General features: G+C 42.6%; 77 protein-coding genes. 44 read left to right on the top strand and 33 right to left on the bottom strand.

Going from position 1 to position 95,436, the window contains the following annotated elements; all coding sequences use genetic code 11:
* Nucleotides 1-403: 403 nt before the first annotated feature.
* Both BLS65_RS02900 and BLS65_RS02895 read left to right on the top strand, forming a co-directional pair.
* On the top strand, nucleotides 404-1,033 hold the full coding sequence (locus BLS65_RS02900; protein WP_125869749.1) for a DsbA family protein: 630 nt from the start codon (nucleotides 404-406) through the stop codon (nucleotides 1,031-1,033).
* 1,355 nt (nucleotides 1,034-2,388) lie between these two features.
* Complete coding sequence (locus BLS65_RS02895) at nucleotides 2,389-2,985, top strand: hypothetical protein (protein WP_092435585.1); 597 nt, start codon at nucleotides 2,389-2,391, stop codon at nucleotides 2,983-2,985.
* A gap of 174 nt (nucleotides 2,986-3,159) precedes the next feature.
* Here the strand turns inward: BLS65_RS02895 and ppdK are convergent, their stop codons facing one another.
* On the bottom strand, nucleotides 3,160-5,889 hold the full coding sequence (gene ppdK / locus BLS65_RS02890) for a pyruvate, phosphate dikinase (RefSeq protein WP_092435581.1): 2,730 nt from the start codon (nucleotides 5,887-5,889) through the stop codon (nucleotides 3,160-3,162).
* 248 nt (nucleotides 5,890-6,137) lie between these two features.
* On the bottom strand, nucleotides 6,138-7,334 hold the full coding sequence (locus tag BLS65_RS02885; protein WP_212590494.1) for an MFS transporter: 1,197 nt from the start codon (nucleotides 7,332-7,334) through the stop codon (nucleotides 6,138-6,140).
* 312 nt (nucleotides 7,335-7,646) lie between these two features.
* On the opposite strand from BLS65_RS02885, the gene BLS65_RS02880 reads away from it, so the two are divergent.
* Together BLS65_RS02880 and BLS65_RS18130 are read left to right on the top strand one after the other, a co-directional pair.
* Complete coding sequence (locus tag BLS65_RS02880; protein ID WP_125869748.1) at nucleotides 7,647-8,069, top strand: hypothetical protein; 423 nt, start codon at nucleotides 7,647-7,649, stop codon at nucleotides 8,067-8,069.
* 183 nt (nucleotides 8,070-8,252) lie between these two features.
* Nucleotides 8,253-8,546: a hypothetical protein gene (locus BLS65_RS18130; protein WP_139180943.1), complete on the top strand. Its 294-nt coding sequence runs from the start codon at nucleotides 8,253-8,255 to the stop codon at nucleotides 8,544-8,546.
* A 348-nt stretch (nucleotides 8,547-8,894) separates the two neighbouring features.
* Here BLS65_RS18130 and BLS65_RS02875 read toward each other — a convergent pair whose 3' ends face one another.
* Nucleotides 8,895-11,777 carry a M16 family metallopeptidase gene (locus BLS65_RS02875; RefSeq protein WP_092435576.1) on the bottom strand — a complete coding sequence of 961 codons (2,883 nt, stop codon included), beginning with the start codon at nucleotides 11,775-11,777 and terminating at the stop codon, nucleotides 8,895-8,897.
* A 170-nt stretch (nucleotides 11,778-11,947) separates the two neighbouring features.
* Between BLS65_RS02875 and BLS65_RS02870 the strand changes: the two genes are divergently transcribed.
* Nucleotides 11,948-12,298: a hypothetical protein gene (locus BLS65_RS02870; protein ID WP_092435573.1), complete on the top strand. Its 351-nt coding sequence runs from the start codon at nucleotides 11,948-11,950 to the stop codon at nucleotides 12,296-12,298.
* 134 nt (nucleotides 12,299-12,432) lie between these two features.
* Nucleotides 12,433-12,900: a hypothetical protein gene (locus BLS65_RS02865; protein ID WP_092435571.1), complete on the top strand. Its 468-nt coding sequence runs from the start codon at nucleotides 12,433-12,435 to the stop codon at nucleotides 12,898-12,900.
* A 106-nt stretch (nucleotides 12,901-13,006) separates the two neighbouring features.
* Here BLS65_RS02865 and BLS65_RS02860 read toward each other — a convergent pair whose 3' ends face one another.
* From BLS65_RS02860 to BLS65_RS18165, 3 genes are all read right to left on the bottom strand, one after another.
* The gene (locus BLS65_RS02860; protein ID WP_092435568.1) at nucleotides 13,007-14,242 is read right to left on the bottom strand and encodes a DUF3999 family protein; all 1,236 of its coding nucleotides are present in this window, start codon (nucleotides 14,240-14,242) and stop codon (nucleotides 13,007-13,009) included.
* Nucleotides 14,226-16,559: a DUF2339 domain-containing protein gene (locus tag BLS65_RS02855; RefSeq protein WP_092435565.1), complete on the bottom strand. Its 2,334-nt coding sequence runs from the start codon at nucleotides 16,557-16,559 to the stop codon at nucleotides 14,226-14,228. The genes BLS65_RS02860 and BLS65_RS02855 overlap by 17 nt, the downstream gene beginning before the upstream one ends.
* 168 nt (nucleotides 16,560-16,727) lie before the next feature.
* Nucleotides 16,728-16,874 (bottom strand): hypothetical protein, encoded by a 147-nt coding sequence (locus tag BLS65_RS18165; RefSeq protein ID WP_170829981.1) that lies wholly within the window; start codon nucleotides 16,872-16,874, stop codon nucleotides 16,728-16,730.
* Nucleotides 16,875-16,876: 2 nt separating this feature from the next.
* On the opposite strand from BLS65_RS18165, the gene BLS65_RS02850 reads away from it, so the two are divergent.
* From BLS65_RS02850 to BLS65_RS02840, 3 genes are all read left to right on the top strand, one after another.
* On the top strand, nucleotides 16,877-18,343 hold the full coding sequence (locus tag BLS65_RS02850; RefSeq protein ID WP_092435562.1) for a M28 family peptidase: 1,467 nt from the start codon (nucleotides 16,877-16,879) through the stop codon (nucleotides 18,341-18,343).
* A gap of 109 nt (nucleotides 18,344-18,452) precedes the next feature.
* Complete coding sequence (rarD, locus tag BLS65_RS02845) at nucleotides 18,453-19,367, top strand: EamA family transporter RarD (protein WP_092435560.1); 915 nt, start codon at nucleotides 18,453-18,455, stop codon at nucleotides 19,365-19,367.
* A gap of 217 nt (nucleotides 19,368-19,584) precedes the next feature.
* Entirely contained in the window at nucleotides 19,585-20,562 is a 978-nt protein-coding gene (locus BLS65_RS02840; protein WP_092435557.1) for a cation diffusion facilitator family transporter, read from the top strand.
* Between the two features lie 58 nt (nucleotides 20,563-20,620).
* On the opposite strand, the gene BLS65_RS17910 is transcribed toward BLS65_RS02840, so the two are convergent.
* Nucleotides 20,621-20,875, bottom strand: a complete 255-nt coding sequence (locus tag BLS65_RS17910; RefSeq protein WP_125869746.1) for a hypothetical protein — start codon at nucleotides 20,873-20,875, stop codon at nucleotides 20,621-20,623.
* 533 nt (nucleotides 20,876-21,408) lie between these two features.
* Between BLS65_RS17910 and BLS65_RS02830 the strand changes: the two genes are divergently transcribed.
* The 4 genes from BLS65_RS02830 (at nucleotide 21,409) to BLS65_RS02815 (ending at nucleotide 23,610) form a co-directional block, all read left to right on the top strand.
* Nucleotides 21,409-21,684, top strand: a complete 276-nt coding sequence (locus tag BLS65_RS02830) for a TFIIB-type zinc ribbon-containing protein (RefSeq protein WP_092435552.1) — start codon at nucleotides 21,409-21,411, stop codon at nucleotides 21,682-21,684.
* A 37-nt stretch (nucleotides 21,685-21,721) separates the two neighbouring features.
* The gene (locus tag BLS65_RS02825) at nucleotides 21,722-22,150 is read left to right on the top strand and encodes a DUF2231 domain-containing protein (RefSeq protein ID WP_092435549.1); all 429 of its coding nucleotides are present in this window, start codon (nucleotides 21,722-21,724) and stop codon (nucleotides 22,148-22,150) included.
* Between the two features lie 29 nt (nucleotides 22,151-22,179).
* On the top strand, nucleotides 22,180-22,791 hold the full coding sequence (locus tag BLS65_RS02820; RefSeq protein WP_092435545.1) for a ferritin family protein: 612 nt from the start codon (nucleotides 22,180-22,182) through the stop codon (nucleotides 22,789-22,791).
* A 219-nt stretch (nucleotides 22,792-23,010) separates the two neighbouring features.
* Nucleotides 23,011-23,610: a hypothetical protein gene (locus BLS65_RS02815; RefSeq protein ID WP_212590493.1), complete on the top strand. Its 600-nt coding sequence runs from the start codon at nucleotides 23,011-23,013 to the stop codon at nucleotides 23,608-23,610.
* A 146-nt stretch (nucleotides 23,611-23,756) separates the two neighbouring features.
* Here the strand turns inward: BLS65_RS02815 and BLS65_RS02810 are convergent, their stop codons facing one another.
* Both BLS65_RS02810 and xerD read right to left on the bottom strand, forming a co-directional pair.
* On the bottom strand, nucleotides 23,757-24,392 hold the full coding sequence (locus BLS65_RS02810) for a DEAD/DEAH box helicase (RefSeq protein ID WP_092435539.1): 636 nt from the start codon (nucleotides 24,390-24,392) through the stop codon (nucleotides 23,757-23,759).
* Between the two features lie 196 nt (nucleotides 24,393-24,588).
* Nucleotides 24,589-25,485 (bottom strand): site-specific tyrosine recombinase XerD, encoded by an 897-nt coding sequence (gene xerD / locus BLS65_RS02805; protein ID WP_092435537.1) that lies wholly within the window; start codon nucleotides 25,483-25,485, stop codon nucleotides 24,589-24,591.
* A gap of 138 nt (nucleotides 25,486-25,623) precedes the next feature.
* On the opposite strand from xerD, the gene pyk (BLS65_RS02800) reads away from it, so the two are divergent.
* The 5 genes from pyk (BLS65_RS02800) to BLS65_RS02780 all read left to right on the top strand — a co-directional run bounded on the left by pyk (BLS65_RS02800) (nucleotide 25,624) and on the right by BLS65_RS02780 (nucleotide 33,665).
* The gene (pyk, locus tag BLS65_RS02800; RefSeq protein WP_092435535.1) at nucleotides 25,624-27,051 is read left to right on the top strand and encodes a pyruvate kinase; all 1,428 of its coding nucleotides are present in this window, start codon (nucleotides 25,624-25,626) and stop codon (nucleotides 27,049-27,051) included.
* Between the two features lie 261 nt (nucleotides 27,052-27,312).
* Nucleotides 27,313-27,828, top strand: coding sequence for a DUF6702 family protein (locus BLS65_RS02795; RefSeq protein ID WP_092435533.1), 516 nt, complete (start codon nucleotides 27,313-27,315; stop codon nucleotides 27,826-27,828).
* Nucleotides 27,828-30,431, top strand: coding sequence for a T9SS type B sorting domain-containing protein (locus BLS65_RS02790; RefSeq protein WP_092435530.1), 2,604 nt, complete (start codon nucleotides 27,828-27,830; stop codon nucleotides 30,429-30,431). The genes BLS65_RS02795 and BLS65_RS02790 overlap by 1 nt, the downstream gene beginning before the upstream one ends.
* Before the next feature lie 13 nt (nucleotides 30,432-30,444).
* The gene (locus tag BLS65_RS02785) at nucleotides 30,445-31,653 is read left to right on the top strand and encodes a tetratricopeptide repeat protein (protein WP_170829980.1); all 1,209 of its coding nucleotides are present in this window, start codon (nucleotides 30,445-30,447) and stop codon (nucleotides 31,651-31,653) included.
* Between the two features lie 317 nt (nucleotides 31,654-31,970).
* Entirely contained in the window at nucleotides 31,971-33,665 is a 1,695-nt protein-coding gene (locus BLS65_RS02780) for a carboxylase (protein WP_092435526.1), read from the top strand.
* Between the two features lie 114 nt (nucleotides 33,666-33,779).
* Here the strand turns inward: BLS65_RS02780 and BLS65_RS02775 are convergent, their stop codons facing one another.
* The 5 genes from BLS65_RS02775 to nth all read right to left on the bottom strand — a co-directional run bounded on the left by BLS65_RS02775 (nucleotide 33,780) and on the right by nth (nucleotide 40,453).
* Nucleotides 33,780-34,187, bottom strand: a complete 408-nt coding sequence (locus BLS65_RS02775; RefSeq protein WP_125869744.1) for a YybH family protein — start codon at nucleotides 34,185-34,187, stop codon at nucleotides 33,780-33,782.
* A gap of 3 nt (nucleotides 34,188-34,190) precedes the next feature.
* Nucleotides 34,191-35,558, bottom strand: a complete 1,368-nt coding sequence (locus BLS65_RS02770) for a TlpA family protein disulfide reductase (protein ID WP_092435520.1) — start codon at nucleotides 35,556-35,558, stop codon at nucleotides 34,191-34,193.
* Nucleotides 35,559-35,587: 29 nt separating this feature from the next.
* On the bottom strand, nucleotides 35,588-36,073 hold the full coding sequence (locus BLS65_RS02765) for a hypothetical protein (RefSeq protein ID WP_092435516.1): 486 nt from the start codon (nucleotides 36,071-36,073) through the stop codon (nucleotides 35,588-35,590).
* 61 nt (nucleotides 36,074-36,134) lie between these two features.
* Nucleotides 36,135-39,728, bottom strand: a complete 3,594-nt coding sequence (locus tag BLS65_RS02760) for a PAS domain S-box protein (protein WP_092435512.1) — start codon at nucleotides 39,726-39,728, stop codon at nucleotides 36,135-36,137.
* A 62-nt stretch (nucleotides 39,729-39,790) separates the two neighbouring features.
* Nucleotides 39,791-40,453, bottom strand: coding sequence for an endonuclease III (nth, locus tag BLS65_RS02755; RefSeq protein WP_092435509.1), 663 nt, complete (start codon nucleotides 40,451-40,453; stop codon nucleotides 39,791-39,793).
* Nucleotides 40,454-40,663: 210 nt separating this feature from the next.
* Here nth and BLS65_RS02750 point away from each other — a divergent pair, with 210 nt between their 5' ends.
* A complete protein-coding gene (locus BLS65_RS02750) occupies nucleotides 40,664-42,538 on the top strand; it encodes an ABC-F family ATP-binding cassette domain-containing protein (protein ID WP_092435505.1) in 1,875 nt (624 codons plus the stop codon).
* 4 nt (nucleotides 42,539-42,542) lie between these two features.
* Here BLS65_RS02750 and tilS read toward each other — a convergent pair whose 3' ends face one another.
* The 8 genes from tilS to proS all read right to left on the bottom strand — a co-directional run bounded on the left by tilS (nucleotide 42,543) and on the right by proS (nucleotide 52,666).
* Complete coding sequence (gene tilS / locus BLS65_RS02745; protein ID WP_092435501.1) at nucleotides 42,543-43,868, bottom strand: tRNA lysidine(34) synthetase TilS; 1,326 nt, start codon at nucleotides 43,866-43,868, stop codon at nucleotides 42,543-42,545.
* Nucleotides 43,840-45,180, bottom strand: a complete 1,341-nt coding sequence (locus BLS65_RS02740; RefSeq protein ID WP_092435498.1) for an anthranilate synthase component I family protein — start codon at nucleotides 45,178-45,180, stop codon at nucleotides 43,840-43,842. The genes tilS and BLS65_RS02740 overlap by 29 nt, the downstream gene beginning before the upstream one ends.
* A gap of 75 nt (nucleotides 45,181-45,255) precedes the next feature.
* A complete protein-coding gene (locus tag BLS65_RS02735) occupies nucleotides 45,256-45,888 on the bottom strand; it encodes a peroxiredoxin (protein ID WP_092435496.1) in 633 nt (210 codons plus the stop codon).
* A gap of 74 nt (nucleotides 45,889-45,962) precedes the next feature.
* Nucleotides 45,963-47,897 (bottom strand): BamA/TamA family outer membrane protein, encoded by a 1,935-nt coding sequence (locus BLS65_RS02730; protein WP_092435493.1) that lies wholly within the window; start codon nucleotides 47,895-47,897, stop codon nucleotides 45,963-45,965.
* 50 nt (nucleotides 47,898-47,947) lie between these two features.
* Nucleotides 47,948-48,523, bottom strand: a complete 576-nt coding sequence (locus tag BLS65_RS02725) for a SiaB family protein kinase (protein WP_092435490.1) — start codon at nucleotides 48,521-48,523, stop codon at nucleotides 47,948-47,950.
* 226 nt (nucleotides 48,524-48,749) lie between these two features.
* Nucleotides 48,750-50,372, bottom strand: a complete 1,623-nt coding sequence (locus BLS65_RS02720) for a dipeptidyl-peptidase 3 family protein (protein WP_092435487.1) — start codon at nucleotides 50,370-50,372, stop codon at nucleotides 48,750-48,752.
* Between the two features lie 16 nt (nucleotides 50,373-50,388).
* Complete coding sequence (locus tag BLS65_RS02715) at nucleotides 50,389-51,093, bottom strand: hypothetical protein (protein ID WP_092435484.1); 705 nt, start codon at nucleotides 51,091-51,093, stop codon at nucleotides 50,389-50,391.
* An 88-nt stretch (nucleotides 51,094-51,181) separates the two neighbouring features.
* Nucleotides 51,182-52,666, bottom strand: coding sequence for a proline--tRNA ligase (gene proS / locus BLS65_RS02710; protein WP_092435481.1), 1,485 nt, complete (start codon nucleotides 52,664-52,666; stop codon nucleotides 51,182-51,184).
* A gap of 104 nt (nucleotides 52,667-52,770) precedes the next feature.
* Between proS and BLS65_RS02705 the strand changes: the two genes are divergently transcribed.
* A complete protein-coding gene (locus BLS65_RS02705) occupies nucleotides 52,771-53,949 on the top strand; it encodes a hypothetical protein (protein WP_092435478.1) in 1,179 nt (392 codons plus the stop codon).
* A gap of 28 nt (nucleotides 53,950-53,977) precedes the next feature.
* A complete protein-coding gene (locus tag BLS65_RS02700; protein ID WP_125869743.1) occupies nucleotides 53,978-55,471 on the top strand; it encodes an OmpP1/FadL family transporter in 1,494 nt (497 codons plus the stop codon).
* 35 nt (nucleotides 55,472-55,506) lie between these two features.
* On the opposite strand, the gene BLS65_RS02695 is transcribed toward BLS65_RS02700, so the two are convergent.
* From BLS65_RS02695 to BLS65_RS02660, 8 genes are all read right to left on the bottom strand, one after another.
* A complete protein-coding gene (locus BLS65_RS02695) occupies nucleotides 55,507-56,169 on the bottom strand; it encodes a WbqC family protein (RefSeq protein ID WP_092435472.1) in 663 nt (220 codons plus the stop codon).
* 1 nt (nucleotide 56,170) lies between these two features.
* Complete coding sequence (locus tag BLS65_RS02690; RefSeq protein WP_092435469.1) at nucleotides 56,171-57,385, bottom strand: alkaline phosphatase family protein; 1,215 nt, start codon at nucleotides 57,383-57,385, stop codon at nucleotides 56,171-56,173.
* A gap of 61 nt (nucleotides 57,386-57,446) precedes the next feature.
* Nucleotides 57,447-58,787 carry a deoxyribodipyrimidine photo-lyase gene (locus tag BLS65_RS02685; protein ID WP_092435466.1) on the bottom strand — a complete coding sequence of 447 codons (1,341 nt, stop codon included), beginning with the start codon at nucleotides 58,785-58,787 and terminating at the stop codon, nucleotides 57,447-57,449.
* Nucleotides 58,788-59,046: 259 nt separating this feature from the next.
* On the bottom strand, nucleotides 59,047-60,060 hold the full coding sequence (locus tag BLS65_RS02680; protein WP_092435452.1) for a dihydroorotate dehydrogenase-like protein: 1,014 nt from the start codon (nucleotides 60,058-60,060) through the stop codon (nucleotides 59,047-59,049).
* Nucleotides 60,061-60,128: 68 nt separating this feature from the next.
* Nucleotides 60,129-61,217, bottom strand: coding sequence for a serine hydrolase domain-containing protein (locus tag BLS65_RS02675; protein ID WP_092435449.1), 1,089 nt, complete (start codon nucleotides 61,215-61,217; stop codon nucleotides 60,129-60,131).
* 96 nt (nucleotides 61,218-61,313) lie between these two features.
* Complete coding sequence (locus tag BLS65_RS02670) at nucleotides 61,314-62,492, bottom strand: MalY/PatB family protein (protein WP_092435445.1); 1,179 nt, start codon at nucleotides 62,490-62,492, stop codon at nucleotides 61,314-61,316.
* Nucleotides 62,493-62,528: 36 nt separating this feature from the next.
* Entirely contained in the window at nucleotides 62,529-62,816 is a 288-nt protein-coding gene (locus BLS65_RS02665; protein WP_092435441.1) for a hypothetical protein, read from the bottom strand.
* A 104-nt stretch (nucleotides 62,817-62,920) separates the two neighbouring features.
* The gene (locus BLS65_RS02660; protein ID WP_092435438.1) at nucleotides 62,921-63,316 is read right to left on the bottom strand and encodes a DUF1987 domain-containing protein; all 396 of its coding nucleotides are present in this window, start codon (nucleotides 63,314-63,316) and stop codon (nucleotides 62,921-62,923) included.
* A gap of 398 nt (nucleotides 63,317-63,714) precedes the next feature.
* Here BLS65_RS02660 and BLS65_RS02655 point away from each other — a divergent pair, with 398 nt between their 5' ends.
* Nucleotides 63,715-65,544, top strand: coding sequence for a TrkH family potassium uptake protein (locus BLS65_RS02655; RefSeq protein ID WP_092435434.1), 1,830 nt, complete (start codon nucleotides 63,715-63,717; stop codon nucleotides 65,542-65,544).
* A gap of 2 nt (nucleotides 65,545-65,546) precedes the next feature.
* Entirely contained in the window at nucleotides 65,547-66,233 is a 687-nt protein-coding gene (locus BLS65_RS02650) for a potassium channel family protein (protein WP_092435431.1), read from the top strand.
* Between the two features lie 2 nt (nucleotides 66,234-66,235).
* On the opposite strand, the gene BLS65_RS02645 is transcribed toward BLS65_RS02650, so the two are convergent.
* Nucleotides 66,236-66,604, bottom strand: coding sequence for a DMT family protein (locus BLS65_RS02645; protein ID WP_092435428.1), 369 nt, complete (start codon nucleotides 66,602-66,604; stop codon nucleotides 66,236-66,238).
* Nucleotides 66,605-66,768: 164 nt separating this feature from the next.
* On the opposite strand from BLS65_RS02645, the gene BLS65_RS02640 reads away from it, so the two are divergent.
* The 3 genes from BLS65_RS02640 (at nucleotide 66,769) to BLS65_RS02630 (ending at nucleotide 69,183) form a co-directional block, all read left to right on the top strand.
* The gene (locus BLS65_RS02640; protein ID WP_092435425.1) at nucleotides 66,769-67,143 is read left to right on the top strand and encodes a DoxX protein; all 375 of its coding nucleotides are present in this window, start codon (nucleotides 66,769-66,771) and stop codon (nucleotides 67,141-67,143) included.
* Between the two features lie 157 nt (nucleotides 67,144-67,300).
* Entirely contained in the window at nucleotides 67,301-68,743 is a 1,443-nt protein-coding gene (locus BLS65_RS02635; protein ID WP_092435423.1) for a nucleoside hydrolase, read from the top strand.
* Nucleotides 68,743-69,183 (top strand): NanQ anomerase/TabA/YiaL family protein, encoded by a 441-nt coding sequence (locus BLS65_RS02630; RefSeq protein ID WP_092435419.1) that lies wholly within the window; start codon nucleotides 68,743-68,745, stop codon nucleotides 69,181-69,183. The genes BLS65_RS02635 and BLS65_RS02630 overlap by 1 nt, the downstream gene beginning before the upstream one ends.
* Here the strand turns inward: BLS65_RS02630 and BLS65_RS02625 are convergent.
* A complete protein-coding gene (locus BLS65_RS02625; protein WP_092435416.1) occupies nucleotides 69,175-69,978 on the bottom strand; it encodes a DNA/RNA non-specific endonuclease in 804 nt (267 codons plus the stop codon). The two genes, BLS65_RS02630 and BLS65_RS02625, sit on opposite strands and share 9 nt — an antisense overlap.
* Before the next feature lie 326 nt (nucleotides 69,979-70,304).
* Between BLS65_RS02625 and BLS65_RS02620 the strand changes: the two genes are divergently transcribed.
* The 3 genes from BLS65_RS02620 to BLS65_RS02610 are packed head-to-tail and all read left to right on the top strand — an operon-like array spanning nucleotide 70,305 to nucleotide 74,264.
* On the top strand, nucleotides 70,305-71,015 hold the full coding sequence (locus BLS65_RS02620; protein WP_092435413.1) for a hypothetical protein: 711 nt from the start codon (nucleotides 70,305-70,307) through the stop codon (nucleotides 71,013-71,015).
* 41 nt (nucleotides 71,016-71,056) lie between these two features.
* The gene (locus BLS65_RS02615) at nucleotides 71,057-73,390 is read left to right on the top strand and encodes a TonB-dependent receptor (RefSeq protein ID WP_170829979.1); all 2,334 of its coding nucleotides are present in this window, start codon (nucleotides 71,057-71,059) and stop codon (nucleotides 73,388-73,390) included.
* A gap of 4 nt (nucleotides 73,391-73,394) precedes the next feature.
* Nucleotides 73,395-74,264, top strand: coding sequence for a DUF4249 domain-containing protein (locus tag BLS65_RS02610; protein ID WP_092435408.1), 870 nt, complete (start codon nucleotides 73,395-73,397; stop codon nucleotides 74,262-74,264).
* 85 nt (nucleotides 74,265-74,349) lie between these two features.
* Here the strand turns inward: BLS65_RS02610 and BLS65_RS02605 are convergent, their stop codons facing one another.
* On the bottom strand, nucleotides 74,350-75,054 hold the full coding sequence (locus BLS65_RS02605) for a queuosine precursor transporter (protein ID WP_092435405.1): 705 nt from the start codon (nucleotides 75,052-75,054) through the stop codon (nucleotides 74,350-74,352).
* Nucleotides 75,055-75,163: 109 nt separating this feature from the next.
* Between BLS65_RS02605 and BLS65_RS02600 the strand changes: the two genes are divergently transcribed.
* The 15 genes from BLS65_RS02600 (at nucleotide 75,164) to BLS65_RS02535 (ending at nucleotide 95,271) form a co-directional block, all read left to right on the top strand.
* Nucleotides 75,164-78,253, top strand: a complete 3,090-nt coding sequence (locus BLS65_RS02600) for an ATP-binding cassette domain-containing protein (RefSeq protein WP_092435402.1) — start codon at nucleotides 75,164-75,166, stop codon at nucleotides 78,251-78,253.
* A 184-nt stretch (nucleotides 78,254-78,437) separates the two neighbouring features.
* Entirely contained in the window at nucleotides 78,438-79,010 is a 573-nt protein-coding gene (locus BLS65_RS02595; protein ID WP_092435400.1) for a pentapeptide repeat-containing protein, read from the top strand.
* A 726-nt stretch (nucleotides 79,011-79,736) separates the two neighbouring features.
* Nucleotides 79,737-80,888 carry an amidohydrolase gene (locus BLS65_RS02590; protein WP_092435397.1) on the top strand — a complete coding sequence of 384 codons (1,152 nt, stop codon included), beginning with the start codon at nucleotides 79,737-79,739 and terminating at the stop codon, nucleotides 80,886-80,888.
* Nucleotides 80,885-82,042 carry an alanine racemase gene (gene alr, locus BLS65_RS02585; protein WP_092435394.1) on the top strand — a complete coding sequence of 386 codons (1,158 nt, stop codon included), beginning with the start codon at nucleotides 80,885-80,887 and terminating at the stop codon, nucleotides 82,040-82,042. Before BLS65_RS02590 ends, alr begins: the two co-directional genes overlap by 4 nt.
* A gap of 94 nt (nucleotides 82,043-82,136) precedes the next feature.
* Nucleotides 82,137-83,456 carry an APC family permease gene (locus BLS65_RS02580; protein ID WP_092435391.1) on the top strand — a complete coding sequence of 440 codons (1,320 nt, stop codon included), beginning with the start codon at nucleotides 82,137-82,139 and terminating at the stop codon, nucleotides 83,454-83,456.
* 546 nt (nucleotides 83,457-84,002) lie between these two features.
* Nucleotides 84,003-87,773, top strand: a complete 3,771-nt coding sequence (locus BLS65_RS02575) for a chemotaxis protein CheB (RefSeq protein ID WP_092435388.1) — start codon at nucleotides 84,003-84,005, stop codon at nucleotides 87,771-87,773.
* Between the two features lie 183 nt (nucleotides 87,774-87,956).
* Nucleotides 87,957-88,895 carry a radical SAM protein gene (locus BLS65_RS02570; protein ID WP_092435386.1) on the top strand — a complete coding sequence of 313 codons (939 nt, stop codon included), beginning with the start codon at nucleotides 87,957-87,959 and terminating at the stop codon, nucleotides 88,893-88,895.
* 76 nt (nucleotides 88,896-88,971) lie between these two features.
* A complete protein-coding gene (gpmA, locus tag BLS65_RS02565; RefSeq protein WP_092435383.1) occupies nucleotides 88,972-89,718 on the top strand; it encodes a 2,3-diphosphoglycerate-dependent phosphoglycerate mutase in 747 nt (248 codons plus the stop codon).
* Between the two features lie 159 nt (nucleotides 89,719-89,877).
* Entirely contained in the window at nucleotides 89,878-90,828 is a 951-nt protein-coding gene (locus tag BLS65_RS02560; protein ID WP_092435380.1) for an L-lactate dehydrogenase, read from the top strand.
* 27 nt (nucleotides 90,829-90,855) lie between these two features.
* Nucleotides 90,856-92,283 (top strand): pyruvate kinase, encoded by a 1,428-nt coding sequence (gene pyk / locus BLS65_RS02555; protein ID WP_212590492.1) that lies wholly within the window; start codon nucleotides 90,856-90,858, stop codon nucleotides 92,281-92,283.
* A gap of 25 nt (nucleotides 92,284-92,308) precedes the next feature.
* Nucleotides 92,309-92,461, top strand: a complete 153-nt coding sequence (locus BLS65_RS18595; protein WP_212590491.1) for a hypothetical protein — start codon at nucleotides 92,309-92,311, stop codon at nucleotides 92,459-92,461.
* A gap of 48 nt (nucleotides 92,462-92,509) precedes the next feature.
* Nucleotides 92,510-93,091 carry an HAD-IIB family hydrolase gene (locus BLS65_RS02550; RefSeq protein ID WP_212590490.1) on the top strand — a complete coding sequence of 194 codons (582 nt, stop codon included), beginning with the start codon at nucleotides 92,510-92,512 and terminating at the stop codon, nucleotides 93,089-93,091.
* Nucleotides 93,088-94,197, top strand: coding sequence for a glycoside hydrolase family 130 protein (locus tag BLS65_RS02545; RefSeq protein WP_092435376.1), 1,110 nt, complete (start codon nucleotides 93,088-93,090; stop codon nucleotides 94,195-94,197). The genes BLS65_RS02550 and BLS65_RS02545 overlap by 4 nt, the downstream gene beginning before the upstream one ends.
* 113 nt (nucleotides 94,198-94,310) lie before the next feature.
* Entirely contained in the window at nucleotides 94,311-94,751 is a 441-nt protein-coding gene (locus BLS65_RS02540) for a universal stress protein (RefSeq protein ID WP_092435373.1), read from the top strand.
* A 172-nt stretch (nucleotides 94,752-94,923) separates the two neighbouring features.
* Complete coding sequence (locus BLS65_RS02535) at nucleotides 94,924-95,271, top strand: hypothetical protein (protein WP_092435370.1); 348 nt, start codon at nucleotides 94,924-94,926, stop codon at nucleotides 95,269-95,271.
* The last annotated feature ends 165 nt before the right edge of the window (nucleotides 95,272-95,436 follow it).

Below are 95,436 nucleotides of genomic sequence, written 5' to 3'. Positions count from 1 at the left end.
TGTCGTACATCCATGATATCTATCTTCTTTGCGGCCATATCCCTGATTTAAGTTTCAGCGATAAGATAGAAATCATTCCTTTCAATGGCTCAATGGCGCAATTTGCGTCGAAACGGGTGGCGCAACTTCGACCGAAACAATAGCCTAAATGCACCTAAAAAAGTGGCACAACTTCGACCGAAACGCCTGGCACAACTTGAACCGAAATGGGTGGCACAACTTCGACCGTTTTATCTAGTTTTCACCTAAGTAGGTGAAAATATTTTAATCGGGAAAGCCTTGTGATGATTATTATTACAGGGGTTCCCGATTATTTTATGCTTTTATGTTGCGGATATAAGGTATAATAAAACAATTTAATCTTCTTATGGTTTCTGATATTGTTTACAATAACAACACTGCTATGAGCAAACCAAAAATACTTTACATTTATGACGCCATTTGCGGATGGTGCTTTGGTTTTAGTCCAGTAATGGCCAGATTTTCTGATGAATATGCCAACAAGGTGGATATTGCCGTAGTTAGCGGTGGTCTCAAGTTGGGAGATGGCGTTGGAACCATAAGCGAAATAGCCGCCTTCTTAAAAGATGCTTACCTCGATGTGGAGGCCAAGACAGGAGTTAAGTTTGGCGAAGCGTTTGTGAATGGACCACTTGAGGATGGTAGTATGGTGCTAAACTCTCTTCCGCCAGCCATAGCCTTATCGATTATAAAGGAGCGATACCCCGAAAAGGCGCTAGAGTTTGCTGGCATGCTGCACAAAATGATTTATGTCGATGGTGTTGGGCCTGAGAACTACGCCGCATATGGCCAGTATGCCGCAACCCTAGGTTACGACGAGGCTGAATTTTATGCTAAGATGTTGAATCCAGTCTATTTTGAAATGGCTCAGCGCGATTTTGCCTACGCTAAATCGCTGGGCGTGCGGAGCTATCCCACCCTGTTGATTGAGAAAGGTGGTAAAATGGAAGTGCTTGCAAGTGGTTATATATCATACGAAAGGCTGGCAACTTTAGTGGATAGCAAACTTTAGAAATTAATGGCAATGGATTGCATACGCTTTCCATTGCCAACTCATTTCTATTACGTTCCTTACCACTACAACAATATTAAATATCAATATTGCGCACCTATTGCGCACCAATTCTTTTTCCGCATTTGTTTCTACCAACGTGTGAGGCCTACGGCCTCGTCGAGTTCATGTTGTTAGGTGAAATGGATCGGGTTTTTGTTGTCAATATGGTATGGTGCATTGCGGTTTATCACCACAACCTACCGTTATCTCCCGACGGCTCCGTAGGAGCCAAACGTTGGTTTTAGATTTTCCGTGATCATCTGTCGATTATTTTTCTTCTCATACTGACTTCTCACCGCAACCTACCGTAATACACCGACGGCTCCTTAGGAGCCAAACGTTGGTAGAAACCAAACGTTCCCAACCGTATTTGCGCCCCGTAGGTGGCGCCACTATTAACGTCAACGGCATTGGATATCCAATGTTGCGCACCTACGGCGCGCCAATCGACACGGATTATCTGTTTTCTACCAACGTGTGAGGCCTACGGCCTCTTCCAATTCATGGCGTTATGTGAAAGGGATGGGTATTTTGTTGTCAATACGGTATTTCGCAAGGTATTTTATCGCCGCAACCTACCGTTATCTACCGACGGCTCCTTATGAGCCAAACGTTGGTAGAAACCAAACGTTCCCAACCGTATTTGCGCCCCGTAGGTGGCGCCACTATTAACGTCAACGGCATTGGATATCCAATGTTGCGCACCTACGGCGCGCCAATCGACACGGATTATCTGTTTTCTACCAACGTGTGAGGCCTACGGCCTCTTCCAATTCATGGCGTTATGTGAAAGGGATGGGTATTTTGTTGTCAATACGGTATTTCGCAAGGTATTTTATCGCCGCAACCTACCGTTATCTACCGACGGCTCCGTAGGAGCCAAACGTTGGTAGAAACCAAACGTTCCCAACCGTAATTGCGCCCCGTAGGTGGCGCCACAAATCGGATTTAATTTAGGGTGCAATCAATGTTGCGCACCTACGGCGCGCCATGGTTTGTTTTTTGTGGCGGTGCGGCCACGATATATTGTGGCCCTATCTGGTGCTGCTTGTTTATGTAGGGGTATTGTTTTCTCCGTGCTCTCCGTGTCTCTGTGTATTGTTTGTTTTGAGGCCTATGGCCTCTTCCGATCTATGGAGTTATGTGGGATGGATCGGGTTTTCGTTTTCGACAGGATAGTTTGGTTGGTGGAATATGGATGTAACGTATTGTTCTTTTTCGATGATTTCGTATGCATAAATGGTTAGATTTGTATATGGGTTGTTTCCAGAATACGGTCTGCCACATAAATCACCTTATTTAAAACGAGAATAATGGTTGACGAGAAAAGTAGTGTAGATATTCTTATCGATAACCTTAAAAAGAGAGGTATCGATTGTGAATCAAATAAAACCGATCGAAGATTTGTATTGCCGAGCAGTGAGCAGCTGATGAAAACAAAATCTGTTGTTGCTGCCCTCGACTCCTGCTTCTTTATTGCCCACGATTCCTATGCGGCAAAGGCGCAAACTACTTCCACGTATACCGGATTATATACCGATGTATACGCGTCTGCTGAAGTTGAGTGCGAAATTTATAAGAAGGAGTGGGCCGATATATTCTTTAGAAGTGGAAAACGCAAAACGGGCATAAAATATATTGACAATAACCTTACCATTACCTCTTCGGGATGGACACCTAAAAGTATACTCTCTTTCGATGATGTTACATTGTTTCTTGAATTGAGCAAGCAGATAGCACCACTTAAGTTGGTTATTCAGAAGGACTATCTTCCTGAAATTGGCGAATTGAGTGGCAAAACCGTTGTTGGTATTGAGACTAATTCGTGGCTTTATGAGGGGAAGGATTTGGATCTTCTGCTAGACAAAGGTGTGCAGCTAATTCGTAGCCTAAAGAAATCATTAAAATAGGGTTACTCGCATGGTAAGTATAAACCAAGTGAGTTATTCCGATTAACCACAGTCCATGGATGTAGTGTTGATAAGGCATTGTTTCAGCCTTGAAAACGCATTGAATTTGTGTTCGATCTTAATTTAAAAAGCCGCCCCTTTCGGAGCGGCTTTTGTAATTATAATCCGCAAGAATTACTTCTTTTTGGAGTGTCTGATGGTGGATTGTGCTGCCGATAAACGTGCAATTGGCACGCGGAATGGAGAGCAGCTTACGTAGTTGAGGCCACTGCGGTAGCAGAAGTCAACAGAAGCTGGATCGCCACCTTGCTCACCGCAAATACCAACCTTAAGGTCGGAACGGGTTGCACGGCCACGCTCAACACCAAATTGGATGAGCTGTCCAACGCCATCTTGATCGATGGTTTGGAATGGGTCAGCAGCAAGCAATCTATTGTCGAGGTAGTGGTTCATAAATCCTCCAATGTCGTCACGGCTAAACCCAAAAGTCATCTGAGTAAGGTCGTTGGTTCCAAAGGAGAAGAATTGAGCGGTTTTAGCCATGCGGTCAGCAAGAAGACAAGCGCGTGGGATCTCGATCATGGTTCCGTAGAGGTAGTGAATCTCCTTGATGCCAAACTTAGCGAGAACCTCTGTGTAAACGCGGTCAACGATCTTTTTGGTGAACTCAAGTTCCGAAACATCGCAGGTTACAGGAACCATGATTTCGGGCTTAGGATGGTGACCTTCTTTGAGCAGTTCAGCAGCCGATTCGAAAATAGCGCGAACCTGCATCTCGGAAACCTCAGGATAGGTAACGCCAAGACGAACACCACGGTGTCCCATCATTGGGTTGCTCTCGTGAAGGGCTTCACCACGCTTTGCAATAGCCTCAGCAGAAATACCGAGAGCCTTCGCCAATTCAGCTTGCTTTTCAGCGCTTTGTGGCACAAACTCGTGAAGTGGTGGATCGAGCAAACGGAAGGTTACTGGGCAAGTATCCATGGCAAGCATGGTAGCCTTCATATCCTTCTTTACGAACACCGATAGGTCGTTAAGGGCCGCAACGCGCTCCTCTAGTGTGTTGCTGAGGATCATCTTGCGAAGCAAGAATAGTGCTTGCTCAGAACCTTCACCGTAGAACATGTGCTCGGTACGGAACAGACCAATACCTTCGGCACCAAAGTCGCGAGCGATCTTAGCATCGGCAGGGGTATCGGCGTTGGTGCGAACACCCATCTTGCGGTGCTTGTCAACAATGGTCATGAACGCTTGGAAACGTGGGTTCTCGGTAGCGTCCATAAGTTCAAGCGCTACATTGTAGGCGTGACCCTTAGTTCCGTTAAGTGTGAGAATATCACCTTCCTTTATAACGATGTTGGTTCCGGTTACCTTGGCAATCTTTCCAACAACGTCAACGTGGAGAGCACCTGCACCTACGATACAGCTCTTACCCCATCCACGGGCAACGAGAGCAGCGTGAGAGGTCATACCACCACGAGCGGTAAGAATACCTTGAGCGGCACGCATACCTTCAACGTCTTCAGGGTTGGTTTCTTCGCGAACGAGGATAACCTTTTCGCCCTTACGTTCCCATGCAACTGCATCTTCGGAGGTAAATACCACGCGACCTACAGAAGCACCAGGACCAGCAGGAAGACCCTTAACAATAGGCTCAACCTTAGCTTCGGAAGCTGGGTCAATAATTGGGTGAAGAAGTTCATCAAGTTGTGCTGGGTCAACGCGCATTACTACGGTTTCCTCATTGATGATTCCTTCCTTTAGCATGTCCATTGCCATGTTGAGCGCAGCGGTACCGGTACGCTTTCCTACGCGGCATTGAAGCATGTAAAGCTTGTTATCTTGAATAGTAAACTCGATGTCGAGCATATCCTTGTAGTTCTTCTCCAAGGTGGCACGGATAGCATCCAGCTCCTTGTAGGTAGTAGGAATAGCCTCTTGCATAGAGTGCAAGTGCTTATTTTGCTCGTTTTTGGTGTCGTCGTTGAGTGGATTTGGGGTACGGATACCGGCAACCACGTCTTCGCCCTGTGCGTTTACCAACCACTCCCCGTAGAAAATGTTGTCGCCAGTAGCAGGGTTGCGGGTAAAGGCAACACCGGTAGCAGAGCTATCGCCCATGTTACCAAATACCATCGATTGAACGTTTACGGCAGTACCCCAAGCGTCTGGAATACCTTCGATACGGCGGTAGGAAACTGCCTTCTTGCCATTCCAACTCTTGAATACGGCCATGATTCCACCAATGAGTTGCTCCTTTGCATCATCAGGGAAAGCCTTGCCAAGAACTTCTTGAACCTTCTTCTTGAAGTTTTCCGATAGCTGCTTAAGATCGTCAGCAGTCATGTCGGTATCGGTTTGGTAGCCCTTGCTCTTTTTGAATAAATCGAGCATGTTGTCGAGCTGCTTGCGGATGCCGTCGCCAGGAAGTTCAACGCCTTCAGCTTTCTCCATAACTACGTCGGCGTACATCATAATAAGACGACGGTAGGAATCGTATACAAAGCGAGGGTTGTTGGTCTTTTTCAGAAGGCCTGGAATGGTTTTGGAGGATAGACCGATGTTAAGAACGGTATCCATCATACCTGGCATAGAGCTACGAGCACCAGAGCGGCAGGAGAGGAGCAGTGGGTTTTCGGTATCATCATACTTCATTCCCATGTCGCTTTCTACCTTCTTCATAGCGTCCCATACTTGGGTAAGAAGATCGGCGGGAAGTTTGCAACCGTCAGCGTAGTAGTCGTTGCAGGTTTCGGTGGTAATGGTAAAGCCTGCAGGAACTGGAAGTCCTAATAGGCACATTTCAGCCAAGTTGGCTCCTTTACCGCCAAGCAGATTCTTCATGTCTGCTTTTCCTTCAGCAGTCTTGCCGCCAAAGGAGTAAACGCGTTTTACTTGCGTCATTGTTCTTACTCTTTTTAGTTTGAATTATAGTGATTTATCTCTATTTCTTTCTATTTTGCCACAGCCTACAAAATTACCAAAAAAAAACGAAATACTTTTTTCCGTTTTCCGTTTTTTTCAATTAATTGTGTGATTTTTAATTTGCTCTGCATTTCAATCGATTGCAGGACAAGGTTTCAAAAGCGAAAAAATAACCACGGAAAACGCATAGTCACGGGATAGCAAAACATAGAGGATTTTTCTTCAGCCTAAAGCCTTTTTTTTAGAAGCACAATCATTCCTACGCATACCAATGCCACGCTTCCCGAAAGCATAAATACAGCTGCCGGTGAAACCGTTTCCCATATTACACCTGCAATAATGCTTGCAAAAAGGGTGGCAATGCTCGAGAAGGCGGTGAAGAATCCAATCGCGGTAGCGGAATCCTTTCTGTCGCTGATGTTGGTAATCCATGCCTTCGAAATTCCCTCTGTTGAAGCGGCGTATAGGGCGTAGATGGTGAATATTAACCCAAAGTGAAGTAGGGTGGACGCGGCGGGCATTGCCAGATAGGCTCCGCCAAAGAGGAGCAGGCCAAAGGCGAGTACGCGCTTCATGCCAAGTTTATCGGCAAGCATACCCATGGGCCAGGCAGCCAGTGCATAAATTAGGTTGTAGAAAATGTATATCCCCACCATATAAAGATCGCTTAGTCCTGCCTCCTTAATTTTGAGCAAGAGGAACACATCGCTGCTGTTGAAAAGTGTGAAGAGCAGCAGTATGGGCACAAGAGTTTTGAAACTCTTTGGTGCAACCTTCCAGTAGCTTAAAAACGAGAAGAAGTTGGGTCGCTTTTGTGCTTGCTCCTTTTTTGCCTTTTCGGTGTGCTTCGATTCCTTCACCAGAAATGTAAGGGCTACTGCAATTGCCCCGGGAATAAATGCAATAATAAATAGCATCCGGTAGTTGCCGGGGTAAAGGGCCAGGAATATGAGCGCCATAAAGGGGCCAATGGCGGCACCCAGCGTGTCCATGGCGCGGTGAAACCCAAACACTTTCCCCTTGTTTTCGGGCGACGATTCGTCGCTCAGCAGGGCATCGCGCGAGGCGGTTCGGACTCCTTTCCCCAGCCTATCCATAAACCGTGCACCAAATATCCAGAGTGGAGCAGTAAGGACTGCCATCATAGGCTTAGATATTGCGCTCATGGCGTAACCCCATTTTACAAAGGGAACGCGCTTTCCAATCCTGTCCGAGAGCTGCCCAAAGTAGCCCTTGCTTAGGCCGGCCGTGGCTTCCGCAATTCCTTCGAGTATTCCAATCAGCAACACCGAGAACCCAATCGACTTGAGGTAGATGGGCATGATAGGGTAGAGCATTTCGCTGGCAACATCGGTAAATAGGCTGATGGCCGACACGGCAACAATGGTTCTGGTGAGGTAGCGCATGGGAAAATGTTTTTCCAAAGATAACGAATTTGATAATGTGCTAAATGCAACCACCGAAAAACCCCAGACCACCTATTAACACTGTTAAAAGTGAACAATATGGAATTCACCACACCAATCCGTCACTCCTCCTTTGGAGGAGCCGGAGGAGGTCGGTAGCGTATATACCAATCAGAATAGTTATACAATGCACCCTTTGTGTTCTCTGTGCTGTTTTTTCTCCGTGACCTCTGTGGTTAAGTATTGTAGATTTTTTATTGCAACTGATTTTCACTCCCAAGATTGTTTCTTTTGCACAAAGGAATGCGACAACGATGCCATAGGTTACTTATGCGCCTCCTTGGTGGCAGCCAATTTTTCCGTTACCGGAGCAGGAAAACTCTTGGCGAGAGACTTTCTCTCCTTGGCCCGAAAGAATATTTACATGGCGGGGAACTTTCGTTCCTTGGCCCGAAAGAATATTTACATGGCGGGGAACTTTCGTTGCTTGGCCCGAAAGAATATTTACATGGCGGGGAACTTTCTCCCCTTGGAGAGAAAGAATATTTCCTTGGAGAGAAACTTTCTCCCCTTGGAGAGAATGAATATTTCCTTGGAGAGAAACTTTCTCTCCTTGGAGAGAATGAATATTTCCTTGGAGAGAAACTTTCTCCCCTTGGAGAGAATGAATATTTCCTTGGAGAGAAACTTTCTCTACTTGGAGGGGAAGAAGGATTACATGGAGGGAAATTTCCTCCTCTTGGCTTGGTGTGAAAGGTGAAAGGCTGGCCTCTGCACCTACAAGAGGTGAATGGTAAGTTGCCCAAAACAACCAATGATTATAATATCTATTCTGCACTTAACCGTTCCGCGAAGGCGTCGAACAATGGTTAACCCTACCACAACCATTATACCTTGCAAACAAACCGGTGCCGTAGGCACCAAATTATGGTAGAAATGGAACATTACACAACAACAACACCGCGGCGCGCACCGCATTCGCCAAATGCGCACCACACTATTGCGCCGCCTGGGCATACACCACAACAAGCGCACCCGAATACAATGCGACACACCTACGGCGTGCAAACGATTTACCACCTTTTATACCTACCAACGTTTGCCTCCTACGGTGGCGTTGGTATACAGCGGTTAGCTGCACTAAATTATTTTCAGGCTGCGGAAATAGCATACGCACTCCACTCGCCATCTAGTCACTCCTCCTTTGGAGGAGCCGGAGGAGGTCGGTAGCGTATATACCAATCAGAATAGTTATACAATGCACCCTTTGTGTTCTCTGTGCTATTTTTTCTCCGTGACCTCTGTGGTTAAATATTGTAGATTGGTTAATGCTAATTGTAGCAGCCATCCTTTCACTTTTCACTTTTCACCATTCACATTCACATTCACCATTCACTTTTCATTGTCTCCTAATTTCCTTAAGTCGAAGCATCCTGTCTACTTGTAGCAGCCATCCTTTCACCTTTCACCTTCACCATTCATTTTACATCCCCTACATGATAAGCGCGGCTACAGAATACTCAAACAAAAAAAGACCGAGGTTTGCACCCCGGCCTTTCCATTACTATCTAAGTAAGCTTACTCCCTAATAATTTGGTTCTTCTTAACCTCAACGATTTTGCCAAAGCGTTGCAGCTTCTTCATGTCAATACGCTTGCCGTCGCCGTTAATGGTGATCAGCGATGGCCTACCCTTTACGTTATTAATGTAGAAGTTCTCGATGTCGGAGAACTGAAGGTTCTTGAATACTTCCAGCGAAACCTTACGTGGGTCGTCCGAGTAGCCCTGCTTGCGCCAGTTCTCCACGTTCGTCGATTTATCGCGGAACGATGGATTACCAGTGTTGATGGATTGCACTAGCGATGCCTTAATCTCGGGAAGACGCTCCACGCGGCTCGGCATAGTGTCCAGCAGCGTAAACATCGCGTTCATGGCATCAATCGTTTTGTCCGACTGGGTGGAAACAAATCCGGTTAGGTAGCTCTTTTCTCCCTTGTAAAATGGGTTGCGATAGTTTGCGTAAGCAGTGTATGCCAATGAACGGAATTCCCTGATTTCCTGAAACACCAACGAGCTCATATCACCACCAAAATAGTTGTTGAATGCCGCAGCCATTATGCGCTCCTGGTCATTGTTTACCTTGCCGTCGCGAATAATGTAAACCTTGCTCTGAATAGCCTTCTTATCGTTCAGCAGGAGGATGGTATTCTCGGCATAGGGCTTAAGCACCAACGAAACGGGCGATTCCGATTTAATAGGATTCACCGCAAGGGCGATATTCTTCTTAATGGTCTCTTGGATTTGCTCAAAAGGCACGGTTCCCGAGTAGTGTATCTCGGCTTCGTAGCGTTGCGCAACCTTAAATGCGCTGATAAGCGAGTCGCCAGTCAGTTTTTTAATCTCCTTTAAACTAAGGCGTTTAAGGTAGGAACTGTTATCGCCATACATACCATACTCGCGAAGTGCTTCGGCCAGTGTCGATGGGTCCTTCGACTCCATCTTAAAGTTCATTTTTGCTTCCTCAATAAACTTTTCCATCTGCTTAGGATCGGCCTTAGGCTTAGTAAGCAGCTCGTTTACCAATGCCAGTGTTTGAGGCAGCTTATCATCAAAGCCGTCGATGTCTACCGAAAGGTATCCGTTAGTTGTGCTAAAGCTAACCGATGCACCCAGCTTCTGAAGCTCATTCTTATAGGTCTGAAAATCCTTGGTTTCGGTCCCAATCAAGTCCATATACTGAGCCGCTTGGTTCAATACAGGGTATTTATAGGAACCCACGCCATACTTAAGCGTTAGGTTGAACACCTTATTAATAGGGTTTTCGGTATAGTAGAAATGATTGTTGCTGCTTAAGTCCGCAAGTTGCACATCCTTTCCAAACTCAATAAATCTGGGGGTGGCAATGGTTTCTGGCTTGCTATCGAGCATCTGGGCAAAATCCGATTTTGCTTCCGTATTCTTTGGAACAACTGCGTCGTAGGGAGGCTTAGCCAATTTCTCTTTTTTGGGGAAGCCCATCTTGGAGAATAGCGCAAGGTAGTTATCGCCAAAGTATTTGTTGGCCACGCGCATCACATCCTCCTTGGTTAGCTTGCCAAAGTCTTCATTTTCTTGAAGGTATTCCTCCCAAGTTTTTCCGGTAACAAAGGCATTCACAATGTAGTTTCCACGACTATCAACCTCCTCCAGGCTTTGGTCGAAGTTCTTTACATGATTAGTCTTTGCCGATTCAATCAAGGCCTCATCAAAGTCGCCACTCTTTAGCTTGTTTACCTCAGCCAATACCAATCCTTCGGCTGTTTCGAGCGATTGTCCCACCAACTTTGGAACAATAATGAATTGCTGAATACCCACATCACTAACGGACATGTTTTGGGCCATTGCCATCATCACCTTGTTATCCATGCGCAGCTTATCGAGCAGACCAGTGGAGGCACGGTTGGAGAGCAGGTCGTTGCAGAGCTCCAGAGCAAGCTGATCGGGATTGTTTTGAGAAACGGTTCGAAAGCCTAATAACCCCACCTTAACGGGGGTTTCCTTAACGCTTACCAGCTCACGACCCACAAATGGTGCAATGGCATAGGTAGGCTTTGCAGGAAGCTCACGGTTTGGCCATCCGCTAAATTTCTGCTCAATAAAAGCAAGGGCTTCTTTAGTGTCGAAATCGCCGCTGAGAACAAGCGCCATATTGTTTGCCACGTAGTAGGTTTCGTAAAACTTCCGCATCTTATTTAGCGAAGGGTTCTTCAGGTGCTCAATTTTTCCAAGGATGGTTTGCTCTCCCATTGGATGTCCGGGGAAAGATTTCTGCATCAAGGTTTCCATAAACTTGCCCAGCGGATTATCCATGGACATGTTCTTCTCCTCATAAACCGTTTCTAGCTCCGATTGGAATAGACGGAAAACTGGATTGCGGAAACGCTCGGCGTAGATGTCGAGCCACTTGTCCAGCTGGTTAGCGGGGAAGGAGTTGTGGTAAACCGTCTGCTCAAAGGAGGTGTAGGCGTTTATACCTTTACCGCCAATCTTCTTGAGCAGCTTATCCACCTCGTTCGGAATAGCGTAATCCGAAGCAGCAAGCGATAGCTTGTTAATATGCCGTTGGATCTCATAACGCTTAGCCTCATCGGTTGTAGCACCAAGCTGGTCGTAGCAGCTGCTAATGCTATCGAGATAAACCTTCTCCTTTTCCCAGTTGGTGGTACCAATCTTATCGGTTCCCTTAAACATCATATGCTCAAAGTAGTGCGCAATTCCGGTGGCATCCTTGGGATCGTTAACGCCGCCGGCTTTTACAACCACTGCACCAAATACTTTGGAGCTGGTGTGGTCTTCGTTGAGGAAAACAGTAAGCCCGTTGCTGAGCTTGTGTGTGGTAACTTTAAGCGGGCTTTGGGCCATAGCAGTTTGCTGACCTGCTATTAGAAGCGAAAGCACCATTATTCGAGATAAAAATTTCATGGATTTTGGTTTGTGTTTTAGTATCAACTATAAACAAAAGTAACTTTTAATTAGTATGCAAAGCAACTTATTTGTAACAAATCAATAAGGTTTCTTTCAATCCATTATTGTGGTATTTTAGATAAGGAATTACATAATCTTAGTGCAATTGTTTTCGCTACATTTGCACCATGCCGAACGCTAAAAAAATACTCTCCTACTTACTCATTGCGCTGGTGCTTTCGCTCAGTGTGAAGTTTCAGGGGAATGCTGTGTCGGAGATTCCCACTTCCGATAACGATCGGTCTGCCGCCTTTTTTAGCGTTTACGGTGGCGTAAATTCGCTTTTCATTCAGCCAACCGAAAAGTCAACGAGTGCTCAATTCTCGTCCATTGATCTGCGTGCCAACTTCCTGTTGCGGAGGATAGTGGCACTCCTGCCAACAGTTCCCAACGTAGCTACCGAATCGGTAGCACAAAGCTTATCGTTTCGCGAGTGCCGAGTGGCCTACGTTATCTATCCGTTCCACGATTTCCCGTGAGTGCTACACATTGCGTATTCTTTCTTTCACGCCCAATGCTATTGCATTCCTAAGTCATTAGGAGCATAGCGTTTTCAGGTGTCGGCGCATTACGTGCCTGTGCATTGTTGTTTTACTTACAAAAAATTTAAATCATGGATACTCAAATGATCATTATCGGGTTAATTTTTCTAGCCGTTTTCATTGTTCCTTATTTTCTGATAAAGTTCTTTTCTGCAAAGAAAAAGTTGAAGCTCAACACCACAATTAAATCATTGCTCGCCAACTCGGGCATGAGCGATAGCGAAAGAGTCGAAGTAAAGGATTGGATTATATTTCTTGATAGCCGGCTTTGTAAGCTTGCCGTGGTCGATAAGCGCAATTTGGATGCCAAGGGCGAAGTCATTGACATTGCTCAGCTAAAGAATTGCAATGTTAAAAGCGATGCCGATGGAGGCAGCCTCATCCTTATCGATTTGGTACTGGTATTTAAGGATGCCTCCCTTCCCGATGCGCGCTATACCTTCTATAAGTTTGGTGTCGATCGTCTTTTTGATGCTCGCGATCTCCAGCATCGTGCCGAGAACCTACAACAGTTAGTTCGCACCTGCATCGCTAAGTAGCCAATGCTTCTTATAAACAAAAGGGGCTTCACCATCGTGAAGCCCCTTTTTACTAAGTTCTATTCCGTGCTCTATTGTGAAGGGTAACTATCTCTAAATAGCGCTTTTATTCCTGTTTCATCATTCGTAGGGTAAAGTATCCCATAATAACCACAATTGCACCAATCACCAACCATAGCCACAGCTTATTTTGAAATAGGGGTAAGGTTGTCTCGGTTACTACACCGCGTTCCTCTTCCACTCCAAGTTTGAGGCTCTTCATCTCTGTTGGTATCTTGTCGGTGAATTGCTCAATGTCATAGGTTGGTGTGTTTACGTTCTTATTGCCATAGGCAAGTGTGTAGTCGGCCGTTTGTGTAAAGCGAGCAATTAGCTCATAAACAGTACCGCAAACTTCTACCGAATCAATCGTCAACGGTTGATTGTCGTAGTTATCGATGGTTATTGCGATACGCTTGGCCACGGCATTGTCGCACTCAAAGCTTCGTTTCTCAAGCGAGGTAAGCGTTCCGGAGTAAAGCGTTTCGTAGGAGTAGACGTTACCCATTTCCGTTGTTACACTGTCCGAAATGTAAGCTATCGTTATGGGTCGGTAGTAATCGAACTTCTCCCGAATCCATAGTTTTACGTGTGATATGGGCACAAGGCCAGACAGGTTTACCGAAGCAATGGTCTGTTTCGCTTTTAAATTATTCGTTACGTTTGGCTTAAAGACACCATAACTTTCATAGTTTCCCTTTATAGTCTCAGTGTGCAGTAAGTTTGCCGAAACAAGTTTAGGTCTATCCTTCACCAAAAGTTCCACGCGCAAGTAGCGATATTTGGCATCTGGAAATTCAACTTCTGTAAACTTATACTGAGTATGGGAATTGTTAATTGAAAGGATACGGTAATCCTCGGCAAGGGTATACCAGGTTTGGTTGTCCTGGCTTCCTTGGAGGTTGAGCCGCCAATCGAAGTTTTGCTCCTCAAATACTAACCTGATGGAGTTGATGGCTTCCTTTTTAGGAACCTCAAAGGTAAAAAAGGAGGCCAATTCGGTGTGCGCACGGTTGATGATCTTAAATGGTATCTCCTGCTGCAATGATCGTTCCTGTGCCTGTCGAAGAATGTAAGGTGCTTCAACAGTGTCGTGGTTATTGGAGATTCCAAAGATGCGCAGATCCGAATAATCAGGCGATAACTTCCCAATCAACTCGTTGGGAAGGGTAAGCTTATGCCACGTTTCGGTAATACCGGTAATGGGTCGATGGTAGCGGTAGTTGCTGCTCGTTTGCCCAAAGGCAGTAGTGCAGCAGCATATAGAAAGGAGTATTGCCCAAAGGCTACGGGTTTGTATCATTGTCGTCGAAAATAAAGTGCTTATACTTGTTGTAAAGAAATGAAATCACCAGAAGGAGTATACCCAGCGACACAAACGCAAGGGTCTTCGCAATAGTGTCGAAGTGCGACATGTCGTAAGCGAAGAGCTTTATCAGGGTGATGCCCGCCACTGCAATGGCTAGTATGCGGATATGCTTTCTCTTTTTTGAAATCCCCCAGATGATAAAGAGGAGCGCCATGATGCCCCACATTATGCTTAAAGCCAATCGGTATGGGTTCTCGAAGTAAAAAAGATCCATAAGGTTGATAAGTTCGCTGGAGGCGATCCACCAAATGGATGTGAATAGCACAATGTCGTAAGTCACCCGCAAGGCCTTGTTCTGCAATACCTCTTTGAGAAGTTTGAATATGGAAAAATACAATACCCCCAATAGGGCTAAGGCAATGTAGCGAATACCAACATTGAAACCACCGTGCTTAAAATATAGCCCCAATTCCTTGTGGATATAGCTGTCGCGAAGTTCACTTAATATGTAAAGTCCGTAGAACAGAAACAGAAGCAATGCATAACCAAAGAGAACCAAGCTCACATATCCCAAACTCTTCCGCTTAAACCACCGAATATTTACCAGCGCAAGGATGGAGAAAAACGCAAAGGAATAGATAATCTGCCAGATGGTACGGAAGTAACCCAAATCGTTATTATAATAAGTTTCAGCATAATCGAGTCCTGCCTCCTTTAACTCTATTGCGGAACTCGCATATAGTCTATTCCAGTATTCCGATATTTCTAAACTGAAGATAGAGTAGAGCACAATCAGCATGATGGCAGGAGTCGCAATGGCAATAAATACTGATCCACCCTTCCCATTCGGTTCCTGTGTACCTTGGTAGGTATGATTTATCCGTATAATAAAACCCATGGCAGCAACAAAGAGCATAGCCGTAAGTACATTTATGTTGAATACAGGGGTGTAATCAATTGTGCTCATATACTGCCCATAAGCGCCCTGCCAGTCTTGCAGTATGCTTATGAATGCAAGGATAATGAGCGGATAGGACATCCATTCGTAAGCGGTAACGTTTTTAGTTCGGCCTATCCAAAAGAGCAATGCTGCTTCACCGGCCCAAACCAAGGTAACCCAGCTGCCATTCAGCTGCACGGGAATGGCAATGGTAATAAAGGTTAACACGAGCCCAGCCATGAGGTAAAACATGTTTCTGTCGGCAAGTTTTAAACGATATATTACCGTACAAACACCAAAATGTATAAGCGCATTAATAACCGTAAAGATGCCTAGCAGCTGGCCACCCAACGGATGATCAACCAGAATTCCGTAACCAAATCCGAAGAAAAGAAAAGAGTTTAGGAGAAGTAAGCCTACGTCGGTGATTACGAACTTTTCGAGACGCTTCAGCTTATAGGCCAAGAAGGTGGTGTAAAATATGGCAAAGAAAATGGCTAAAAATGTTAGTGCCAACCCAAAGTGTTGGGCCATATCATATTTTGTAGCAATCCAACTCATGTAAATTAGCCAGGTAATGGCAAACGAGGAGTAGTATAGTGCCTTCCAATACTTACGGAATCCAATTACCAAGATCCCAGCGTTTATTATTGCCATGTAGCTAAACAGAATTGCAACCTTGCCTTCGCCTTTGCTCAGCAGAAATGGCACTGCATAGGCGCCCACCAAACCAATGTGAGCAATAACCTGCATGCTATACTTTAGTGCTGCAAAAACGGTAAAGGTTGTGAGCATTACCATTATTGCAAAAGTTAGTTCCTGTGGTAGAAGATGGTATATCGAGTAGGCGGCAAAGGTGATAAAGTAGAGTATCGCCATGGCCCCGCTAAGAATCACTGCGCTGAAACTTTCGTAGTTCTTTTTGAGCCGAATGGCAACTCCAAGCAACCCTAGCCCCATTAGGTAACCTAGTATAATGCGAGTAAGTGGGCTGATGAGTTGGTGTTCAATGGCATATTTGGCACCAATGGCAACGCCAATCACCAATACGGCAATCCCTATCTTGTTGATGAGGTTTTCACCAATAAACTTCTCAAGGTTAAAGACTTTCTTCGCCTTTGCCGATTCTGTTACCGGAGGAGTAATCGTTCTCGCTACAACAACCTTAGGTGGTTCTGCCGAGATTAATACCTCAGGTGCTTTCGCAACCAACGGTTGTTCTGCTTGTGGTTTAAACGAGGGCTCGGCATACCTAAGCATATCCAACTCCTCTTTTAATGCGTCAATATCTCGTTGAAAAAGCCCTTGCCTTTTCGATAGTTCTTCCAGTTTGGCGGTAAGTTGGTCTATTTTGTTTTCTCTCTCGTTCATAAGCCGGTTGATTGTTTGGGACCCATTGCTTGGGGTAAATGTAGTAAAAAGTGATTAGTGATAAGCACAAATTGTAAGGAGCAACTAAAAGCGTCAGTGTCCTGCATGTATCGTTATCCGTCAAACGCATGAATTTCTCTCCCAGCAACACTTTATTTTATGTGGCGACTAAACGATTTCCAAACAATTCATTCCAACAGTCCATCGATTCAAGTAAATAGCTAACTTTGATTTACGATAGCCAAGATGGAGTCCTATCAGGTATTCTAATCCAAGCAAACGCTTACCAACACCAACTCTCTGTAAATTTTGCATCTATGAGAAAATGTTTTGTAATTCTAGTCGGGCTTTCTCTCTCTCTGGGAAGCATCTCTTCGGCACAAACAGCTGCTTCCAAGGATCTGCTCTCGAACCATGTATATACGCTAGCCGCCGATTCCATGATGGGGCGCGCTATTGGTTCAAAACAGGGCCTTGTTGCGGCGAATTACATCTCTAAGCAGCTCGAACTCGTTGGTGTAAAACCATACCAAGGACGTTTTTCTCACCCATTTTCGTTTAAGCAAGGTCCTGTTCGTGCCTTTGGTAATAATGTTATTGGCATTATCGAGGGCTCCGATCCAAATCTAAAAAACGAATGTATCGTAATCGGTGCGCATTACGATCACATAGGCTACGATCATGTAAATGGTAAAGATATTGTGTATAATGGCGCCGACGATAACGCCTCTGGTGTGGCCACCATCATTGAATTGGGCAGGCTACTTGTGTTGCAAAAAACGATTCTTAAGCGAAGCGTAATCATCATTGGTTTCGACGGGGAGGAGAGCGGTCTCAACGGCTCCACCGCATTGGTCAATGATTCCATAATTCCCATGGGCAAGGTGAAGCTTATGATTGGCGTGGATATGGTGGGGATGCTAAAGGCAAATAAGAGATTAAACCTTAAGGGATCGGCTACTATTGAGAATGGTAATGCTATTTTCGGAGATCTCGCTCGGAAACATGGGATTGAACTTACCGAAATGGGGTTTGCTATCGAAAACAGAACCGATACCTATCCTTTCGGCAAAATAGGAATTCCTGCTATCGCCCCAACCACCGGGACTCTGTCGCCTTACCATCAGCCCGGCGATGATGCCAATCTTCTCGACTACGATGGAATGGCAACCGTTACCGATTTCCTTTTGGAAGCAGTTGTTCAATTCTCTGGACAGGAATCTCTGGTTCCATCTAAAGCCTTTTCTAATGTTGCTAAACACGGATCGACCAAACGATTTACCGCAGGTATTAAAGGGGCAATAGGAAGAAGTAAGCAAGACTATCCCGATGAGTTTTTTCAGGGGCAAGCCCTGTTTGCAGCTCAAGTAGGTGTTTATGCTCGAGTAATGCTGAGCAAAAGGTTATTCCTTCAGCCGGAGGTTCAATACGAGACCATGGGCAGTAAAACGGCAAACGGAAACATGCGTACCCATGCACTCAATACCCCCTGCAATCTTCTCTTCGCTTTGATTAATAACGATATGGTTGACGGTCGAGTGTGTCTTGTTCTGGGTGGGTACCATAGCTACACTTTCGCTGGCAATGTTGGCGGAAAAAGCATCGACTTTGACAACCACATAAACCGCTCCGATTATGGTTTAAGCTATGGCATCTCCCTTGAAGCGATGGGGTATCAATTTGGATGCATTGTTAAGAGGGGTCTGACGGACATACTCAATTCAAACACTCCAGGAAATGTTCGAAACACCGCAGCCTATTTAACCTTTGGTTACCGATTCTAGGGGAATAATAGCAGATGGCATTAATAATTTACTGCGGTGATGCTTGGCAATTAGTGCTTTTACATCGTTTCAAACTCAAAACTACTGACTCCTTGCACTATTCGCTACCATGCTAAAGCACATTTCCTCGTTAACATCGAATAAAGAACATAGTGGTGTGTTTTACGCCATCGCAGCCTACGGTATATGGGGAATATTACCCATTTACTGGAAGTCTATTAAGCAGATTCCTGCTACCGATATTCTTGCACATCGCATCTTTTGGTCCTTTCTTTTTCTCGCTGTCATTATTAGTGGCATGCGAAAGTGGGGCGAGTTCAAACTCGCTTTTAAAAGTCTTCGGAGCTTCCTCGCTGTAGGGCTGGCCTCAATCCTTATAAGCACCAACTGGCTACTCTACATTTGGGCGGTAAACAACAACCATATCGTTGAGGCGAGCCTAGGCTACTTCATTAATCCACTTTTGACAATTTTATTGGGGCGATTGGTCTTTCGGGAACGCTCCGATGTGTGGCAAAATGTGGCCATAGGGCTTACCCTTATTAGCGTTGCCTTTCTAACCTATCAGTATGGAAGGGTTCCATGGATTGCCTTAACCCTAGCTACCTCCTTTGCAATATATGGACTGGTGAAAAAACTCTCCACGTTAACACCGCTCACAGGCCTTGGTGCCGAAACTATGCTGGTTGCTCCCCTTGCCTTAGGTTTTCTGTTAGTTCAGTTCAGTCGTGCCGACAGCGTTTACAGTCCTATCACTTTGACAACGGTGATTCTGATTGTCCTCACCGGAGTGGTTACCTCAGTGCCGTTGCTGCTGTTTGCGCAGAGCGCCAAGCGAGTCCCGCTTTCAACACTTGGGTTTATTCAATACCTATCGCCAAGCCTGAGCCTAATCCTCGGTATTTTTCTCTACCACGAACGGTTCACGCATATCGATATGCTCAGCTTTGGTTGCATTTGGGTGGCCCTTGCCATATATTCACTTTCGCGAAAAGATGTTTTGGGCAGGTTTAGAAGAGGGTAGGAGGTGTTCTTCTTTTTCTGATAGATAGATCAAGTTTCCAGCACGAGTAATCGAATTTATATTTAGTTTTTTTTTCAGTAGTAGCTTGGATGACCATTGAAATGTCATTTACCGCCCATCCAAAAATATCGGTTTCATTATCGGTTTCATTTATCCCTTTTTCTCAAATTTATTGACAACCTTTACACTCTCATCTTCTTGAGTCAATTCATTCCCTATGGCAGAGCCTAATCACCTCAAATTTAAGGTACAGCGCATTATTGCAATTTCTTCTGTATTGCTGCTAATAGGCAAATTAATTGCCTACCAACTCACAAACTCAGTTGGTGTTCTAACCGATGCCCTGGAGAGTATTGTGAATGTTACGGCTGGTTTTATTAGTTTATTTAGCATTTACATTGCACTAAAACCAAAGGATCAAAGCCATCCTTATGGGCATGGAAAGGCCGAGCAACTTTCTGCATCAACCGAAGGGATTTTGATTTTCTTGGCTGGTGTTATGATTATTTTTGAGGCCGTAAAGCGTCTCTTCGTGCCTGCCCAAATTGAGCGCCTCGATATTGGTATCATTATCGTTGCCATTGCCGGATTGATTAATTATGGGCTTGGTTACTACAGCATATTTATTGGAAAGAAGCACAACTCAATGGCGCTTGTTGCCGGGGGGCGACATCTGCATTCGGATACATACTCCTCAATTGGATTGGTCATTGGACTTATTCTTCTTTACGTTACAAGGATTGCTTGGCTCGACAGTGCCATCGCTATTATTTTTGGCCTTATAATTATTTTTACCGGAGTGAAAATCCTGAAGGAGACTGTCGCTAACCTTATGGATGAGGCCGATTTTAAAGAGATCGATAAACTTGCCACCATTCTTTGGGAGCATAAAAATGAAAGCTGGATAGAAGTTCATAACCTAAAGGTTGTGAAATACGGCGATTTGCACCACGTCGATTGTGATATTACTCTTCCTTGGTATTTGAATATTAAGGATGCGCACCAGGAGAGTGATGCCCTCATGAACGTTATCACACAGCATTACAGTTCAAACGTTGATGTCTCGGTCCACACCGATGCTTGCAACGACACGCTATGCCACTGTTGTACTTTATATACCTGCAGCGTTCGGGTGCATCCCTTCGAAAAGGAGATACGCTGGAGCAAGGAGGATATTATTGCTGAAAAGTGGTAATGCCACCTGATACTTTTTTATTCTTACATGCTAAATAAGTCTCGTCAAAACGCTTATGTTACCGTTTTCTAGGCACATTACCATACTTCTGTTCACCGTATCCTTCGCTATTGGGTTGGTGTGTTGGTGCGTTAGTGCTTTTGATAAATCGGTTAACCATAATCTGATTGAAAACACCTGCTGCGACCTTGGTGGTAGTGGCCATCATACCCATGAATCTTCTTTCGAGGATCATGAAGTTACTGCTATAGGAGTAGGTGTGCAGTTTATGCCTACCCTTTCTGTAAGAGTTATTGCCAATTTCTGCTGTCAATTTTCCTCCCGTTACGTTGTCTCCATTTGGCAGCCGCCCAAAATTTCATAGCTACTTCTGATTATTTCGCAGCACCCTCGGTTAAGTCCAAATGGTTGCTATTCTATTCTTGTTTGCTCTGGTGAGAACCTTGGTATCTTGATACGTTTACAACCCTGTAATGCTGCGCTTTTCTAGTTTTAGTATTCTTGAAATTTGTAATTTATGGGTTTTGACGATTTTTTTGACGTTGAGGGTAATCATCATAAGCATGAGCATTACCATCGCAGTTCTAGTTTCCAATCTAACCATGAGCATTCATCATACCAAACAAATAGGGTTAGTCGTATAGCTTTGGCTATTCTAAGGAATCCAACGTACCGTGTTTTTTTGATACTAGGCCTTCTTCTTCTGCTGGCAATAGTAGTTGCACTTGTGGTTGCGCTGTTTCCATATCTCTTGCGTGTACTCGATTTTGTTTCCGAAAAGGGAATAAGTGGAGTAATCGAAACCTTTTGGAAGGGAAATAAATAACCTCTAAATATTGTATTGCTATGAATTGTCCAAAGTGTAATACCTCTCTTATAGTTGCGAATACACAAGGTGTAGAAGTCGATCATTGTCCCAGCTGCCATGGTGTTTGGTTGGATCGCGGTGAGTTAGAAAAAATCATCGACCGTTCAACCGGCTTTTGGCCAAACGAAGAGGATGACCATCGTGACCATGGCTACCGTTCCAATCATGGCAACAACCATCATCGTGAAGGCTTTGGAAATACTGATCATACAAAGCGCCGAAAAAGTTTTTTGTCCGAAATGTTTGATTTCTAGCTGCACTTTCGTAACTTACCCATAAAAATTTACCGCTATGTTCTCACTCAGTCACATTCACCCCATGTTGGTGCACTTCCCAATCGCCTTGGTTGCGTTTGGATTCTTAGCCGATTGCTCCTCGCTCTTCTTTAAGAAAGAGGCTTGTTTGTCCAAGATGGGTTTTTACCTGTTATTGGCAGGAACGGTAACTGCCCTGACAGCCTTGCTTTCGGGATTGTTTTTTACTTCCGAAATGACCGGTTCTGCGGGTGAAGTGATGGAAACGCACGAGTTGTTTGCCTGGCTTACCATTTCGGCCTTAGTGATTACCTCTCTTTTACGCATTTATATGCTCAAGGAAAAGCAGGAGGGAAGCCGATTGAAATGGTTGGCTTTCGGTTTTTATGCGGCTGCAGCAATCTTAGTTAGTATTACCGGTTTTTTTGGGGGGACGCTTGTCTATAACTACATGATGCCCCTTTAATAGTTTGTTAACTTAAATTACTTAAAATTATGAAACGAATTTTTTTGTTTGCTTTCGTAGGCTTAGTTGCCTTAGCTAGCTGTAATCAATCAGCACCTGAAAAAACAATTGCCAATTTAAAGGATGGCATTAAAGGCGAAACAACCGCTAGCGCCAAGTATTCAGCATTTGCCCAAAAGGCTAGGGAAGAGGGCTACGATACCATCGCCAAACTTTTTGATGCCGCTTCCAAGGCCGAAATGATTCACGCGACTAACCACACTAAGGTGCTTACCGATCTTGGCGTTGCTATGGAGGCGTTTAATCCAGAGTTTGAGGTGAAAACCACTGCCGAAAACCTTCAGGCTGCAATAACAGGTGAAACTTACGAGATTGACTCCATGTATCCCCGATTCCTCGACGATGCTAAGGCCGAAAAGGTAGAAAAAGCCACCAAATCGTTTACTTGGGCTATGGATACTGAGAAAAAACATCAGTCATTCTACGCCGCTTCGCTTGAGGCATTAAATGGTGCAGGCGAAAAAACGCTTCCTTTCGAGTATTTTGTTTGTCCTGTATGTGGCAACACCTACGATAAGGCCACGTTAGAACCTAAATGTGGTTTCTGCCAAACAGACCAAGAAAAGTTTATTGCAATATAAATTTTAGTTACACATTAATGTTGCGCGTACTGATTGCATTTTGCATTCTTACGCGCAATTTTTTTCACATACCATGTCCCACATGAATAATTTATTATCTTCGCTTCAGCATTGAGGTAATGTGTTTACCGTTTGTTGCATCTCTGTTTAATACTCATTCTTGCACATATAGTGGATATGGATCAACGATACTCCGTCGAAGGCAAAACAAACCCTAGTATGATTAATGTTGGGGTTGCACTAATCTTTTTTAATTTAATAACCTACCTAGTAGGCCATAGAGCCTCAATGTTCGACGTTGCCGATAGCGAGGCTAGTGTCTCTGAATTTTTTGTTGGTTTGTTCTACTTAGTCATACAAGTTGTATGCACCGTGTGGAGTGTTAAGGTTGCAGGGCAACTTAACCGGTCACAAGCATTTTGGGGTATTATTACCTTTATCTTTACACCAATAGCCTTGGTTGTTCTAGGATCAAAGGATGTTTTCATGGAACCTGAGTTTGCCGCAGTTTACAGCAAGCATAAGAGCGACTATTTTCTCGAAACCATAAAACTCAAGAAGGATTATGAGCGCGATGAGCTTACTGCCGATGAGTATCGAGCAAAACTCGCGTTAGCCGAAGAAAAGCACACCACCTCGCTCAATGCCGAAATGCAGAAAATGGAAGCAGTGCTGGAACGTAAGCACGAGTTTGAGGTGATAGCAAAAGTAGAGGGCGATGGAACACCAATTGTCGTTACCGATAAATGTCCTGCATGTGGAATGACACTATCCCAAACCGATGATGTTTGCCCCGATTGTGGTTTGCAGCTACGGTAGTATTCCATCTCGTATCATTAGTAGGATAAATGATAAAAACCACTCCCGTTCTTGAAGTGGTTCTTTTATGCAATCAGGCCGGGGTTGTCAGTCCTTACAATGGTGGTTACGGCCTATTTCGTGGCGCCAACAAAATCGATTGAGGGCTATTCTTCTACCTCAATTACTTCATATAGGCCCATATGGTTCTCGGCAAAGCGTTGCATTTTCTCCGTATACGTATGCCCATATACCAGCCATTGAGCCTTTCCTACACCGCCGGCAAGTCTCTCTATTTGCGAGTGAACTTCATTCTTTATAACGAGTTCGCCATCGTCTACTACAAACATTTTTAGCGCAGCAAGATTCAGACCGTTGTTCGAGTATAGCTCGTTAAACCGGCGAGCAGTACCAATTACCACATCAGAGCCGGCATATATTTTATCCTTTTGTTGTTCATGCTTCTCCCCATCAATCGCGCAAAATACGCGCAGCTCCGATTGCCGAACGAGGGCGTTGAATCGCTCTTTTAGCTCAATCGCTTTTTCCCTATCCGACACCACGATGATCGCTCGTGGCACATCGTTTAGCGCCGATTTAAGGCTTTGAATAACACCTATCAGAATGCTTGTGGATTTGCCACACCCGGCAGGGCCTATACAGATGCAGTTCGCTCCCGACTTTACCCTCGAAATCGTGTTCTGCTGTAGTTGTGTGGGTTCAATTATTCCTGCTGCCTCAAGTGCGGTTGAAAGTTCGCTGCTGAGCTTCTTTTTGAATATGCTGTTCTCTGCTGATTCCATGATGTAGCTTTGCAATTGTTTGTGTTCCTTTTCGAGTACACTCGACAGGGCAAATTTACACCATTTTTATGGCATTCGCACTAGCTATAATTATGCACACGAATATCCTATATATAATTGCATTAGTTAAGGCATACGTCTGTAACGTGTTATGTCGATATTGCCCCATGCCTGCGCTGCACCGCCAAATGCAAAATTACGCTCTTGGGTGAAACTGCATGATTGTCTCCCTCAGGAAGGTGGTGTCTAGGTGGGTGTAAATCTCCGTCGTAAGGATAGATTCGTGGCCAAGCATCTCCTGCACGGCCCGTAAGTCGGCTCCTCCTTCCACCAAATGGGTCGCAAAGCTGTGCCTAAAGGTATGCGGACTGATGGTTTTCTTTATTCCCGCTTGTTCCGCAAGTAGTTTTGTAATGGTAAAGATCATTACCCGAGAGAGTTTTTTTCCTCTTCTATTAAGAAACACAATGTCTTTGCTAGCCGAGTCGGGAGTTAACTTGTTTCGATCAATATAGTAGTATTCAATCTCCTTCACCGCTCGTGGGCTTATCGGAACAAGCCGCTCCTTATTCCCTTTTCCCACTACCTTTATAAATCCTTCCGAAAAGTGGAGGTTCGATAGGCTTAACCCTACCAGTTCCGACACCCGCAATCCACAGCTATATAGCGTTTCCAGTATCGCCTTATTGCGCTGACCCTCGGGCTTACTTAGGTCAATGGCACTAATAATCGCATCGATTTCTTCGGTCGAAAGAACAATTGGTAGCTTTCGCCCAACTTTCGGTGCAAGGAGCAACTCGGTGGGATCGTTTACCAAAACATCCTCGAGCATAAGGTACCTAAAGAATCCTTTTACACCGGAGAGCGTCCGCGCCTGGCTTCGCTTGTTTAGCCCATTCGATTCGAGCGATACAATAAATGCTTCTAGGTCTTGCTGCGAAAGCGTCTCTACCGTTTGCTTATTTAACTCTTGGTTCGCGAATTGCCACAGCTTATCCATGTCCGAAGTGTAGGCCACTATTGAGTTTTCGGAAAGCCCTTTCTCCAACCTTAAAAAGCTGGCATATCCTTCTATCGCTTCCTCTATTCGCATTATCAAGGAGATGTATTAATTTTAATCTGCCTGCTTGAAGGCTGAGAAAAAAATGGTTACTTTGCACGAAATTGGCCCAAAGTAAACTGTTTTTCTGCTTTGTTGGCAAGATTTGGATGATTAAATAAACACTAAAATATGGTAAAACGTACTAAGATTGTTGCTACAATTAGCGATAGGCGTTGCGAAGTTGAGTTTCTTCAACGATTATACAACGAAGGGATGAATGTGGTTCGATTGAACACCGCTCACCAGTCACCGTCTGATTCGATAAAACTAATTGAGAATGTTCGGAAAGTTTCGAACAAAATTGCCATCTTAGTTGATACCAAGGGTCCCGAAATTCGCACAACTCAGATGATTAGTGGCGCTGGGTTTGATGTGGTTACCGGCGACAAAATTATTGTTCGTGGAAACCCTGAAGAGCTCTCCTCCCGCGAATGCTTGTATTTGAGCTACGAAAATGTCGTGGCCGATGTCCATGTGGGCGCATCGCTGCTCATCGACGATGGCGATATTGGCATGGAAGTGATTTCTAAGAGCGCCGATAGTTTAGTGTGCGAGGTGAAGAATCACGGCACCATTAAAGGACGCAAAAGTGTCAATATCCCCGGTGTTTCCATCTCCTTACCCTCTCTTTCCGAGAAGGATATAAATTTCATTCACTTTGCCATCGATCAAAAAATCGACTTTATCGCACATTCCTTTGTACGCCGAAAGGAAGACCTTATCGGAATTCAACAAATTCTGGATGAGCGGAAGAGCCCCATACGCCTGATTGCCAAGATTGAAAACCAAGAAGGTGTCGATAATATTGAGGAGATCCTCGATCATGCCTATGGAATCATGGTGGCACGGGGTGATCTTGGCATTGAAATCCCGGCTGAGAAGATTCCTGTGATCCAAAGACGGTTAATTCGCAAGTGCACCGAGAGCAAGAAACCGGTGATTATTGCTACTCAAATGCTGCACACCATGATCACCAATCCTCGCCCTACTCGCGCCGAGGTGAGCGATATCGCCAACGCAATATACCAGCGCACCGATGCCATTATGCTTAGTGGGGAAACGGCTTATGGCGAGTATCCCGAGGAGGCTGTAACCGTTATGTCTACCGTTGCCGACGAAATTGAGTCGCAACTCCCGCCTGATGCCGAGATCGACTTCAAACGTATCAACAATGTGGTGACTTCGGTCTTGGCAAAATCAGCTGTAAAGGCTACCTGTCTACTTCCAATCAAAGCAGTAGTCGTTGATACGCTATCAGGCCGTACCGGAAGATACTTAGCCGCATACCGGGGGTTGATTCCCGTTTACGCCATGTGCTACAAGGAGCATGTAATGCGCCACTTGGCCTTATCATATGGCGTTCAAGCGTTCTATATGGAGCCTCGACTCACAAAGGATGAGTTTGTCCGGGAGGCAATGAGAACATTATTGGAGCAGAATAAGGTCCAGCTCGACGACCTCGTACTCGTGGTAGGAGGTAGCTTTGGACATAGCAATGGCGCCACCTTCATGGAGATATCAAAAGTGTCGAGCATGCTTCATTTCGGTCAGTTGTAAAGCCTTATTTTCATTTCCTCATTGAACGACTAATCCATTTGAATAGCTTAAATGGGTTAGTCTTTTTGTTTTACGTATAAACTTGGTATTTATCGGGTGTTTCTTTGCTTAACCATCTTTTCTTGACACTGGTTCTCATGCACCGCAACCATTCAACGATTTCCGCTTGATATATATCAGTAATCTTTTTTGCGAAAGTAGTTGACATCATTCCCCATTGTTGTAACTTTACCTCACCTTAGAAATTAAATTTTGGCCATTATGGGAGCCTCCTTGCTTAGTCTTTTCTTTGCTGCTGCCTTGAGTTTTTCGTTTCATCCAGTGCACGTATCCGTTTCAACCGTCGAGGTCAATTTAGACAGTTCGTCTGTTATGGTGCAGGTGAAACTTTTTACGGATGATTTTCAGCACTTCGTGAGTAGACTCAATGCTACGGAACTTAAGTTGGGGACCAGGGAAGAAAATCCTCAGGCCAACGAACATATGGTTGGATATCTTACCAAACATCTTTTTGTTGAACTGAATAGCAAACCTATAGCCCTTACTTTCTTTGATCGGAAAATGAATGAAGAGTCTATTTGGATTATCATGAAGGGGGTTATTGAAAAACCTCGGAAAGGTAAGTTTATCCTGAATTCTGCTCAAGTCGAGAATACAATCCTTTTAGACCTTTTTGATGATCAAAGTAACTTGGTCATTTTTAGTCTAGGTAATGGAACCGAAAAGGGGTATATGATGAATATTACTAACTTACGGCAGGAGATTGAACTAAAGTAATGAATCGAATCATAGCCATTGCCGCTTTTATACTGATTAATTTACATTGCTTTGCTACACATAACAGAGCGGGTGAAATTACCTATCGCCAGATTTCTGGTTCCACTTACGAGATCATTGTTGTCACCTACACCAGTTCGCTTCCGGGTACAGCGGATCGGCCTTCGCTAATGGTCTCATTTGGCGACAATGTCTCCTTGGAAGTTGCCCGCTACGAGCTGATCTTCCTCTCTAATAATTATAAGCGCAACACCTATAAGGTTCAGCACACCTTTCCCGGTGCTGGTACTTACGATATTATGGTGGAGGATCCTAATAGGAACTATGGCGTTAAAAATATCCCAAACTCGGTATTTACCGTATTTACAATCAAATCGACATTGGTAATTAATGCCGCTTTGGGTAACAATACCACTCCACAACTCTTAAATCCTCCCATCGACTTGGCCGGAAAGTTTAAACTATTCGTGCACAATCCCGCAGCTTATGACGCCGAAGGCGATAGCATTTCCTATGCCCTTACTTCTTGCTTAGGTGAGGATGGAAACCCTATACCAGGCTACGTTTACCCTCCAGCAACCGAGAGTATATCCGTTAATCCTACTACCGGAGACCTTATTTGGAAAACACCTTCCGATACAGGAAGTTTCAACGTGGCAATCAATGTAATGGAATGGCGCAATGGAATTAAGATAGGAAACATTGTGCGCGACATGCAAATCGATGTGCGAAACACTACCAACAACCCACCGATTAACGATCCGCTTCTGCGGGTTTGCACTGAAGCGGGCAAAAAAATAACCCTTCTGGTAACTTCTCGTGATCAGGACAACGATCCGGTTTCACACAAAGTTATTGGTGGTCCTCTATCGCTAGCCATTAGTCCTGCCAATGAACTTAAGCTTGTTTCCGTAAGCTCAGGGATAGTTACTTCTGAATTTAGTTGGAAAACCGATTGTTCCCATATAAGGGCGCAACCGTATGAAGTTATATTAAAGGCCGAGGATAATAACTCTAGGCTTAATTTGGTAGACATGGATCCCATTCTGATTTCCATAAAAGGTCCTGCTCCCAAAAACCTTGTTGCCGAACCTGCTACTAATGCCGTTACACTTCGATGGGAGTCTTGCGGCTGTGGAAATGCCTCCTCCTACAATATATATCGAAAGGTCGATCCATCTACCTACATAATTGATTCTTGCACAACAGGCGTTTTGCCCCTTTTTGGATTTACAAAAGTTGGAACAGTTGGTCCTTCAAACCTCGAGTTTATTGATAATAATAATGGGAGCGGGCTTGTTCTTGGTGGAAATTACTGTTATCGTATTGCAGCCGTTTTTGACTTGGGTCTCGAAGGATATGTTTCCGATGAGGTATGCACCACGTTAGTTCCAGGCTTGCCATTTATTTCTAATGTGAGCGTCGAGGAGGATGATCTTTCATCTGGTCGTGTCGATATCGCTTGGCGTGTTCCATCCGACTTTGATGCGGTTCAATTTCCAGGGCCTTATAAATACAATATTTTTCGGAGTGCCGATTTGTGGGGCAGCAACTTCCAGCCGATTGGTTCAATCACTGGATCTCTTTCCGACACTACCTATTCCGATACGCCCGTTAATACCATTGACGGACCATACTCCTATATGGTGGAATTGTTTGACCTTTCAAAGAATATGAAGGTTGGATACCCAGGAATAGCGTCCACTACTTTGCCCGAGTTGCAGGCAACCGATGAGCAGATTAATATTCATATGGCCAATAACACTCCGTGGCAAAACAACACCTACCAAATCTTTCGTAGCGATGCGGGTGACCCTTTTAGCCTGATTAATACCATCGATTCACGCGATTATAGCGATCAATACCTAACTAATGGAAAAGACTATACCTACTTTGCCATTAGCCAAGGAACCTACACGTATAAGAATGCGCAATTTGCAACAGTTAATCGCTCCCATATACGAAGCCTTAAACCTCTCGATAACATTCCTCCCTGTGCACCATCGCTATCCATTGCGGTAAGCTGCGATAGTCTTTATAATATGCTTAATTGGACACTACCTACTGGTCCTTGTTCTCACGATGTGGCATCCTACATACTCTACTACTCCAACTTAGTGGATAAGGATATGGATAGTTTAACATACATACCAAAGGCCGATCAGTTGAACTATCTTCACTACCCATCCAAGAATCTTGGTGGGGCTTACGGTATTGTTGCTGTCGATTCGGCTGGGAATAGAAGCGCTATGACAAGAGCCGTGGCATCAGATAGCTGTAGTTTGTATGATCTTCCCAATGTTTTTACTCCTAACGGTGATGGGATAAATGATCTGTTTGTTCCGATTAATCAGACCTATCAGTATGTAGAGCGAATATCCATAAAGATTTTTAACCGGTATGGAGAGTTGGTGTTCGAAACTACCGATCCAGAAATCCGATGGAATGGAAAGGTTAAGGGTAGCGACAAATTAGCCTCGCCCGGTGTTTACTACTATATTTGTGATATTTGGGAGTTGCGATCGGTAGGCGTATTTCAAGGTCCCCCTAAGGTTGGATTTGTCTACCTTTTGAGTGATAAATCAAAAAATAGTTCCGATTAACCTTATGGCAAATATGTTCCGTTTCTTTCTTGCCTTTTTTGCTTCGCTACTTGTAGTTGGCAGCGGTTATTCGCAGCCAGTTTATTTAGAATCTTATTTTCAAGCGCTAAATTCGGTGAATGAAAAGAGATTTGGTGAGGCGCTAGAATTCCTTAACCAGTCAAAAGCGAGTGGATTACCCGAATTGGATAGCTATCTATTTCTTGGAAATCTTTATTTAGAAAAAGGCTCACTCGATGAGGCTGAAGCCAATTTTCGACTGGCCGATGCACAAAAGCCTGGCATTGGTTCTTACGGCTTAGCCAAGGTATGTGCGCTTACCCAGCGCGATTCTATCGCTTGCATTTGGTTGCTCCGCTCTTTGAACTCGTCGTACAAATTACCCCAAAACATTTACTTACGCGATAATGCCCTAACGCGACTCGAAAGTTCGTTGTATTGGAAGAACCTTTGGAATGGTGATTACTATTCGAAAAACGAACAGTTTGAGGCTGATTTGGATTATCTGGTTTCGAAGGAGAACTACGGAGAGGCCCTCGATTTGCTAAACGAAAAGGGTGCCAAGCATCGTTTACCTCATCGGCAGCAGGCTATTCTTGCCCGAATATACTACCTGCAACAATCGTATTCCGCGTCTGTAGAGAACTATTCCCAGGCCATCAAACGATCATCTCGGAACTCCGATTACCTGAGTGGGCGAGCAAAGGCCTACCTCATGGTTGGCAAATTCGGAAAAGCACTGGACGATATCCAGCAAGCGCTCGATATAGATCATTTAAATTTGGAGTTCTACTTCATAAAGGCCAAGGCTAATGCCGGTATTGGAAACGCCGATCAAAGCCGATCCGATTTCAACCTTTTTCTTAAAGCGTACGGCGATCATCCCGATGCTATCTTTGAATACGTCGAGTTGCTTCAACAGGGCGGCTTCAACATGGAGGCTTTGCGGCAGATTAACCGCTGTATCCTACTCAAACCCGATGTTGCTAAATACTACTTATCGAGGGCCACAATCTATATGAAAACCAACAGTTACAAATACGCGGTTGATGATTATGCCATGGTGCTCGATTTGGATCCTCCTAAGGCCTCCATCTATCTTCAAAAAGGATATGCCCGTTCTGCAATGGGCGATGAGCAGGGTGCCTGCATCGATTATAAAAAAGCTGCATCTATGGGTAACCTCGATGCCCAAAGCATGGTAGCTCGAAATTGCCGATAAACAGCCTTATCGCGATTATCTTTCTTAGGATTATTGATACATGAGGGCCGAATACTCCCGTAGTTAAATTGCTCCTAAAGCGATTACGATATCTTATTGCTGGAATTGGCTATGCGTCTTTCTACTTAATGGAATATGCACCATGTCTTTTTCTTGTCAATTAATCAAAGAGCAATCGTTTGCACTGGTTTTGTTGAGCAATGTCACGGGGAAATCTATTGTAGAACATACAATTTAATTCTACTGCCCGATGAACTTTCTGCAACTTTGCAGTGTTATTCTGATAACAATTAAAAACAAAAATATAATTCAGTTGTATGGCAAGGAAACTTTTAGTGAGGGACGTTACATTGCGCGATGGTCAGCAATCCCTTTTCGCCACTCGAATGACTCAAGAACAAATAGACCGGGTTTTGCCCATATACCGTGAGGCTGGTTTCTATGCAATGGAAGTATGGGGTGGTGCTATTCCCGATTCAATAATGAGGTATCTCAATGAGGATCCATGGGAGCGATTGGAAACCATTAAACGTGAAATTGGAGATGTTTCCAAACTCACAGCGCTTTCACGTGGTCGAAACCTGTTCGGATATAATCCTTATCCGGAGTCTGTTATAGAGGGATTCAACAGGAATGCAGTAAAATCAGGGATTTCTATAATGCGTATTTTTGATGCGCTGAATGATGCTTCTAACATACGAAGTACCATTAAGTATGTCAAGGAGAATGGTGGAATAGCTGATTGCACCGTTTGCTATACCGTAGATCCAAAGTTTACTCGAAAAGAGAAGTTTTTAGCACTGCTAAAAGGAAAGCGATTACCATCAGAGATTTTCACCATCGATTATTTTGTGAAAATGGCTCGTGAATTAGAAGGTATGGGAGCCGATATGATTACCTTGAAGGATATGGCTGGTTTAATTCCTCCCTCCAAGGCTGGGAAAATTATTCGTGCTCTCAAGAGTAATGTTTCTATTCCCATCGATTTCCATACGCACTGCACGCCTGGTTATGGCTTAGGTGCTTTTGTAATGGCGCTTGTTAATGGTATTGACATTCTAGATACTGCAATTCTAAATTTCTCGGGTGGTCCTGCAGCTCCTTCGTTCGAAATCATTCAAATCTTTTGCAACAAACTCGATATTGAAACTGGCGTAAATCTCGATGCTGTTGTTCGAATCAATAAGGAGTTAAAGGTTATTCGTCAAGAGTTGGCTAGCGTGGATAGCTATAAGTTGTTCCCTATCGATTTTGATATTACTAAAGATAAGCTGCCAGCTAATATTGAAAAACTCTTTGATCAGGCAGTTGAGGCAGCGAAGGCTGATGATGAAGAGGCTTTACTAAAAGCCTGTTACGGTATTGAGAAGTATTTTAACTTCCCTGAACCCGATGAGGTTGTTAAGTTTGCCGAAGTACCAGGCGGCATGTATACCAACATGCTCGCTCAGCTTAAGCAGCTGCAGCTGGAAAATTTAATACCGAGGGTAATGGAGATTATTCCAACCGTTCGCTTGGCGGCAGGTTGTCCTCCGCTTGTTACGCCTACTAGTCAAATTGTTGGTGCTCAGGCAGTAAACTGCATTATCGACGAGAACAAGGGGTTGCCGTTCTATACAAGTAAATCAATTCAGTTTGTGAATCTTGTTAAGGGCTCTTATGGCAAAACGCCCATACCAGTGGATCCCGATTTCAGAATGAAGATTGCCGGAACTCGAGACGAAGTGCCCTATAATACTGAGGCTTACCAGCGCCAGCCAAATCCTTCTTTTCCAGAGTATGGCAAGGATATTTTCCTAGCTAAGAACGAAAAGGAAGAGTTGCTTCTGGAACTGTTTCCTGCAGTTGCTTCAAAATACCTTGAAGATAAAATTCACGGATTGTATCTTGAGAAGAAGTTAGCTGTGGATAAGGAGCGTGCTGCACGGGAAGAGGCCGAGCGGGAGCGTATTGCTAATATGACTACCGAAGAGCGCAACCAGATGGTAACTGAAGCGTTGCTGAATATGTAGTAACTCAAATCAAGTAAAAAGGCGGATACTCTTAACTGGAGTATCCGCCTTTCTATATTAGGGGAAGTTGCATTAATCCCAAACAAATTTCCAACTGCCATCGACTTGTCTTTTTCATACCGTGTGAAATATCCCCGTGCTCACAACCGTTTTTCCAAAAGAGTCTATTCCTGAGTATTGATACTTTCCATAGGTATATCCTAGGTCGCCTGATGACGAAACATCTACATAATCGGGAGTCCAGGTTAACGTCACATTTTGAAGCCCACTGGAATTGGAGTAGAGTGCGCTTATTGCCTCCTTTCCCTTGTGAATAACGTCGCTGCGATTAAGGACTGCACTGTCGGCAGCAAAAAAGGAAAAGGCCTCTTTTAATCCCTTTTCTTTCACCATTTGTGCAAAAGCATGCTCTGCTGCTACTATTTCTTTTTTGAATTGCTCTCTTTTTTCGCTTTGATTTTGCATCTGACAACTTGTTATAACGACTATTGCCATTGCTGTAATAAGGATGGGCGTTTTCATATGCTAGGGTTTCTTGAATAGTTCCTTCAGTTTCGATTTTAGCTGTTCGGCAGTAGCTGGTTTGGATAGAATGGTAAGGTTTTGGTCTACCAATACCATTTTTGGCGTTCCGGTTACATTGTATGCCTGGCTCAACTCACTCTCATAGGGTTCCGGATCGAGATAGTTGAACCAATCAAGCTGTTCTCGTTCAAGAAAACTTGAGTATTCTTTCTCGCCATAGTCGAGCGATACACCAATGATTTCAAATCCAAGCGGATGGTATGTTTCGTAAATCTCTTTAATGTGGGGGAGTTCTATAATACAATGAGGGCACCAGCTCGACCAAAAGAGCACCAATTTGTATGTGGCCTCTACTTTGGATAGTTTCAACTTCTTTCCTTTTACGCGAAAGGTAAAGTCAAAGGCTTTTTCACCAACAGCGGTTTGCTTTATCTTTTGAATATCGGTGGCTGTCAGTGGTCTCTTATCCATTGTGCTGCAGTTCGACTCAATAAACGTATCCCATAGAAACGCTGTCATTCCCTCGTAGTCGGTTTCGGAAAATACTTTGAAGAGTTCATTGGCCCAAAAAATAACGAGATTCTCAGCAATATCCGATCGCCCAAATGACCTGTTTAATGCTTTCTTAAATTCAGTCTCCTGGTCTTCCTTGTTTAGGCTGTTGTCAAAATAAAGTTCAAGATAATTCCAAATCAGACTTCCACCTATCTCGGTGAACTCTAATCGAGGATCGGATAGGTTTATTCCATCCCAAAAATGCTCTTTGGTCCAAGTTGCCGCTGCTTCTGATGTGATTTTATCGGCGGACTTTTTTCCAATAGTGGCTTTAATTATGGTGGATGCGAGCAGTGTTGGGTTGTTTTTAGCAATTTGTTGACTTCCCAACCAAAACTCTTGTTCCGCTGTTTTTATCTCTTTGCGAAATATTTTTCTTTGTAGACTACTGTCGGGGTATAAAACTTCTATTTTCTCGAGCAACTCTTTTTTCTTCTCATATAGTTTTTTGGCCATTAAGAAAGCCCCGTATGCTTGATTGTCGTCAGAGGTGAGGTATTCAATAGACTCTTCTAAATTTTTAAAATTGCCGATTGCATCCACATCTGTTCCAGCATAGATGAATTTTATTTCCCCTTTGCCCGGAAGTGAAAGGGTGTATTCGCCGGAAACTCGATTCTTATTTTCCGTGAATACATATCTCCCTCCGTCTTCTAGCATTGCAGAGTCTACTCTCTCGGTGTTATTCCCATGGTTCAAAAACAAATATGCTTTGGGTATTGGGCTTTCTTTAACAGTGAAGGTAATGGTTTGCCCTAACGCGCAAAAAGCAGAAAATTGAAGAAAAAAGCCAATAGTTATTAGACGAATCATGGTATATGTTTTTCTGTTTTGATTATTCTTTACTTTTTATACTCGGGACGATAGAAATAAATTTTCCCTTTTACCATGTTGTTTAAGTTGAATTCGCTAAGACCTACCTTTCGACCAGAGAAGCCTGTGTTTTGATGGGCCAGTTCGTAGGTGCCTGCTTCTATTACACGGTATACAATTGCTGTGTGGTGAGGCATCATTTCGGTTGTGGTTGTGTTGCCAACCTTAAACACTACTTTTACTTTCTCGAACTGAATGATATCTCCGGGTAGTATTTCATCCTTCTTCGGATTAAGTAGTGTTCCATACTTATATTCGCCATCCCACTCGGCCTTGTTGTCGGTAAGCGCTCTATTAGCTAGATCCCAGCATTCGCCACGGTCCACTTTTTTGCCAATAACAGTTTTGACATAGTCAACAATTTTTTGGTTAAGTGGAGGAAGCGTTTGTCCTTTGGATGTCAACGAAAATATGCTCATGATGAGCAGAGTAGTGATGAATATAATCCTTTTCATAGTTGCTGTAATTTTGGATTGTAATTGTGTTTTTAGTTTTGTTTAAACACGAGAATAACACCTATTGTTTTCTTACCCATTCTGAGATTTTATGTCGAAGGTTATTCGGGTTGAAAGGCTTAAGCAAGTAATCATTCATTCCAGCTTCCAAAATGCGTTTTTGAATATCGGGAAGTGCCGATGCTGTAAGGGCAATGATTGGGATGGTTTTGCATTTTGATTTTCCACTGCGGATCATTTGGGTGGCTTCGTATCCACCCATTACGGGCATTTCAATGTCCATTAGAATCAAGTTGTAGTAGTTCTCGTTTGCCATCTCTACCGCTATTTGTCCATTCTCGGCATGGTGGAATTCTGCGCCCCACTTAATCAAGAATTTTTTCACAATAAGCTTGTTTATCTCGTTGTCTTCGACCACTAAAACGCTGAATCCTTGAAGAGGCTGTTCCCCATCGCGGGGAAAGGTGGGTTCTATGATTTTTTCTTTTGGAATAATTGTGTGTGGGGTTTTTTCAATTTCGAGCCAAAGATTGAAGAAGAAAACACTACCTGTTTCTGGTGTACTCTTCAGCTGAATCTCTCCTCCCAATAGGCTTACCAAGCGTTTGCAAATGGCAAGCCCCAAACCAGTTCCTCCATATTTTCGGGTAATTGCAGCATCTGCTTGAGTGAATTCTTTGAATATTTCAGACTGTTTTTCTTTTCTGATTCCAATCCCAGTATCCTTAATGGAGAATTGAACAAGGATGTTCTGCTTACTCTGTTTGAGTGGCTTAATTTCAATTGTAACGGCTCCATCGTTAGTGAATTTTATTCCATTCCCCACAAGGTTGGTTATGATTTGGTTTAGTCGGAATGGATCGCTTATCAATACTTTTGGTAGGTCAGGATCAATCATTGTTATGAGATCGATTCCACGGTGTTGGGCCGTTAGTTCAAATCGCTTTGCAATATCGCGGACAAATTCAAAGATATTGAAGGGTTGCATTTCGATGGTAACCTTACCGGCTTCAATCTTCGAGAAATCGAGAATGTCGTTTATTAGTGCAAGGAGGCTATAGGCCGAACTGAGCAGCGTTTCAAGGTTTTCCTCTTGGTCTTTTCTTGGGGATTCCTGAAGCATCAGATTCGATAGCCCTATTACCGCATTTAAAGGGGTACGTATTTCATGGCTCATCACCGACAAAAACTCTTCCTTTGCTTTTGATGCTTTTTCGGCTGTCTCCTTGGCTTTAAGTATTTCATTTTCTTGTTTTTTCTGTTCCGAGATATTGATGAGCAGTCCACGAGTTCCTTTACACTGATCGTCCTCCATGAGCGGACTTAAGTGGAGTAGAATTGGAAACTCATTTTGGGCGGAACTCACTGCGTTGAACTCGCCGATTGGAGAGTTCATTTTTAGAATAGCCTCTTTGAAAATGCTCTCGAATCTCGGATGATCTTTTGGGCTTATAAGCTCGCTGAGATTTATTTTTGTTTGCTCCCGATCAATGTAAAAATCCTTGTATAGTTGGTTGTTGGCATAAGTGATAGTGCCTGCAATATTTGTCTCAAAAACAATTTCTGGCAATTGTTCTGCAAATTCTCTGAATTTCTTTTCGCTTTTAGTAAGCAGGGTTTCTGCTTGTTTTCGCTCCAAGGCAGAGGAAAGTAAGTTGGCAATCGTTTTTAAGCCTTCTTTCTCAAATTTCCTCCAAACTCTGGGCGTTCGAATATCTTCAAAACAGAGTAACCCAACAAAGTCGGATTGGCGATAAATTGGGGCAATGAGCAAAGCCTTCGTTTCTCTTGCTTTTAGTAGTGTTTGGAGTTGTTCCGGTAAATCGATTAATACGTTTTCAACGACAATAATTTCGCCTTGAGTTACTTTGATATTGAGGCGCGCAGCCATTTCTAAGTTTATGTGGCCCGAAACGTGCTTCCGTCGTTTTACTTCGGGAGCACACCACTCATAATCGATTTGAGCAATGTGCGTTTCCGATACTGCCATGAAAAAACTCCGGGAAAGGTCGAGTAGGTTCACAATTTTCGCCAACTGCTTCTCGATTACCTGGTCAAGCACAGGTGAAACGGAAAGGGTAAACGAGAAGTCCGTGAGTAACTCCTGCCATTGAAGGTTTTTCTCTCGTTCTAGTTGAGATTCTTTTTGCTCAGTTATATCGCGATTAATGCCAGTTGTTGCAATTATTTTGCCTTCAGAATCGAAAACTGGTGACTTGAAGGTTTCCCAGTGGACGGTCTTTCCGTCGATTATGTCCGAACTTTCAAAAAACAGTTTTTCTTTAGTTGATTCAATCAGGTCGTCGCTCTGCTTATAGAGTTCTGCAGTGCTCCTTTGCCAGAAATCAAAATCGGTATGGCCAAGGATATCCTCAACACTGCGATTGTAGTGGTGTGCGAATGCTTCGTTAACGGCAAGAAATTCTCCTGCCATATTTTTTATCCACGCCATGAATGGAAGGTTATTCAGTATCGAGCCCAGCTGAGCAGTCCTTTCCTGAAGCGCATTTTCTACTTGTTTTCGGTGGGTAATGTCGTTAATAGCGGATATGATACAGTCTTGGCCGAAGATATTTATTACTTCCCCAGAATATAGGGCAAAAACTATTTCCCCGTTGGCCTTATGCAAGAGTGTTTCCCGGTTATCAAATCCACCTTCTTCTTCAAGAGTTCTAAGTATTTGTTGGTTATCTTGTTCGTTATGATAAAACTTGATGCTCTCTGTGGTTCTTCCTATGATTTCGCGCTTGCTTTTGTATCCAAATGTTTTTATAAAGCTGCTGTTTACATCGATAAAGACTCCTCCATCTTTGGTTGTAATGGCCATACTGATGGGGTTTGTCTCAAATGCTTTGTGAAATTTTTCTTCCGACGCCTTTACTGCTTTTTCTGCATTGATTTTTTCGGTAATGTTTCGGCTGACAAAAAACAGCACTGGGCGATCGCTCCAATTGCCCCTTAAAATAGAGGTTTCAGTGATTAAGGGTTCTCCGTTGGCCTTGGAGATTTCTGTAATGATATTTCGTCTGTCGGGTAGTAATGGATTCAGAAATAGTTCGCTTGCAAGATTTTTTATTTCAGGCGTGTGTATTTCGTCTATGCTTTTGTGGAGAATTTCATAATCCTTGTAACCCAGTAGTTTTATGGCTACGCTATTGGTTTGAATTACATGAAGCGTGCTGTTTACGATGACAATCAAATCATCGATGCTGTTATATAGAAGTCGGAAGTTTCTTTCTTCCTCGAACACCACCGCTTCGTTTAACTTTTGAGTTGTAAAGTCAATAGCACTATCCAATAGCGCTGGCGCTCCATTCCACTCGATTATAGAGAGGCTCGACTTCAACCATTTTAATGTTCCGCTACTGTCAAGTATTCGGTAGGTTAGGGTGTTTCTCTTCTTATCCTTAATTTCCGGGAAATCTTTTGCCAAGATGAGCGCAAGTAGCCTCTTATCCTTCGAATGAACTACTTCAATCAGGGATTTATTGATGAGCGCTTCCTTGGTTACCCCAATAATTTTGGCATATTGATCATTACAGAAAACAATCTTCCCATCCTGAATGATAGAAATTCCGGTAGATATTTGGCTTACAATGGTTGCCAGTTCTTGCTCCGTTAGGCCTTCGCCTTTTTTTTGCTTATTGTCCTTCATTAACCACTTGGCTGGGGTGATGTAAATATAGAGAATTGACGTGTTTTTTGCACCTGTTTTGCCTATTTCTTTTTTTGATCGGGATTTTGGATGTTTTTTTGATAGAAAACGCAAATCTCTGCTAGGCCACAATCCTTACATTGCGGTTTTCGGGCAGTGCAAACATAGCGCCCATGAAGGATTAGCCAGTGGTGGGCTATGGGGATAAGTTTTTCGGGTATGTGCTTGACTAACTGTTGTTCTGTTTCTAGTGGGTTTCTTGCCTGAACCGTTAGTCCAATTCTTGCTGCCACCCTAAATACATGGGTGTCTACAGCAAGTGCCGGTTTGTTAAATATTACGGAAGCTATCACATTGGCTGTTTTTCTTCCTACTCCAGGCAATCGTTGCAGTTCGTCCACATCCGATGGCATAATTCCATTAAACTCAGTTGTCAACATTTTAGCCATTCCCGAAAGGTGTTTGGCTTTGTTGTTGGGATATGAGCAGGATCGAATTATTTCGAATATTTCTGCAACCTCTGCTTGGGCCAACTTCGCTACTACAGGATACTGCCTGAATAGGGCAGGAGTGATCTCGTTGACTCTTTTATCGGTGCATTGTGCCGATAGAATCACGGCAACCAGCAACTCGTATGGGTTATTGTAATGTAGTTCGGTTTCCGCAATTGGCATATTCTCTTGAAAGTAGGCAATTACCTTCTCGAAAAGGGCTTTCCGTGTCATCTTTTTTTTCCTAAAGTAAGCCCTTTTTTCCTTAGATTAGATGTGTTGCAGGTTAACATTGATGTACAATTACGTAGGCGTTAATCCTTTTCGGCATTTTGATTATTTAATGCATTGTTTTTTCCTGACTTTAGGTAAGAGGTGCCTTACTTATTACTATTCGCACTCACTTCTCAAAGAATGGAGTTACCTTTGCACAAAATATTTTTTATGGCTTCTTTCCTGCAAGTTGAAAACTTGACAAAATCTTTTGGTGATTTAACCCTTTTTGAGGGACTGAAATTCTCGGTAGAGGAGAATCAGCGCGTAGCGTTGGTGGCCCGAAACGGAGCAGGTAAGAGCACATTACTCAATATTATATCGGGAAAGGATAGTGCCGAAGCAGGTGCAATTGTTTTTCGAAATGGAATTACTGTCGGATACCTTGATCAGGATCCAGAATACAATAGTGACCTCACGGTTTACCAAGCTGCCTTTGCTTCTTCATCCGAAATGGTGGAGGTGGTTCGTAACTATGAGTTGGCAGTTCGAGGGAAGGGTGATTACGACCTGGGTGAGCTCATTGAGAAGATGGATCATATGAAAGCCTGGGACTATGAGGTAAGGGTAAAGCAAATTCTTACCCGCTTTAAAGTCGACTTTTTGGACAAGAAGATGGGTGAATTGTCGGGTGGCCAGCGGAAGAGGGTGGCCCTTGCGAATGTGCTTATTAATGAGCCCGATTTCTTGATTTTGGACGAACCTACCAATCACCTCGATCTGGAGATGGTGGAGTGGCTTGAAGGGTATCTTTCTAGCAGTAGCATTACACTTTTAATGGTTACCCATGACAGGTATTTCCTCGATCGGGTTTGTACTGATATTATTGAGATAGACGCTAAAACATGTTTCCAGTATAAGGGGAATTATACCTATTTCCTCGAAAAACGACAACAGCGCACCGAGGCGCATGCCGCCTCCGTTGAGAAAGCGGTGAATTTACTTCGACGTGAGCAGGATTGGATGAATCGCCAACCTCAAGCACGTGGAACCAAAGCAAAATACCGAATTGATGCCTTTTACGACCTCAAGGATAAGGCTAACTCCGGCCGAAGGGAAGATTCGGTAGACATCTCCTCGGCGAGTTCGAGGTTAGGTGGAAAGATAATTAGCATGGAAGGGGTTTCCAAAAAATTCGGGAGTCAGATTATACTCAACGACCTCGATTATATCTTTAGCCGTGGCGAAAAGGTTGGGATTGTTGGCGATAATGGAGCAGGGAAAACCACATTTCTGCAAATTGCTACCGGTGAAATGCAGGCCGATTCCGGTAAAATAGAGGTTGGCGAAACGGTTGTTTTTGGCTACTACCGTCAGGATGGATTACAGTTTGATGAAACCAAGAAAGTGATTGATATCGCTCGCGATATTGCGGAAGTGGTTAAGGTTGGAAAGGATAAGACGCTTACTGTATCCCAGTTTCTAACTCTTTTCCTTTTTCCTCCCGATTCGCAGCAATCATTTGTTTCGAAGCTCAGCGGGGGCGAAAAACGTAGACTCTACCTGCTTACGATACTTATGAAAAGCCCCAACTTCTTGGTTTTGGATGAGCCAACGAACGATTTGGATATTCTAACGCTGAATGTATTGGAGGATTATTTGCGCGATTTTGCAGGTTGTCTTTTAGTGGTATCTCACGATCGCTATTTCATGGATAAGGTAGTGGATCACATCTTTATTTTTGAAGGTAACGGGGTAATAAAGGATTTTGTCGGGTCATATTCTGAACTGCGCGATTTCAAGATGGAGCAGGAGAAACAGGAGAAGAAAGAAAGACGGGATACCAAAACTACTGTAGATGTTAAGAAACCTAAGGTAGACCGTCCTCGAAAACTCACTTTTAAGGAGAAGATGGAACTGGAAGCATTAGAAAAGGAGCTGGATGATTTGAGCATGGAAAAGGCAACGCTCGAAACCGAACTTAGCAGCGGCACCCTTTCCAGCACCTTACTTGTAGACAAATCGACGAGAGTAGGGGATATACTTTCAATTGTGGAAGAGAAGGAGATGCGCTGGCTTGAATTGAATGAAATAGATGGAGATTAAGTAGTTAGTCAAGTGTAAAGATTATCGCGGTGCCAGTTTTCCCCGTTTTGCGAAACAGTTCGCTGACTCTGAGTCCAATTACCCATGCAATCTTTCCGTCCGATTCCATTACGAGTATCGAATTACGGCTTTGGCTTTCGATTTTTTGATCGGTAAGGAAGTCGCTGATTTTTTTTGCTCCGGTCATACCCGAAGGAATAAACGAATCACCTGCCCTCCAGTTTCGGATGGTAAGTGGGAAGGTTAGTTTCTCAACTTCAAAAACTCCTTGATTCGATTGCCACTTGGCGTCAGTGGTATTTAGGTGAGTGCTACTCCAACTAAGTTTTATTGGTGAACTGATGGCTCCGTTGGTACTCTCAATAATTACTTTGATTATGTGGGGCTCCATATTTGGTTCGATCACGAGATTCTCTCGGTTTTTCCATATGGTGTAATTATTTGTAACCACTCGGCTACCTGTTTGGGCGAATAGAATCCCTTTTGCTAATTCATATTCACCGGAAGATAATCCAAACTCATTTAGTATTTCAAACAGTAAGGTTTCCCATCCTAGTTTTGTTGTTAGTTCGCTGATTTTGATGCAGTAGGTTGAGCCATGCTTCGACAGAAGTGTTGTTTTTGCTTCTGATGCATGTAGTTCAATGATTTTTGAGGCACCATTCATAATCGCAAGGTTGCGTTGCATGGTGCTAATAAAGGAAGGGTTTAACGCCACAAATTGCGGAAGAATATTATGTCGGATAAAATTGCGCCGGTATACTGTAGTGAGATTGGAAGCATCCATTCTCCATGGAATTTTATTTTCCTGCGCATACTCGGCAATGTTTTCGCGGCTAAGGTCGATAAGGGGCCGTATGATTTTGCCGTTGATGGGGCTAATTCCCGTTAGCCCTTTAATCCCACTGCCTCGGGTTAGGTTAAGGAAAAATGTTTCGATGGAATCGTTTAGGTTATGAGCAATGGCGATGTAGTCAAAATCGAATTCATTTGAGAGTTCCTCAAACCAGCCATACCGCAGGTCGCGAGCAGCCATCTCAATGGAAACACTATGGGTTTGTGAATGCTGATTGGTATCGAAGCGTTTTGTAAATAGAGTGATATTGTTGTCGTTGCAATAAGATGAAACCGATTCTTCATCTTTATTTGATTCCAGTCCCCGTAAACTAAAGTTACAGTGCGCCACGGCAATAGGAATTTCTAATTGGTTCAATAGATGGAGTAAAACCATTGAATCCATACCGCCACTAACACCCACCAAGATTTTATGAGGGAATAGTTTGTGGCTACTTAAAAAGTGATTAATGGTTTTCTTCGAAATCTGTTCCATTTAGCGTTTCCAGGGTTTTATTCATGGCTTGTGCCTTCACTAGGCATTCATTATACTCGGCTTCGGCTTCGCTAAGCATTGTAATTGCTCCTCCTACGGAATAGGATAGGTATCCGTTCGCTTCGTTATAAACAAAGCTACGAATTACCACGTTGAAATCAAAGTCTCCATTTGGGGTAATGTATCCTACAGCGCCCGAGTAGATTCCTCGTTGGAATGTTTCCGCGGTTTCGGCAAGTTGCATTGCCCTGAGTTTTGGGGCGCCGGTCATCGATCCCATGGGAAAAGTGGCCTTAATAATGTCGCTAAATTGTAAGGTCGAACGCAACTGACAGCATACGGTTGAAATGAGCTGATAAACATGGGGAAAACCATAAGGCTCACAACACTCTTCCACTGTTACCGATCCTTTGGTTGCCAATCGTGAGAGATCGTTGCGCACCAAATCAACAATCATTACATTTTCGCTGATCTCTTTTTCCGATTGCAGTAGGTTTTTTAGGTTTTGTTTATCCTCTGCTTCATCGTTACTCCTAGGGCCGGTTCCTTTAATGGGTTGGGAAAAGAGTAACGAACCTTTTTTTTTAATGTATCGCTCAGGGCTGGCACAAAGCAGGTATTGGTTCGTTTCACGAAACCATGCTGAGAATGGAGTTGGCGAGGTTGCCTTCAGTTGAGAGTAGAGTTGCTTTGGGTCTAACTCGATTGCTGTTGCACTAAACTCCTGACATAAGTTAACTTCGTAGATATCGCCAATTTGAATATGCTGTTTTAGTCCATTAACTCTTTCAATATACTCTTCCTTGCTGAGTGTGGATTTTAAGTGTATGGCGTCTCTTTTTGTTTTTTCTTCTTTTGGTTTTTTTGATAATAGTTCTTTTGTAATATTATCAACGGTTTGAGAGTCGAGAAAACTATGGATGGATAAAACGTTGCCTTTTAGTGTAAAGACGGTTTCGGGTCTGAAAAACGAGTAGTTCTTATAGTTGAACTGGTTCGTATTGTTGGATTCTGTGGAATGAAAACTGTTTTTGAGGTCATAGGATAGGTATCCAAACAGCCAATCGGGCGTAGTCGCCATAAAGCGGTCCACGTCGTTTAGGATAGTTTTCGTATTTGTAAGTATGAGGGAAGTATTGGCGGCTGCTAAAAGTTCAAATTCAGCATATTTCTCCCGATACCCAACGCCATATTGGAAATTGTTGGAGTCATAATAGGCCGAGTATTCAAAACGAGCGCAGTAGTCCAGTATATTGGATTTCAGGGACGATTGCTGTGCAGGTTGAATGGTGTAGGTTCTGGTCGTTCTCACCCATCAAAGGTAGCAGTTTTGGTAAATAAAAAAGGTCTGGATAACCACCAGACCTTTATTTTGAAAGTGAAGAATTTATTTCTTTGAGAGGTATTCTTTTACTCCTTCTTGGGACGCTTTCATTGCTTTCTTTCCTTTAGTCCAGTTGGCTGGGCACACCTCTCCGTTTTCCTCGAAGTATTGCAGGGCATCTACAATTCTTAGCGCCTCATCAATATTTCGTCCAAGTGGCATATCATTAATCGTTTGGTGACGAACAATACCATCCTTATCGATGAGGAAAAGTCCTCGGTAAGCTTGTGGAGTTCCGATGAATACCGCTTCACCCTCGCCGTTGTAATCGTAATGACCCGCTAAAACGTCGTAATTTTCAGAGATTGTTTTGGATAAATCGCTTACCAATGGGTAGGTTACTCCCTTTATACCTCCTTCATTGGGCGTTGTCTGTAGCCATTTCCAGTGGGAAAATTCAGAGTCAACGGAGCAGCCAACAATAACTGTGTCGCGTTGCGTAAATTCCGATAGTATCTCCTGAAAGGCGAGAATCTCTGTGGGGCACACAAATGTAAAATCAGCCGGATAAAAGTAGAATATTACATACTTCTTTCCAATGTATTGATCCAATGAGAAATTTTCAATGATTTCGCCGCCATTTACTACTGCTCTTGCTTTAAATATTGGGGCTTTCTTGCCAACTAGTACCGACATAGTAAAAATATTTATGGTTGTTTTGATTAATTAACCACAGGTGACGGATTTTGTTTGTTGGTTCGTGCTGTTTTTTATTGCAACGGTATTTGAGTTGGCGGAGTTGGGTAGAAGTTCTCGAAGCGTGAGGAAGTTACCCCAGATATGTCAATGTATTTAGGAATTGCTCCAACGGGTAAATATGGATAGAACGCCAATCGTATTTGCAGCGTGCGAAATACTAGGTTTTCATTTCGAACCCGAATACCAATTCCAAATCCGGTATAGTTTATTCCATCAAATACAGATTGATGCCTTTGTCCGATAAATCCCATATCAGCAAAGGCATATAACGCTGTTTTGAAATCGATAGGTGAATAAGGTGTAAATAAGACTGTTTCAAAAGCAATATTAAGCCGTTGATTACCATTGATATCTGGAAGGCTTAATCCCCTGACGCCATCCTTTCCGCTTAGTGAAATAGACTCTCCCTCACCATACAGTTGATTAATTCCCGATGTGTAATTTAGGTTAACAAATTGCCTTATACGGTAAATACCAAGTTGCCAGAGGTTCGAAAAACAGTTAAAGTCAAGCCTTAGGGCTCCTTGTTCCATATTCCCGTTTCGTAAATATGAGCCAAAACTCACTTTAATTTGGTTATAGCCGATGGCATATAGTTTTCCTGTGCTTACGGTTGCTCCTACATAGGTTCGTTCAGTATATTTGCTAACTTCATAACCACCTATGAGTTGCAATTTTAGACCTTGCGAAATGTCTTCGGTACGTCCAAATCCATATACCAGTCGATTTTGGTAGAATTTCTGTGTGGAGAAAGAAATGCTGCCTAAAGTAGTTGTTCTTTTATGGAATTCAAGGTTGTAGCTAGCGTCTGTTGGTAAGGTTGTGGTAAATCCATATCGGGTAATTCTGGCTGCAAGTGCCAATTGTTTCCTGTAGGAAGCATATTTATTTTTGGCGTTAAATACAAATGTCCGTCCAATCCAAGCATCTACTGTATGCGAATTTATAATGTAGGTCGAATCGAAGTCAAAACTATAGTAAGGCCGGGATCGCTTAATTGCGCTTAAGCCTCCGGCATATTTAAGTGCGGTGGCCGAAAAATTTCTGGTTGCAGAACCGGAGATATACCTGTCGTCGAAAGCATCCTGATAGCTCAATGTTGTATTGATAAACTTACCCCAAAGGTTGTTGATGGTATATATTTCCTTAAAACCGAGGTTGTTATTTTGGGTGTAGTTGTAGTAGATCGAAGATTGGAATTCCTGCCCAAATCCGAGGATATTATTGTCGAACAAATCTACTCTCCCTTTTTCTGGATCGGATACTTCAAGGTGGAATGCTTTGCTCCATACATCCCGCGTGGAAATACAAAGGTCAATGGAGTCGGCCGATGGAGTGTTGAATACCCAAATCCGAGCTTCGGAAATAAAGGATAAACTGCGAAGCAACTGTTCGTTTTCTGCGACAAGAATTGGATCGAATATGTCGCCTTTTTTAAGCAGAGTGTTCTTCTCTAGTATGTAACGTCGTGTGTATACATGGAGGTTATTCCCGATGCGTTTTAATCTTTTACTTGTTTCAGCCGTGTCGGTTTTCGTAACTCTAAATAGTTCCTGTCTTTCATAGATTATTGAGCGTATGGGCTTCCCTGCGTAGTGAGATAACTCCTCCTCGCGGCTGACTACTTCCTCTCTGTTTGGTTCAGTCGCTTCCTCTGTGCTCTTAACTAGACGCCGATAAACTTGGTTTAAGAACCTCCGATTTTCTGTTTTTTCACCAACTTTATCGAAGAAATTCTTCTTGTTTTCCCCGCTATTTACTACAATAAAATCGACAGAATCGGGCATAACCACAAGTGTGTCTACTTTAATTATTTTCTCCCCTTTGGCAGTCACAAGGGTTTGACCCGCCCTTAGCCTCAGTGTGTCTGCGTTGTCGGCAAGGGATAGATATGGAAAAAGCAACCACAAAAGTGCAGTTGCTAGTATTTTGAAATATTCCTCCATAGTAAACCTTACCTTTCTATAGGGAAAGGGATAAAGAAATATTTTCGTGTTTAGTTTTCTTTACCAAACTTTTTGGCGTTTATCTCCACCTTCAAGATGAAAAAGTAGTTAGATTCATCTAGTTGAAGGAATTGATAGTTAAGTGGTTCTCCGATTTTCCGGGCAATGTCGATTAAGCCTAGGCCAGCACCACCCTTGTCAGATAGTTTTCCTTCACGTATTTGCTTGCGATACATTTGGTTTAGCTCTTCCTTTGTGGCTGCATTGACTTGATTAAGAGCTCTTTCTAGTGGTTCTTTGTGCTGCTCTGCTACTTTGTTGGATGTTATTATGTAGTAGGTATCTTGTTTTTTACCAATAATAAAAAGGCCGTTACCTATGTTGCCGTCTTTAATCTCATCGGAATGCTTATTCATGTTTTGAAGGGTCTCAACCATAACATGGTATACTTTCCGTTGAACTGATCTTTCCTCACTGTTCTTTTCCATGTCCGATTCAGCCATTTGGGTAAACATCTTTGTGATCTCGTGGCTAAACTCCCCTAGGTAAACTAATGAGAAACCGTTCTCAATCATTTCGTCGTAAATGTTGGAGACGGATTTAATAAAGTTGAAGGTCAAGTTCATAGATGTGTGTGCTGTTAGCGTGATTAATAAAGGTTAGCAACGCTAAATATAGATATTTCTTGATGCTGGTGCAAATTTTTTGTTAGATTATCAACTGATCTATATTGCCTAGCCTATCCTTATTATCCTGTCGGATTAAATAGGTTAGAGCTATTCCTGCATGTATTCGAATAAAGAGGGCAAGTCCGATCTCCAACTCGCCCTCTTCTTTATTAACTATTAACTATTAAAGTCCTAAAACTTTTTTTCCTTGCTTAAATCGGATATCAGTTGGGATACCAGCCTGATTTATTCGGTTTAAGTCAGCGGCAAGGGTTGGATCAATTACGCTCATCTTTTCAATGAGTTGAGCTGTTCCTTCATAATCACCGTTGCCCTGAAGGGTAAGGATCAGGCCTCCCAACGAGCTAATCGCCTCTGTCATTTTATCGAAGTTCACCGAATAGGTCGCGCTGTTTTCGTCACGAGTAAATGCGCCTTTTTCCTTAAAGTAATTAAAGGTAAGCATGTTGGCTTTTCCATGCGCAGAGGCTGCACCAAATCTTACCGACCTAAAGATACCTGCCATAAATGTCACGTAGTTGTCCATTAGGTCTTTATTGGTTATTTCTCCCATTTTTGTAAGCTGTAGAACTTGATATACTCCAAGAATATCGGCTTTTGCTTCCTCAATGGTGCTATACTTTTCCTTTAGAGCTCCGCGAACATTGCCCTTGTTGTTTATAGTGTTTTTAATACCTAGTCCATGGGAAACTTCATGAAACATTACGTTTTCAAAGAATGCGTCGAACTTAATGTTCTTTTGTTGGTCGGGTGTTATCAGTATTTTACCGATTGGTTCTAATATCTTTTCAAATTTGTAGCGCATCGAGTTTTTGAGCTGCAACTTGCGGCTTCCTTTTTCCAGTTGAACGCGTGCATCGTTGGGGAGATTAATGGCAATAGTCTTGCTGCCCGCATTGCAATCGCCTTGATAATATACTGCATCGTATACTCCAAGGTCGCTTGAACTACCTGGGATTTCTGTTTTGTATTTGGCTTCGACAGGCAGTAGTTGCTGTAACTTGGGCAGAAGAGATGCATAGCGGGCAAGTTTCTTTGTCCACTCTTGATCCTTGATAAGAATAAAAGCCTCATGGGCAGCCTTGTAGTTGTAACGGGCGTCCTCATAGTTCTCAATGGGCCCTACTACAAAATCGATATTGTTGGTTTTCATGTCCATCCAGGCCATATCGCTGGAGTAGTACTCATCGGTTAGTAGGGCTTCGGCACGCAACTCGAGATATTTTTTAAAGCCTACATCTTCAGCTAGTTTGGCCGCTTTATTGATCAAATCTGCTGCTTTTTGTATTTTGTATTTATAGGCAACGTGGTATGGGATAGAGAGTAGTTTTCCGTCATCACCTCTTTTGATAATCGTGTATAAAGAGGTTTTTGTTGAATCTTCAAAGGTATTAAACTCCTGCTCAGTCATGTTGGAAGGATAGTAGTTTGCCCCCAGCGGCTTTGCTCCGAAACGTGGAATAAAGGCATTGTTGGCATTTAATCTTTCCCAAGGGCCATAGTTAATTTCTAGGAATTGTTTTTCTCCGGCATCGCTACAGGTATCCAATAATTCTTTCTTGTTTCCATACGCTTGCTCCCAGTAGATGTCGTCCATTACAGTTGCGGCATCAAATAGATATACTAGAAGTTCTTTCTCTTTTGGGCTTAATGCTGAAATGTCCGATTTGAGTTCTACTTCAGCAAATGCATCAACTTTACTTTGCATAATGGATGGTTGTTGTTTCTCCGCACAACTGGACAGCAGCATGCCTATTGGGAGAGCAATGAGAATTAGCTTATTCATGGTTAGTTAGTTACGGTTATTTTTCTTCTAAAACATCATCCGAGTTAAACTTATACCCGAGGCGTTTGCCGGTTTGAAGTTTTGAATTTTCAATTTTGTTGTTGACTTGGCCTACTGATGCAATCTTTACGGTATCGTACGGCGGTACTAATAAGTCGAACTCAAGGGTATAGAGTATGGCTGTTTCAATCATTTTACGGATAGACTCTTTGTCTATTTCTGTAGTGCCAAAATTATTGTAAAGAAAGCCTAGTTGCCTTTTTCCTTCAAGGAAGTAGTGACTGTCTTTATTGATAAAAATACGTCCAATTAGGTAACCCAAGTCCTCCATTCGATTATATCGGAACGAGTCAGCAAGAAAGTTATATATGCTGATTATTCCGCAGTAACTTCTCATTTTATCCTCTTGCACATAGGATAACTTCCAAATGCTGTGATCTCTGTCGAATTCAAAAACATTGGAGTGCATGCTGAAGATAAGTATATCACCCGCAACTTTCAATTCGGCTTCGAATTTTCCTCTATCCACATATTCCAGTCGGATTCGGCGGTCTGTTCCTTTCAGATTTACGTTATAATCAGTTGCGATTTCGTGGAGCACTTCTTTAATTAGCCCGAAAGACACCAGTGTATTATCAAAAATTACCTGCTTCATGACAGATTTGTCTGCAAGTGTTTGAATGATAAGTTCTTTTGCTGGGATTATTTTTTTTTCTTCCATTAGGTTGTCGGTTTAGCTGGCATAAAGTTAAAAAAATATGGAACTTGATTGCTCAAAGTTCCATATTTCGAAAAGGGTTGAAAGGATATTAGTACGCTCTGGCAAATATTACCCTGCGGCTTGATGGTTTTCCGGAATACATACACTTACCCTCTTCTTCGGGTGCATCGAGTGGAATGCAGCGAATGGTGGCTTTTGTTTCCTCTTTAATACGCTGTTCCGTTTCAGCAGTTCCATCCCAGTGTGCGAGGAAGAATCCGCCTTTATCGTCGAGCAATTCTTTAAACTCATCGTAGTTATCTACAGTAGTTGTGTTTTCTGCTCTAAAGCGGAGGGCTTTGGTATAAATGTTTTCTTGAATTTCTTCCAGAAGGTTGGCTACCGTTTCTGCAATTCCATCTACCGAAACTACTTGCTTGGTGAGGGTGTCTCTGCGGGCAAGTTCAATGGTGCTATTTTGATAATCCCTTGGTCCCATTGCCAAGCGAATAGGAACACCTTTTAACTCATATTCTGCAAACTTAAAGCCTGGCTTAAGGTTGTCTCTGTCGTCGTATTTAACTGAAATACCTTTTGAAATAAGTTGGGCTTTTATTCCACTTACGCGTTCCGAAATCATCGCAAGTTCCTCTTCGCTTTTGTAAATGGGGACAATAACCACTTGGATTGGGGCTAACTTGGGAGGTAGTATTAATCCGTTGTTGTCGGAGTGGGCCATGATTAAGGCACCAATCAGGCGGGTAGATACGCCCCAAGAGGATGCCCAAACATGCTCGAGTTTCCCTTCTTTGCTGGTATAGGTAACATCGAAAGCTTTTGCGAAATTTTGGCCAAGGAAGTGAGATGTACCTGATTGAAGCGCCTTACCATCTTGCATCAGTGCCTCAATGGTATATGTTTCTACGGCACCTGCAAAGCGTTCGCTCTCCGATTTTACGCCCTTAATAACGGGCATCGACATCCATTTTTCTGCGAAATTCGCATAGATGTCGATCATTTTTTTGGTCTCTTCAATAGCTTCCGATTGAAGGGCATGTGCAGTATGACCCTCTTGCCATAGAAACTCTGTGGTACGTAGAAATAGTCGTGTGCGCATCTCCCAACGAACCACATTCGCCCACTGATTGCATAGGATGGGCAAATCGCGGTAGGATTTTATCCAGTTTTTATAGGTGCTCCAGATAATAGTCTCAGAGGTAGGGCGAATAATAAGTTCCTCTTCCAACTTGGCATCGGGATCAACTACTACTCCTTTACCATCGGGGGAAGCCTTTAATCGATAGTGCGTTACAACCGCACACTCCTTGGCAAACCCCTCTACATGTTGCGCTTCCTTACTGAGGAATGACTTGGGAATCAGAAGGGGGAAGTATGCATTTACGTGACCGGTTTCTTTAAACATCTGGTCCAATGCTTGCTGCATTTTTTCCCAAATGGCGTAACCGTAAGGCTTAATTACCATGCAACCTTTTACTGCACTATTTTCTGCAAGGTCGGCTTTTATTACAAGGTCGTTATACCACTGGGAGTAATTCTCGTCCCTGTTGGTTAGTTCTTTAAGTTCTTTTGCCATTTTTTATCTTTGGTATGATCTTTGCATTATTTGTTCTAGAAAGAAACAACTGCAAAGTAAACAATAAATAAACTTTTTTCATAAAAATATAGGAGGGAGATATCATGAAAACTAACTTATTAACAACGGTGTTAATGGCGGGGATGCTCTCAGGTTGTTCTTCGTCATTTTTCCTTGCCTCCAACACAACCGGAGAGGATGACGTCTATTTTAATCCAGATAAGAAGTATGTTGCTTCTGCATCTGGTAATGAAATAAATCCATTAAACGCTACAGATCCGACAATTGCGGAACTTCAACGCAAAATGAATAATGCTGGAAACGAATCTACATCTACTTCCGATACTATATACGTTGAGGAGGAAAATCAAAATCCCTATAATGCGATTTTAGTTGAAAGTTTTGATGAGGCGCGGGAGAGACGTTTAAAAGCACAATCGGAATTACGTTTTAATTACAGTGATTATAGCGACGCTCTCTTCTATGCATCGGCTTATGATCCTGCGTTTTATAATGTGGTGGCTTACGGATCTAGTGTTTGGGTAGAACCTCGCTGGATAACTTCATCGTGGTATTTGCCTAGCAATAGGTGGTCTATGGGCTTCAACTATGGCATGGGTTTTAACTTTGGAATGGGGTATAGTGCCTATTGGCCTAGTTATGGTTTTGGCTACGGTGTTTATAGCCCTTGGGCTATTGGTTACTCTGGATATTACGATTATTATTATCCAGGTTATGGTGGATATCTAGATGTTAGGCATACTGATTCCGAGAAATATTACTACGGTTCTAGATCTGGTGGGACAACAAATTACGGATCCCGTAAGGGAGTTGCAGGTAATGAGGTTAGGGCTGCTAGATCTGTCGAACGGCGTGAGGTGAGATCCTCGAGTGCTGATCCTTCAAGAGATGGAATCCAGAATACAGGAAACGTCAGGGTTACAGGTAATTCAGCCGGAGAGGTTTCTACGGGAAATAGACGATCAAGTTCTGGTGCCACTAATACTTATACTCGTCCCTCAACTACTAGTGGTGTTCAACGGCCATCATATACTCCAGTGTATAACCGTCCATCTAGCGGTGTAAGGCAGGAGTATAATAGGCCTTCAAGTTCGAACAGTCAAGATAACTATAGACGGCCTTCTTCTAGTAATAATACAGAATCCAATACAAGGTCAACTAGTGGTAATAGTTCAACTTCCAGCAATAATTCGAACAATTCTACCCGCTCGGACAATTCGAATAGTAATTCGAATTCTTCTGGAAACGTTAGGCGTAGGTAATAATGGTTTTATTTAATTTGATATGGCTATGAAACATATATTAAGTGTAGTTGCTCTCCTCATTTCGCTGAATTCGTGGGGGCAGGATATATCGGATGTTTACCGCTACTCCAGTAATGTCTATTCTGGTACGGCTAGGTTTTCTGGAATGGCGGGTTCTATTGGGGCTTTAGGTGGCGATTTTTCTGCTGTGAGTATTAACCCTGCTGGATTGGGTGTTTATAGGTCAAATGACTTCTCTTTCACTCCTAACTTAAATTTCAATAGAAGCAATTCTTCATATCAAGGTCAGGTGGGAAGCGATAATACCTTTAATCTTGGCATTTCGAATATCGGATTAGCCTTGACTTTTAGCAACCCAGTTCGACAAGAAGATATTGGGATTGTTAGTTTTAATTTTGGAATTGGATACAATAAGTTGCGTGATTTTAATTCGAGTGTAACAACTTCTGGGGTCGATGTGGCATCAATAACTGATGTGTTTTTGGAAGCAACCAAACGCGTGCCTTACGCAGACCGCAATAGCCTCTCAAAAGAAAACTCTCCCTTTGCTAACTATAATTCAAGTTATTGGGGGCTGATTATGGCTTGGAATAATTTTATAATTGATGCTGATGCTACTGGATATATTTCTCATCTGGCTAATAATGATATTGTTTTTCAGAATAGATTGATTACGACCTCTGGATCGCAAGGGGAATACGCTCTTTCTTTTGCTGGTAACGTAGCAGATAAGTTTTATTTTGGAGGTACACTGGGCATTCAGGATTTGTATTATAAAAATAAGACCGATTATTCGGAGGCTGCTGTTGATGGGAATACGGGTGAGTTCCAAGATTTAAATTACAAGCAAATATTCGAGACAATAGGTTCGGGCTATAATTTTAAATTGGGAATGATTATTAAACCTATCCATAGTTTACGTATTGGAGTTGCTTTTCATACTCCGACTTTTTTCAACTTAAAGGATCGATTTAGTTCTTCTATGGACACGCATGTGTATGATGTGAATACTCTTAAGGGATACAGTATGGATTCTCCTTTAGGCGAGTACGATTACAACATGGTTACTCCTTATAAGTTTGTAGCAAGTTTGGGTTATATCTTACTCGATAAAATTGCGATGAATATTGATTATGAGTATGTTGATTATACGGTAATGCGGCTTCGTAGTGGTGGTCAATCAAATAGTTTTAAAGCGGAGAATGACCAAATCTCAGCGATGGTTGAATCTTCATCAAACTATAGATTTGGAGCTGAATATCATGAGGGTATTTTCTTTTTGCGCGGAGGTTATGCTTACTATGGGAGTCCTTATAAGCAAGGCTATTTAAATAGCAATTCGAATACTCAGGTTTTTGCTGGTGGTGTTGGCCTCAGAACGGGAACGTTTTATACAGATTTTACTTATAGTAAAACCCGCTTCACAGATGAGAATTTTTTATACAATGGAAGTGAGGGTGTTGTGAATGATAAACATAGCCAAAACCAGTTTATCCTGACCTTCGGTTATAAGTTCTAATGGTTATTCAATCAATCTAAGAATACGCTCATCAGTTAACGCTGGTGGGCGTCTTTTTTTATGGAATCTTCAAGAATCTCTAGTGAGAGGAGTCCCTCGTTGCATACTAAGTCTATAATGCTAAGGTTTGGTACAAAGGCACCCTTGTGTCTGAATACTTGATAGTAGGGTTTCGGTGAAAAGACATTATCCTCATGTGGATCTACTTTTGGTGAAATGGATTCTCTTAAATCCAGCATCGTATCAGGATAGTTGGTGTTATAGTTTTGGGTTAATTCTATGGAGGGCTTAATTTCCAAAAAGGAGAGTATGACCTCCATGAGGCTCTGATTTAGGTCGAAGAGGTATTTGGTTTTTTTGTTGTAGAGAGGTATTAAATCATCAGCAATGTGTTCGAAGTAGGGTGAGTTCTGGTAAGCCGATTCTAGTGCTTTCCAATGATTTTTCTGCCATGGGGTGACGTATTCAATTTCTACTTCCCTGATGGATACTTTTTCGCCACTTCGTTTAATAGTTGGGATGGTTAGGTTTATAGGTCCGTTGGCAGATAGAATAGTGCAGCGGTTACGGTAAGTCTGTTTTACGTAATTCTCATGCTGTTCTATTAATAGGGTGTTACATTCCACTAACCACGCAAAACTTTGGATAGGGGGCAGGTATGCTGTTGAAAGGATAATGTTGGAGGGGGGTGCCACCATGCTATTTGTTGATTACTGCATTAAATGTATTCGCATTTCCATCGTTTTTCGATGGTATTACTCCGAGTAGCCTCGCCATTAAGTTATAGAGGTCAGTATTTTCGAATAGACCAATGTCTTTGTTTTGCTTAAAGTTGGGCCCAATGGCATAAAATATTCCCTGCATGTCGGTAATGGAAGGGTCGTATCCATGATTACCGTTGCCGTATTTCCCTTTTTTTGTTCCCCATCCAAAACTATACGCCGAATCGGCAATCATTACATAATCCATAATCCTAACATTGGATCCAAATCCTAGCCTTGTTGGTAGTTTACCTTTAGCGTAGACTTTCAATCCGTTTGTTGCATTAATCGCTGTAAATAGTGCAGTGTCAGTTTCGTTTTTTAGGTTGAAGTTTAGAACGGGCGATTCGCCGTGCCAATTATCCAATTTTTCTTTCGGAATTAGGTTGCTTAGATCAATGTAGCGCTCACTAGGTGTTGGACACATCCCATGATCGGTCGTGATAATGATATTAATTTTGTCGTTTAACCCACTTTTTCTCAACAGCGAAAAGAGGTAAGCCAAGCTGGAGTCAATTCGCTCTACCTCGGCTGTCGTTTCTGCCGAAATTGGTCCGAACTTATGCCCTTGTCCATCGGGTTCATGATTATAGAGCATTACCAAGTTAGGCCTTGTTGTTGTAGGGTAGGAAAGCCATTTGACTACTGAGTCAACTCTATTATTGTAGGGAATCTCCTCATCGTATGGAAACCATTTTGTTGGCCTCATGCCGTTGATTGGGGCCTCTGAACCTACCCAAAAGAAGACGAAGCTTTTTAATCCCTGTCTTTGCGCTGTATTCCATATTGGTTCTCCTCCATAAAACCGGGCATCCTGAACTGATTCGATTTTGTATCCATTATATTTTACACCCAAGTCCGATGCATAGAACGAGTTGAACAGTAATCCGTGTGAGTTTGGTGTTAGCCCCGTTGCAAGAGTATAGTGGTTCGGGAATGTTTTGCTTGGGAATGATGGTTTTATTATTCCGGTAACCCCGAGCTTCGCAATTGAATCGAGAGTTGGAGTTACGGCATTTCTTGCATAGTCCCAGCGGAAACCATCCATTGAAATTACTAGCACTACTGGCTTTTCTATTGTTTGGGTTGCAGCCGGATTAGTTGCAAAAAGGAGGACTCCAAATAAGAGTGGTAGAATGTAATTTGTTTTCACTGGCAAAAATTTAAGGGGGGACTAAAATAGATTGTTTTTCTTGGAAGACCAAATTAAAGATCTATTCGGATTCATTATTGGCAATGTATTTTTCAACATCGAATTTTCGTTTGGCTCCATTACTATTCATGTATCTTATCTTTCCAAATGTAGATCGTTCGAACCAAGCCCGGTCGTGTAATCCACCAATGGACCAAGCAATACCAGCATAGCCGTTTGGATCACTGCCATCGAGGGAATATTTGTCGTTTAGATATATGGCAATTGATTGGGCCTCTTCTGGGGAAGTTGTCCACTCCAGAATTTTTTTTGCCCAATACATGCGCAGGTAGCCGTGCATTTTACCTGTCCTTGTCAACTCTTTTTGTGCCGCATTCCAAAGTTTGTCGTGTGTTAATGCCTGCTCAAATGTTTCTTGGGTGTAGATATACTCCCGCTCATCGTTCCGGTGTAGGTTATGGCTTATCTTTGCCCATGCTGGAAAGCCTTCAAATGTGTTGTAGTTTGGGTTGTAGAAGCAGTAGTTGTCCGATAGTTCCCGGCGAACAATTAACTCTTCAAGAAACGCTCCTTTGTCTTCTGGGTCAGTATCTGATTTTATAACTTCGAGCGCAACACGCTGGGCTGATATTTGTCCAAAGTGGAGGTAGGGTGATAGATTTGAAAGCCAATTAAGCTCGGGGTGGTTTCTTTTTTCTGCATAACCATTCAGTTTGTTTGCTATAAACTTTTGGAGATGAATCGCAGCTGCTTGTTCTCCCGGTTTGATCCAGTTTATTGGTGGGATATTCTCATTGCTATCTGGGATAGTTGGCCATATTGGCTCTGGGAAGCGGCCACTCCCTGTCGTTTTTTGTAATGGAATGGTTGGGAAATCTTGCAGGTAGTCGTTCAGTAACTTATTGATTTTAGGGCGCAAAGTATAGGCTCCAAATTCCTGTTTTGGGGATGCTATGCTGCAGGGAACAATATTGTGGGAATCCACCGTAATAATTGGCGCCGATAGGGTTTCACCCACTGATGTTTTCCATTGTCGCTTGGTAAGTAAAGGATCGAAATCGGTGACTAGTATTGATGCATTCATCTGTTTAATAAATGGAGGGATAACTGTCGTTGGGTCGCCTTGCAAAAGATAAACTGGTATATTTTTGTTGATGAGATTTCTAAATACAACCTTTAGTCCATCAACCATGAACTTAAGCGTGCGGTTAATCGTCTCAGAAAAGTCGGGGGTAAGGCAGAATATTACTATTGCATATGAATCCCTTTGTTTTGATAGTTCCAAACTATAGATCAGTGCCCAATTATCTTCCATCCTTTGGTCTCTACTCATCCAGTAAACTACCGGCCCCGAGCCTTCTACTCCATGCTTCTCTAATTTAATTCTTCCTGGAAGTACCATACTTTAAATGGGTTTAACAAATTGTAGTTCAAAAGATGTAATCATATTCGGGATGGTAATTCAATTGCACGAAACCCTTTTGTTTTGGGTATTAAAACGCGTTGTTCGCCTAACGAAGGTAGGCGAACAACTGTAGTAATCTCGTGAAAAAAACTGTCCTCGGACGAGAAGTTCTTTTTGCATATCTCCAATCATCAAATCGATGTTTGATTGTAGTAGAAATACCAAGGTGATTGTGCTCAATCACACCAACTTCAGGTTAAATAACGGCTCTTTGCCTAAGCAGATTTTCGGCATTTAGCAATATATCAACATACTGTGAACGCTGGTATGCAAACGGTGAGCTGCTATTTATTTTAGAGAGTTTACCTTGGAAATGAGATATGTCGGTATATCCTTTTTTCTCCATCCACCCTTCAAGTTCTTTAATCATTATATTAACATGACCTAACTTATGCTTATAAAGAGAACTCACCACCTGAACTGCTGAGGCACCTGCAAGAAGCATCTTTGCCACATCATAACCGCTAAATATTCCGGTTGAAGCGCAAATATCGGAGGGGATATGTCCAAATAGTAGACCGGTGAAACGTAAGGGTAGAAGAGACTCGTCGTTGGAACTTAGCGTCATGCGTTGAATTAACTTCTCCTGTTCTATATCGATATCGGGTTGGAATAGCCTATTGAAGAGCACTACACCATCGGCTCCGGCCTTGCAAAATTCGGCAACAACCTCGAGTTGATTAGCATAGAATGGACTCATTTTTACACTTATGGGGATGTTAACTACATCTTTGATTCGTTTTATTATTTCTACTTGTTCTGAAATAACGGAAGCTCCCGAAACTCCAAAGTCCTTGGGTGTATGATAAAAATTAATCTCAATTGCATCAACTCCTGTTTTCTCAACTTTTTTGGCATACTCCACCCATGATTCTGAGTAAACGGCATTAATGCTGGCAATTAATGGAATAGAGACTGCTTTTCTTGTTTCTCTCAGTTTTTGGAGGTGTATTTCGGGTCCTGCATATTGTAGGCTAGGAAAGAGATTAATCATTTCCGCATGACGCTCATTATAGGCTTCCATCTCTTGCTCCATTTCGAGTTCTTCGAGTTGGATTTGCTCTTCGAAAAGCGATTTAAATACAATGGCTCCAACACCGGATTCTTGAAGTTGAACAACCTTGCCTACGGAATCACTAAGATTGCTTGCCCCTGCAATAATTGGATTCTTAAGTTCTAATCCAAGATAGCTTGTTTTAATATTTGTCATGGCTAGAAATATTAATGTTCATAGCTAGGCAAAGCATCATGTTTTGCCTTCTATTTAACAGTAATAACCTAGTTGCTTGGGTTTTGTTCAATGGTTTGAATAATCCTTTGGAGAATTAATTCTGGTCCGGGTATCGGAAAGGTAGTGTAATAGTTGCTCGATGCTATTGCAAAAACAAGATTTAGGGAAGGAACGATATAAAGGAATTGATCCCCCAAGCCAGCTGCGAAAATTACTTGCCTTCCTGCAATTTCCTTATGCCAAAAAAGGTAGCTGTAGAATACTTCGTTGCCGGCATTTACCTTTGGTGTATAGATATGATCAATCCAACTTTTAGGCAATATTTTGCTTTTTCCTGTTTCGCTATTGAGAATGGCCTGACCCAATTTTGCAATATCCTTCACTTTCATGGTCATGCCTCCCCATGAAGGAGTGCCGTTGATTGGGTATTTAGCCCAAGAGTTGGCTTTTATTCCAATTGTGTCGAAAAGGTTTTTGTAGATAAAGGAGTCGATGGGTGTTTTGGTAACGTGCTCCATGATCTTTTTTAGGAGCTCAAGAGAGGCGCTATTGTAGTTGAATCTTACTCCTGGGGCGGTAGCCATTGGTTGCTCAAGAGCCAGTTTGGCCCAGTCTGATTTTGTATTCTTTAATCGATTAAGTGAGTTGTAGGAGTAGGTATAGTTCGGGAACCATTCGTCCCAACTCAATCCAGTTGTTTGGTTAAGGAGGTCCGATATTCGGATTTTTGCTTTTAATGGATTGGCGGCAAAAATGGAATCGTATTCCGGAAGGTATTTTGAGATTAGGTCGGTAGTTTTTATTCGACCTTGCTCAACGCAAACGCCGCACGCCAGCGAAATGATACTTTTGGTAACTGAATTTATCGGGAATGGAGTCTCGCTGGAGTAAAGGCCGTAGTAGGACTCTCCGATGAGTTTACCATTTACCATGATGGCCATCCCATTTATTTCGCCATAGGTGTTGCCTCTTGTGCCTTTAAATAGGGAAAGAAGTGAGTCTTGCTGGATTCCTGGCTGTCCGTATAGCCGATAGTTGAAAAGGCTGTCGGTTCGGCCAAAGAGTGTGGAAGTGGTGGCGGTAATCGCTAAGAAAAAGGTGATAGATAATATACTAATGGTGGGCTTACGTTTCATTCCTAATCTGTATTCATTCTATTATCATGCAATCTACTATATACAAAGATAGTGAAATAAAAAACAAATAGCGATAGATTTTCTTGACGCAGTAGTTTATGCTTTCGAAAATGACTCAGCAATTCGAGCCACTGCATTCTCAATAACCGACTTAGGGCACGCTGCATTTAGACGTTGGAATCCTATGCCTTGCTTGCCATAAATAGTTCCGTCGCTCAACCCAACGTTGGCTGTTTCGATAAGTATCCTATTCAACTCTTGCTGGGGTAGGTTAAATTCACGGAAATCGATCCATGCAAGATATGTGCCTTCGGGTGTTTGGCTACGGAATGGCGCATTGCTGGATTTTAGTATAGTGTTGATGGTTTGAAAGTTGTTGTATAGGTATGCGTTAAGCCCATCTACCCATTCATCGCCAGAGGTGTAAGCGGCCTGCATTGCTATGTTTCCAAATAGGTTCCCCATGGACAGGTGCAATGAGTTTAATATGGAATTGAATTTTGCCCGAAGGGTCTCATTGGGGATTATGGCTAAGCCAGTGGCGAGTCCGGCAAGGTTGAACGTTTTGCTTGGAGCGATTAGGGTTATGGTTCTATTGGCTGCATCTTCCGAAAGGGATGCAATGGGGATGTGTTTTTGGTGTGGCATTACGATGTCGCAGTGGATCTCATCGGAGATGATCACCACGTTATATTTTGACGCGAGTGATGCGACTTGCTCCAACTCGTTTTTTGTATAAACGCGGCCAGTGGGGTTGTGTGGATTGGAAAGGATCAAGAGTTTTACACCCTCTTTAAACTGTTGTTCGAGGTGGTTGAGATCCATCGTATAGCAACCTTCATTTTCGAGCAGAGGATTCTCAACTACTACTCGCTTATGATCTTCAATTGCAGCAAAGAATGGCGTATATACAGGAGGCTGGATCACTGCCTTTTCACCGACTTTCGAATTTGCTAGGATTGCGAAATTTATGGCTGGTACTATTCCTGGGCAGAGACAAATCCAATTGGATTCTATTTTCCATCCATGCCTGCGGTAAACCCATCCAATGGCGGCATCTACTGCTCCTGACGGAAGGAATGTATAACCAAGGATTGGATGATCAATTCGTTGTTGGAGTGCTTCTCGGATAAATGCCGGAGTAGCAAAGTCCATATCGGCTACCCAGAGGGGAGTTACCGATGAACTTCCAAAAACTTCGCTTCTGCGATCGTATTTTACGCAGGAGGTGTTTTCGCGCGCGATTTTAGTGTTGAAGCTGTAATCAATAATCATACGCAAAGCAAAAAGCCCCTTGGAAGGGGCTTAGTGTTAGTTTTTGCTGAGTGCGCTAAGCTGCTCGAATTGCTTATTCACTTCGGTGATGAGCTCTTCGTATAGTCCTTTGAAGTATGCTTTACGCAACTTTGCGTTTTCAAACTTTCCTGGGTTATTAACCTTGTCAATGGCCGCATTTCTGAAAGCTTCCGATTCAAGTGCAATTTTCTCGGCAGCTTCAGTTTTCTTACCTGGATTAAGGTAAATGTAAACGTAGCAATCGGAAACTACTTCGTCTGTGAGGAAATGGATGTCTTTCTTGATAGACCTAATATTCGCCATAGTAACTTAATTTTTTTTTCGGGTCAAAAGTAGTAAAAATCTTTTACATATGCTGATTTCTTCAAATCTATTGCGTAATGAATGTTTTTTAACCCTTAGAAATCTTATTCGTAGGATATAAATTGGTGGTTCAGTTTTATATCTGGAAGACTAAGAAGGATTTGACCCTCCTCGAGTAGATCTTCATCTTCAACCTGATATTGCCATACGATCTGGATATTGAACCCTTTCTTATGGAAAACGGTAAGTTTCCGAAGAACTTCCCGTAAATATTTATAGGAGGTGGAGTTTATGTAGCGGAAGTTAAGGTCGAGCGTAATTGGTTCCGCCTGCTTATCTTGGTTCTTTTCAAAGAATTCATCGAGCCACACCAAAAGTTTCGTATAGAACTCTTTGGCATTTTCGGGATGAGAGATGCCAGATATACAGAAGCGCAACGTTCCGGGATCAAAACTGACCTCAGGAGTATCAATGGCACTTTTTATTCTTAGTGGTTCCACTACCTATAATTTGATGCAAAGGTAAAAAAGAAAAAAACAGTTGAGTGCCTACTTTGATAAAATGTGGTTTTATCATGATAGATGACGATTTGATTTGGTATTTATATTATTTGTTGACTTGTAATAGGTTATATACCAAGATTCTTCTATCTCTGCCAAACTTTTATTTTTCGATTATATTAAAGTTCACCAATAATTTTCTCATGGGGAAATTCTGAATGCGCCGTAATTTTTTGTTCAAAATAACTATTTTTTCTCTCATGGGTTAGATTATCGTTGCTAATATTACCTTTGTTTTAATGCACACGCCACTCTGAAAGTAATTTGCGTTCGATTTATTTGTATAAAAGCAATGAGCCGTATTGCTTAAACCATAATGTTTTGCACCTGAGGATATCATGAACTTGTGGACAATTGACTTTAAATACTATTCGCAAATTGAGCGATTAAAGCGGTTCTTTGTTACTGTTCTGAATCACTTCTCGATTCTTGCCGCGGCATCCCTTCTTGCTATTCTTATTTATGAGTTTGGTTTTTTACATCCTAACGATCGATTGGATTCCGTTTCCACATATTATGAGTTTGGATTGCTGTATTTTGTGGTTATTTACTGCATTAGTTTATACAAAGCATTTGTTAGCCGACGACAGGATCGTTTTCTCCGGTTAACGTCGCTATTCAAATTAGGAATAGTCTTTTTTGCTTTTATTGGAAGTGTTTTTTTTAGCGTTGGGGATCATCATAAACTATTTCTAACCATAATTGGGCATCACTATTTTCTGAATCTCACTATTGTTTTTCTTTTTCTTGTAGAGGTCGGACGAGCTAGTTTCAATTTGTTTGCTAAGCAAGCAAATCCAGCGATGTTGTTTATTGGAAGTTTCACATTATTGGTGAGCATAGGTACCGGACTTTTGTTGTTGCCTAACTCAACCACCCATGGAATAAGTCTTGTAAATGCCTTGTTTACCTCTACTAGTGCGGTATGCGTTACTGGTTTAGTTGTTGTGGATACGGCTACTGCATTTACACCGGTTGGCAAGATGATTATCCTTCTCCTAATTCAGTTGGGAGGTTTGGGTGTAATGACGTTTACTACTTTTTTTGGGTTGTTCTACAGGACGGAGAGTACGTTTCGCTCCCAGATGATGATAAAGGAAATATTGAATCTCGACCGAGTAGGTGGAATTTTTAGTGCTTTGCTAAAAATCTTGCTGGTTACCATCATTGTGGAGTTCATAGGTGCCTTGTTTATCTTTCAATCAATTTCCAAAGTAACTGCCGTTGGTGATTTTACCGATAAGGTGGCTTTCTCTGTTTTTCATTCCATCTCGGCATTCTGTAATGCTGGTTTTTCTACGCTTACCGATGGGTTATATACCGGTTTTTTAAGGCAAAATTACACCCTCCAGTTTTGGATAATGGCATTAATTGTGCTAGGTGGCCTGGGCTTTCCTATTATTTTCAGTTACTTTACCTTGATCCGTCATTTTATTGGGAACAAAATCCGACAATTCTTTGGTAAGCAGAAACGCTACATGCATATGCCTCGGATTATAAATATGAATGCCAGAATTGTTGTTTTTACTACGATGGGTTTAATACTTATTGGAGCCATCATGTTCTTTCTGTTGGAGCGAAACAATACCTTAGTCGGGGAGGGTATATTAGGTAAGATTACCGGATCATTTTTCGGGTCAATCACCCCCCGTACTGCTGGATTCAATACGGTGGATATGTCTCGGCTGATGCCATCTACTATCCTGATCACTATACTACTAATGTGGATTGGTGCCTCGCCAGGATCCACCGGTGGTGGTATAAAGACAACCACCTTTGCCCTTTCATTGCTTAATGTTGTGAATTTGGCTACTGGCCGTAAACTGTTTGTGGTAGGACGGAGGGAGATACCCTATGATAGTGTTCAGCGTGCCTTTGCGGTGGTTTTTTTATCCATTATTGCTATTGGGCTGGGGAGTTTTTTTGTTATTGTATTTCAGCCAAAGCTAAACTATCTTTCGGTGCTGTTTGAATGTACCTCTGCTTTTAGTACTGTTGGACTCTCTGTTGGTATGACCTCACAACTTACGGTTGCTTCAAAAATTGTAATAATTTTGCTCATGCTTATTGGCCGGGTTGGTCTCCTTTCGCTCGTATTCTCCTTTTTAGGTAATCTTCATCAGGGCGATAGTTATCGACTACCTTCCGAAAGCATTTACATAAACTAGTTATGAAGGTAATTATTCTGGGTCTTGGTAATTTTGGTGCTGCACTGGCTATCCGCATGACGCAGCTGGGGCACGAGGTTATAGGTGTGGATAATGACGCCCACCGAGTTGAAGAAATTAAGGAAAAAGTAACTTCGACTATCTGTATGGATGCGCGTGAGTTACATGATTTGAAGTATTTGCCTCTCGACGATGCTGATGCAGTTCTGGTTGCCATTGGCGAAGATTTTGGGGCATCTGTTCTGATAACGGCGCAGCTAAAACAGTTGGGGGTTTCTCGCTTGATTGCTCGCTCCATGTCCGGTCTTCACCGAACTGTATTAGAGGCCATTGGTGTTTCGGATATTTTCTCACCAGAACTTGAGATGGCAGAGTCTTTTGCCTTGAAAATGGAATTGAAAAATGTGAATAACGTATATCACATTTCACAGGATTATAAGATAGTCGAATCTGCCGTTCCTAAATTGATGGTTAATAAACCCCTATCTGGTATCGATTTTGCCGCTAGCTACGACCTCAACCTTATTGCCGTGAAGCGCTCGGAGAAGGTTCGGAATCTTATTGGAATGGCCAGCACTGAGCAGCGCCTTCATTCCAAACTGGGTCCCGAATTTATTCTGCTGGAGGGAGATGTGCTGGTTCTTGCAGGATCAGTTGATGCGCTTAAACACCTTTACGCAGTGCTGTAGGGTTACTTCTTGAAAATGAAATAAACGGCTAGTATCAGAAAAATAAAGCCAATTATATGGTTGGTTCTAAATGTTTCTGTTTTAAAGAACAGTAAACTGAAGATGGTAAAGGTTACAAGGGTAATTACCTCTTGAATAACCTTTAATTCTACTAAGGTAAATGGTCCGCCATTACCTTTATAACCTATCCTATTTGCGGGTACTTGGAAGAAATACTCAAAAAGGGCAATTCCCCAACTGATTAAAACAATAGCAATTAATCCGAGGTTTTCGAACCACCTCATCTCCTTAAACTTTAGGTGACCATACCAAGCCAAGGTCATAAAGGTATTCGATAGGATTAGCAATAATATTGTTAAAAGGGCTTTCATCTTTCTTCTCCAATTACGGGTGCAAAAATAGTGTTTTGAAGAGTTGTTTTGCCTTCGAGGGATGAATAATTTTGGTGGTTGAACTATCGGAGTTCAAATCTGTTAATTCCCATGTAATAGTTATGTCCTGCTATGGCCATGGTTTTTGAACTAAATCTCTTGCTATGAAAAAGGTAAACTTGGTTTTGCAGATTCTTCTTGGTTTAATGCTCGTCGTTTTTGGGTTGAATAAATTTTTTGGTTTTTTACCGATGCCTGCAATGCCTGGACCTGCAGGTAACTTTATGGGCGCATTGCTTGCCACTGGTTATATGATTAAGATGGTTGGTGTGATCGAGGTGCTTGTGGGAGCGCTTTTGCTCCTTCGTAAGTTTGTTGCACTATCCCTAGTGTTTCTTGCCCCCATTTCGGTCAACATAGTAGCATTTCACCTCTTTCTCGATTTGCCGGGTATTGGTGGAGCCGCCGTGGTTGCAATCCTTAACCTTAACCTTTTAATTGTTTATAGGGCAGCCTTCAAGGGAATATTGAAAAACTAACCACAGTAGTATATTTGGAAAGGTCGCCACACTGGTTGTGCGACCTTTCTTCGTTTGGTAGCAATATATATAGGTTTTACTTTCTTGTTCCGATGGGTGAAAAGTTCATGGTTAATTATTTTATTCCTATTTTCGTTCGATAATTTGAATTTGTGAAATGAAAAAATATTTGTTTGTTTTTTTTCTTTTTGTAGGTAGCAACCTCCTTACTATTCACTCGGATGCTCAGGAGTCTGCTACTATACCTATTGTTGTAGATACGGATTGTGCCTCAGACGATTTCCGTGCAATTGCTGCATTTCTTACCAGTTCCAACTTTAAAGTGGTTGGGATTATTTGCACCGATGGCGGTCTCTCTCCCTCCGAAGGAGCAAGGGGTGTTCGGAAACTTGTTGCTGACTTCGGTTTAAGCATTCCTGTAGTGGAGGGTGTCGATTTAGGGCTAAATCCTTCTTGGCGCTGGATGTGTCGGGCCATATGGAAGACCGAAGAGCAAACCAACGTCATTAAGTCGAACTATCGCGACTCTCTTACGCGATGGTTTAAGAATGATCAAGAGCAACTTACCTATGTTTGCTTAGGTCCAGTATCTTCCCTCAATGGATGGTTGAAACAAGTTGAGATACCTTTTAATTTGCGCCGGGTAGTGTGGTTTTATGGTGAATCGGAGGGAAGTACCAATGTAGTTTCTGATGCTGAGGCGTGGCGGCAACTCCAGCTTTTGCCTGTTAACATACATTTAGTGGGACAGCCGCTAGGCAACTATTCTATATTCACCGAGGAACTACTTGGAAAGGTCTCTGCCACCGAAAAACCGCTGGCACTGGAACTCAAAAAGCGTCATGAGGTGGGTGCTATTAGAGGTCAACTGGCAAATAGTCATTTTACTATGTGGGACGAATTGGTTCCTGTTTACCTATCGTATCCCTCGCTTTTTGAAGTAAAACCAACTTCTCAGAATCCGCATATTGCCCATGTTCAAATTGTGGATACATCCATGGTTGGCGATAGCTACATAAAACTTTTTACGGGGCAAGGAACCGCACTCCGAGGAATTGTTCTAGAATCGTTTCCTATTTCGGAAGAATTGCTTTCGCCCGACCTCGTTCCATACGCTAAAGCCATTCAGCAGAGGCATGGCATTGAGGAGTGGAAACTTACCGTGCTGACCAATGAAATGCATCAGCATCTTGGGATTTATTCTATCGTAGGCACAAAGATGGGGCTCTTTGCACGCGAGTATTTTGGTGTTGGGCTCGATAAGATTAAGGTTGTTTCTCTGGCTGGTTTTATGCCTCCAGTAAGTTGCCTGAATGATGGATTACAAATATCCACAGGTGCAACCCTTGGACGAGGAAGTATTTCGGTAGAGCAGGGAGGTGCTTCCATTGCTGGTGCTAGGTTTGTGTATCAAGGACGCGTATTGGTTGTAACGCTTAAAGGGTCTTATTCTAAATTGGCCGCCGATGATATTTCTGCAGGAATTGTAAAGTATGGTAATCTCACCAATGGGTATTGGAATTTAGTTCGCCAACTTTCCATTAAGTATTGGCTGGAGTGGGATCGAAAAGAGATGTTTGATTTTAAGGAGGTAAAATAATGATATTTGATAAAGTAGAAAATATTATGCGTTATAGTGCTTTGCTGCCCGGACTCGAAAAGGTAGCGGCCTATATTCAAGCCGGCAGTTACGACTACGCAGGTGGCATTGTGGATTTGGATGGGGATGCTCTCTACGTAAGTCCTTTCGAAGGAGTGGGTAAGGAGCGTCATGAGGCTAAGTTAGAGGCGCATCGTAAGTATATCGATTTGCAATTATTGGTCTCTGGAAGCGAAGAGATTGGGTGGAGTCCGCTATCATCTTGTCATCAGGAGATGGCGCCCTACAGCGACGAAAAGGATATCGTTTTTTACAAGGATACTGTTCGGGATTTCTTACGACTATCGCCGGGTTATTTTGCTGTATTCTTTCCAGATGATGCGCATGCACCGCTGGTTGGTGAAGATATTCAGAAACTGGTTTTCAAATTCTCAGTTTAGTAACCAAACGGGAAGTCTTCTTGCTGACTCTACTTCATCTTCTATGTCATCTGGGAGGTTGAAGTAAAGGTTAAGCCCGGTTGCTTTCTCCACACTATCAACCGGAACCATGTAGCTGGAGATGGGTTTGCTTGTGCCCTCGTTGGGTATGATAAAACCTATTGCCCAGTATTGGTTTTTGGTGTATAGAAGCACTGTTTTGAAATATTTGGAGGGAACCGCTACCTTGTTGGGGCCAATTCTTTCGAGAACTTTCGTGAATATTGGGCCGGTGGTGATGTAGATTTCACCAAATTCACGGCACCAGCTCCGTGTTTCTTCTTCCAATTCTTTCCAAATGCCTCTATTAAACTTTGGTTTCTGAGGCGAGATGTTGCTGAAGAGGAATGACTCTTTCATAGCCTCCGCACTATATGCCATATCCGCTGCGGGTGCCATGTGCCCCTTATCGTATCCGGAATGAGTGTAATCTTTATTGGTAGCCGATCCTGTAGATATATCCCGATCGGCCTGAAAACTGTCCGACCTTTTTGCCTTCCGTATGAGTTTGGCCAAATTAAGGGTGTATGCCACCCACACTGGTTGCTCATAGGTTTCGCTGTAGACCAAGGTAAACCCTTTTTTAACAATTGACTCTTCACCATTGTTGTATTGCGGTAGTTCTAGATGGCTGAGGGGTGCCGATACCTGCACTTTGGCTACTATTGGTTTTGTTTGGCTATTCTTGTTCAGATAAAATAGAGCAAGGATAATTACTATTACCAATGCAGCAAAAGCGATATGACTACGTTTCATTCTTGGTTGTTTTGCACAATGAGCTAATGGCTGATTAGTAAACGAATACAGATTTAGAAATAGAGGACAATTAGAAGCATCAAAAATAGTAAAGAGTGTAATAATTTAGATGGGCGAGCACTAATTGTTGAGGGTAATCCTAAAATCGTTTAATGGAAGGGGGGGGATTCTTTTCTAAGTTGTCATACCTGTATTCCCGTGCTGTTGGAGTAGATACAAATTCTATATATGCAATCCCATATAATAGAAAGCTACATAAATGGACTAATGCTTGTGTAATAGTGCATATGAATAACTAATTTTACCACAAATTGATAAATGCTGATATGATGAAGAAAGCGATTGTTTTTGCTTTAATGCTACTCCAAGCATTTGTCTTGGTAGCCCAAGAGGATGAGCCTCATTTTTTACTCCCCCCGAAGAAGCTTCAGGTTGGTGGTTTTGGTGGGGTAATCACCGAGTTCTCGGCCTTTAAGGGACGGTTTGCAGTCTTTACTGGTGGTGGTGGTGCAATCCTTATCAATAGGTGTTTCTTTCTGGGTGCGTATGGCAGTGGGCTGGCTTCCGAAATGACTTTTCCAGACATTTATCCATTTGATCATAACCCAGTAAGTAACCCAAAACTACCTCTTTATGAGAACCTTACTTACACGTTTAGTCATGGTGGATTATGGACCGGATATAGCTTTGAGGCGAATAGGGTTTTCCATATGGGAATGAGTTTTAGGGTTGGAGGTGGAGAAGTCTCCTTGGTTGATCCCAACCGGGCGGACAGGTATCAGTTTGCCTTAGCAAAGGATAATATTGTTGTTATTCAGCCGGAAGTGAACATAGAGGTGAACGTTGTGAGGTGGCTCCGGATTAGGGGTGGTGCTGGTTACCGCTTCGTTGGTAGTCTCGATAACCTATCATATACTGCCTTTGATGGGAGTAACAGGAATTTTTATACTACTTCCGATTTTAATTCTCCATACGCTAACGTTGCCTTCCTTTTTGGCTCATTTGGTGCTAAGAAGCCTAAAACCATCATAAATTAATCATCTTAATATTGATCATGTTTAGAAAAACGTTTTTGTTATTGATATTTCTTTGGAGTTGTGCGCTGGGTTATGCAATTGCCGATCCAACTACAACCACTCCGGGAGGAAAACCCACAATTAGTGGTTATATTAAAGATGCAGCTAGTGGTGAGGCACTGATTGGAGCCACTGTTTTCGTGAAGGAAAGTAAGGCAGGTGCGGCATCCAACGTTTATGGATACTACTCAGTTTCTACAAGTCCGGGGAATTACACCTTGGTGTTTTCCTATGTTGGCTATATTTCGAAGGAGGTATCCGTTGTTGTTTCGAGCAGCCTTAAGATGAATATGGAACTCACTGCCGAATCGACAGAGTTGAAAGAAGTAATTGTTAAAGGTGACAGGCCCAATGCCAATGTTTCTCGCCCCGAAATGAGCGTAGCTAAGCTTGAGATGAAGAGCATCAAGCAGATCCCGGCATTGATGGGTGAGGTTGATATCATCAAGGCCATTCAAATGTTGCCCGGGGTACAGTCTACCTCCGAAGGATCTTCGGGCTTTAGCGTGCGTGGTGGGTCGGCCGATCAAAATCAGATTCTTCTCGACGAAGCTGTTGTATTCAACGCCTCGCATCTAATGGGCTTTTTCTCGGTATTTAACAACGACGCCATTAAGGATGTGCGGCTTTACAAGGGCGATATTCCGGCGATGTATGGTGGAAAGTTATCCTCTATTCTCGATGTTCGTATGAAGGACGGAAATAGTAAAAAGTTTTCCGGTATTGTAGGCATTGGCATTATTTCGAGCCGTCTGACGCTGGAGGGGCCAATTATTAAGGACAAGACTTCCTTTATTGTTTCGGGAAGACGAACTTATGCCGATATGTTTCTGCCATTGGCTACGGATCCCGATATTCGCAAGAACAAGCTTTACTTTTACGATTTCAATCTAAAGGTGAATCATACCTTTAACGATAACAACCGCCTTTATATTTCCGGATACTTCGGCCAAGATGTATTCAAAGGTAAGTTCGCTTCCTTTGGTTTTGGAAACCAAACCTTAACGGCCCGTTGGAACCATCTATTTTCGAGCAAGTTGTTTCTAAATACCAGTTTAATCTACAGCCGCTATAGCTACGAATTGGGAACCGAAGAGGGTAAGCCAAACAGTTTTAAATGGCAAAGCGACCTGAAGAACTATTCCACCAAACTCGATTTTACTTACTACTTGAACAATTCGAATACAATCAAGTTTGGCGCTATAACCTCTTACCAATTTTTCGATCCAGCAACTGCAAAAGGGGTTGGTAGCGAGAGTCTCTTTGGCGAATATAAAGTGCCTCGAAATTTCGGACTCGAGCATGCTATTTATGCTTCTAATGAGCAGGTGGTTAACTATTGGCTGACCTTGAAATATGGAATTCGCTTGAGTGCATACCAACGCTTGGGTGCTGCTACAATTCAAAATTACGATGCAAACTATAATAAGATAGGCGAAACGCAGTATGCAACAGGAAAGGTCGTGAAGACATTCTTTAACTGGGAACCGCGACTGGGTGCTCAGTTTATGATTAACGACAATAACTCGATTAAGGCTAGCTACTCCCGGACGGTTCAATATCTGCACTTAGCATCCAATTCCAATGCTGGAACGCCGCTCGATGTATGGTTTCCGTCAGGACCAAACGTAAAGCCCCAAGTAGCCGATCAGTATGCAACCGGTTTCTTCCGAAACTTCTTCGATAATGTGGTTGAGACCTCTTTCGAAGTTTACTATAAGGATATGCGCAATGTGGTCGATTTTAAGGATTATGCCGATCTCTTCCTGAATAAGGAGATGGAAGGTCAGGTGCGGGTTGGCAAAAGCTATAGCTATGGTGCCGAGGCCATGGTTCGGGTAAATGGCGATAAACTTAGCGGTTGGGTAAGCTATACCTACTCAAAAACACGTCGAAAAATCAATGGAGTTAACAACGAGCAGTGGTTTCCGGCATTTTATGATAAGCCTCATAATGTAAATGTTGTTCTTTCGTATGACATTAGTCCTCGCATCGTATTTGGAGCAAACTGGATTTATGCTACCGGCGCACCAATTACAGTTCCTGTGGGTCGAATTGTTGTGGAGAACGATATTGTGCCCGTGTATTCGGCTCGAAACGCTTATCGCATGCCCGATTATCACCGTCTCGATGTTTCATTAACTATCAAAAGCAAGAAAAAGGTAAATAGAAAATGGGAGGGGGAATTGAATGTTTCCGTTTATAATGTATACGGTCGTAAGAATCCTTGGGCAATTAACTTTGTAACTGACAAGTTAAATCCAAATGTTACCTATGCCGAGAAAACATATCTGTTTACCTATCTCCCCTCAATTACCTATAATTTCAAATTTTAATTAGATGAAAAATTTCAATACAGTAGTATTAGCATGGAGTGGGATATCGTTGTTTTTATTTGCTAGTTCATGCACCGAACGTATCGATATGAATATTGGCACAACCTATACTCGGTTGGTTATATATGGTGAGATTACTACCGATACCACTGTGCATAAGGTTTACCTCTCGAAGTCGGCCGATTACTTTTCGAATAAACCAGTAGAAAAGTTGTCGGGAGCACACGTTACCATTTCCGATGGGGTTTCTACACTTGTTTTGCAGGAGAGTGCTTCGGAGTTGGGAACATACGAAACTCCTGCCGATTATTATGGAATACCGGGGCGCACCTATCATTTACTGGTCGAGAATGTTGATTTAAACGGTGACGGAAAATTTGTTTCCGATAGCGCATCTTCTTTCCTGCCTGCTCCGGTAGCTGTCGATTCTATTCATGTGGCACAGGAGAATTTATTCCGCAATGGTTGGGCCATAAAACTATTTGCTAAAGACCCTTCGGAGCAGGAGAATTTCTATGCGTTTAAATCGTATATCAACGGAAAACTGAATACCGATACGCTCAGTAATCACACTTCCACCGACGACAGGTTCTTCAATGGAAAGCAGACCAATGGCATCATTGTGTTTTTCTACCAAGAACTCGATAAAATTAAAAATGACGATACCGTAACGCTCGAAATGATGTCGATAAACAAAAATTATATGGACTTTATCGTTTCCGTTCAAACGGTTGTTCAGGGGAATAATCCTCTCTTCTCTGGCCCTCCAGCCAATATCTATACAAACTTCAAGAACGGGGCGATGGGATTCTTCACGGCCTATTCCCTTTCGCGTAAATCGACCATTGTAAAGAACCAACCGGCAAAACGATAGAACTTTCGCGGTGTTTAATATTTGTATCATACGAGTGCCCCGGTCAGTCTACCGGGGCATTCGTTGTTTGTTGTAGGTTCCGCCTTTAGGGTTTGCTTTCTTTTTCTCCCATAGGAACGATCTTCATTGCTAGATATAGAAATGGCGTATCGGCTAGTGAAATCAGCCCTTTTAGCAAATAGGTAGTAAATACAATTTCGAGCAAAATATTCATAGGCATCGTTCCATAGAAGGCAATCATGGTAAAAATCACGGTGTCGAGAAACTGCGATACCAAGGTGCTTAGGTTGTTTCTTATCCACAGCTGTTTTCGCGATGGGTATTTGCTCTTCCATAGTTCGAAGGCCCAAACGTCGTGCCACTGCGAAACGAGGTAGGCAGCAAGGCTGGCAAGTCCAATACGCGGCATCAGCCCAAAGATATCCTTTAAGTTTTTGTCGATACCTAAACTGTGGCTGTCCGTTGCGATGGGTGCAAATATCATGGCAAGGTTCATTAAACTCACCATTACCACGAGGGTGAAGAAACCCAAGAGAACGGCTTTTTTTGCATCTGCTTTTCCGTAACGCTCGGTGAGCAGGTCGGTTACAAGGAATGAGGAAGAGTAGATTACATTTCCTAGAGTAGCCGCAAATCCAAATATCTCTATGGTTTTCGTAACCTGAATGTTTGCAATAATGATGGAGATTGGAATCCAAGCCCATAGCCCGGCTTTCCCAAATAGTTTATAGGCCAGCACCACCAGCGAAAAGCATACTACTATTTCCAGTAGCCAGAGTAGTTCGTTCATTCTGAATCAGTTTTTACAATAGATGGCATTTTAAACACGATAGACGAGAATAAAGCTCAATACTTTGGACTTTTTATTTACTTTTAAGTTCTCGAAAACTGCGAAAAATATGAATGAGTCGATTCTAAAAGCTCTAATGCAGCTGTTTGCTTTCCTTGTAGATACTGAGCATGATGGTCTTACAGAAAATGTAAGAGGTGTGGTGCGCTCATATCTCGAGAAAGAGTTTAGCGACCAACAGGTTGACTCGTTTTTGGTCCAGTTCAATGAAATGCTTCTTCTATATCATCAGGAGGCCACCCATACCGAGGAACGCGATGGCACGTTTGTCTTTTCCAAGTCGTTAAATAGTATTGTAGAGAAGATAAACCAAGAGTTTGAGCAGTATCCTAAAATGTGGCTGGTGTTACAGCTCATCGAGTTCCTTGGCGATAGCGGTGTAGTTACCGATAAACGTCTGGAACTCATTCGGGCCCTGGCTTCGAGTTTTCGTATCAGCGTGTTCGAGTTCAACAACGCCATGCAGTTTATCCTTGGTGGGGAGCAGGAGATGCCGCACAACGAAAAGCTGCTGTTTGTAAACTCCGACGATAGTTTTTCGCACCCTAAGGTAAAGCACCTCTTAAGCAGCAATCTCAAAGGGAAGGTTTTTGTGCTGCACATTGACAGTACCAATACCTTTCTCATAAAATATTTTGGCGAGAATAACCTGTTCCTCAATGGACACAACGTTAAGGTGGGGCGTGCCTATATTTTTGGCGTAGGTTCGGTTATTCGGAGTCCAAAGATTTCTCCAATTTACTATTCGAAGGTAGCTACCAAGTTTATTACTGGTCTGGCCAAGGAGAAGATCCGCTTTACTGCATCCAATATCTCGTTCCGATACAAGGGCACCGAAAATGGCATTCAACCGTTCAATCTACAAGCGGAGAGTGGACAGCTAGTGGGGGTGATGGGGAATAGCGGAGTGGGAAAATCGATTCTGCTGAACGTGCTCAACGGGAACCAAAAGTTAAATACAGGCCGAATTTGTATTAACGGCTTCGATATTTCGAAAGATAAAAAGGAGCTCGAGGGAATTATTGGTTATGTGCCGCAGGATGACCTGCTTATCGAGGAACTTACCGTGTTTCAGAACCTGATGTTCAATGCCCGACTATGCTTTAGCGAGCATTCGGAGGGAGAATTACTCGATGAGGTTAATACATGTCTCTCCGACTTCGAATTGGTTGAGGCCCAGGAGTTGAAGGTGGGGAATCCACTGAATAAGTTTATAAGTGGGGGGCAGCGTAAACGCCTTAATATCGCCCTAGAGTTGATGCGCGAACCTGCATTGCTCTTTGTGGACGAACCTACCTCCGGGTTATCCTCGGCCGATTCCGAAAAGGTGATGCTCTTGCTCAAGCGACAAACGATTAAGGGCAAGCTAGTGATTGTAAACATTCATCAGCCCTCCTCCGATATCTATAAAATATTTGACAAGCTCCTGGTGATGGACCACGGAGGAAGAATAATATACCAGGGTAATCCAATGGATGCCGTAGTTTACTTTCGGAATGCGGCCCACTACCTTAAGGCCGACGAGAGTGAATGCTTTGCCTGTGGTAACGTGAATACGGAGCAGATTCTTAAGATTGTTGAGTCCCGGGTGGTTAATGAGTATGGGCTCCCAACCCGAAAGCGAAAGCGAAGCGCCCGCGATTGGTATGATCTTTACCTTCGAAAGGTGGAGCCAACCCTCAAGCAGATAGTCTGTGGCGAGAAGTGTATTCTTCCCAATAATCCGTTTAAGATACCCTCTCGTGCCAAGCAGTTGGGCATCTTTATGCGGCGAAATATGCTCTCCAAACTCGCCGATAGTCAATACCTTTCTATTGCTCTGTTGGAGGCGCCCATTCTGGCGCTAATCATTGGCTTTTTCACGCGCTTTTCGGCAAATGGATCAGGCTATCTTTTTGGTTTAAACGATAACATTCCTTCCTTCCTGTTCATGAGCGTGGTGGCTTCCCTCTTCATGGGTTTGAGCGTTAGCGCCGAGGAGATTATAAAGGATCGTAGGATTCGGCAACGAGAAACTTTTCTTAATCTGAGCCGGTTCAGCTATATTAACTCCAAAGTGCTTACCATGATGGTTATCTCGGCCATTCAAGCACTGCTTTTTGTAACCGTAAGTAACCTATTGCTCGAAATTGGTGGCATGTTCTTTAGCTACTGGCTCATATTCTTTAGTGCTGCTTTTTGTGCCAACATGATTGGGTTGAATATCTCTGCTGCTCTTACTTCGGTGGTGGCAATCTATATTTCTATTCCGCTGATTTTGGTTCCGCAGTTGCTCTTTAGTGGGGTGGTAGTTCCGTTTCATAAGCTACATCGCACAGTTACCTCTCAGGAGTATGTTCCATTAATTGGCGATTTAATGCTCTCCCGTTGGGCTTATGAGGCGCTTATGGTGCATCAGTTTAAGGAAAACCGGTTTGAGAAGCACTTTTACGCCTTCGACCAAGAGTTGAGCCAGTATTCCTATACCTTCAACTACCTTATTCCGCTTGTTCAACTTAAAGTGCAGGAACTGCAGCGCCAGCAACAGCTGGGTGGTGATAGTGCCTTGTTGGCTCACAAACGGGTGTTAATTAAGAATGGACTCGGGCAAATATTGTGCGATTGCGATAGCACTCATGCGGGAGTATCTTCGGTAGCGCGCTACGTAGACGATGCGTTTAATGGTGATTCGGTACTTGCCTTTTTAACCATTGCTCGTAAAAGTCTGAACGATAGGTTCGATTCCTCCATGCGTCGACGCGATCGTGCTTTTCATACTCTGGAGCTACAGCTCGGTGGAAAGGAAAAAGTCTTGCAACTAAAACAACGTTTCTACAATGCTGCCATAGCCGACATTGTGCTCAACAATAACGAACTGGTTAAGATTGCCGAGGACGAAGATCGGTTTATTCAGCGTAAAGATCCAGTATTCATGATCTCCAATAATCGGTATGGAAGGGCACACTTCTTTGCACCTGTCAAGCGTGTTGGATCGTGGGTTATCGATACGTTTTGGTTCAATTTCCTCGTGTTTTGGCTCTTTAGCGGTGTGCTCTACGCCATGCTCATGCTCGATACCTGGCGCATTGTGGCTAAGTATTTTGAGATATTCAAATTCCGCCGATTGGCTCGACGAATTGCTCGATACCTACCGAAATAAATGACTAATGGGTTAATTTGATGATTTGAAAATGGGGATACTGAAGGTTGTCGGAGTCTTCCCAACTAAGTGTGGTGTGGATGTTTGTTTAGCACAATACCTACCACGACCCACCCTTTTAAAAGCGTGGGAGAATATAATTCGGCCATACCATTCATAAATTTTTAACTTTTCACCGTTCATCATGGAAGAGATCATTCACGAGAATAAAGTATTTGAAAAGATCAGCTTCACAGCGCAGGAGATTCGGAGTAGGGAGTTTTTGCGCTGCACCTTTAAGGGCTGCGATTTTTCTGGCAGTAACTTTAGCTATAATCATTTTTCCGATTGCGTGTTTGAGTATTGCAATATCTCCCTACTGAAGCTGGTGGGAACCAGTCTTTGCAACGTCGTATTCCGCGAGTGCAAGCTCCTAGGGGTAAACTTCAGCGATTCGGAAGACTTTCTCTTCTCTGTACGCTTTGAGGGCGGTGTGCTCGACTTTTCCACCTTTGCCAACAAGAAGATGCCAAAGACACATTTCCTTAATGTTTCGATGAAAAGCGTCGATTTTACTCGTGCAAACTTGCAGGGTTCTCTCTTTGAGAATACCAATCTCGAAGAGGCGGTTTTCAGCAAAACAGTCCTTAAGGATTGCAATTTACTTACCGCATTTAACTACACCATCGATCCCGAGAGCAACCCCATGGCTAAGGCGCGCTTTTCGCTTTATGGCGTGGCGGGGCTTCTGGAGAAGTATCGTATCTCAATTGAGTAAGGGCCTGTATTTGTTTCTATAACTGTTTTTTCAGAGGCGTTTGCTACCAGATGCCTACGGCACCGCGCTACCAATACCCCAACATGCAAGAAACACGAAGAAAACCATAGGAATGAAAGGCCTGCCTGTAAAAGCACAGGGCCGCAGCCCTGTGCAAAAGCAACGAACCATTTAGGGCTGAAAGTCCGGCATGTTTCCTTTGCAATCAAAGAATCAAATCATAATGCCATATTGATTGACGCCGGAGGCATTGCATGTTTATCGAAAGTTAATATATGCAGCTATGCGACCATGAACAGAGTCGAACGTTATTGGGTTCTCTAAATCCATAAACTCCTTGGGTTAATGTTCAATCAGGTATTTGCGCAGCTTGCGATATTGATTAACCTGAAATTATCGAAACACGAATAACCTTCTCCTTTATATTCAAGCCCTATTCCCTAGGGCACTGCTGCCGATTAGGAATTTTGCCATTTTGTGTATATCTTGCATGCTGAGATATCATAAAGGTTCAATTGTCTATGAGCCATTATTGTTTTGGGTTGTCGTATTGTCCATTTATACTGTGTCATTACCACAGAGGGATTCAGAAAGACTTATTTCTGTGCAAACTATTATCCCCGCGCCAACTCGTTTTAAATCATCTTCTCCTCGCCATTATATCTCAATTGCCATTGGGCGAGTGTGTATAGATGTGAACTATTAACTAATAAATCAACGGACAACATGCATAATGTCAAGGAAGATTTACTAGAAGAACTTATTTCTCTGAGGAAGCAGCTTCATTTAAATCCCGAACTTTCGGGACAAGAGATCCAAACCGCCCGACGCGTGGTGGCCTACCTAAAGGATTGCAACCGTTCCGAAATTATTGAGCGCGTGGGAGGGTTTGGCGTAGTAGCGATTTTCGATAGTGAAAAACCCGGCCCTTCCATTATGTTTCGTGCCGATTTGGATGCACTACCCATTCAGGAGGTAAATACCTTTGCACATAGCTCTAAAACCGAGGGCGTATCGCATAAGTGCGGTCACGATGGGCATACCTGTGTAGTGCTGGGCCTTGCCCGGATGCTTTCAGCCAATCCGCCCAAGCGAGGGAAAGTGGTTTTGCTGTTTCAACCGGCGGAGGAGGATGGTATGGGAGCCAAGGCTGTATTGTCCGATCCTCGGTTCCAGGCTATTCGGCCCGACTATATCTTTGCCTTTCATAACCTACCGGGTTATCCCCTACACCAAGTAGTTTTGAGGAGGGGATCCTTTACGTCGGCGGTAAAGAGCATTATCATTAAGCTCAAGGGGAAAACGGCTCATGCCGCCGAGCCTGAATTCGGCATAAATCCTGCGCTACCCATTAGCGAAATACTTCAGTATGCCGCGCTGCTCTCGAACAATAAACCCGAACGCGCCGATTTTACCCTAATTACCCCGGTTCATATCGCCATGGGGGAGATTGCCTATGGAATTTCGGCCGGACATGGTGAGGTGCGGTTAACCATTCGTAGCTGGACCCAGCAGCAGATGGAGGAGTTGGCTCAGAAGCTGGTTGTGGGCATTCAGCAAATTGCCGAAAAGTATGGCATTGAAGTAGCCTATAGCTGGACCCATGAATTTAGCGCAAATAAGAACAATGATCAGGCTATCGATATGCTGGAAACGGCTGCTGGTGAGCTGGCGTTGGATATCCTACATCGAAGCACTCCGTTTAAGTGGGGCGAAGATTTTGGGCTATTCACCCAGCACTACAATGGGGCAATGTTTGGCATTGGCTCGGGCGAAAAGTGTCCGGCCCTGCACAACCCCGACTATGATTTTCCGGACGAGATAATGGCCACCGGAATTCTACTGTTTCACCAAATCAGCTTAACCCTTCTGAAATGAGACCTTTTCAAACATCAATAATAGAGATTAGCCGATCGGCATTTGAGCACAATTTAAACTTCTTGAAGTCATACCTAAAGGATGGCGTGCGGATATGTTCCGTAGTAAAAGGAAACGCCTATGGGCACGGCATTGAGTTGTTTGTTCCCCTTGCCGAGGAGTGTGGCATTAATCACTTCTCCGTTTTTAGTGCCGATGAAGCGCTACGGGTGCATCAATCGAGGGTTGGCGATAGCAGCATTATGATAATGGGGATGATCGAAAACGATCAGCTGGAGTGGGCCATCGAAAACGAAATTGAGTTCTACGTGTTTGAACCCATTCGGCTTCAACAGGCGCTGCTAGTGGCTCAAAGAGTGGGTAAAAAGGCGAAGGTTCACATTGAGGTGGAGACTGGGATGAATCGCACCGGATTTGCGCTTAAGCAGCTCCCTGCAGTACTACAGCTCTTGCGCACCAATAGCGCTCACCTCTGTTTTCAGGGAGTGTGTACCCATTTTGCGGGAGCCGAAAGCGTTACGAACTACTACCGCATTAAGGTGCAGCAGCATAATTTCGACAAGGCGCTTAAGCTTGTTTCCGCTAGTGGGTTGAGCCCCGTGCTTACCCATACTGCCTGTTCGGCTGCCGCCTTACGCTACCCCAAGGCACAAATGGACATGGTTCGGTTAGGGATTGTGCAGTATGGCTTTTTCCCCACACGCGAGGTGCTTATTGAGTATCTTACCAAGAAAAACACCAAGGTGAATCCTTTGCAGCGATTGCTGACTTGGAAAACCTGGATTATGGATGTGAAGGTGGTAAAGGCCGGCGAGTTTGTGGGGTATGGAACCTCCTATCTGGCCAACTCCGACAAGGTAATTGCTACCATCCCCGTGGGCTATAGCCATGGGTTTAGCCGCTCGCTGAGCAACCAGGGGCGCGTACTTATCCACGGGCAACGAATTAGCGTGATAGGTATGGTAACCATGAATATGATTACCGTGGATGTTACCGATGTTGAGAATGTGAGCATTGGCGACGAGGTGGTGCTGATAGGCAAGCAGGGCGATTTGGAAATTAGCGTCTCCTCCTTTAGCGAGTATAGCGATCAGATAAACTATGAGTTGCTTACCCGCCTACCGGCCGATTTACCCCGAACCGTGGTAGATTAATCCTTTCTAATCTAGTTGTTTCTGGCTGAAGGGAGTCGTTACGAATACTAAACGCTTCCTTCTTTTCTTAAAATTACAGATTAAACATTTTCTAATGATGATAAATTCTACAAGAAAAATAAGTTTATGGTCGGCAGTTGGAATAGGCGTTGGAGCCATGATTGGTGCAGGAATATTTGCACTAATGGGCGAAGCTGGAGCAATTGCAGGTAAGGCTGTTTATATCTCGTTTATTTTAGCAGGAATTTTAGCAGCAATTAGTGGTTACTCCTTAGCAAAATTAGGCGCACGATACCCTGCGGCTGGGGGTATTGTAGAATATGTAGTCAAGTCGTTCGGTGTAAATATTTTTTCGGGTGGGATAAGTGTTATGTTGTATTTAGCAACCATCATATCACTCGCATTATTGGCTAAGGCTTTTGGAAGTTATTCTATAGCTTTATTAAATATGAAAGGGTCTTTGTTATACACCAATATATTTGCACTATCTATAATGGTATTGCTTGGAATAGTGCAATATTTCGGAATAAAAAAAGTTGTTAAATTTCAGAATGTTGCGATTATAATTACAATTATAATTTTAGTCATATTTGCCACTACAGGTTTAATCACCATGAAGCCTGAATTAATGGCAACAGCATTATATCCTTCCTCCAATAAAATACTCTTTAGCATTGCAATTACCTTCTTTTCTTACGAAGGATTTAGGATAATTACGAATACTGCCGAAGATATTGTTAATCCAGGAAAGAACTTAATGCGAGCAATTTTTATTTCAATTGCGATTACAATGGTTATTTACACTGCGTTGGCAATTGCTATTTTTGGCAACCTAGAAGTAGACAAGGTAATTGAAGCTAAAGAATTCGCGTTGGCTGAAGCAGCTAAACCTATTTTTGGGATAGTCGGGTTTACTATTATTTCTATTGCAGCATTGTTTGCTATATCATCATCTATTAATGCAGTATTATATGCTGCAACTAATATCTCTTTTCAAATGGCAAAGGATGGCCATTTACCCATATTCTTTGCCAAAACAATTGGAAATACGAGACAGGGTCTATTGATTACAGTATTAATAACGGTGCTATTGATAATCTTCCTGAATTTATTACAAATAGCTGCGGTAGGTTCTATTACTGTATTGTTTATTCACTCAGTAACGCATTTAGGCCATCTTAAAATTATTCGGCAAACTAAAGCATCGAAATTCTGGGTTGCTACTGCTTTGCTTGCTACGCTTGCAGTAATCGTTCTGTTTTTAATATATTCTATTAAAGACTCATTTACAATACTTTATTTATTTATTGGAATACTTGCACTATCATTTTTAATCGAACTAGTTATCCGCTTCATTACACATCGAAAAGTTGATAAAGGTAGCAAAGGAATTTCTGGTGAAATTTTCAGCTAAAAACAAGGGAACCTTGCAATCTTACTTAGTAGATATCCTTTGTTTGCCTACAAACTACTTGTCTTTCTATTAGCCTACCATTTTTTAAGTATGACTTCTCACAACAACTTGTGTCCATAGCCGCTCAGAACCTAGCCGGTTACTGAAAATCATATACCTCACCATCTAGTCACTCCTCCTCTGGAGGAGCCGGAGGAGGTCGGTAGCGTATATACCAATCAGAATAGTTATACAATGCACCCTTTGTGTTCTCTGTGCCATTTTTTCTCCGTGACCTCTGTGGTTAAATATTGTAGATTGGTTAATGCTAATTGTAGAAGCCATCCTTTCACTTTTCACTTCTCACTTTTCACACCTTTAATTTTTCATTTTTTTGCAATTCACAATTCACCACTTACTTTTCACCACTTTGCACCGGCCGTCTTTTAACATTTAACCTTTAACTTTTCACTTCTCACTTTTCACTCCCTCATCTCTCCGTTTCTCAATAATAATTAACATTCCTATTGTAATAAACACTAAGTTTGATAAATCAATATTACGATAATGGATGCAGCTAAAAAAGACAAAATCAAACCACCTGCCACTCCGCAGTATTTCCCCGTTATAGGTGTTGGTGCATCAGCTGGAGGGCTCGATGCTTTCAAGCAATTACTCACAGCTATACCCGAGAACTCCGGAATGGCTTATGTCCTAGTACAGCATCTCGACCCATCGCACGAAAGCATGTTGCCCGAGATACTCTCGCGCTCCACCAAAATTCCCGTGCACGAAATCACCGACGATATACACCTTGCCCCCAACCATATCTACATCATTCCTTCCAATAAAATCCTCACTTCCACCGATGGTGTGCTCAAGCTCACCAACCGCGACAAAAAAATCATCAATCTTTCCATCGATATCTTCTTTACATCCCTTGCCGGTGTGCATAAAGAGTTTGCCGCTGGCGTTGTGCTATCGGGCACCGGAAGCGATGGCACTCTCGGACTAAAATCCATCAAAGAGCACGGCGGCATCAGCATTGCCCAAACCGAAGAATCGGCTGCTTACGATAGCATGCCGCAAAGTGCCATTAATGCTGGTGTTGTCGACTTTGTTTTACCGCCCAACGAAATTCCCGCACAGCTTGCCCAAGTCTTCAGCTCTTACAAAGCCAATCCTCTGTTCAAAGAAGAGGAAGAGCAGCTGCCCAAAGACGACGAAGCCGCTTTCAAACAAATTCTTTCGCTTCTCCGCCTGCGCAGCGGTGTAGACTTTACATACTACAAGCAGCCTACTTTCCATAGGCGTATTGCACGGCGCATTGCCATTGTTAAGAAGAAAGACCTTGCCGACTACCTAAACTTTTTACGCTCCGATAAAGCCGAACAGGACGCCCTCTTTCTCGATGTGCTCATTCCCGTTACCTCCTTCTTCCGCGATCCTAAAACCTTTAGCACACTCACTGATACCGTATTTCCTGCACTCTTCAAGAACAAGCCCTACGACGAACCCATTCGTATGTGGATTGCGGGATGCTCCACCGGCGAAGAAGCTTTTTCAATAGCCATTTGTCTTTACGAATTTCTGAAAGAGAAACTATCATTCACCAAGATTCAAATCTTCGCGTCCGATATCTCCGAAGACGCAATCAAGAAAGCACGCTCAGCCGTTTATACCAAGGCCGATGTGCAAATGCTCACCGATGCGCAGCTCAAAAACTATTTTGTAAAGACCAGAAGTGGTTACGAAGTAAGTAAGCTCATCCGCGACATGTGCATTTTTGCGCCTCACAACTTCTTAAAAGACCCTCCATTTGCCAAAATGGATTTAATAAGCTGCCGCAACGTGCTTATTTACATGGATACTTTCTTACAGAAGAAAGCGCTCACCGTTTTTCATTACGCTCTCAAAGAAAATGGATTCCTGCTGCTGGGTAAATCCGAAAGCACCAGTCCTGCATCAGAGCTATTCTCGCAGTTTAATAAGCACGAAAAGATATATTCGCCCAAACCAGTGCCCGGTCGCTTCATTCATGTTACAAACGAACGTAAAGAAAAAATGGTAGCTGCCAAAGACAAAACGGTAACCAACCCAGATTCCGTCTACACCGATTTCCGCAAGAGTGCTGAGGCCATTCTTCTCTCAAAATTCACCCCGGCAAGTGTTGTTGTGAACGAACAAATGGACATCGTTCACATTCACGGCATCATTACACCATTTCTGGAAGCACCGCAAGGCAAGCCCTCGTTCAACCTGCTGAAAATGGCCCGCGAAGGGTTATCCTTCGAATTGCGCAATGCCCTGCACAAAGCAAAATCCAGCGGCGTATCGGTTATCAAAGAAAACATACCTATTAACATAACCAACGACGAAGTTGGGCACGATAATAAATCATTAGTAACCATCGAAATTATTCCGCTCACCAACATGGTGGACTTGCACTACCTCATTTTGTTTACCAAAACAGCAGTGGCGGCAACCCGTTGCACTTCGGGCGGCAGTACAAAGAGAAAGAAGGACGAAGCGCAGCTGCTCTATCAACAGCTCGAAAAAGAGTTGGCGCAAACCCGTGAAGATATGCGCAGCATTACCGAAGACATGGAAGCCGCCAATGAAGAGCTCCAAAGCTCCAACGAAGAGATGCAAAGCAGCAACGAAGAGATGCAAAGCTTAAACGAAGAGCTCGAAACATCGAAAGAGGAGCTGCAATCTACCAACGAAGAGTTGATTATTATAAACCAGGAACTCATTGATAAGCAGGAACAGCTCAACAATACGCGCCTATATGCCGAAGCTATTGTATCCACTGTACGTCACCCGCTCATTATTCTCGATAAAGCCCTGCGCATTAAAAGCGCCAACGACTCATTTTATAATAAATTCAACGCCACAGAACAGGATACCGAAGGCAAACTGTTTTACGAGATACAAAATCGTCAATGGGACGATCATGCAATTCGCCTCCTGCTCGAAAATATCCTTGTAAAGCGAGAACGCCTTACCGACTTCGAAATAATTCTGAAGTTCCCTGAACTTGGCACACGCACAATGCTAATGAATGCACGGCAACTTGTAAACGAAAAAACTTCGCAGCAACTCATTCTCCTAGCCATTGAAGATATTACCGTTCAAAAGAACTTTGAAGAAGAATTAATAAAGGCTAAAAACATTGCTGAAAACGCTACCGATGTTGCCGAATGTGCCAGGAAAGCCAAGCAGCAGTTCTTAGCAAACATGAGCCATGAAATTCGCACTCCCATGAATGCTATTGTTGGGTTTTCAAAAGTGCTGCTCAAGGCCGATATGTCTGCCAAACACAAAGAGTATGTTCAAGCCATAAAGACCAGCGGCGATACACTAATCGTGCTTATCAATGATATTCTTGATTTAGCTAAGGTCGATGCCGGTAAAATAGTATTTGAACACAAACCGTTCAAGTTAGCTGCATCCATAAGCACGCTGCTTCATATGTTCGAAGTAACAATGCAGGAAAAGAACCTAAAGCTCGTTAAACTCTACGACAAAAACATTCCCGCAGTGGTAGTTGGCGATTCAGCGCGCTTGCATCAAATCATATTAAACCTTATGGGTAACGCCGTAAAGTTTACTAAAGCAGGACAAATTTCCGTAGCTGTTCGTTTGGTGCATCAAGATAGAGAGAACGCAATCATTAGCTTTGAATTTACCGATACAGGAATTGGTATCACTGACGATAACCTCGAATTAATCTTTGAAACGTTCCAGCAAGCAAAAAATACCACATCAGGCACATTTGGTGGAACAGGATTAGGTCTTGCCATTGTTAAGCAGCTGGTCGAAAAACAAGGCGGCACCATCAGCGTAACTAGTAAAGTAAACGAAGGCTCTACCTTTAGCTTCATCTTAACCTTTCAAAAAACTAATGTCGAAATTCAATCCGAAACCGTAACTGAGGAGTTAGGTCGTGGCACCCAGAACATAAAAATATTGGTTGCCGAAGATGTTATGCTCAACCAGCTGCTGATTAGAACAATATTAGACGATTTTAAATTCGAATGCGATATTGTTGCCAACGGTAAGTTTGCCATTGAAAAGCTACAAACAAACGCCTACGATATAATACTCATGGATTTGCATATGCCCGAAATGGATGGATTTGCCGCTACCAAGCACATTCGTAACACCATGCACTCCACTATTCCCATCATCGCCCTCACCGCCGACGTAACCACCGTTGATGTGCCAAAGTGCCAAGCAATAGGCATGAACGACTACATTGCTAAGCCTATTGATGAACAACTATTGTATAGGAAGATTGTGGACCTACTAAAGGTTAAAAACGATGCCAGCTAAGTAGGCAAAATAGCGCACCGCACACTTGACAACAGTAACCTGTGGCATTCCAAACCATTATCAGCAAACAACCATTGGGTTCATTTACCCGCCAACAGTAAAATGCCATATATATCGAATCGTTCTACCATTAAGCACGGTTTTATTATTTCTAAAGAACATAAATTCTGAAAAACAATAAGCATGTATAAGCATCTTTTTGGACCAGTTCCTTCGCGCAGGCTGGGTATGTCGTTAGGGGTCGACCTTGTACCTAAAAAAGTATGTTCGTTAAACTGTGTTTACTGCGAAGTAGGCAAAACCACTAAGCTTACGCTTAATAGAATGGAGTATGTAAAACACGATGTGGTGATTGCTGAACTAACCCAGTTCCTGAGCAGTAAACCTAAGCTCGATTACATTACATTTTCAGGCTCGGGCGAACCAACCCTCAATAGCCGAATAGGAGAAATCCTGAACTTTGTCAAGCAAAACTATCCCCATATAAAAACAGCCGTATTAACAAACGGCACGCTGTTGTTCAACAAAGCATTAAGAGCCGAACTGCTTCAAGCCGATGTTATTCTACCTTCGTTAGACGCTGCCACCCAAGCCGTGTTTGAAAAAATCGACCGTCCAGCCTCTACCCTTTCCATTGAAACGTGTATTCAGGGTTTAATTGATTTAAGGCACGAGTACAAAGGAAAAATTTGGCTAGAAGTATTCCTGTTGAAGAATTATAACGACACTAAACAGGAGTTAGATTTACTAAAGGAAGCCATCCTGAAAATCAAACCCGATAGCATTCAGCTAAATACCCTCGACCGGCCGGGCACCGTAAGCGGCTTAATCCCGCTATCAAAAAGCGAGTTGCAGGCAGTTGTTGATTACTGGAACATCCCAAACGTCAAAATCATTGCATCAGCTCAAGACCGAACAGCTGTTGAGTCCTATAGTGGCGATATTGAAACAGCCATTCTCGAAACCATTGCCCGCCGCCCATGTACCCTCAATGATTTACATAGCTTCTTAGGCATTCACGTAAACGAAATAAACAAGTATTTAGGAACACTGGAACTGAACAATAAAATCAAAACAGTCCAGCTCGACCGTGGTGTCTTCTACGAATTAAAGCACAAATAATATCGTTTTTCATAACGCAACTAGGGATTTTACTGTCCCTAGTTGTTATCTAGTTTTACGCGCTAAATAACTTGTTATGAAAATAGTATTGTTGCGCCACGGCGAAAGTCAATGGAACAAAGAAAACCGTTTTACTGGTTGGACCGATATTGACTTAACAGAAAAAGGATTCGAAGAAGCACAAAATGCCGGAAAGCTGCTAAATGCCGAAGGCTTAACCTTCGATATAGCATACACTTCAGTATTGAAAAGAGCCATCCATACTCTTTGGAGTGTATTGGATGAAATGGATTTGGCTTGGATTCCTGTATACCGTTCATGGAAGCTGAACGAGAAAAGTTATGGCGACCTGCAAGGTTTGAATAAAACTGAAACCCTAGTGAAATATGGAGAAGAACAAGTGTTGCTTTGGCGGCGCAGCTTCGATGTTCGTCCTCCAGAGTTAAATATTGCTGACAAAAGACATCCCGTAAATGAGGATAAATACAGCGCAATTGATAAATCGTTGTTGCCTGCTGCCGAATGTTTGAAAGACACCGTTGAGCGTTTTTTACCTTACTGGCATCAAACCATTAAGCCAGCTATTCTTAATCATCAAAAGGTTTTAATTGTAGCCCACGGAAACAGCCTTAGGGCACTAGTTAAATATCTCGACAATATCTCACACAGCGATATTGTGAATTTGAATATCCCTACCGGAATTCCCCTTGTATATGAGCTGGACGAAAACCTTCATCCTATCCATCATTACTATCTTGGCGATGCCGAACAAGTAAAGCAGGCCATGCATGCTGTAGCAAACCAGGCTTCGAAAAAAGATTAGCGAAATGTGTGAAAGATGTAATCTTTTACCTGAATTCTGTAACACTTCCCCTCTCTTCAAGCCTTAACTTAGTCATCTCAGAAATATGAAGAAAAGATGAAATGAGCATAACTAAAATCATCGGCAGTTTCATCTGTCAATTTAAAAACAATTTGACAAATGAGACAATTAAAACCAAAGATTGCAATAGTTGGAGCAGGCAATGTAGGTAGCACGTTCGCTTTTTCCCTAATGATAAGTGGCTTGGCCCGGGAAATTGTTTTAATTGACAAGAATGAATCGCTCGCCAAAGGTGAATGCATGGATCTAAATCATGGATTAAGCTTTGCCCAACCAACTAAAATTTATGCCGCAGGATTCGAAAGTTGCAAGGATGCCGATATTGTGGTCATCACCGCTGGAGCGAATCAAAAGCCGGGGCAAAGCAGAACAGATTTGGTAAAGGCTAATGTTGCCATATTTAAAGAGTTAATACCAGATATTACCAAATACGCAACGAATGCTATTCTTTTAGTTGTTACCAATCCGGTTGATATCCTTACCTATGTAACACTGAAAATATCGGGGTTTCCTTCGAATAGGATTATTGGTTCAGGAACAGTTTTGGATACAGCACGGCTAAAGTATATGTTAAGTGAATATTATAAAGTAGATGCCAGTAATATTCACGCCTACATTATCGGAGAGCATGGCGACACTGAACTCCCTGTTTGGAGTAATGCGACCATTGGAGGCATGGATATCGAGACGTTTTGCTCTGTTTGTGCCCGGAAGTCTAATTCCAAAAATGAATTGGAAGAAATATTTGATAACGTTAAAAATGCGGCTTATCAGATTATTCAAGCAAAAGGTGCAACAAACTATTCTATTGCATTGTCGTTGGTTAAAATTAGCCAAGCAATCGTGAGAAACGAAAATTCTATCTTGCCTGTTTCTACGCTAATCACCGATTTCTACGGAATAAGTGATGTATGTATAAGCATACCAGCAATCGTCAATATTACTGGCGTTGAACAATACCTAAAACTCAATTTGTCAGATCAAGAGCAAAAGTTGTTTGTAAAATCTGCCAAGGCCTTAAAGGATATCATAAAAGCAAGCAACTTTTAAACTAATTTGTTGCGAATAACGTGTAAAATGATGAGGCAAATAAATTCACAAACCAAAATAATTGCAACTTTAGGGCCAGCGACTTCCACTAAAAATATTATTTCTGAACTGATTAGGTCAGGAGTTGATGTATTCAGGCTAAATTTTTCGCATTCCTCGAAACTAGAATATTTGCGGATAATCAATCTGATTAAAGAATTGAATCTGGAATTGAAAACAAATGTGGCCACTCTGGCTGATTTACAAGGGCCAAAACTAAGGGTTGGCGAAATTGAAAACAACCTGATTCATTTAGAAAAGGATGATGTCATAACCTTTGTTACTGAAAAGTGTATTGGGCAGAAAGACCATATTTATATGAGTTATCTGGAGTTTCCGAAAGATGTAAATGTTGGTGAAGCAATTTTAATCGACGATGGTAAAATAAAGTTGGAAGTTACCGAAACCAATAAAAAAGATACCGTTCGGGCAAAAGTTATTTATGGTGGACCGCTTTCATCAAACAAAGGAGTAAACTTACCCAACACCAATGTTTCGCTGCCATGTCTTACCGAACAAGATATTTCGAACGCTGTTTTCGCGCTGAAACATGGTGTTGATTGGATTGCGATGTCGTTTGTCCGAAAGGCTTCGGATATTCTTGAATTAAAAGAATTGATCAGGAAAAGTAATGGCTTTGCCGCTGTTATTGCCAAAATTGAAAAACCGGAAGCTCTGCTTGAGATCGATCAGATTATTGATGCAACCGATGGTATTATGGTCGCACGTGGCGACCTAGGCGTTGAAGTTCCCTTTGACCAAGTTCCTTTGTTCCAGAAACTCATTGTTGAAAAATGTATCAGACATTCAAAACCGGTAATAATTGCTACCCAGATGATGGAAAGCATGATTACTAATTTCAGTCCAACCCGCGCTGAGGCAAATGATGTAGCCAATGCAGTTTTGGATGGAGCCGATGCTTTAATGCTGAGCGCTGAAACTTCCATTGGCAAATACCCGGTTGAAACTATACAGTGTATGCAACGGATTATTGATTATACCGAATCCAACGGAAAGCCTTATAACAAAAAGTTCGAACCAGTGCCAGGAAATCCTAATTTTTTATCTAACTCTGTTTGCTTTAGTGCCACAAAACTCGCCGAACTAGTAAAATCGAAGGCTCTGATTATTTTTACCCATTCAGGGTTCTCTGCCATAGGTGTATCAAGCTACAGGCCTGATTCAAAAATTTATGTTTTTACAAACAATGAAAATATTTTAAGAAAAATGGCGCTTATTTGGGGCATTGAAACATACTATATGGATTATGATAAAATAGATGAAGCCATTAGCGAATCAACCCATAAGTTATTGGAGTTAAATTTGGTGAATAAAGGAGACATACTGGTTTATGTAAGCAGTATTCCTCGTCATCTGTATGGGCATACCAATATGCTAAAAGTAGATCTGGTGTAATGAATTGATTTTAAAAACATAATTCATGAAAAGACTTATCGTTTTTGATCTGGACGGTACACTTGCCGTAAGTAAATCATCGATCGACACTGAAATGGCTGTATTATTGCACGACCTACTTCAAATCGTCAAAGTAGCAGTTATTTCTGGAGGCGATTGGCCGCAGTTTGAAAAATAACTGCTCTCCAATCTTCCTCACGACGAGTGTCTGGGAAATCTTTCCCTGTTGCCAACTTGTGGAACAAAGTTTTACACGTATAGTAACGAATGGAAAAAGGGTTATTCTGAAGATTTCACTGTAAATGAAAAGGAGAGGATTATCGGTTCCATAAAAAAAGCGATTGCTAAAACGGGGTACAAAGTTGAAAAGGTTTGGGGAGAAACTATTGAAGATCGGGGAAGCCAGATCACTTTTTCAGCATTGGGTCAGCAGGCTCCTATCGAAGAAAAGAAAAATTGGGACCCCAATTTCGATAAAAGACAAAAGATCAAAGCAATTCTAGATAAGATTATTCCTGAATTTTCAGTGCGTCTGGGTGGAACGACTTCAGTTGATGTAACCAAACCCGGCATTGACAAAGCATATGGGATTCGAAAACTCCAAGATAATCTTGGTATTGCAATCGATGAAATGATATTTATTGGCGATGCCTTATTTCCGGGAGGAAACGACTATCCAGCGAAAGAGGCAGGCGTTTTATCTATAAAAGTACGCGATCCAAATGAATCGAAACGGGTTGTTGAAGCAATCATCGCCTGTTTGGATAGGACTTATGAACCAGAAGTTTACGAGAAGAAATATATATGATTGGATTAAAATTACAACGTCTTGGACAAATCATGGAACCCGAACTGGGCAATCCAATGGAGGTCGAAGGTGTCCTGAATCCAGCCGCCATTCGTGGGCCGGATGGAAATCTCTACCTTTTCCCAAGGTATGTGGCGAAGGGTAATTATTCGCGCATTGGTATTGCAAAAGTACTGTATAATGAGGCAGGAGATCCTATTGGAGTTGAAAGGCTTGGTATCGCTTTAGAGCCAGAAGCCGAATATGAAAAGCGTTCTGATGGTAGCGGCGGATGCGAGGATGCACGAGTCACCTATTTTGAACCTCTAAAGCGTTATATAATGACTTATACAGCCCTTTCGCCTAAGGGTCCACGGATCGCCATGGCCGAATCGGTTAATTTACTCCAATGGAAGCGACTTGGTCTTGCAGCTTTTGAACCGTATGATGGCATCGATTTCGTAAATGTTGACAACAAAGACGCTGTTCTCTTTCCTGTTGCCATTCCCAATCATAAAGGAAAGATGCAAATGGCTATCCTGCACCGGCCTCTTTTTCAAGGTACACGTCCGGAAGAAACCGTATTCCAAGCTAAATTGAGAGAGGTTGATATTGCTCATGAAAGTATCTGGATTTCATACTGTCCGATACCTTTAGATGGCCCCCACCTGGATCATATTGGATTGTTCAATTCCCATTATCGACTTGCAAGTCCCGTGTCTCCATGGGAACGACTCAAAATAGGGGGCGGAACTCCACCCATTCTTACCCGGCATGGCTGGCTGATCCTTTACCACGGAGTCAGTGAAATTGAGCATCCGGTAAATTGTAATGATAAGTTTCGTTATTCAGCCGGTGTGATGATTCTATCCAAGGATCATCCACAACATATCCATTATCGTTCGATAGAACCGGTTTTAAAGCCAAAGCTGAAGCAGGAGCGCGTTGGTATCATCGCCAATGTTGTATTTCCTACCGGTATTGATCAACGGATCGATCTTGGCTTACCCGATCGATTCGATATTTATTATGGAATGGCAGACAACCGCATTGGAGTGGCCCGTCTTGATTTACCGGATGTCCTGCCAAAGGAAGGAGTTGCCGATGCACCAGATGAAATAGTATAAATTCAGAAAATGTGTGAAAAATGTAATCTTTTACCTGAATTCTGTAACACTTCCCGTTCCTATCCAAACTAACTTAGCCTCAATAGATACATCAACTTTTAAAACAAAACAAAATGAAAAATGTACTGATTGCTTTAGATTATGATCCTACCGCTAAGATAGTTGCAGATAAAGGGGGCTTTTTGTCTAAAACCATGAATGCCAAAATTACTTTACTACATGTAATTTCAAAACCGGTGCTGTATTATGCTTCATACCATGAAATAGCTCCTCTTTTAAAAAATGAAGATGAATTAAAAGCAACATCTAAACTTTTTCTTGATCAATTGAAAAAGGATCTTCGAGACGAATCAATTCGAACCATAGTTAAAGAGGGTGATACATCTGATTGCATTTTAAAAACGGCAAAAGATACGAATGCCGATGTTATTGTTCTGGGTACACATAGCCGAAAATGGCTAGAAAATATAGTTATGGGAAGCGTTGCAGAAAGTGTACTTAAACATTCGACTTTACCACTCTTTATTATTCCAACAAAAAAACAAAGAGATTAAAAATATGATTTGATGTCTAGCGAACTCCGAATACTTAACACTGCTGAATTTTACGAGACAAAAAACAGGAATTCTGACGTGTGATTTATGTAATTCATTTAAAAAATGCTGTAACATTTTGTCACCCTATACCGCTTAATTTTGACTTTTCTGAAATTAATAAAGAACGAAGATGAAAGAGAAAATAAATAAGTTGAATCCGACCGAAAATCAGACTGGCAAGAAAAAGAAAGATAATCCGCAAGGTTATCCCCTATATCCTGAAAGCGAAGATATTTATGAAAAATCTCAGCAAGAAGAGGGCATAAACCCCGAAGACATTTCTAAAACAAAGTCATCAAACAGCACCAATGAATTAAGACGACAAGAACTGGATAATAAATCTAATGAAAACGACCTTGACATTCCAGGTTCCGAACTCGATGATATTCAGGAAGACATTGGTAGTGAAGATGAAGAGAACAACTACTACAGTTTAGGTGGTGACAACCATGAAAATTTGGAAGAAGACCAGGGATAGTAAAATCAACTAAATAACTTTATTAGATTGCAAGATTCAACTCACAAATGCAACTTGGGTTAACTGATTATTGTCAAGTTTCACAAGATTGTTTATGACAACTTGTTTGATTAATATATTTCAAAGATAAAACTTTATTTTTAAACTCATCAGGTTCTTGTAAAA

This window comes from Williamwhitmania taraxaci (assembly GCF_900096565.1).
In the GTDB taxonomy this organism is placed as follows: domain Bacteria; phylum Bacteroidota; class Bacteroidia; order Bacteroidales; family Williamwhitmaniaceae; genus Williamwhitmania; species Williamwhitmania taraxaci.
Note: the sequence above shows the minus strand (reverse complement) of the source record. Positions and strands in the feature narration are given on the sequence as shown.

Coding starts and splice junctions, on each gene's coding strand:
- BLS65_RS02900 (WP_125869749.1), top strand. CDS start 404: ATGAGCAAACCAAAAATACTTTACATTTATGACGCCATTTGCGGATGG.
- BLS65_RS02895 (WP_092435585.1), top strand. CDS start 2,389: ATGGTTGACGAGAAAAGTAGTGTAGATATTCTTATCGATAACCTTAAA.
- ppdK (WP_092435581.1), bottom strand. CDS start 5,889: ATGACGCAAGTAAAACGCGTTTACTCCTTTGGCGGCAAGACTGCTGAA.
- BLS65_RS02880 (WP_125869748.1), top strand. CDS start 7,647: ATGCGCCTCCTTGGTGGCAGCCAATTTTTCCGTTACCGGAGCAGGAAA.
- BLS65_RS18130 (WP_139180943.1), top strand. CDS start 8,253: ATGGAACATTACACAACAACAACACCGCGGCGCGCACCGCATTCGCCA.
- BLS65_RS02875 (WP_092435576.1), bottom strand. CDS start 11,777: ATGAAATTTTTATCTCGAATAATGGTGCTTTCGCTTCTAATAGCAGGT.
- BLS65_RS02870 (WP_092435573.1), top strand. CDS start 11,948: ATGCCGAACGCTAAAAAAATACTCTCCTACTTACTCATTGCGCTGGTG.
- BLS65_RS02865 (WP_092435571.1), top strand. CDS start 12,433: ATGGATACTCAAATGATCATTATCGGGTTAATTTTTCTAGCCGTTTTC.
- BLS65_RS02860 (WP_092435568.1), bottom strand. CDS start 14,242: ATGATACAAACCCGTAGCCTTTGGGCAATACTCCTTTCTATATGCTGC.
- BLS65_RS02855 (WP_092435565.1), bottom strand. CDS start 16,559: ATGAACGAGAGAGAAAACAAAATAGACCAACTTACCGCCAAACTGGAA.
- BLS65_RS18165 (WP_170829981.1), bottom strand. CDS start 16,874: ATGCAAAATTTACAGAGAGTTGGTGTTGGTAAGCGTTTGCTTGGATTA.
- BLS65_RS02850 (WP_092435562.1), top strand. CDS start 16,877: ATGAGAAAATGTTTTGTAATTCTAGTCGGGCTTTCTCTCTCTCTGGGA.
- rarD (WP_092435560.1), top strand. CDS start 18,453: ATGCTAAAGCACATTTCCTCGTTAACATCGAATAAAGAACATAGTGGT.
- BLS65_RS02840 (WP_092435557.1), top strand. CDS start 19,585: ATGGCAGAGCCTAATCACCTCAAATTTAAGGTACAGCGCATTATTGCA.
- BLS65_RS02830 (WP_092435552.1), top strand. CDS start 21,409: ATGAATTGTCCAAAGTGTAATACCTCTCTTATAGTTGCGAATACACAA.
- BLS65_RS02825 (WP_092435549.1), top strand. CDS start 21,722: ATGTTCTCACTCAGTCACATTCACCCCATGTTGGTGCACTTCCCAATC.
- BLS65_RS02820 (WP_092435545.1), top strand. CDS start 22,180: ATGAAACGAATTTTTTTGTTTGCTTTCGTAGGCTTAGTTGCCTTAGCT.
- BLS65_RS02815 (WP_212590493.1), top strand. CDS start 23,011: ATGATTAATGTTGGGGTTGCACTAATCTTTTTTAATTTAATAACCTAC.
- BLS65_RS02810 (WP_092435539.1), bottom strand. CDS start 24,392: ATGGAATCAGCAGAGAACAGCATATTCAAAAAGAAGCTCAGCAGCGAA.
- xerD (WP_092435537.1), bottom strand. CDS start 25,485: ATGCGAATAGAGGAAGCGATAGAAGGATATGCCAGCTTTTTAAGGTTG.
- pyk (WP_092435535.1), top strand. CDS start 25,624: ATGGTAAAACGTACTAAGATTGTTGCTACAATTAGCGATAGGCGTTGC.
- BLS65_RS02795 (WP_092435533.1), top strand. CDS start 27,313: ATGGGAGCCTCCTTGCTTAGTCTTTTCTTTGCTGCTGCCTTGAGTTTT.
- BLS65_RS02790 (WP_092435530.1), top strand. CDS start 27,828: ATGAATCGAATCATAGCCATTGCCGCTTTTATACTGATTAATTTACAT.
- BLS65_RS02785 (WP_170829980.1), top strand. CDS start 30,445: ATGTTCCGTTTCTTTCTTGCCTTTTTTGCTTCGCTACTTGTAGTTGGC.
- BLS65_RS02780 (WP_092435526.1), top strand. CDS start 31,971: ATGGCAAGGAAACTTTTAGTGAGGGACGTTACATTGCGCGATGGTCAG.
- BLS65_RS02775 (WP_125869744.1), bottom strand. CDS start 34,187: ATGAAAACGCCCATCCTTATTACAGCAATGGCAATAGTCGTTATAACA.
- BLS65_RS02770 (WP_092435520.1), bottom strand. CDS start 35,558: ATGATTCGTCTAATAACTATTGGCTTTTTTCTTCAATTTTCTGCTTTT.
- BLS65_RS02765 (WP_092435516.1), bottom strand. CDS start 36,073: ATGAAAAGGATTATATTCATCACTACTCTGCTCATCATGAGCATATTT.
- BLS65_RS02760 (WP_092435512.1), bottom strand. CDS start 39,728: ATGAAGGACAATAAGCAAAAAAAAGGCGAAGGCCTAACGGAGCAAGAA.
- nth (WP_092435509.1), bottom strand. CDS start 40,453: ATGACACGGAAAGCCCTTTTCGAGAAGGTAATTGCCTACTTTCAAGAG.
- BLS65_RS02750 (WP_092435505.1), top strand. CDS start 40,664: ATGGCTTCTTTCCTGCAAGTTGAAAACTTGACAAAATCTTTTGGTGAT.
- tilS (WP_092435501.1), bottom strand. CDS start 43,868: ATGGAACAGATTTCGAAGAAAACCATTAATCACTTTTTAAGTAGCCAC.
- BLS65_RS02735 (WP_092435496.1), bottom strand. CDS start 45,888: ATGTCGGTACTAGTTGGCAAGAAAGCCCCAATATTTAAAGCAAGAGCA.
- BLS65_RS02730 (WP_092435493.1), bottom strand. CDS start 47,897: ATGGAGGAATATTTCAAAATACTAGCAACTGCACTTTTGTGGTTGCTT.
- BLS65_RS02725 (WP_092435490.1), bottom strand. CDS start 48,523: ATGAACTTGACCTTCAACTTTATTAAATCCGTCTCCAACATTTACGAC.
- BLS65_RS02720 (WP_092435487.1), bottom strand. CDS start 50,372: ATGAATAAGCTAATTCTCATTGCTCTCCCAATAGGCATGCTGCTGTCC.
- BLS65_RS02715 (WP_092435484.1), bottom strand. CDS start 51,093: ATGGAAGAAAAAAAAATAATCCCAGCAAAAGAACTTATCATTCAAACA.
- proS (WP_092435481.1), bottom strand. CDS start 52,666: ATGGCAAAAGAACTTAAAGAACTAACCAACAGGGACGAGAATTACTCC.
- BLS65_RS02705 (WP_092435478.1), top strand. CDS start 52,771: ATGAAAACTAACTTATTAACAACGGTGTTAATGGCGGGGATGCTCTCA.
- BLS65_RS02700 (WP_125869743.1), top strand. CDS start 53,978: ATGAAACATATATTAAGTGTAGTTGCTCTCCTCATTTCGCTGAATTCG.
- BLS65_RS02695 (WP_092435472.1), bottom strand. CDS start 56,169: ATGGTGGCACCCCCCTCCAACATTATCCTTTCAACAGCATACCTGCCC.
- BLS65_RS02685 (WP_092435466.1), bottom strand. CDS start 58,787: ATGGTACTTCCAGGAAGAATTAAATTAGAGAAGCATGGAGTAGAAGGC.
- BLS65_RS02680 (WP_092435452.1), bottom strand. CDS start 60,060: ATGACAAATATTAAAACAAGCTATCTTGGATTAGAACTTAAGAATCCA.
- BLS65_RS02675 (WP_092435449.1), bottom strand. CDS start 61,217: ATGAAACGTAAGCCCACCATTAGTATATTATCTATCACCTTTTTCTTA.
- BLS65_RS02670 (WP_092435445.1), bottom strand. CDS start 62,492: ATGATTATTGATTACAGCTTCAACACTAAAATCGCGCGCGAAAACACC.
- BLS65_RS02665 (WP_092435441.1), bottom strand. CDS start 62,816: ATGGCGAATATTAGGTCTATCAAGAAAGACATCCATTTCCTCACAGAC.
- BLS65_RS02655 (WP_092435434.1), top strand. CDS start 63,715: ATGAACTTGTGGACAATTGACTTTAAATACTATTCGCAAATTGAGCGA.
- BLS65_RS02650 (WP_092435431.1), top strand. CDS start 65,547: ATGAAGGTAATTATTCTGGGTCTTGGTAATTTTGGTGCTGCACTGGCT.
- BLS65_RS02645 (WP_092435428.1), bottom strand. CDS start 66,604: ATGAAAGCCCTTTTAACAATATTATTGCTAATCCTATCGAATACCTTT.
- BLS65_RS02640 (WP_092435425.1), top strand. CDS start 66,769: ATGAAAAAGGTAAACTTGGTTTTGCAGATTCTTCTTGGTTTAATGCTC.
- BLS65_RS02635 (WP_092435423.1), top strand. CDS start 67,301: ATGAAAAAATATTTGTTTGTTTTTTTTCTTTTTGTAGGTAGCAACCTC.
- BLS65_RS02630 (WP_092435419.1), top strand. CDS start 68,743: ATGATATTTGATAAAGTAGAAAATATTATGCGTTATAGTGCTTTGCTG.
- BLS65_RS02625 (WP_092435416.1), bottom strand. CDS start 69,978: ATGAAACGTAGTCATATCGCTTTTGCTGCATTGGTAATAGTAATTATC.
- BLS65_RS02620 (WP_092435413.1), top strand. CDS start 70,305: ATGATGAAGAAAGCGATTGTTTTTGCTTTAATGCTACTCCAAGCATTT.
- BLS65_RS02610 (WP_092435408.1), top strand. CDS start 73,395: ATGAAAAATTTCAATACAGTAGTATTAGCATGGAGTGGGATATCGTTG.
- BLS65_RS02605 (WP_092435405.1), bottom strand. CDS start 75,054: ATGAACGAACTACTCTGGCTACTGGAAATAGTAGTATGCTTTTCGCTG.
- BLS65_RS02600 (WP_092435402.1), top strand. CDS start 75,164: ATGAATGAGTCGATTCTAAAAGCTCTAATGCAGCTGTTTGCTTTCCTT.
- BLS65_RS02595 (WP_092435400.1), top strand. CDS start 78,438: ATGGAAGAGATCATTCACGAGAATAAAGTATTTGAAAAGATCAGCTTC.
- BLS65_RS02590 (WP_092435397.1), top strand. CDS start 79,737: ATGCATAATGTCAAGGAAGATTTACTAGAAGAACTTATTTCTCTGAGG.
- alr (WP_092435394.1), top strand. CDS start 80,885: ATGAGACCTTTTCAAACATCAATAATAGAGATTAGCCGATCGGCATTT.
- BLS65_RS02580 (WP_092435391.1), top strand. CDS start 82,137: ATGATGATAAATTCTACAAGAAAAATAAGTTTATGGTCGGCAGTTGGA.
- BLS65_RS02575 (WP_092435388.1), top strand. CDS start 84,003: ATGGATGCAGCTAAAAAAGACAAAATCAAACCACCTGCCACTCCGCAG.
- BLS65_RS02570 (WP_092435386.1), top strand. CDS start 87,957: ATGTATAAGCATCTTTTTGGACCAGTTCCTTCGCGCAGGCTGGGTATG.
- gpmA (WP_092435383.1), top strand. CDS start 88,972: ATGAAAATAGTATTGTTGCGCCACGGCGAAAGTCAATGGAACAAAGAA.
- BLS65_RS02560 (WP_092435380.1), top strand. CDS start 89,878: ATGAGACAATTAAAACCAAAGATTGCAATAGTTGGAGCAGGCAATGTA.
- pyk (WP_212590492.1), top strand. CDS start 90,856: ATGATGAGGCAAATAAATTCACAAACCAAAATAATTGCAACTTTAGGG.
- BLS65_RS18595 (WP_212590491.1), top strand. CDS start 92,309: ATGAAAAGACTTATCGTTTTTGATCTGGACGGTACACTTGCCGTAAGT.
- BLS65_RS02545 (WP_092435376.1), top strand. CDS start 93,088: ATGATTGGATTAAAATTACAACGTCTTGGACAAATCATGGAACCCGAA.
- BLS65_RS02540 (WP_092435373.1), top strand. CDS start 94,311: ATGAAAAATGTACTGATTGCTTTAGATTATGATCCTACCGCTAAGATA.
- BLS65_RS02535 (WP_092435370.1), top strand. CDS start 94,924: ATGAAAGAGAAAATAAATAAGTTGAATCCGACCGAAAATCAGACTGGC.